The sequence below is a fragment of the Mangrovibacterium lignilyticum genome, assembly GCF_010882175.1.
GTDB classification, from domain to species: Bacteria; Bacteroidota; Bacteroidia; order Bacteroidales; family Prolixibacteraceae; genus Mangrovibacterium; species Mangrovibacterium lignilyticum.
Genome location: NZ_WKLH01000006.1, coordinates 861 through 116,203 on the forward strand (window position 1 = coordinate 861; position 115,343 = coordinate 116,203).

The following is a 115,343-nucleotide window of genomic DNA, read 5'->3' on the forward strand; positions in this document are numbered from 1 at the left end:
GGCTGTACAGTTGTCTGTTGCTGTTGCCATACCGGATTCGCCGTCGAACTCACAGTCTACGATCATATCCTCTGGACAGCTGATTACTGGTGCTTCGTCATCTTTAACTGTAATCATCTGCTCACAGCTGGATGAGTTGCCGGCACAGTCGGTAGCGGTCCACGTACGGGTAATCATGCCCAGTCCGCAGTCATCCAAATCGGATGAATCTACATAACCAATCACGATGTCGCCTTCGGCTGTACAGTTGTCTGTTGCTGTTGCCATACCGGATTCGCCGTCGAACTCACAGTCTACGATCATATCCTCTGGACAGCTGATTACTGGTGCTTCGTCATCTTTAACTGTAATCATCTGCTCGCAGCTGGATGAATTACCGGCGCAGTCGGTTGCGGTCCATGTGCGGGTGATCATACCCAGGCCACAGTCATCCAATGCAGGTGAATCGACATAACCGATCACGATGTCGCCTTCGGCGGTACAGTTATCTGTTGCTGTTGCCATACCGGATTCGCCGTCGAACTCACAGTCTACGATCATATCGGCAGGACAGCTTATTACCGGTGCTTCGTCATCTTTTACTGTGATCATCTGCTCGCAGCTGGATGAATTGCCGGCACAGTCGGTAGCGGTCCATGTGCGGGTGATCATGCCCAGGCCGCAGTCATCCAATGCAGGTGAATCGACATAACCAATCACGATGTCGCCTTCTGCGGTACAGTTATCGGTGGCTGTTGCCATGCCTGATTCACCGTCGAACTCACAATCAACGATCATATCGGCAGGACAGCTTATTACCGGTGCTTCGTCATCTTTTACTGTGATCATCTGCTCGCAGCTGGATGAATTGCCGGCACAGTCGGTAGCGGTCCACGTACGGGTAATCATGCCCAGTCCGCAGTCATCCAGGTCGGATGAATCTACATAACCAATCACGATGTCGCCTTCTGCAGTACAGTTATCGGTGGCTGTAGCCATGCCTGATTCACCGTCGAACTCACAATCAACGATCATATCGGCAGGACAGCTGATAACAGGTGCTTCGTCATCTTTTACTGTGATCATCTGCTCGCAGCTGGATGAATTGCCGGCACAGTCGGTAGCGGTCCACGTACGGGTAATCATGCCCAGTCCGCAGTCATCCAAATCGGATGAATCTACATAACCAATCACGATGTCGCCTTCGGCGGTACAGTTGTCTGTTGCTGTTGCCATGCCGGATTCGCCGTCGAACTCACAGTCTACGATCATATCGGCTGGACAGCTGATTACCGGTGCTGTAGTATCTACAACACTAATTGTTTGAGATGCACTAACACTGTTACCACATGCATCAGTAGCAGTCCAAGTACGAACGATAGTGTATACGCTGGCACAATCCGTTCCAATGATCTCTTCTCCATCGTATGCAATATCAACCTCTGCATCACAATTATCGGTTGCACTTGCATTGCCTACTTCAGGTATTGCATCACATTCTACGGTTACATCTTCTGGAACTGTCAATTCAGGTGCAACCAAATCCGCCAAGATAGTAAATGTTGCTCCGCAAGAGTCCATCTTCCCACAATAATCTACTGCTTTAATCCAATGCGTTACTGTGAATCCGCAGGAAGCACCTTCGGGAAGATCTTCCGGCAAATCAGTATCACCGCTTGTTACAGTAACGGGCTCATAGTCGTTCCCTGTTCCTTCTTCATAGGCAAACTGAACTCTCCAGGCATCCCACATGGCCTCCAGATCAGTGTCACCACAGGAGTCGTATTCTTCATCGCCCGGACATTGAACAACCGGAGGATTACTCAACACATTAACTTGGGCAGGTGGTCCCGGAAAGTCTTTCAACTCTGCAGTTCCGGATTCACCGGATGTTCTGGTGCGGGTAAAAACTGTCGCAATACCAAAACAAGGGTTGATAACCTCATCGAAGAAGGCACTTAAATTTATAGCGCCCTCACACCACTGATTAACATCGTAATAGGGAAGAACTCCGGAATACCCTATTCCACCGTTGCTTCCGGGAAGCTCAACATACTCGGCGTTTCCAAATGCTGGAAAATGCACGTAGGTTTTCTCCGTATTTACTGTGGCTAAAATATCCCCATGTACAAAATCGTTATTTATAACATACTGATAGGTTCCGCCCACGTTCTCCCAGATCAGAACAATAACATTGGCTACCGGTCCACCGTTTGTGAATTCAACGGTAACCAAAATATCGCCTGGTGTACGACCACCAGTTGCCGGGTCAGCATCGGAAACAAATTTTCCATAATAATAGCCACCATTATCCTGCCCGACAGTATCCATATAAAATGGCATTTGCAGGAACTCAAAGTCGATATAGCTACTACCATTGGTTACTTGCCGGTCGGCAGCCCAGGAAACCCATAGGTCGTCGGGATTACCCCATTCGCCGTTAATTCCCTGTATACCAGGATTACCCCGAGTAAATATTACACCTGCATTTTGGATCTCATTTTTGTTCGGATTCGACCCAACACCCCATTCATAAGTATTAGGATTATCGTCGATCTTATTCGAACCAATAAAAATCGTCGGATCCTTATTCGTAATATCATCAATGTACCGAACAACCGTGTAATCATTCACACCGGGATAACTGTTTTCCGATACATCAAAATAGGGAGGAGCCGCGATCTGCAAAATATCAAATACACCGCCACCCTCGCCTGGGTACACTAGATCCCAGTAGAAGATATCTCCAGCCGTCCCGTAATTTTGCGGAAAGCCGGAGGTGTTATCAGTTTCACCGAATACGTGATTCGCGTACGCATTACCATCAATCGCCGTACCATTCGTCGGAGCCATTACAGGTGCTATACCCTGTATATTTCCCGTTGTTTGTGCGATCGACGTTTTCGGTATTACCATCGCTGCTAACATTATTAAAGGCATAAGAATGCCATAACGCCAACATCGGTAGTAACGCCTTGTTTTCGTAAAAAAGTAGATTTTCATCATACTAAGACTTTAGGTTTGAAGAGTTTTATGGTATTGATTAACCATACTGATTCTAATGGGAAAAACCCATATCCTTTTCGTTGAGAAAAGGAAGTTGCTTTTAAAATAATTTCCACTAAAATTTGGAACTTCGGTAGAGAGTAGCAGGCTTTCGAGCCTGGGAAAATCGAAAAAAAAGGTAGATGAAAACCAAACTGAATTCAATCCGGAATATTCCGTATATTTTAACATGACAACGGACAACTACAATACATAACAAAACAAGACAAAACGACACAACAAGCTAATCTACTGCACATTGAAAACACATCGGTAAACTTTTCACAATAACAAGAACAACAACAACAAATAGGGAACAAGCTGGGAATCAGCTTTTCAGGATAAAAAATATATTCTATTCAGGAAAGGAAGAAGATGTTTGTACAAACATGGAAATTGACAACGCAATTAAGAATGATTTTCTGATTTAACACCCTTTACTTCAAATTCGACACTGGAGATAATTTCGTCACCGACTTTAGCTTCGGCTGTCACCAAAATAACACCACGAGAAATCCGTTTGCTAATGCGCCCCACAAAGGCCACCGATTCTCCGTGAAACGCCAATCGATAAGCTCGAATTGAAGTTCGGGGACTGATCATCTTATCGTAGCCTGGGAAAAATTTTTTATACAGGGCAAATCCTAGTTCCCGAAATAAATCACCGATTACAGCAACGGGCAAAGCCGGATAATTTTTAAAATGCCCTTCACATTCCGAGCCAACAATTGTGCCGTAATCTGCACTGATCCGGTCTCCTTTAAACACCAGGTTGGTCAGGCGCCTCCGATTCCGGTACGGACTTTCAACAGCCGGGATTTCTTCATCTAGTTTGAAGTTTTCATAAAACTTTGTAAAAACCGCCGGGCTCATAATCATGTACTCAACTTCTGCAGTAAACAACACCGCATTGTGCTCATCCAAAATTTCACCGTAAATTTTACCCTTTCTTTTTTCAGCCAGAACCGGAATAGCATAGGCTATAAAATGATTCGACTCGGATATGTGTGAGGTTTTTCGTTCCAAAACAGCGTGAACAGCCAGGTAATAATGCCTTCTTTTGTGGTGAAAACCATATGCCAGTGCAATAGATCCCAAAATTGCCAAATGTCTGCCACACTCCGCTCCCCCCATCGGGCCTCCTTCATCGGGATCTAAATACTCATTGTAAACTTTGGCCTTTATTCCACCATACTCCATTAATTCCAAGTTCTGTAAAATATTGTATGGTTTTTCAACCATAATCAATTCATCCAATTTTATCTCGACATTACTCTTTTCCATATTCGATCTCAAAAAGGCATTAACAACGAGTGTATTTTACTGCTTGAAATAAGCTAAAAGCGATTCCCTGAATTTTTACATTTGAAAAATTACCACTACAGGATTGACAATTCGTTATCTCATGAAGCTTAATCACTTAAAGCTTAAACCAAGAAAAAAGGTAGATGATAAATTCAGTTTATTCAATCAGTAAAATTCCGGATATTCAAATCGTCCATCCGCATCTGATTCAGCGTTGTAGAAGGACTTAAATAATAAGTCGGTTGTGGAAGGCGTATTTTACCATTTCTGCGGTGGACTTCAACCTTAACTTGGTCAAAATATTCTTCTTATGCGTTTCTACTGTTCTCGGGCTGATAAACAATCTTTCACCGATTTCCTTATAAGTGAGCCCTTGACAAAACAGTTTCAAAATCGAGATCTCCCGATCTGTTAGCGTGTTTTTCTTCCGTAATACATTGGAGTTTTGTTTGCCGGATGGGGAAATTTCTTTCAACCATTTTTGCATCTCCTTTGGAAGATAGTTAGAACCTGCCAATACTTTCCGGATTGCTTCCTTTAAGTCCTCTGGTGTTTCATTTTCAAAAACGAAACCCTTAACCCCTAACTTCACATGATCAGTAAAACAATCAGAATATTGCATACTGGTTAGCAAAATGACCGGCAAATCGGGAACAGCCCGCATAATCTTGCGAAGCAATTGAATACCACCGTTATCACAATGTAGAATATCCACTAATAGGACATCAGGCGAACCGGTTTTTAACTCCGGCAATAGCTCCTTTAAGGCATTCGAAATGGCTGTGATTTCAAACTGATCTTTTTCCGACAACACGGATATTAATCCAGAACTAAACAAACTGTAACTTTCATAAATTGCAAGTCTTACAGGCCTTCTCATAAAATACACCCTCCTCTAGTTAGTAAGTCTCAGTAATATTTACTTGTTTGTTTAGTACACTGTACCCACACCAAGGTTGTTGATGTGTTTTCTATTTGAAGTGCCAGTTTTCACTTCATGATTGAATGGGACTGCAAGTTACAACAATCGCACCCCCAATTTCAATCCGTAAAATTCCGCATCCGTATCCGTGAAATCACGGATTATTTGAAACCAGAAATTATTGGAAAATAATTAAACGGAAAGTCGCTATTCAACCAGTCTGGCGCGCATAGCATATTTTACAAGGTCGACCTGGGTAGTCAGGTTCAATTTGTCAAGCATATTATTTTTGTGCGATTCAACGGTTCGGGGACTAATGGATAAGATATTCGCGATTTGTTTGTAAGAGTTTCCTTCGGCGATTAACTTTAACACTTGCTTTTCTCGGGGGCTGAGTCCCAGTAACTCAGTTTTTTGAATATTTACTTTGTGTAAATGTTCAAAAACTTTGCTAACCATTCGGGTGGTGGGCATCTCAAAATAAGTTTCACCACCAACGACGCAATTAATTGCTGTTATCAAATCGTCCCAGGAACTTTCTTTCCAGATTATCCCCCTAACCCCTAGCATAACAGCATCCAATACGGCTCCCTCACTTGATCCCACAGCCAGAGCAACCACCAACACACCCGGAAATTTATCTCTAAGATTTTTGAGTATTGATACGACATCATCCTGCGGCAGCATCAAATCCAGCAACACGATATTAGGAATTTCTTCCTTCAATACCGAGTATAGTTCACCAGAATTCGATGCTTCGCCAACCACCTCAAACCGCTTGTCTTCTTTAAACAACATTTCTAAGCCCCTTCGCAATATGTGGTAATCACCTACAATTACGATCCTCTTTTTCACAAACTTAATATACGGAAAATTCCGGATATAGTTAATCTGCCTGGAATATAAAATCTGCGCTTTATAGGTTGAAATGAATTTCACTTATTAAATTTGGGCACAATTAAAATTGCAAAAGGGTATGATGACAGAAAAGTTTCCTTCTCGATTATTGGAAAACGCGGTGAACGAATTTTCCAAATTACCGGGAATCGGACGAAAAACCGCTTTGCGCCTTGTCTTACATTTACTGAAACAAGAAACGACGGATGTCGAAATCTTTGGAAATAGCATTATTCAGGCGCGAACCGAAATTAAGCATTGCAAAATTTGCCACAATATTTCGGATCACGAGGTGTGCAACATCTGCAGCCAGCCTGACCGGACCGGGGAAATTATCTGCGTCGTTGAAACTATTCGCGATGTTATGGCGATTGAGAATACCCGTCAGTTCATTGGATTGTACCACGTTTTAGGAGGAATTATTTCTCCCATGGACGGAGTTGGGCCGGCTGATTTGGAAATCAATTCATTGATTGAACGAGTTCGCGACGGCAATGTCAGTGAAATAATCCTGGCCCTCAGTACTACGATGGAGGGTGATACAACCAACTTTTACATTTATAAAAAGCTGAAGGACTTCAAAGTCAAAATTTCAACCCTCGCACGCGGGGTCTCCATTGGCGATGAGCTTGAATATGCCGATGAACTCACACTCGGCCGCTCTATTAAAAACAGGATGGATTTCGAAAGTTCCTTGTCTCAATAAAAGCGGAGTATGAAACTATCTGTCATCATCGTCAACTTTAATGTCAAACATTTCCTGGAGCAATGTCTAATTTCAGTCGATAAAGCGTTGAAGGGAATCGATGGTGAAATTATTGTAGTCGACAACAACTCGGTAGATGGTTCTTGCCGGATGATTCTTGAAAAGTTTCCGGCAGTCAAACTAATTAAAAATGACACCAACACCGGATTCTCAAAGGCAAACAACCAAGGCATTCAGCAGGCCAAGGGTGAATATATTTTACTCCTGAACCCGGATACCCTGGTCGAACAAGATTGCTTCACCAAGTGTCTGGCCTTTATGGATAAAAATCCGAAAGCCGGTGCTCTTGGGGTAAAAATGATAGATGGCAAAGGCGATTTTCTCCCCGAATCGAAACGCGGACTTCCAACTCCATGGGTGGCCTTCTGTAAAATTTTCGGACTAACCAAAATCTTTCCCCACTCCAAAAAATTTGCACGTTATTACTTGGGCCATCTACCTGAAGAGTCCGTAAATGAAGTTGAAATTTTAGCCGGTGCATTCATGTTTCTTCGCCAGTCAACACTTGAAAAAACGGGACTCCTGGACGAGACTTTTTTCATGTATGGTGAAGACATTGATCTTTCCTATCGAATTACGCTCCAAGGATTTAAAAACTACTATTTCCCGAAAACAACCATTGTTCATTACAAAGGAGAAAGCACAAAAAAAGGCAGCTTGAACTATGTAAAAATGTTCTACAAAGCCATGCTCATTTTCTCGAAAAAACATTTTTCAAACCGGCAAACAGGGCTATTTAATTTTACAATCAATCTGGCAATCTACATTCGGGCGCTACTATCAGCCACCAACCGTGTTTTCACAGCCGTTTTTCTCCCACTATTAGACGCATTATTTATATTTCTGGGATTTTACATATTGATCCCGCTTTGGGAAACATTTCAGTTTGAAGCCGGTCATTTTCCACCTGAATTTCTACAGCTAATGGTTCCAATTTACGCAGCAATCTGGCTGATATGTAACACCCTGCTGGGAGCCTATTCAAAACCAATATCCCTGAAAAAATTGGTACAGGGGATTCTTGCCGGTAGCTTAGGAATCATGCTGACTTATTCATTTCTGGATGAAAGTTGGCGTTTTTCACGCGCCCTTATTTTGTTGGGGTCAACGTGGGCTTTCATAAGTCTACCATTGGTACGTTTTCTGCTAAATAAATCCGCGAATCCGGCGTTCAAGCTGAAAGGCTATAAGCCTAAAAAGATTTTATTGATGGCAACTCCCGATGAAGCAACACGAATTGAAACGCTGCTTCAAGGCAGCAACACCCGATTTGAATTAACAGGCTTCATTTCGCCGAATGAGGAATTACCGGGATCAGAATACCTGGGAAAATATTCCCAAATCCGGGAAATCGTTCAAGTTCACAAACCCGATGAACTTATTTTCAGCGGGAAAGATGTTTCGTCCGGTGAGATTATCGACTACATGCTCGACCTGAACAAAGAAGCCGTACACTTTAAAATTGCTCCGCCTGAAAGTCTGGCAATCATTGGCAGCCATTCGCCAAAGTTCTCAGGCGAACTACTTCAAATTGAAGCCAATCCACTTTCCGGGAAATTCAATCAATTGCTAAAACGGTGGCTCGATCTGAAAGTGGCTATTCTATTATTGCTTTTATATCCGGTTTTGTTCTGGACATTCACAAACCCAAAGGGACTGCGAGATAATTGTCGGGCAGTTCTTTCCGGACAAAAAACATGGATTGGATTTGCCAATCCCCCCGAAAGCGACTTTCATTTACCCAAAATAAAACCGGGCATTTTAACGCCTTCCAGCCCGCAGGAGAAAAGCTTGAGTGCGGCAAAAAAACTGGAGAAAGATCGGCTGTATGCCAAAAATTACCGACTTTTGACTGATCTGGAATTTATATTTCGAAACTGGAAAAACCTGGGACAATGACTCAATCTACCCTCGAATACGGAAAAATAAGCCTTCGCCCACTGGAAACGGAAGACTTGGAATTGCTTTACCAATGGGAGAACGATTCGTCCGTTTGGCAAGTTAGCAACACGCTGACTCCTTTCTCGCGGTTCATCCTGAGACAATACATCGAAGAATCTCATCGCGATATTTACGAGGCAAAACAGCTCCGCCTCATCATTCAAAACAAAGAGCGAGAGCCCGTTGGAGCAATCGATTTGTTCGACTTTGAACCCTACCACCAACGAGCCGGAATCGGAATTTTAATTTACGCCACCGAAGATCGCCAAAAAGGCTATGCCTCCGATGCACTGCAGCTAATGTGCTGTTATGCCAAAGAAATTCTGGGCATCCATCAGCTTTATGCCAATATCGGAGCCAATAATCCAACAAGCGTTGGCTTGTTCGAAAAGTGTGGGTTTCAACTTTCAGGCACAAAAAAAGACTGGCTAAAATTACCCGACGGGTGGATTGATGAATATTTCTTCCAACGAATTTTATAAATTTCCCCCGGAACAAAGGTCACTAAATGATGGTACTTCCTGAAAAAAGCGGTAGTTTTTGGCGTCAAAATCGACCTGACAGCAATAGTGGGTCATGCCATTCGAAACAATTAAAAAAGGTACTTCGAAAGTGAGGTTATAACGCGCAATCTGGTCAAACGTTTTTTGCGTAATTTTTACCTCAGGCGCTTTAAACTCCACAATCAGCAGGGGTTTCCCTAACTTGCCGAAAACCAACAAATCGGCCCTGAATTGATTTTGATTGAGTTTCAGTCCGGTTTCAATAGCCATCAGCGAAGCCGGAAACTTCTTTTCTTCTACTAAATATCGAATAAAATTTTGGCGCACCCACTCCTCGGGCGTCAATACCAAATACTTTTTCCGAATTTCATCAAAGATTTGAGTTTTCGCATCAACTTGCTTGGTGCGGAATGAATATGTTGGTAAATTTAGCTGTATCGACATTTTAAACTATGCAAAGTTGTACTTTTGTGAATCTGAACCGAAAACGGATACATTCAGATCTTATCCAAAAATGCAAAAATATATTGATTGCGCATGAAGACAAAGAAAGAGATTGTAGACAATTGGCTCCCCCGATATACTGGCAGAAAACTCGAAGATTTTGGTAAATACATCCTACTGACAAACTTTCAGCTGTATGTTGAGATGTTTGCTGAGCAATTCGACGTTCCGGTTTTTGGAGAAGAAAAAAATATGCCCAGCGCAACTGCTCAAGATATGACCATCATCAATTTTGGGATGGGTAGTCCGAATGCAGCAACGGTCATGGACCTGTTGAGCGCCATTATGCCGCAAGCAGTCCTTTTTTTGGGGAAATGCGGCGGGCTGAAAAAGAAAAATAAATTGGGCGATATGATTCTTCCCATCGCAGCCATTCGCAGCGAAGGAACATCGAACGACTATTTACCCGCCGAGGTTCCTGCTCTTCCGGCCTTTAACCTCCAGCGAGCAGTTTCCACCGCGGTTCGTGAAAACCAAATGGATTACTGGACGGGGGTTGTCTTTACGACTAACCGCCGGGTTTGGGAATTTGATGAACGTTTCAAAAAATACCTAAAAAAAACCAGGGCCATGGCCATTGATATGGAAACGGCGACTATTTTCACAGTTGGCTTTGCAAACAAAATCCCAACCGGAGCCCTTTTATTGGTTTCCGACCAACCCATGATCTCAACCGGAATAAAAACGGACGTAAGTGATCAACGGGTGACAACCAATTTTGTGGAAAAACACATTAAAATAGGCATTGAGGCGCTAATCGAAATAAAAACCAATGGCCGTTCAGTAAAACACCTGAAATTTTAAATCCTCCAAAAACAGACTATGACCTTTGACGATATTCTGGATAATCTGAAGAAAAAGATTTATCACCCCATTTATTTTCTGATGGGGGAAGAAAGTTATTTTATTGATCAAATTTCGGACTACATCACCCGGCATGTTTTGACAGAGGCCGAAAAGGGATTCAATCAGCATGTTTTATATGGAAAAGACACAGATATTGACACGATCATTACTCATGCCCGCCGTTTCCCAATGATGGCTAATCACCAGGTAATTATTGTTCGTGAAGCACAGAATATCAAAAAGATTGAGGATTTGGAAGCCTATGCCAAACATCCTTTAAATTCGACTATCCTGGTTTTAAACTACAAGTACAAAACCATAGACAAGCGGAAAACCTTCAGCAAGCTGATTGCTAAAAATGGTGTTTTATTCGAATCCAAGAAGATCTACGACAACCAGTTACCCGATTGGATCAAGGGCTACCTCGCCAGAAGAAACTACACAATCGTGCCACAGGCTTCAATGTTATTGGCTGAGTACCTTGGAACCAACCTCAGCAAGGTGTCGAACGAACTGGACAAACTGATCATCAGCCTTCCGGAAAATACGAAAATCACACCGGATCATATTGAAAAGAATATCGGGATCAGCAAAGACTACAACATTTTCGAACTACAGAATGCACTGGGGGAACGCAATGTTTTAAAGAGCAATCAAATTATTAACTACTTTGCTTCGAATCAAAACGCAAACCCGTTCCCAAGAACAATTTCAAGCTTGTATCAGTTTTATATGAAAATTCTGACGTATCATTTTCTTGATGACAAATCGCAAAATGCCGCAGCTGCAAGTCTCGGGGTACATCCGTTCTTTGTGAAATCGTATATTGCAGCAGCGAAACAATTTCCGATCAAAAAGGTCGTTGAAATCATATCAACTCTACGCGAGTTCGATATGAAATCCAAAGGGCTTGGAAATGTTTCATCAAGCACTGGCGATCTGCAAAAAGAGATGATTTACAAAATCTTACATTAGAATCTATATGACAATAATTATAATCGCAATAACCTGCTTGGTGTCTATCATGGCATTCAGCAGACCTGAGCTGGTGGAAAAACTTCAGTTCAATGCCAGCAAAATAGTGCACCAGCGGGAATATTTCCGACTTATTTCGCATGGCTTTGTACATGCAAACTGGGAGCATCTGTTGGTCAACATGATCGTTCTGTATTCGTTTGGACAGGCTATTGAAATGTATTTTTCAGTCTTCGGAAGAATGGCCAATGCTTATTTTCTTATGCTCTATTTTGGCGGCATGCTAGCGTCCAACTTGTATGCATTGATTAAACATCGCAACAACTTCTACTACAATGCTGTCGGAGCTTCCGGAGCGGTTTCTGCTATTTTGTTTGCGGCCATCTTTTTCGATCCCTGGGATTCAATTTACTTTTTCGGGATCATACCAATTCCAGGAATTGCTTTCGCGTTGCTCTACCTCATCTACTCCTACTATATGAGCAGAAAACAAAAAGACAACATCGCCCACGACGCTCACTTTCTGGGTGCCCTTTTCGGATTTATTTTTCCTATTCTTATAAACTACAATTACTTTCAGATATTTCTCGATAAACTATTTCGGGTTATTTAACGACCGGAGCAACGCAGTATATTAGCATGGCCTACATCCTTTACGATGGAAATTTTTATTCACCGGAAGAACACATTTTCTCCCCGACACAACTTGACAACTTGTTGTTTCGGGATGAGCTGAAAGTGATCAAAAGCAACATCCTATTTTGGGAAGATCATCTGAAATTACTGAGCCTTTGTTTTCAGCTTTTTAAAATCGACAAGCCAACGCTGCTAGCCAATAATGGAAAGGAATTAAAGCGCCAGATTGAACGGAGTTTGGTGAAGAACAAATATTACAGAAGTGCAAAAATCCGAATCTCCTTTTTCAAACAACAGGACTCTGTTAGCTATTTAATTCAACTCTCGGCATCGCCTGAAACAGACTATGTTTTACATCCTGAGGGATTTGAAATTTGCTTGTTCAAACAAATCACGAAATCTGACTCTCCACTTTCATCACTTGTCATTGGCTCACAAAACTTATGGGAAATAGCTTTTGCTCTGCAAGAAGATGAAAAAATCATCCCCGTGATCCTAAATAATGAACATTGTTTGCTTGAAACTCCCGGAGCGAATCTCTTCATCCTGAATGGACAAACGATAATAACACCACATCCAACAACCGGTGCTTACATCAATCCGGCAAAACGCATTATTCAACAAATAGCTGGAAAAATCCGCCTGAACTTCAAGGAAGTGGAATCGATTTACGAAGAAGATTTAATCAATGCATCGGAAGTTTTTCTGGCGGACGATATTCGGGGAGTGCAATTTGTGAGAGCTTTTGGAATGACGCGTTATTACAAAAAACAGTCGATGGCTATTTCTGAAGAATTCAACCGACTACTAATTCATTGACGGATTTTCCGGGAAGTGTTCCCACATCAGGTATTTCCCTCCGATATTACGGACAATTTCTAACCACATTTTCTTTTTCCGCTCAATATCCATCACTTTTTGCTCTTCAATTTCGGAAACCAACCAGCTGTTTTCCTCCAACTCTTCTTCTAACTGGCCGCTATCCCACCCTGAATAGCCCATAAAAAAGCGAACATCACCGGGTTTCACCATCCCCAGCCTGATTTTGTTTTTCAACTCTTCAAAGTCACCACCCCAATATAAATTATCCTTGATATGAATACTTCCTGAGATTTCATCTCCTAAAGAGTGGATAAAGTAGATTGAATCGGTACTAACCGGGCCGCCAATATAGATCTCAGCGTCGAAATCAGGAAAATCTGGAATGATCTCATTGATCGGATAATCAACCTTTTTATTTAAAATGAATCCCACGGCTCCTTTTTCGCTGTGAGCTACCAACAATATGACCGAACGGTTGAAGTAGCTTCCCGGCAAAAATGGTTCCGCAACCAAAATCCGCCCCTTCTTTGGTTCGACATGATTGGTTTCAATTTTAAATATGTTGATATTCAGCTTCATAATTTGAATCAATTTAAAGAAAAAACTTTGATATATCAAAAATTAAAAAGCTAGTTTCGACATAAACCGTTTAAGATTTACAATTTTATAACCGTTTGGTTACAAAATCCACATATTAATACAGGCGGGAAAGCTTGAAAGTTACTCAACCACTACAAAAACATCTTCATTTTCTTTGCGCATCAAAAATTGTTCGCGTGCAAATTTCTCTAAATTCTTTTGGTTGGTCTGTAGTTCCTGAATCTTCGTTTGGTCGGCTTCAATCTTCTCTTCGAGGAACTCCTTCTGCTTAATTAGTTGTTGCAGTTTGGCTTTATTCTGAAAATGCTGCACCAAATTATGCTCGTTAATGAGGAGAATATAAATAAAAAAAAGCACGGAAGTAATCCCCCACTTTGTCAATAATTTTCCCCGAACCCATTTTGGCATCTTAATCATAGCAGCACAATTGTTATCTCGCAAAAATAGTGAGTCTGAGAACAAAAAAAAAGGAGATGCATAAAATCATCTCCTTCATATTGTAATAAATTTTGGGTCTTATTCTTTTTCCGCCAAAAAGCTCGGATACATATAATCTTTTGGAGAAACAAAAGTTTCCTTAACCGTACGAATAGAGGTCCAACGAATCATGTTGAATACTGAACCTGCTTTATCGTTTGTACCTGATCCGCGCGAACCGCCAAAAGGCTGTTGTCCAACGACTGCACCGGTTGGTTTATCGTTAATATAGAAGTTACCCGATGAGTTTTCAAGGAACTTGGTAATCTTTTCAATATTGTAACGATCCTGAGAAAATACAGCACCGGTCAGTGCGTAAATTGAAGTTTGATCCAATACCTTCAATGTTTCATCCATCTTCTCGTCTTCGTAAACATAGACAGTCAAAACAGGCCCGAATAATTCTTCAACCATGGTTTCATAATCCGGCTTTTTAGCCAAAATTACAGTTGGCTCGACATAATAACCGACCGATTTATCGCAGTTACCACCAAAAATAACTTCTGCGTCAGCGCTCTTCCTCGCACCGTCAATAAAAGAAGCCAATTTATCGAATGATTTTTCATCGATAACAGCATTCATAAAGTTGGTAAAATCTTCAACCGGCCCCATTTTAACGGTAGCCAACATTTTACCAAAACGTTCGCGAACATCTTCCCAAATACTTTCAGGAACATATACACGCGATGCGGCAGAACATTTTTGGCCCTGGTATTCAAATGCACCACGCAACATCCCCACAGCAAGAGCCTGTGGATCTGCCGTTGGATCGGCAAAAATGAAATCCTTACCTCCGGTTTCACCAACGATACGCGGATATGATTTATACTTATAAATATTTTCACCTATTGTTTTCCAAATACTTTGGAAGACAGCTGTTGATCCGGTGAAGTGAATTCCTGCAAATTCAGGATGACTGAAAATAATGTCTCCGGCAACCGGACCTGAAACGTAAACCAGGTTAATGACGCCAGCGGGCAAACCGGCTTCCTGTAAAATCTCCATAATTACTGCAGCAGAATAGATTGCGGTGTTTGAAGGCTTCCAAACAGCTACGTTCCCCATCATTGCTGGAGCACTCGGTAAGTTTCCGGCAATCGACGTAAAGTTGAAAGGAGTCAGGGCAAAAACAAAACCTTCCAATGGACGATATTCATTGTAATTCCAAATTCCGGCAGCTGATTCCGGTTGCATTTCATAAATATCAATCATACATTTTACACCGAAGCGGAAAAAGTCAGCCATTTCACAAGCCGCATCGATCTCTGCCTGGAAAGCATTTTTCGACTGCCCGAGCATTGTCGCAGCATTCATTTTGTCGCGATATGGTCCAACAAGCAAATCAGCGGCTTTCAGGAAAATTGCAGCACGATGCTGCCAAGCCATGTTCGCCCATTCTTTTTTTGCTTCCAATGCAGCATCAATAGCCATCTGCACGTGCGACGCATCACCTTCATAATAATACCCTAAGGTATGTTTATGATCGTGCGGTGGCGCAATCCGCTTGCGACGATCTGTTGTCACTTCTCTTCCTCCGATAATCATCGGAAGCTCCATCTCCTCTGACCTCAATTCGGCTAATTTAGCCTGTAAACTTTTTCTTTCGGGTGATCCCGGAGCATAACTCCTTACCGGCTCGTTTTTCGCTACCGGCACATTAAAGATTCCTTTTGGCATAGCTTTTTTTTATTATAATTATTATTGTATTTTTAAGTTGTTAAGCTTTGAATCACAAAACTAAACATTCAGTAAAACCTAATCCATAATAAAAATCAGCTTTCAAAAAATCTATGGATTATCTGCTACTGAAAATTATTAGGAATTAAAAATTATTATATTTAGGCGCATCTTTTAAGAGTATTCATGCTGAAACCGAAAATTCACTTAATCTCAAAGCTAATTTCTTTTAATTCGAGCGAAGAAAAACGAAGAATAATCGGCTTATACCTGGTTTATGTTTCGGGATTCTTTTTCGGTCTGTACAGTTTAATTACGGGGCTTTTAGGAAACCTTAATTACTCTTGCATTCCTGGAGATGTCTCGCTAATTGCTATGGCTATCATCGGTGTTTATTGCCTTCGCGGAAGCCGGATTAACGCTGCAATCAACAGTATTTTCCTGGTAATTTTTCCGATCTATTTTTATTTCATTTCGGCCGTCTACGCGATCATGCCCATTCACCTGACCATTCAGTTTACACTATGGTCAACCATATTAAGCTTACTGGTTTTGTTGTTTTTCAGCAATAACCGAATAAAGATCTCGATTTTCTTTCTCTTAAGTGTTATTGCTCTTTCGTTACACGTGCTTGAAGCAAATCGGTTCGACCAAATCTTATCATTCTACTGGAATTCAAACGAATTCGTCCTTAACCCTCTAATTGTTCTCGCAATCGCTTATTTTATTTGTTTCATCACTGCATGGAGCTTCGAATTAAACATGAGGGAACTTAGGGAGAAAACGGACAAAACAGAAAATCGCATAGAACAAACACTCAGAAAGTTGCAACAAGGTTTTTTACTTTTAAAAATCAACCGGGACGAGCGAGGATCTGCAGTTAATCTGGAAGTAAAAAGAGTAAACCTGGCTTTCGAAAACCTTTTTAAGATCAACTCGCGGGAGGTTCGAAATGTCGATGCAGATGTCATCTTTCCCAAGATTTTCAGAAACTCTTTCGACTGGAATAACTTCTTTTTATTCTCGAAAAAAAATAAAACGGAGTTCTTCATTGAGCACTTAAATAAATGGGTGGAATTAACAACTCTGTCGCCACAGAAAGACTATATCGCCTGTTTATTTCACGACATCAGCGCCAAGCAAAATACAATTGTCAGCTTAAAAGAGAGCAGGAAAAGATACAAGGTACTACTCGAAGCGATACCCGATCTTTTTTTCATTATCGATAAGGACGGTATTTATGTTGATTTTGTGATCAAAGACTCTGAGCTCATTCAAATTAATGCTGATGACATTATCGGCAACTCGATTTTCGAGGTTGGCTTTTCAGAAAAAATGTCCCGCAAGATTTTCCAATATATTCAGGATGCTATTCGATTTGACTCGATTGAAACAATTGAATACGCCCTCGAGGTTGAGAAAGGAACAGCCATGTTTGAAATGCGGATTGCCAAATTGGATGACAATTCGGTTATTTCGATCGCCCGGGATATCACAAAACGGAAAATGGCTGAAATCAGGCTGGAAGAAGCCAAGCAAAAAGCGGAAGAAGCCGACCAACTAAAATCAGCCTTCCTGGCCAATATCTCGCACGAAATACGAACGCCAATGAATGCGATTATTGGCTTTTCGCGAATGATTGGTTCGCCGGATTTTGACTTGGAGGAAAAGAACCGGTTTATTGACATCATCATTAGCAATGGTCGCCTGCTTATGGAAATGATTAACGATATGATCAGCATTTCCAAAATTGAAAGCAAGCAGGTGGTTGTTCACAAAGGTTTTTGCAAAATAAACGATCTGTTGGTCGACCTTTACCGGGAATACAGCATTGAAGTCAGCAACAAACCTGTTCGGCTGAAATTGAGCAATGAAAATGCCAATCCCAAATTTGGTGTTTCGACTGACCGCTACTTGCTGGGAGAGATTCTGAAAAAACTGATTGACAATGCTATTAAATTCACCCACGAAGGTGAGATTGAATTTGGCTATCAAATGCTTGGGAAAGAACGTCTGAAATTTTTTATTCGCGATACCGGCATTGGAATTGACAAACAAAACCTGGAACGAATCTTCGACCGCTTCCATCAAATTGACAATACAAAATCGAGAAAGTACGAGGGTACCGGATTAGGACTTGCCATTGCCCAACATTATGCCATTGTTTTGGGTGGAAAAATTGAAGTGCAGTCGGAAGTCGACAAAGGTTCAACCTTTGCATTCAGCATCCCGTTTGAAAACGGCGATGGGATGTTGAAAGTCGTCCGCTAGTTCAAGCTCGTTAATTCCTGAAAACCAACCAACTGATCATATCGACCGGATTGCCTTTTGTAATAGACAAAAATCTGGTAATCATTTTCCGTTTCATAAAAGCTTCCTTCTAAAACAGATTCTTCGGCTTTCCGCTCACCTTCAGGAACATAAACATATTGATAATTGTAATATCCTTGCTTCAGCAAAAGCGCCAGTTCATATTCCTTTGTTTCTGCATTCCAGGTCATTTCATTACTCGCATTGGTCGCCCTGTCAGTCAGTGCGCCAAAAACATGTACTGAGCCGCCAACCAATGGCACAGGAACCGCCAGCGTAAAATGGACGAAGCCATAATCGCACTCCGTATCCGGATCCTGAATGCGATCCTGACTTTCAACCGTATAATTGCCATTCATTTCACGGTAAAAGAAATACTTTTTGTTCGACCGAATTTGATCTGTCAGCAGAGTCACGTGGTAGTATGGCTGGTACTGCTCGACAGCCGCAACGTTTTCGCCATTGTACTCCCACGAACGAATGTCGAAATAGCGATACTCATTTCCACCGGCGAACACATTTTCCTTGTCATAATCATAGACCAATTCGTTCTTCCGTACAAACAGTGGTTTTAAGCCCCGAATTGCATTGTCCGACCGGCGGTTTTTCATCACAACAATTTTAACTTCCTGAAAAGGATCGTCCAGTTTAAGTTGCCCGGGAAATATGCTGAAATCAACTTCCTGATTATCCCCCTTATAGGGATCAAAAGTCGCCCGCTTTACCGTTCCCGAAACTTCTACTTTAGTTTCCAAAACGTAGAACCGACGTGTTAAAATAACTTTGTCGCGATCGTTTCCTTCATACACAATCAAAACATAATTACCCGAATACCTGAGTTCCACCCGATCATTCGGAATCAGCAACTGGTAATTGGTGTACTTCATGGTTGTATTGAAGCTCAGCGCATAATCTTCAAGTGGATTTTCAAAAAACCCGCCCAAATATTCACTCTGAATAAGGAACGATTCGTGCCAGTCGGCATCACATTGCAAAATAGTGTAGCTATAGCTTTTCGTGTCACCCGATAGATCATCAAATTTCAACAGTAGCTGGTCATCGTTTCCCAGCTTCAAAATCGGCATCGAAAGCTGATCTCCTTTCTGGAACAATTGAACTGACTTAATTTCGGAATTAAAAACAGCATCCTCAAAAGTGGGCTCTTGCCCCGATTGTGCCCAAGAATTTAATGATAAAATAATGCTTCCAAAAAGAAGTGTCAAAGCGCGAAAAAGTTGCTTTATCGATCTAAAACCAGCCATATTCGAAGTCTTTTTGATGAGTTTAACCTACTGAAGTAAAAAACAGTTCAGCAAGATTGTATATCGTGTTAATCAATTGATTGATCCATTTGAAGTTTATAAACAAAGATTGTGAAAAGTTTTTAATAATAATTACTTTTGCTACCCTTAAAAATCTAAAACAACAAGGGATTACAATGTCAAAGCATTTTAAACTAAAACGCGGATTGGATATCCGGTTGAAAGGTGCTGCCGAGGCCGTTCTCGAGAACGCTCCTGCTCCGACGACCGTGGCCCTTAAGCCAATCGATTTTCCAGGCTTAACTCCAAAATTAAGTGTGAAGGCTGAGGCCCAGGTAAAAGCTGGTGATGCCCTGTTTTTCGACAAATACAATCCTGAAATTTTCTTCACTTCCCCTGTTAGTGGAACAGTAAAAGCTGTTAACCGCGGGGAGCGTCGTAAAATTCTGGAGGTTGTTGTTGAAGCAGACGGTAAAAATGAATTCGCTTCATTTACCAAAGCTGACCCCCTGAAACTTAATCGGGACCAAATTACCGGGCAACTGCTAACCAGTGGCCTTTGGCCATTCTTCAAACAACGTCCTTACGGAACGTTAGCTAAACCAAGTGATCAACCAAAAAATATCTTCATTTCGGGGTTCGACTCAAGTCCTTTGGCTCCTGATTTTGAATTTATTTTTAAAAACGACATTGCTGCCATTCAAACCGGGATCAATGCATTGAGCAAATTAACTGACGGCAAAGTTTATCTGGGTTTGTCAGACAAAACTGCCAATAGCATTTTCAGTGGTTTGAAAAATGTGGAAGTAAATACCTTCAGCGGGCCTCACCCGGCTGGCAACGTTGGTATTCAAATCCACAAAGTAGGTCCGATCAATAAAGGCGAACTTGTTTGGACGATCTCCATTCAGGCGGTTGCATACATCGGCCGTTTATTTGAAACCGGAAAACTCGATTTAAGCAAAACAATTGCTTTAGCCGGTTCTGAGGTTAAAGCGCCAAAATATCTCAAAACTATCCATGGTGCCGAAATCGGTTCATTGGTAAAGGGTAAAACCAAACAGGAAGGTACAGAACGCATCATCAGCGGTAATGTATTAACCGGACGTAAAGTCGAAGCAGATGATTACCTGGGCTATTTTGCACAGCAAATCACTGTTATTCCTGAAGGTGACCATTACGAATTTATGGGATGGGCCGAACCCGGTTTTGGGAAATACTCTGCATCAAAAGCATTCTTCTCCAGTTTATTCCCGAAAAAAGAATATGTGCTGGATGCCAATATGAACGGTGGCGAACGCGCCTTTGTATTGTCCGGACAATACGAGAAATTCCTGCCGATGGACATTTTGCCTGTATATCTGATTAAAGCAATCATGGCAAACGACATCGACAAGATGGAACAACTTGGTATTTATGAAGTGGTAGAAGAAGATCTAGCGCTGTGTGAATATGCCTGTACTTCGAAAATCAAAGTTCAGGAAATTTTACGCGAAGGTCTGGATACCATGGTTAAAGAAGTGGGATAAACGATTGCTTTAAAAAAGAAATTCAATGAAAGCGATAAGAAATTTTTTCGAAAAAACGAAGCCTCATGTTCAGAAAGGCGCCAAATATCATTGGCTGCATTCGACACATGATGCGGTTTTCACGCTATTTTTCGTACAGAAGAATACGTCTAAATCGGGAACTCATATTCACGATTTTATCGATCTGAAAAGAACCATGGGAATTGTTGTTCTCGCGTTGGTTCCTGCACTGCTTTTCGGCATGTACAATGTAGGTTACCAACATTTTGGTGCCCTTGGTGAGTTGGGAACAGCTGGCCTTATGGACATGTTCCTTTTTGGTCTGCTAAAAGTATTACCGATCATCATTGTTTCTTATGGTGTTGGTTTGGGTATCGAATTTATTTTCGCCCAATTCCGCGGCCACGAGGTGAATGAAGGATTCCTGGTATCGGGTCTGTTGATCCCGATGGTAATGCCCGTAAATACGCCTTTATGGATGATTGCAATTGCGGTTGCCTTTGCAGTAATCTTTGGTAAAGAGGTCTTCGGTGGTACCGGAATGAACATCTGGAATCCGGCACTTATAGCACGTGCGTTCCTGTTCTTTGCATATCCGGGACAAATGTCCGGTGATTCAGTTTGGATCTCAGCATCAGGAGTCGACAAAATGGTTGACGGGTTTACCGGTGCTACACCAATGGCATTGGCTGCAGCCGGCCATACCGATGCACTTAACACCTGGCATGCATTTGTTGGTTTAATTCCCGGATCAATCGGTGAGACCTCAACAATTGCCATTCTGATTGGTGCTTTGGTACTGATTGTAACTGGAATCGGAAGCTGGAGAATTATGCTATCGACTGTCTTAGGTGGGTTATTCATGGGTATCCTTTTGAATATCTTCGCTGGTGACAATACATACATGGCGCTGCCTTTCTACGATCACCTGATCATTGGTGGTTTTGCATTTGGTGCTGTATTTATGGCTACCGATCCTGTATCGGGTTCACAAACTGTAAAAGGAAAATGGATTTACGGATTCCTGATTGGTGTGCTCGCTATCCTGATTCGTGTCGTAAACCCGGCTTACCCGGAAGGCGTGATGTTAGCCATTCTATTGATGAACACCTTTGCACCTCTGATTGACCACTATGTTGTGGAAAGCAACATCAAACGGCGGTTGAAACGGGCAAAAGCAACTATTTAACCTACAAAGACTACGACAAATGGACAGGAATAGTAATGTTTATACATTTATATATGCCTCAGCAATGGTTATTTTGGTAGCTGCAGTTCTTTCAATTGCTGCTTTCAACCTAAAACCATTTCAAGCTAAGAATATTGAAATTGAGAAAAAGCAAAACATTCTCGCTTCTGTTAACATTGCGGCAAATGCCACAAATGCAGAACAGATCTACAACGAGAAAATTGTAAACTCTTATGTTGTCAACGCGAAAGGCGAACAAGTTGATGGAAACGCCTTTACTGTTGATATGAAAAAAGAACGTGCCAAGAAAGTTGAAGATCGTGCTTTACCGGTTTTCGAATGCGAAATCGACGGAAACATTAAATATATTTTACCACTGTACGGTGCCGGACTGTGGGGGCCAATTTGGGGATATATTTCATTGGATAGCGACATGAATACCATTTACGGTGCAACTTTCGACCACCAGGGGGAAACTCCCGGATTAGGTGCTGAAATTGCAACGAAAGCTTTTCAAGAGCAATTCAAAGGCAAAACGATCTTTGATAACGACGGTAAATTATACTCAATCATTGTTGCGAAATCAAACGAAACAGCTCCTGCAGAACACAAAGTAGATGCTATTTCGGGTGGTACAATTACCTCTAAAGGTTTGCAGTCGATGGTTGAAGAAGATCTGAACGCGTACAAAGCATTTTTCAACCAGAAAAAATAGAAGAAGATGAGCGAGAAAGAAGCATTATTTTCAAAGAAAAACCTGGGACTTTTAAGTAACCCGCTAAACAGCGACAACCCGATTACCGTTCAGGTTTTGGGTATTTGTTCGGCCTTGGCGGTAACTGCCCAGTTAAAACCGGCGATTGTTATGGCGATAGCTGTAACTGCAGTAGTCGCTTTTGCCAACGTGATTATTTCACTTTTGCGCAACACCATCCCTAACCGGATTCGGATCATCGTTCAGCTGGTTGTCATTGCAGCTTTGGTAATCCTGGTAGACCAGGTACTGAAAGCCTTTGTGTACGACGTGAGCAAGCAATTATCAGTATTTGTGGGTTTGATTATTACCAACTGTATCCTAATGGGACGTTTGGAGGCTTTCGCTTTGGGTAACAAGCCATGGCCTTCTCTACTCGATGGTATTGGTAACGGTGCCGGATATGGAGCAATCCTTGTTATTATTGGTTTCTTCCGCGAATTACTAGGGTCAGGAAGTTTGTTTGGATACAAATTAATTCCTGAAAGCTGGTACATCGCCAATGGTGGTTTCTACTCTAACAATGGGATGATGATTTTGCCTCCAATGGCCCTGATTACCGTAGGTGTAATCATCTGGGTACAGCGCAGCAAAAACCGGAAATTAATTGAAGACTAATCTGGAAATCAAACATTCATTACGATATGGAAAATCTGATTAATTTATTTGTCAAATCGATCTTCATTGAAAACATGGTATTCGCATACTTCCTGGGTATGTGTTCTTACTTGGCTGTTTCAAAATCAGTGAAGACCGCTACCGGTTTGGGTGCTGCCGTAATCTTCGTGTTAGCAATCACACTTCCGGTTAACTACTTGCTTGAAAACTACATCCTGAAAGAAGGCGCCATGGCTTGGTTAGGACCTCAATTTGCTGATGTTGACCTAAGCTTTTTATCTTTTATCATGTTCATCGCTGTTATCGCGTCAATGGTACAGTTGGTTGAGATGATTGTTGAGAAATTTGCGCCGGTTCTATACACTCAGTTAGGTATCTTCCTCCCGTTGATTGCCGTCAACTGCGCCATCCTCGGGGGATCACTCTTTATGCAGCAAAAAGCCTTTAACAACATCGCCGAAGCAACAACATACGGGTTAGGATCCGGTATTGGTTGGTTCTTAGCGATCGTAGGTATTGCTGCAATCCGCGAAAAAATTAAATATTCTCAGGTTCCTGCACCCCTGCGTGGATTAGGTATCACGTTTATCGTGACCGGATTGATGGGGTTGGCGTTCATGGGATTCATGGGAATTAAACTATAAACGACTAAAATTGAGTACTATGATATTGTTAGCATCTCAATCAACAGTTGTCCTGACCAGCGTAATCATCTTCTTGTTGGTGATTATTCTGTTAGTTGGAATCCTGTTGTTTGTTAAAAAGAAATTAACCCCATCCGGATCCGTTAAGATTAATATCAACGACGGTTACATGGAAATGGAGACTGAGCCGGGCAGCACATTGCTGTCAACGCTTAGCAACAATAAAGTAATCCTGCCATCGGCTTGTGGTGGTGGTGGTACTTGTGGGATGTGCCGTTGCCAGGTTACTGGAGGAGGTGGATCTATTCTGCCTACTGAAACCGGATTCTTTACCAGAAAAGAACAAGCCGACAATTGGCGCTTGGGCTGCCAGGTAAAGGTGAAAGAAAACATGGACGTTCACATTCACCAGGAAGTTCTTGGAGTGAAAAAATGGGAATGCGAAGTGGTTTCAAACAGCAACGTGGCTACCTATATTAAAGAGTTCGTGGTGAAATTGCCGGAAGGCGAAACACTGGACTTCAAATCGGGTGGTTACATTCAGATTGATGTTCCTAAAATCGATGTTGACTTCAAAGACATGGAGGTCGATGACGAATTTCGCCCTGAGTGGGAACAATATGGTTTGTTTGACCTGAAAATGAAAAACCCGGAGCCAACATTCCGTGCTTATTCAATGGCCAACCACCCTGCTGAAGGAAACATCGTGATGCTGAACATTCGTATTGCAACTCCTCCTTTCGACCGTGTTAACGGTGGTTTCACGAAAGTAAATCCAGGAGTTTGTTCTTCATTTATTTTCTCTCGCAAACCAGGTGATAAAGTAACCATCTCAGGTCCTTTCGGTGAATTCTTCCTGAAAGATAACGACAGCGAAATGATGTTTATTGGTGGTGGAGCCGGTATGGCGCCTATGCGCTCTCACTTGTTCCATTTATTTCACACCGTGAAAGAAACCAAGAAAAACGTGACTTTCTGGTATGGAGCACGTTCATGGAGAGAAGTATTCTACTACGAACAGTTCAAAGAGATTGAGGAAAAATTCCCTAATTTCAAATTCTACCTGGCTCTTGACCGTCAAGACCCGGAAGCTGATAAATTGGACATTAAATACAAAACAGGCTTTGTACACAACGTCATTTACGACAACTACCTGAGACAACATGAAGAGCCGGAAGAAATCGACTTCTACATGTGTGGTCCTCCGATGATGAACGCAGCAGTACAAAAAATGCTTTACGACCTGGGCGTTCCTGACGAAAACGTTCTGTTCGACGACTTCGGAAGCTAATCCCTTATCCGATATATATGAAGAGCTGTTCCATTGGAGCAGCTCTTTTTTTGTCTACTCTCGTCTACTAATTTAGATTAAATAACAATAAAATCCTTTTAGTAGGGTTGATCACTTTCTTGCAGGATATATAGGTAAACGAAATACCGCAAGATGATCAAAAAGTCGATTCTTAAATCCCTCATGCTGCTCTTCCTTTTGATGTTGGTTCAACAATCAAAGGCTTGTGAGGTGGAGATCAAAATACTCGGAGAGCAACAGGTCGAATTATACAAGCCTGGTGAAATTATTATTGTAGAAGTAACAATCGTCAATACACATCGCGATTGCAGTGAACCCATCGACCATACTAAAATACTAACCGAAGGATGTAAAGTAACTGCTGCCACCCCATGGAAAGAAATAAAAGCCTGCACCTATGTCCGAAAATTGAAAATACAGATATCTGCTGATGGTGGTACCCAGCTACAGTTAGTTTGCAAAAGGAGCTGCGATAAAGACGGCGGCTTCGGCAAGTTAATCTTAGCAAAAAAATCCTGATTATGGCTTCCTTCTACCAACTATGCCATATTCCGGTTGTTCTCATCGGATCACTAACCAATGAATTTCTAAATTCAGGATCATCGCTCTGTGGTGCTTGTAGCGAATGCGCTCCAACCGGCAATACAGAACCATTTTTGCCTTTTGCTGAATTCCCCTTCTTCTTAATAGTCGTCGCTACCGCTTCCCTACTTCTTTTCAAGAAAAAAATCCTTGCGCGATTTTTATGGGCTATGGGCGTAACAATCTTTATCGGTCTGTCAATCTGTTTAACCAATAATCAGCAAACCGCACAGGAGCCCTTTCCTGTGTTAGCATTGGCCGCCCAAAACAATGAAGCTTTAGCAGAAACCGAATCAATAACTGAAGTTGAAAATGGTGATTTTACTGATGACGAGTTTGCCGCAGTAAATGAATTCGACGAATTTGTGAGCGTCGACAATTCGGAATTTGGATCAATTGAGGAATTTGAATCGAATCAACAGCAACTGAATTCAACAGCGGATACAAAAGCTTTGATTCGTGTGGCAATAGCCCTGCTGCTTACAATAATCTCTGGCATTGCAGTCCGCTTTCAACAAGGTCTAAAATATCGATGGTTTATTTTACTTGGTTCACTCGTATATCTGGGGTTCTACAGCTCAGGGTGTCCCTGTATGATTTCAAGCTTTCAGAACCTGATTTTATTACTGCTTGGAGTACCGATCGTATGGACGACAACTATTTGGATTCTGGGGCTGATTGTGCTGACTTATTTCTTCGGAAAAGTTTGGTGTGGCTGGGTCTGCCACCTGGGCGCATTTCAGGAATTTCTGTACAAACCGACTAAACTTACGTTCTTAAAATCGTCCAAAAGCCAAAAATTTCTACGAATACTCCAGTACGTCTGTCTTTGTATCTTAATAATACAACTTCTCGTCACCAAGACAAACCTTTTTATAAAAATTGATCCGTTTAAAGTAGCGTTTAACCTGCTTTCTGTAAATACAACCGGCTATGTGCTACTGGCAATACTACTGATCAGCTCTCTACTCTCCTATCGTCCGTTTTGCAGGGGATTCTGTCCGATCGGATTAATTCTGGGCTGGGTGACAAGGATCCCCGGAGCATCAAAACTTCAAATTAGCTCAAGTTGTAAAAGCTGTGCAAAATGTGAGAAGCAATGCGACTCTCAAGCCATTAATCAATCGGCAAATGGTTTTTCTATTCAACAAGAGAGCTGTATTCTCTGCGGCGAATGTATGGACGAGTGTCGCTTCCAATCCATCGGGTTTACCCACAAACAAACCAATTAAACAATGAGAACGGTAAAAACAAAATATCTGAAAAGATTGACCATCGCAGGGCTAACGCTGCTATGCATTGGCAACAAAGAGGCAAATGCCCAGTGGGAGTGTTGCAGCCATCTTTCAGCCAACATCAAGCCGCTTTACGAAGGATCAGCACTATGCTGGGGAGCCGAAGTGGCGGGCAGTGGCGGTTACCTTACCGACAGCTACATCGCCAATAGCATGGGTTTTCTGGGGCTTGAACTTTCATCTAATCATTTTCAATTCTACGCTGAAGGCGGTATAAAGTATTGGTACAAAAATGACAGGGAACTTGGGAACACGTTTAGCTCGAACAGATTCGGATTGCGCGATCTGTCAGCAAATTATTTTAGCAATAATTTTTCCATCCACTTGGGTTTACAACAAATAAAAACCGACGACTTTTTCCTGGTGAACGAGCGCGGGACAGGGCTGACCCTCCAATACAACCAAAATAACAGCAATGTTCAACTGGCAGCTGGAACGGTAACAAAAGACTTTTCGAGAAACGGAATCTTTTGCACCACAGCATACATTTACGATCTGATACCAGTTAGAACTATGCCCGCCGGAAATAGCTGGGGTGACACCAACTTTGCAAGCTTCTCCTTTCTTAGAACGATCAACCATAAAAAGCAATCGACAGCTGACCCGGCATTCGACGAATTTCAGGAGTTTAGCCCAATTGAGGAAAATTCCACAAATACCTCCTTCGGAGTGGAGTCCTACGGGGTTACTTTGTATTCGGAATTTGGAAGTTATTACGACCACCAGAGTTGGTATGCCGCGATACACACAACCATAAACCTCGGACATATCGCCAACTTGAGAGCAGAATCCGCTTACCAAGGCGTTACTGATAACCAATCGCTATTACTGTATTTGCAACTTGAGAAAGACCTAGCATGGTCAATCAATCAAAGTTCAACGATCCAGTTGCTATATCTCGGCCAGTTCGAAATTGATGAGAACGCTCAAGTTCTACCTCGCTTTTCAAACCTATTTTTAGGCGAAGTATTCAGAATGGATTTGGTGGATCTACCGCTATTTAACGCTTCACTAAAACATCAATTTTCAGCAAGTCAACTTAGCCTGAAATTACAATATACCCGGCAAATGAAAGGCTCGAACATGCGAGAGCTCGATTTTTCCATCGGCAAGTTTTTCCTAAAAAAACATCTTCGACTAACTGCACTGAGCGGCATTATGAACTCCGATGAGCTAACAGAGCAAGCGACATTAGGCCGACTCGAAATGCGTATTTTCTTTTAAACCACTACCCATGAAAACAAATACAAGAAGAAAATTTATCCAGCAATCCCTGCTGCTCGTTGGAACAGCTGCTTTAGGGGCCCGATTTCTAAGTTCGTGCGATGGAAGTTTCTACAAAGGCCTGCGTGTTGTAACTTCTGATTGCACATCCTGCGGAGACTGTCTGGATGTATGTGCGTACAATGCCATCAGCCTGGAAGAGGCTTCCTACTCTATCGATACGTTCCTTTGCACCGAATGTAAAGCCTGTGTTCCCGTCTGCTCAGTCGAGGCGATCAGCATTCCCGGAGTTACATACTCGATCAGCTCCGGCAATTGCACAGCCTGCGAGAAATGTGAAGATGCCTGCCCCGAAAATGCCATCACGATCGATGTTTCAACGTCTGAAAGCAGCTATTCAATTTCCAGCAGCGGATGTGTCGGTTGCGGCGATTGCGTTACGGCCTGTATCAATGAAGGTAATGCCATCAGCTATGTTCGATCTGTTTATTCAGTAGGGAATAACTGCCACGGTTGCGTCCAGCGCTGTTCCTCCGCATGCAGCTACGGAGCAATTTCTAAAGTCAACGGAAAATCCTCAATCAACACATCCAAGTGTACCAAATGTGGAAAGTGTCTTTCTGCCTGCCCCCACAATGCTATTTCCAAAGCTTACGTCACAATTAACTCATCGACTTGTACAAACTGTGGCAGCTGTTATTCGGCTTGTACCCACAACGCTGTAAATAAAAGTACCACTGGCAGTACAAGCCGGATTACAACAATCGACCAAACGCATTGCACCCAGTGTGGAGATTGTTACGCTGTTTGCCAGGAAGATGCCATTATCGTTAGTTCAAGCGATGTCAGCGAACCAACAATCGACGAGGAGTTGTGCACCAGTTGCGGTGACTGTATAACGGCGTGCAGCTCTGCAAATGCAATTATTGTTGATGGCTCGCCCGCCAGCATTGATCAGGAGAACTGTATGCTCTGCGAAAAATGTATCACTACCTGTACATATGATGCCATCGTTTATATACCCGAATAAATGCCGACAAAAAGCAAACATATTGCCACCGTGCTGGCGCTGCTAATATTTATGGCCGGAGCTGTTTTAGGAGGCTCATTGACCGCCAACCCTATCGTCTACAAGTTTCAAATCATAAAAGGTGGAAAAGCTTGTTATACGAACGGTGATAGTCTGCTTATCGCTGTTACCGCAAAACAGAAAGGAAACAGCTGCCTGGACGGAGTTGAAAAAACCCGCCTTTTCTATAAAGGTTTCAAATTGGTCCATCAACAGAGCTGGGCAGACAACAACTGTGGTGTTTGGACAAAAATAGTACAACTCATCGTCACAGGTGCCGAAAATAAGAAGGCCTGCATAACTGCTTTCAGACAAACAGATTCAGGGACGATAGCAGAAACATTCACACTAAATACCGATTCAAAATGAGCTTTTTAAATACAAATGGATTGACGGTTCAAAAGCCGGGAAAAATCAACTTCTACAAAGTAACAGTTTGGTTGGTTCTACTCCTTCTTCTGACAGACACCGTCTATTCGAGCTGGTACGGGATTCATTACCATACCCGCGAAAAATGTATCATATATCGCTTTCTTCCGTCCTGGCTGTTCATGATCAATGAATATCTGGTAGAATTGTTTTTGATTGTGGTAGCAGGGAGCTTCGCTGGAACAATTGTAGAAAAGTATTTTTCAAAATACAGGAGATTTCTACCACAAAATCAGCTTTCTGCATTCCTGTACGCCTCTGTCATTCCGGTTTGCTCATGCAGTGCCATCCCCCTGATCGAAACGATGAAATCGCGTCTTCCATTGCGTACCATCATAACTTTTGTAATGGCTGCGCCATTGCTAAACCCCTACATTCTGTTTCTCTCCTGGTCGATATTGGGTGTTTGGTATACCGCCCTTAGAATTGCTGGTTCTTTCCTCATCGCGATAATTACCGGATGGGCCGTTGAAATTGCATACCATAAAATGAGAAAGCCGGAAATTGGCATTTATAAAAGCTGCAAGCCATCAACGTGCTCGGTCACTGCGGGGAAAGATGTTTATCAAAAAACCTGGCAATTAGTGGGCAAAATAGCACCCTTCATTTTAATTGCCGGCATACTGGGATTGACCTTTGAACTACTCGAACCACTAAAACTGATTGACAATTTATCATTACACAATAATTTTCTTAGCCTCATCGTTATCACCGCCATCGGTACTGCTATCTATTTATGCAACGGTGCTGATATTCTGTTTTTGGCCCCATTGCTTCAATACACCGATTTGGGAGCTGGCGGAGCAATCGCTTTTTCACTCAGTTCAACAGCCGTCTGCGCAAGTTCCATTATTATGTTATCACGGTTCATCGGAAAGCGACTCACATCAATCCTAGTCCTGACCACCATCCTAATTATCTTGATCTTTAGCTTCACAATCAACCTGTTTTCCTAACAGACCTGCAATAAAACTCCTGATTTTTGCGATATTAAGAAATATTAATAAGCTAAACTTAAGCGAATTAGAAATGATTTATTAAGTTTGTTGCAGTTGAAATAGTATGACAAGAGTATCGATTTTTTTCGCATTAGCCCTATTAGTTTTTATAAGTCCTTTTATTTTGAGCCCTGAGAATAATGGCTCGAATGATAGCGCTATGCCTACCAACTCCGTTGACACACTCTATACCCGTTACAACAGCTTAAACCTGAGCGGAAAACTACCCTACCCAATCTTTGCCAGAGCGATGGGCGGATTTCATGCTTTTCATTTCAAAAACAACCAGATTCTAACAATCATTGACTTTACCAAGGTATCCACAGAAAGACGATGTTATGTGATTGATTTAAAAGCCAACAAACTACTCTTCGAAAGCTTGGTTGCTCACGGTAAAAACTCAGGTGTGGATTATGCTCAAACTTTTTCAAACAAAGAACACTCACTAATGAGCAGTCCTGGATTCTACTCAACTGCAGAGACCTATTTGGGAAAACACGGCTATTCGTTGCGATTGGACGGATTGGAAAAAGGAATTAACGATCACGCCCGAACGCGAGCCATCGTGATTCATGGCGCTGATTATGTGAGTGAAAAGTTCATTCGAAAAATTGGCCGTTTGGGAAGAAGTTGGGGATGTCCGGCTCTGCCTTCAAACTTGAACAAGGAAATCATCGACTACATCAAAAACGGAACCTGCCTGTACATTCACACGAATAACCAATCATACCTGGCACAATCCCCAATTTAATTTGTTGATGTATTTTCGGCTTTCAAACTTGTTGGTTCTGTTGTATTCAGTTCCTCCAATACTTTCGCATCACGACTATAAATATCCCTGAAAAACCCGATTCCATTGCCTTCGTAGTAACCAGCCGTGAGATAAAGCAGTAGAACGTCAATGTCTTTCTCCGGAAATACCCGTATTGTTTTATGACTTTTAACGGTCGAGTCAATTTTCTCCCTTGTCCACTCCGTCCCTTCCAGTAAAACGACTGCTAAATCCAATGGATTTTGTGTTCGAATGCAACCATGACTAAACGCCCGTTCCTGCCTGTCAAATAAACTCTTTGAAGGAGTGTCGTGTAAAAAAACCGAATACTTGTTCGGGAAAATGAACTTGACAACACCTAATGAATTTCCCGCGCCAGGTTTTTGCCGAACCATGAAAGGAAAATTAGAAGGGCTGATCTCCGCCCTATTCAAGGATGAATTGGCAACGATGTTACCGGAACGATCGATTAGCTCAAAATTGTTTCGATCGAGATACAATGAGTCTGACTTGATGTGCGGAATAATACTATTTTTAACGATTGAATAGGGCACAGTCCATGTCGGATTAAATTCAATGTAATGAAGCCTAGATTTAAAAACAGGCGTCTTGGTATAGGTCCTCCCAACTTGCACATTGGCAACAAACCGGGTAATATTATCTTCGATGTAATAAGCCTTAAATGCCGGGATATTTACTAGAATAAAACGGTTGCTTTTGTCAGACACCACCCAACGCAAGCGCTCCATGTTGACCCGTAGTTTGGCGATCCGCTCCTGCACCGTTTCGTTCAGGGCTTCAAATGTACCTTTGCCAATAATTCCGTCCGGTGTCAAAGCATTTTTATGTTGAAACTGCTTTACATCGCTTACTAAATATTCATCATAAAGCGGGCTTAACAGATTCGTATCGCTACGAAGCTCTCCGGTTTTCAACAAACGTTCGCGAATCATGGGGACACGATCATCCTTGTCTCCCGGACTGACCACTTTTCCCCTTGGTATTACTCCCCAGCCGCCGGCATCTGCTATCTGCCGATAGTCAACCAACAAGGTCATATAATCCCTGTAAAGGATCATATCCGGTCTCAGCTCATGCAAGGCGTTAGATATCTCGCCCCGTGCAATCGCTTGCTCCAATTTGTAGGGAGCGTCTTCCATTATTTCCCGAAAACTATAGTTCCAATTCGGATCCAACGATTCAGGATCGACCTTCCCTTTCAGTAAATGATAAGCATACAGAAGAATCACGTCAGTCACTAAAATATCGAATTCGCCAACCCAATCATAATCAATTTCTCCCTCCGAAAGTTTTCCACCAATCAAGCCAATGATATTTCGGAGTCTGTCAGCATGGTAGTCATTGGGAATTAGACCGTCTTGCCAAGACTGATGCAAGGCGTTAAGTGCATCTAACAATACAGTATAATTGTCCCAGGCCGGCTTGTAGTCTCTGTTTTTGTAAAACTCCGGTAGTACGTTAGCCGAGAATATATATTCCCCCTCGATTTCCAAAATCTGCCCATCCTCCATTTTTTTTATCGCGCCTTGAATATGGAAGGCGATCTTGTCCTGACTGGAATAGATCTTTTTGTGAGCCTTCCGATTTTCGTCAACTTCAGCCTGAGCCATAGAGAATTCACTCGCCAAGGCAGAAAGAATAATGATCAGAAAATAACGGTATAACATAGACATCGGATGACCATGAATAATTTAAACTAGATATCTCGAATCTTCACGCTACTAAAAATATGGAATCCACCATTCAAATACAATGAAAGTAGCATAACTTATTGTTAACAATCCGATTCCTGTTCGCTGTATCAATCGCGGGGATAAACTGTTTTGAACAGGCTAATTCGAAGCTTTTAGACCACTGAATCGTAAAATTTTCGAGCTCTACATGTAACTATTCCCTTCAAAATATTGTAATTTTTGAAATAGCAACCAGTCACTGGAGTCATATTTCCTCGAACTACTAAGACAAAAGATATGGAAGAAAGTAAATTTGAGGCAAAATTCTCGCAGAATAAAATCCTCGAAAACCTATCTAAAACAAACACTTATATTGCTATAAGCATCTATATCCTTGCTGCGACATTAGCATTTTACTTCGGGTATAAGCATCTTGACATTCCACTGTCCACAAAATTTGGATTACTTTTTTTCGGGCTTTTCATTTTCTCGTTAACCGAATACCTTGTGCATCGCTATGTTTACCACTTTCCGAAAATAGGTCCGTTCAGAAACCTGGCATATGACTTGCATGATTTCCATCATCATCACCCGAAAGACAAGAAGCGTCTTGCCATGCCAATACCGGTTGCGGTGGTAATCGCTGTGGTTTTGGCAGCGCTTTTTGGGCTTACCATGGGAATCAAAGGGTTATTATTCTTTGCGGGATTTATGTTGGGGTATGCAGGGTACCTGTTGACGCACTATCTCATTCACATTCTAGGCCCGGTAAACCCGGTCATGCGCTATCTCTGGATTCATCATTCTATCCATCATTTTAAAGATGACACGAAAGCATATGGCGTTTCGTCACCTCTGTGGGACTGGGTTTTCAGATCGATGCCGAGTAAAGAGCAAAGTCGTTTTATGACTGCAAGGGAAAACAAAAAAGCAAGCTAGCCTGTATTCTGCAGGAACCTTCTAGCCAGCTGCCTGACCTGTTTTTTCAAAATATTTCTGAACAACCATTAGGGAGATCAGGTTCTCCTGTTGTCTATTTTGAAATTGCTTTACGTAGTTGTTCGCATTTTGAACAATCTGTAATGCCTCGTCAGTATGCTCGATATAATATCTTAGCCGATCCTCCAAGTCACTGAAGTCGGGCTTAATCTCAACGTAGTGATAATTGGGAATCAAAGTTCCTTCCATGAACCATGTCTCGAACAAAGGTTTCGGCATAACTGCCAACGAATTAGACGACATAACCCATTTTAAATTTGTCGCTACATCGTACCCTTCAAGACACAATATAAATTTATAATCCAAATGCTCGCGTAGGCTCATTTTTTTCACCTGCCACTTATGACTGTTCTTATCGCTATTAATTTGCCCAATATTACAAAGTGGATGGTCAAAATACATCTCCAGAAACTTTCGCCGATGTTCTTGATGCGCATTCGACCGACCAACCAAATAATTTCTTTTTGAAGCGAAAGGCACCGGATCATTAATGAATAAAAAATGCCTCGCTTTATCTAAATTTAAAAGTACCGAGTTACTGTTATCTCCTTCAATAGGACGGCTTTTTGTAAAACTCGGCAGCTCAGGAACGTGCGTGATATCGCCAAACAAACAGTTGACATTTTTTGCAAAACTAAAGTATCGAAGATACTGGTAACTATCAAAAAAGTACACTCTCTGTCTATCCGGGAGCTTTAGGTTTTTCAACGGCTCTAGTTCTTCCTTGACAGACTTCTTTACCAGTTTATTGCAATAATCCACCCGGGAAATGATATAATCAGAACTGAACTTTTTGATTTGCTTCAACTTAAAAGGCAGCAAGATTTGCAAAATAAAACGCGGAGTCAAAAATCTGAAGAAAACCTTGCAATAGTAATAAACTTTCAGGTTTTTATGCTTCAAATCCCAAAACTTAAAGGAGCGTTCTCTTCGTTTATCGTTATCTGTTAGATGGCTAATATTCTCAAACATTACAAGCTCTTTTTACTAGTTTTACAAAAAAGCCACCTCCCAACGGAAAGTGGCTTCATACGATCTTTTGCAAGGCCTAGGCGATGTTCGTGAAAACATGTTGAACGTCGTCATCCTCTTCAATCTTATCTAATAGTTTTTCAATATCTTCCAACTGCTCGTCGGTAAACTCAACAGCAGTTGTTGGAATCCGCTTCAAAATAGATTTTGTCGCTTCAATTCCCTTATCTTCGAGCGCCTTCGATAGCGTTCCAAAACTGGTGTAGTCTCCGGTAGCATAAACAATATCCCCTTCAACTTCAATCTCTTCAAGACCCGCATCAATCAACTCAAATTCAAGCTCTTCGATATCGACTCCTTCTTTTGCTTCAAACTCAAACACTGCTTTCCTCGAAAACATAAACTCCAACGACCCGGTAGGCACCAAACCACCACCAGACTTATTGAAATATGATTTCACATTGGCTACAGTACGGGTCGTATTGTCGGTTGCACATTCGACAAATACCAATACACCATGCGGACCTTTACCTTCGTAGTTAACCTCTGTAAAATCGGAGGCATCTTTTCCGGCAGCCCGTTTAATAGCTGAATCAATATTATCCTTTGGCATGTTTTGCGCCTTCGCATTTTGAATTGCTGTGCGCAACTTAGCATTCATATCCGGATCTTGTCCGCCTTCTTTTGCTGCCATTGTAATGGCTCTGGATAATTTCGGAAAAATCCGAGACATGTGGCCCCAACGCTTTTCTTTGGCTGCCCGGCGATATTCAAATGCTCTTCCCACGGTATGATTTTATTTTAATGAATGACTTTATTTTAACGGCACAAAAATAAAAAATACTTCCTTGACATCCCCATTTTTTAGTGAAAATCACGTTGCTATCCCCTTTTATAAGGAATAGAAAAGTAAAATTCCGATCCTTCGAGGTACTTGGTTTTATACCAAATAGTGCCTCCCATCAATTCCACCAGTTTTTTAGACAAGTGCAAACCAATCCCAACGCCGCTTTCAATCGTATGATCTCTATTCTGAAACTTTACAAACAGATCAAAAATCTGCTCTTCAAATTCGGGCTTGATTCCCCTCCCGGTGTCCTTTACATAAAATATTAATTCAGATCCCTCCTGATAACAACCGAATAAAATCACTCCATGATCTGAGAACCGGTAAGAATTAGTTATCAAACAGCGCAAAACCTGAGAGACTCTAAGCTCGTCAGCGTAAATTTGTGAGTTTTCTAAATCAATCTTATAATCGAGCTTAACTTTGTGCTCACGGTCCACCGATGAATAAGCCTCAAAACCCGACTTAAAATCACTGAAAACTGACTTTAAGTCGAAAAATGTAGCATGCAATTCCAACTGATTAACCTCCAATTTTGATAAGTCGATGATATCTTCAATTAAAAACAGCAACTGCTTCCCGTTTAAGTCGATCACTTTGTGAATTTTCTTGAGGTCCTCATCGCTGTAATTCATTTCCGGAATCATCGAAGTAAAACCTGCAATTACATTAAGCGGAGTGCGGACTTCATGAGATAGATTGGCCAAAAAAGAGGTTTTGAGTTGATCTGATTTTTTGGCCCGCTCATACTGAACAATATAATTTCGTTTTACAGACACAGCCATGAAAAAAGTCAAGATTATGGCAAAACAAACACCTGAGTAAACATCTAAAATCCGGGTTTTTTCGTCAGAGTAATTACCTACAATTCCGGGGAAATTATATTCAATCAGAAACAAGACACAAACATTGACGAGACACAAAGAAACCAGAACAAAATAATTTTTTCGCTTCCAAATAAGGATGAAAAACACATAGATACCTATAATCAGGTTCAATGTAGGTCCTTGAGAACCAAAATTGAACAACCAGGATAGGTTGTAAAAGATGATTGCAATTAAAAAGATGACATGAATTAACCACTTGGGGAAAATTCCAAACCGGGCTGTCGAGAAACAAAAAGTTGAAACAATAAGCAACGCCAATGTAATAAGTCCAATATTATAAAGACCTAATACAAAATTCGATACCGTTGCAATAACTGACACGAAAACCACTGTCAAACAACCGACTATTGTCAGGCGCTGTTCAAATGTTCCTTCCTTATATTTTCCCAATACAACCTTCCCGGCTAAGTCGCGAAACCGTAGAAAATTGTTACTCATATGCACACAAGCAAAAAGGTTCTTAATAAAACCCATTTAGAAGGGGATGAAATTAGTTAAATTACCATAACTGCAAATAGTATTTGACAATAAAACTTATTTTCCAGCCTGTTTCCATTCGTCCTTCCAATTTTGCTCTATCTTTGTCGCTTTAAACGTTGAAGGATATGAAATCTCAAATTACATTTCTTATAGTTTTTGTGGCGTTTGTTTTCAATTCGTGCAGTCCCAAACAAGCTTACATCCAAAATGAAGGTCAAATTTTCGGAACAACTTATCATATTACCTACGAGAGTCCGGAAGGCGAAGACCTGCATGAGGGCATTAAAAGTGTGATGGACGAACTGAACAAGTCGTTATCAACATACGATCCGACTTCGGTCATCTCCAAAGTAAATACAAATCAACCAACTGAACTGGATAACTACTTTCTCACTGTTTTCAAAAAGGCTGAAGAAGTTTCAAAAATTACCGGGGGAGCATTCGACATTACGGTTGCACCAATGGTAAACGTATGGGGCTTTGGATTCAAAAACAAAGAAAATGTAACGACCGAATTAATCGACTCACTCAAACAATTGGTGGGTTATACCAAGGTCAAACGAGAGGACGGTAAAATTGTAAAAGAACACCCAAATACCATGCTCGATTGCAGCGCTATTGCCAAAGGCTATGGCGTTGATGTGGTAGCCGCATACATACGCGACAACGGTTGTAAAAACTACATGGTTGAAATTGGAGGCGAAGTTGATGCGTTCGGGCTGAATCCCAAAGGAAAAGCATGGAGCATTGGAATCAGTAAGCCCGATGAAGACAGTTTCTTCAAAGAACAACAATTACAGGCTATTGTGAATTTAAAAGACAAAGCACTGGCAACATCCGGAAACTACCGGAATTTTTATGTTGAAGGTGGCCAAAAATTTGCCCACACGATTAATCCGCATACCGGCTACCCGGTACAGCACAGTCTGCTAAGCACAACAGTACTGGCCGACAGCTGCATGACCGCCGATGCTTATGCAACCGCTTTTATGGTTTTGGGATTGGAAAAATCGATTGAAATAGCCAACGCAGTTCCTGAAATAGAAGTCTATTTTATATATGCTGACGAAAACGGCGATTATAAATCCTATTTCTCCGAAGGCTTCAAATCATTACTACAGGAAGAATTCAATTCCGATCAAAAAGAATAAAAAAGCTGACTAACAGCTTCCCGGCTCATCATTGATCAATGAAAGTTGCTTAAAGCTAAGTTCCTTGCGGGCTTTAGCCTGTTCCATTTTATCGAAAGTTTGAGCACAGGTAACCCCACGTTCTTTCATGTGTGGATTTGCCCCAATATGCAGGTTTGGGAATTCTCCCTTTTTCTCTGTCAGGATTTTAATCGCTAAGCCAGCAAAAGCAATAGCAACTAAAACAATAGCAACTAAAAATACGATTAAGAAATTCATCTTTTTACCTTTTTTGTGGCCACAAACTTAATCAAAAACGATCATTTTTGTGGCAGTCTGTTTCGTATAAAAACAAAGAAAAGAACGACTTGTTTCACTTTCCCCCAAAAGAAGGCGCAAAGCCCAACTATATTTCGGAACATTCTTAGTATTTTTAAGGTTGTAGCGCTTAGTTACACGATCAACACCCCATTGAAAAAAAGTGTATGGAAAAACATGTTAAAATTATTGCGATTCTTTATTTAGTCCTGAGTTTTCTGGGACTTATCCTCGCCTTTTTTCTTTATTACGTTCTTAATCTGGTTGGCCATATTACTGACGATCCTCAAGCCGGAATGGTTCTGTCTATCGTTACTCAGGTTTTAACAGTAATTTTGGTGGCCTCTGCTATTCCTGGAATTATCGGAGGTTTGGCTTTATTAAGATTTAAAGAATGGGGCCGCATCCTGATTATTATTATTTCAATCATCAACCTGCTGAATTTTCCCTTAGGAACAGCTTTAGGGATTTACTCGATCTGGGCTCTTGTTCACCGGGAAACATTGCCATTGTTCAATAAGGATCAAATTGAATCTGCCGAAACCAATCAACCGTGAGTGCTCGTAAATTGCACCATATGGTTATTGTTGGCCGCGTTCAAGGCGTCGGATTTCGATACTTTGTGCGGCTAAAAGCCAATGAGCTCAATTTGGGTGGTTGGGTTAGAAATAAAATGGACGGAAGCGTTGAACTGGAAGTTGAAGGACACGACGATACCGTTGGAATTTTCGTCGATTTGTTAAAAATCGGCAATGGATACAGCCGGGTTGACCGTATTTTTCGATCCGAATTACCTAAACTGCAGGAATACCAATCGTTTTTCGTGAAATACTAAAAAGCTGTGAGCTACTGGCATAGAGCACGGTGCCCAAATTTCAGTATTTCGCAGATAATTTCTGATTTTAAGAGATGGATGCCTCCTTTATCAACAAACGTTCAAATTTTAGATCCAACCCACCCAAAACAACATTGGCACTAAATCAGCGTTAAAGGTTTACTAAACGTACCAAATAACAACTCCAACAGTATCCCTATGAACTACCACATGAGCCCCGGACAATTTCGGGAAGAAGGAAAAAAACTGATCGATTGGATTGCAGATTACTACGAACAAGTTGAAAAATATCCTGTTTTGTCGCAAGTTGAGCCAGGCGAAATTAGTAAACAGCTTCCGGATCAAGCGCCGGAAAAAGGAGAAGAATTCTCAACGGTGATGAAAGACGTGGAGCAGATTATCATGCCTGGTATCACCCATTGGCAATCACCCAACTTCTTTGCTTATTTTCAGTCGAATAATTCGTTCCCGTCAATCTTGGGGGATCTGCTTTCTTCGGGGCTCGGTGTACAGGGCATGCTGTGGGCAACCAGTCCGGCCTGCACCGAACTGGAAACCAAGGTGATGGACTGGCTGGTGGATTTGATGGGACTGCCCAAACACTTTAAAAGCACGGAAAGTGGTGGCGGGGTCATCCAGGATACAGCTTCAAGTGCGGTGTTAGCTGCTTTGCTGGCTGCCCGCGAACGTAAAATGGATTTCGACTGCAACAAAACCGGCGATAACTCTGGCCTGGTTGCTTACATTTCAACCCAAACGCACTCGTCGGTTGAGAAGGGAGTGAAAGTGATGGGATTGGGTACCGACCGATTACGCCGCATCGATGTGGACGAAAAATTTGCTCTGCGCCCCGATCTGTTGGAGCACCAAATTATGGACGATTTGGCAGCTGGATTGAAACCATTTTTTGTATGCGCAACAATCGGAACGACCTCATCCAATGCTGTTGACCCGACCGAAGCCATTGGCAAAATATGCCGCAAATACAACATTTGGCTGCATGTTGACGCGGCTATGTCGGGAACAGCCGCCTTACTCCCCGACTACCGACAATATTTCGAAGGTTTGGAGCTGGCCGACAGTTATGCCTTCAACCCTCACAAGTGGATGTTCACCAATTTTGATTGTGATTGTTTTTGGGTGGCCGATAAGACCGTGCTGATTAAAACGCTCAGCATCCTACCGGAATATTTAAAAAATGAAGCCACAGAAAAAGGAGCCGTCATTGATTACCGCGACTGGCATGTGCAACTAGGACGCCGCTTTCGCTCGCTGAAGCTTTGGTTTGTCCTGCGCCACTATGGAGCGGAGGGATTGCGCTACCACATTAACCAGCACATCGAACTGGCTCAACAATTTACAAAATGGGTTAAGGAATCAGATCAGTTTGAATTATTGAATGAACCACCTTTCAACCTAGTTCTTTTTCGCCACAATAAGGGGAATGAGTTTAACAAACAGCTGATGGACAGCCTCAACAAAGACGGTAAAATTTACCTGACGCACACCGTATTGAACGAAACATTCTGGCTGCGGATGAGCATTGGGCAAACCCAAACCGAAGGGAGTCATGTACTGGAAGCATGGCGCCTACTCAACGAAAAAGCGGAAGAACTGAAGTAATCCCGGCAAGCAATTAATGTTCACCGGTAAAATTATAAACCTGGTCTTTAAAATCGTCAAACCATGACCATCAATCTCTGCCAAACCAATAAACGAAAAACAGCTGTCCTAATTGCCTCCTTCATTTTGGGGCTGTTTGCCACCGTCTCTATCCAGGCGCAAACAAGAGTTGTTGCAGCCCAAGCGAAACTGGTCAAACTGGCTGGTAATTTCAAATTCACTGAAGGCCCGGCGGTTGACAAAGCTGGTAACATCTATTTCACCGACCAGCCCAACGATCGGATCATGAAATGGAGTACCAAAGATCAACTGAGTACCTTCATGCAACCTTGCGGTCGCGCAAATGGTCTCTATTTCGACAAACAAGGAAACCTTTTGGCCTGTGCTGACGAAAAAAACGAACTTTGGTCTATCGACCCCACAGGCATAAAAACAGTACTCGTTGACAACTATGCCAATAAACTACTTAATGGCCCAAACGATCTTTGGGTGAACCCACTCGACAGCTCCACCTACTTTACCGATCCGCTTTATGAACGGGATTATTGGAACCGAGGACCGATGGAACAGGATGGCCAACACGTGTATTTGCTTTCTTCCAACCGGAAAAATCTGAAACCGGTGTTTACCGACCTTAAACAGCCCAATGGAATAGTTGGAACACCTGACGGAAAAACCTTGTATGTTGCTGATATTGGCTCCGGCCAAACCTTTGCATTCAACATTCAACCCGACGGATCGCTAACAGACAAGCGCCTTTTTTGCACCATGGGATCCGACGGAATGACCATCGACAATGAAGGGAATGTCTATCTCACAGGAAACGGAGTTACCGTTTTCAACAAAGAAGGAATGCAAATTGACACGATACCGGTTCCCGAAGCCTGGACTGCAAATGTTTGCATCGGGGGGAAAGACAAACACACGCTTTTTATTACAGCAAGCACCGGTCTTTATGCCATTCGTCTGCGTACAGGAGCTGCAGAATAGGACACAGCAACTGGTTATTTACTAAAAAAACAAGCCCCTCGATTTGAACGAGGGGCCTCCATTGTTTTCATGACTTTGCTAGTTTCATAATGCTTGAGCTACAGCATCGGCTAATGAGGTTGTTGGTCGGCCGATCAATATAGAAAGTTGATTGCCTTCGTCATACAAATCACCTTTTGATGCACCGGTATCCCAACTGGCAATTGCTCCTGCAAAAAATTCAGGCAACCCAAAACCTTTCAAAGCCTCAGCATAATCAGCTTCCGGTAAATTCATATAAGGAATATCTTTCCCTGTTTGACGGGAAATCTCAGCAGCCAAATCAGCCAAAGTATAAGCTTCGTCTCCTGACAATTCATACACTTTTCCTTCGTGTCCCTCACCAGCTAAAACAACTGCAGCAGCTTCTGCAAAATCAGCACGAACTGCCGACGAGATCTTGCCATCCCCCGCACTGCCCGCAAAGGCTCCACCTGCCAAAGCACCGGCAACAGAACCCGTATAGTTCTCAGTATACCAACCATTACGCAAAATAGTATAAGCAATTCCTGAAGATTTCAATGCTTCTTCAGTTGCTACATGTTCGCCTGCCAAATTCAACGAAGATGTATCGGCGTGCAGTAAACTGGTATATACAATCCATTTCACGCCCGCTGCTTTTGCCGCTTCAATCACGTTGGCATGCTGCTCAGCTCGCTTTCCAATTTCATTGCTTGATATCAACAACAGTTTGTCGATTCCCGCCAGTGATTCTGGCAATGCTTCCGGTTTCGAGTAATCGAATGTACGGGCGTCAACACCCAAACTTGCTGCTTTCTCGGGTGTGCGCACCAATGCAATAATGTCTTCAACGGCTACTTTCGTTTTTAACTTCTCAACAACTAACTGACCTAGCTGACCCGTTGCTCCTGTAATTCCGATTTTCATGTCTAATTCTTTTATAAGTGTTAATTACCAAACTCTATTTGCTTCCTATTAGTTCTTTAGTTACTTTTGGATAGTCAAAGATATTTAGTTAGTTACTACCAAACAAGAACGAACTAAAAAGTCACCCGGTTACCTGGAAGTTAGAAATGTTTATTTACAGCGATTTATGACGGAAATAAAAATGAAAAAATATAGTAACGTTGAAAGTTGCCCGGTTCGAAATGTTATCGACCGGATTGGAGACAAGTGGTCGATGTTGGTTTTACTGGTATTGGAAGAAGGTGATGTCATGCGTTTTTCAGAGATTCATAAAACCATAGAAACGATTTCGCAAAAAATGTTGACTGTTACCCTGAAAGCCCTCGAAGCCGACGGACTGATTAACCGGGAGGTTTATCCACAAATCCCGCCAAAGGTTGAATACAAATTAACCGAGCGTGGAAAAAGCCTGCTACCTCACCTCCACAGCCTGGTAAGTTGGGCTGCGGAAAACATGGGAGGCATCAAAGAATCGCGGAAGTTATTTGCTTCTTAAGCTGAACTACAAAAACAGCTTCGTTTTCCTGGCGCCAGGTCCAAACATCCGGACAAATAAAAGGCTCGTTATACGGGCTTCTACTTCAGCAGCTCTCCCAAAAACAAAAGCGTGTGGTTCCACGCGCGTGTCGCCATCAACTCATTGTATTCCCCGGATGCGGGATTGGTAAAGGTGTGTCCGCAGTTGGCGTAGGTAATAATTTGCCAATCGGCCCCGCCTTCGTTCATTTCCTTCACAAGATTATCGTAATCCTCACGAGTCACCGAGCGATCTTCGGCCGGGTTCTCGACCAGAACTTTGGTTTTGATCGGCCCATTTTCCCGATCCGAAGCTTTGCGCAATCCACCGTGGATCGAAACAACGCCTTTTACATCAAATCCACCGCGAGCCGTCTCCAAAGCGCCGGTTCCGCCAAAACAGTAGCCAATAACAGCGATCTTAGCCGGATCGGCTCCCGCTTTGATGAGCTGTTCCAACGCAAGTCCGATTCGCTTTTGGTATGCCTCATAATCTGTTTTGTAGTGGGTGGCAATTTTCGCAGCTTCACCATTGTCAGAAGGGATATTACCTTTTCCATAAATATCGGCAACAAAAGCAATGTAGCCTTCTTGCTCCAAATTAAGCGCTGCTGTCCGCGCCTCGTCGTCAATTCCCTTCCACGCCGGGAGAATCAATACTCCCGGAAGATCGTCGCCGGCATTAGAAGTAACCAGTCCGTTTAATTCCTGCTCACCGTCGGCGTATTGTACAGGTTGAAGCGATTGTGCTCCTACAGTTCCTACAAGTCCCATAAATAGAAGAATTATTGAAAATTTTCTCATCGTCTAAAATTTTAGTTTAACAAATTTCAGGGCTACACCTGGCTGAGTTGTTTTGACCTACCTACTATAACAGCCGTGAAGTCATCCTGTTTTACAGCCCGGAAAATTTCACGGCTATTAAATGACCAGTCAATAAACCCAAGTTTATTCCCCTCCCTTCATCTTAAAACCAAAGCGGTAATTGTACGAAAGCAACAATGATTTTCGGTTCCCGAAAACACCAGCTTCAACGCGAAATTGATGATGTTTGTCAAATTGGTATTGCCCCCCGATCAACATATTCCATTCCTGCTTCGGCTGTTTCCGAATCCGGTAGTTGATCATTCCGGAACCGTCAGCTTCACCAAGTTTGTTCATGATAGGCGTCAATATCTTATCGGCCAAAACCTTTTGAGGAAGGCTTGCTTCGTTGTCATACCAAGTCCAATACTGCTCAACAATTTCATCTCTTCGGTCCCAGGTTTCCGAGGGCAACAGATCGTACAAGCCGATGCTGCCTTCAGTTACCCCTCCCATTTTTATGCGCATTGCTCCGGCCCACAATGCGATGTTCGATTCGGGAGCTTTGGCTAGTTTAAATGCCTTTCCTATTCGAAACGAAAAATTCTTCGTCTTCACCGGATCTTTAAAGTTCGACATATTGGTCCAAACCCAGTTACCGTCCAGCACGAAGAAGAATTTCCCGAGACCGCCGGCTCCCGTTAGGCCAAATCCATAGCTTGTTCCGCTAAGTTCGGCTACTGTTTTCATCGTCACCGGGTAAGTTAATTCAACCGTTGTTTCGGCCCAGGTTTTCCCAAAGATTCCATACACATCAAGGAAGGGCAATACCCATAAATCGGGTCGAATATTAAGTGAAGTTACCCGGGCATTCAACTCACCAAACTCGATAAGATCGCCAAGATCCGTCAAGGGGATGTCCGGCAGTACGCCATCAGTCAACCCTACCCCAATTTCGGTGATTTCAATATCTTGCTTCGCCGCAAAAAAGTTCAGCATTCCTCCCCATGGATAGGGAATATCAAAGCCTTTCTCATACGCTTTTGCTCCCAGCAACGGAAACCGATAAGGATACCCGGCTTTTATGGTGTCGCCGGGCTGCAACTGCGAATACTGGCCAAATACACTGATTGCGGAAATTGATACAAGAATAAAAACAAGTAATTTTTTCATATGTCCTTCTTAAGGTTTATTAGGTCATCCCTGAAAAAAACTTCAAAATAAGTTAGCCACTTCTGCTGAAACAACAAAACTAGAAGACTTCGTTGATGCCAAAGTAGAAGCCTCCGGCCCCATACCGACCAAGGGCATAATCCAAATTCAGATTGGCTCGCGACTTCTTATTAATCATCACACGCAACCCAACGCCGTATGCATAATCGAGGTATTTGAACAAATTGATATCGGCCATTCGGTTGTTTGCGCTGATGGTGTTCACAAAGAGTACCCCTCCAAAAGTCTCCTGCTGTTTCTGAAGGGGAAAGCGGTATTCAAGTTCGCCATAAACAAGATCCTCTCCGCGAAACCGCCCTTGCGTGTAGGCTCGCCCTGAACGGCCAAACTGGTCCCATCCGACAGCCGGCAAGTCCATATACGGCACCTCTCCGGAGCTAACAAACCAACCGTAAGTCCAAAATCCGATCAGATGTCGCGGTCGATCCGGATCAAGATGCAGATAATCGCGGTATTCCAACCATAAAAGCGACGAGCTCTTGTCGCTGCCCAAAAATTTCGGATTCACCCGGAGATTGGCAAAAACGTATCGTCCGCTGTAAGGATTTACCGCATTGTCCCGACTATCATATAACGCGTTCAGCGAAATGCCGGAAAGCACGTACTTTTCAGGTGAAAACCCATTTTTTGTTTGATAGGCATAATGGCTGGTAATCACTGGCTCATCCGCTTCCAAATCAAGCAGGTTGTCTTCTATTTTTGAATGAATGTCGAGATGGTAGCCCAGCCCCAGAAAATAGCGGCTATCCTCAATGCGTTTCAAAACCGTTTCATGAATTCGGAGGTAATTGAAATCCATCAATTGGGCATCGGGTATAGGGGAGCTGAACAAGCCGTCCTGGTATTCAATCCCCAGTCCGACCGGTTTCCCCGACTGAGGTCCCGTTCCCAGGCCATAGGTTGGCGCCGACGAAATAAAATACCGCCAGTCGCCCATCAGGTTCCAACTGTCGCCGGCTAAAAATACATTTGTTTTGGCTGTAAAAAGGAATTGCTTTTTAGTTGTGTAGATCAATGTGCCTAAGCCCGACGAAATACTGGTATTCTCCCTGTTCCCCATAAACCAAGTGGCGCCCGGTGCTACACCAAACAACCATCCGTTGGTCGGGTTGTAAGCAATGGCCGGAAGCGGAATTATCGAAAGGTTCTTTTCTTTAGCCGTTATATCGTCCTTTTCCTCGGCTGATACGGCAATCGAAACAAGAAACAGTAAAATGAACGGGAAAAGCATTTTGGTTGAGATCGTTTCCATTCTGACCATTTTCAAGGGTGAATCAATTTTTGTTGACAACAACAGATAGTAATTTACGACATTCTCTACAAAGAAACCCCAAAAGCCGGATTAGCTCCTTGTCAACCAGGATGGACTAACGAACTGTCGTTAGGAGGTTCGCAGGCTTTGCCAGCAGGCAAAATGCTCACTGTAGCACAAAATTAACGGGCACCGTATAGGAGATCCCGGCCGGCAGCTTATGTCTTTTGCCGGGACACCACTGCGGCAGATCGACAACCATCAGAAGACCGTTCTTGTCTAAATCGAAGTCGACAGACTTTTCAATTTTTGCCCGCTCAACAACTAAAAAGTTACCCCGATTACAACGAATCCAGTTCCTGAACCAAATCCCGAATTATGGGCTTTGCTTTTTCAAGGTCTTTTTTTTGAATATAGAGGTCGGCTGCCGATGGAACTCCTCCGGAAAAGCCGGCCATGATTCCCGAGTTGAAATCATTCTGGATTAACGACGAAATACCTTGTTTATCCAACTCCGCTTTCAATAAGGCTGCGATCAATTCACCTCCTGTGAACACGATAATCATACTATTCTCTTGTGACATATTTTGTTGCTTTAGAATGAATACTCCTGTAACTTACTTAAGGACAAAATTAATGGGCACCGTATAAGAGATCCGGGCCGGCAGGTTATGTCTTGTTCCCGGAATCCATTGCGGCATAGCGACCACCACCCGAAGAGCTTCCTTGTCTAAATCGGAATCGACGGACTTTTCAATCCGTGCACGCTCAACAAATCCGTCGGTATCAATAAAGAATTTCACGTACACTTTGCCCTCCATACCTGCATACTGAGCCTGTTTTGGGTAACGTACATTTTGCGCGATGTAGCGTCGTAGTCCCAGCTCACCGCCTTTGAACTCGGCCATTTCCATTATCTGCCGTTCTTCTTCAACTTTGCTGCCGTCGGCATTCCAGAATGTAAATTCAACCGCAACGCCTTCCTTATACCATTCCTGCGAACTTAAACTTCCATCTTCACGGTACCACTTCCATTCGCCATCGAACTCATCCGTCTCATACCGGCCTTCGTAATAAACACGGCCATTTTCATAAAAATATTGAAAGTAGCCGTGCTTCTTTTTTAACTTCTTTGTTTTGTAGGAACCCGACATCTGAAGGGTTCCGTTCCTGTAGTAATCTTTGACTGTCCAGTTTCGATGTTCTCCTTGCGCCGCTTTGCGAAAGTAAACGGCATTTGCCTGGTCTGTTTCTTTCCAATGCCGGTCGAAATACGACACGATGGTGTCTTGCGATTGTACCGCCTGAACGGTAATAAGAAGTAAAAAGGTAAACAGTAACTGTTTCATCGTTTGGTTGAGTTTGTAGTTTAGTAGCTCTGCCAGTTTTTCCGGCTGAATTTTGCCTTCGCGACGCCCGGGCGAATTCAGTTGATCGAAACGATTACTCAAGATAATAACTTTTCATAATACCCGCATCAGCAATTCTGTTAAATTAATAACGAATAATGCACACTTTTCTGAACACTCTCCCTGCTTTTGTTTGCCAACTTTAGGTACAGGGGCTCTAACCCTGTTTTTTATCGTTCGAACCTTGGGGATGATGTCTCTCCCTCACTTTTTAAACCCACCAACCTGCTTTTTTAACCCGCCAACCCGGGGTACGGAGGCTCTAACCCTCTTTTTTATCATTCAAACCTTGGGGATGATGTCTCTCCCCCACTTTTTTAAGGCGCCAACCTGCTTTTTTGACCCGCCAACCCGGGGTACGGAGGCTCTAACCCTCTTTTTTATCGTTCTAACCCGGGGAATAGCGTCTCTAACCTGGTTTTTGAGGCACTACCCGGTCTGTAGCAGCAAAAAAGGCCCGCCTTTATGGCGAAGCCTTCTATTTTCATCAGGGGTCCTAGTTATTCCGGAACTGGCGCAACTTGTGCACCAACTCGTTGTCCTTTCCCAGTAAACCTTCAACCAGGTTTACCAACGACGAAGCATCGTCGTAGGCTACCTTCAAAGCTTCGTTAGAGACTTTTGTCGCTTTCAATGCTGCAGCTTGCGCTTTTTGCTGAGCAACTTCTGCATCAACCGATGTATCCGACTCAGTACCGAGTTGGCTAATTCGATCAACAGGGTCAAAACCGGCAGCGATAAGGGCCGCTGACTCATCCTCGATTGTCTTTTTCACATGAATAATAAAATCGCGTTTCTCTTTTTCATTTAAATTTGCCATAACAATTCAGAATTAACTATTAAAAACTGGCCCATGCGGGCTTTTAGCAATCGTTTCGAAAATAGTCTGCTGATTTTATCATTCTGGTAAGTGCGTCCTGCGTTATCATTGCTTTCGAATCCCGAACATAGCGGGAAAAAGCGGGGCTCCCCATGTCTACTACCATTTATTCGTCCTGTCAATCTTTCTTGTTTTCAGCAACTAAGAATCAACCTTAATTATGATATACAAATTACGACGCATTAATTAAAACAGCAGCAAATAGTAAGCATAATTTCACGAACGAGCTGTTTTGAATGGGTTACCCCCCTTGTTGGCTTAACGAAGGAACCCGAACACCCGATTTACAAGTCTAAAAGAAGCCGTTATTTGGAGCTTATTACCACATATCGATCGCTATTGACGTGGAAAACGGCAGACGTCAGTCCAAATTCCCGGCACTTGCTATGTCTGAAAGAGGGATAAGAAACACTGAGCCGGGTTCGTTGATACAGGAAACTGTCCCCCACAGCATTCAAACATGCCAAACAGAGGACTTACCGGCACGACTAAAAATCGCCCTGCCGATTCGGTGTTCTTAACAACCGGACCAGCAGGGCGACACTTCGATTCGTGGCTGGCGATTACAGCTGGCCAGTCACATAAATCTCCGAAAGCAGCTGAATATTTTGAATATCGCTGTAATCATACAGGCGGAATCCCTGATCGCCAATCGCAAACAGGTAGTTGCCCATGGGGATCACATCCAGCATCTGAATATCGTTAAAATGAGCCAGCATATGACTGCTAATTGTTAAGGGGTCGGCTGCATTGTAAACCTTCAGCCCGTCCTCACCATCGCAAATAAATAACAGCTCATCATCGATCCCGAGGCCCCGAGGGCTGTACATCGGGTAGCTGGCAATCTGCTGCAGGCTGCTGTAGTTGTTGCTCATGCGCACCACATCGAGCCGGTTGACCGAGCGGCCACACCAGCCTCCATCGTGCAGCGTTACGTAGGCCAGGTCGTTTTGTACCACCACGGGGTCGCAACTGGTAATGTGGGTATATTGGGTCAGGTACGACGGATTAGCCGGCACCTCCAGGCTGAAGATCGCCATCCCACTCATCGTTCCCAGGAAAAGATGGGCATCGTATATAAACATGGTTTCCACTCCCCATCCGGCACTTTGCTCGCTCATCTTCACTGGATGTTCCAGATCGTCAATTTTAAACGTGTACAAGGTATAGTCGTTCACCGTATACAGATAATCGTCGTACAAGCCAAAGCGGGCCATGGAGCCACCGACTCCAAACGCCGAACCATCGCCGCCTACTCCGCCACTAATACTTCCCGCATCGGTCGCCATTTCAGCATAACTGTCGTAATAATAAATCGGGTAGTCGCGCTGTTCAATCCGTTCGCGCACTTCTTTCACCTGCCAGCCAACCACCACACCTTTCTCCTGGTCAACTTCCCCAACACGGTAGTCCGTGTCATACTCTGGAATGGTGTAGGGGAAGATATCCTCAATCCGCCCCACTTCCTGAATATTGCTCAAGTCCGACACATCAATCGCCACCAAGTCGACATAACTGTCAGCATAAAGTACATTCTCCTTAATGGCAATATCCACATTCCCCGGAATGGTAATAAAGGTCACCTCAACCGGATCAGCCGGATTGGCAACATTATACACATGCACCCCTCCCAGCTGTTCGTTAATGAAGATGTAATTGTCCTTGAAGTAAATCTTTCCGGGCTTCACCAACGGATGACTGTCCTCGGTGCCTATGGCCGTGCGCAACTCGTCGTAAGTCATATACACCGGTGCATTTGCCATATAAGTTTCGTAAACCTTATCCTCGCAGCCCATCAGACTGACCAGGGCGAACAAAAAGAAAATATATCGAATAGGTGTTTTCATGTTTTTAAGGTTTTAGTTGAATAATAGGCCCAGGTGAAAGCTGAGGCGATTGTAATTGGCTTCCAGCTTGTAATGATTATCGCCATCGTAATTCGTCTGGCTGTAGCGGTAGCCCACCGATAATGACAAACCGAAATGTGGGCTCAGGTAGCTGATGAAACCCACCGAGGGATTCAGCATCAGTCCACCTTTGGCATCCAGCTCCTGGTTGTAGTAGGGATAATAATTGTAATAAGGCAGGTACACATCGTCCATCAGGCGCTCAATCTTCACATGCCGCTCCAAAGGAACCAGGTAACCGGCTTTCATACTCACAAAGGGGGTGAACTCCGATTTCCGAAGATGATATTCCAGGTTGACAAAGGCAGGCAAATACGACTCTTCGAGGAAGTCGACACCCACGCCCGGACCAACATACAGTCCGTCTATTAATTTGAAGTTGGCTGAAAAATCGAAGGAGAAGGGTGTATTCTTCTGGTTGTTGGCACTACCGACCAGCACCCCAAATGAAGCCCGGGCAAACCAGCTCTGCTCGGTATCTTCCGTGCCATACGCCGGAAGCGTTGTGGCAATACTATCGATCTCCGAGCGCTTAAACACCCAGGTGTTTCGGGCCGACTGAATGGCCATGTTTTGATCGTCGTACTCAATCACCCGCCCTTTGACAACAGAGCCGTTTTTGAGATACACCGTTTGTTTCCTGATTTTCTGTGCCGAAGAAATTCCGACCAAGAATAGCATACATAACAGCAAGCTTATCGTTTTCATAAATATACAGTTAGAGATTCTAGTAACAGTATGATGAATGAATCCGGTGAGGGTTGCGTCTTTTAGTTAATAATTTTAATTAAATATCATTACCAATCTTTTAGCCCCGACACACTACAATAAAAACACCGTGTTACGTTTACGATCATGCAAGCTAAAAGATTACAAATTCACACCGAGCAGGGATGTCCGGCTTACTTTTTCCTTTTCGCCAGGTTCTCTTTCATTTGCTTAACCACGCAGTTTTACATCTTTCCAATTCCACCATTTTAACAAGTCAGGATCCCGTTTCTCCGAATCAGTATTCGCAAAATACACCGCACATCTGAAAACGTATAAAACACACCGGTCCTGAACAGTCCCGGCAAACGTATTTGAAAGGGCATAAAGAACTTCAGGATCTTTACCGATTAGATCGTTTACCGAGTTTATTCCAATATTGACCAGATCAGTAGCCAGGGATTTCCCAACACCCGGTATCTGCATTAAATCTTTCAAGGCTGCTTTGTTTTCCATCCGTTCAGATTTAAGTTATCGCGTTCGTAAAATTCGCCAAAGCGATTAAAAGTATGTTGAGAGGTAATTTACTACATTCCTTGAAAAATAGCCAAAATCAGGAGACATTAACGAGCCATTTTTTGAAAAGGTCGGATCCCCTCTTTAACCCTTCAATTCAGAATAAGCCTCATTCAGGTCCTGAAAGGCATAAAAGCGCGGATGCGAGAAATTCAGAAATTTCAAAATTTTAAAGGCATTGAAATATTGAAAGAAGCGCTTTTTGAAGGCTGGTAAAGAGGCGCTGTTCCGCTGAATATCGGCCAAGGCTTCCGAAAAACGATCGTCCTGCAAAAACGATTGAACCGCTGCCGGGACTTGCACCCCTTCCCACCCGGACTGGAACAAGTCCGGAACCAGCTTGAAAAACTGCATTAAATCGACAAAAGCCATGAAAGCATAAGTTTCGCTGAGGCTTTCATCGCCATCAACCCATTTTTGCAAACTCGGCCCGGTACCAAAAGGCACCCTGTTCGACAGCCGTGCTGAAGGATACACACAGGTTGAATTAATTTCGGCAATGGGCCCCATTGCTGTAAGCTTGTGCAGAAAATAGAAATCTTCACCTGCCTTGCGTTTGCTCATTCCGCCCTGCTTCACATAGGCATCGGCACGAACAGCAAAGGCCGAACCAATAGTATAAATCGCATTTGGATAACCGGTAAACGCCAACGCCTGCTTGTAATAATGCAGGTAAGTTTCGTAAAGTTGCATCCCTTGGCGATGCCGTTCGTTTGTCAGTTCATCAAGCCGGTGTTGAAAACGAATCGTGGCGCCCACGGTTTTGTCTGAGGCTTGGAAAGCTTGTTGAATTTCAAGGAAGTAATTTTTGTTTACCAAGGTATCAGCATCCAGCGATACGACAATTCCGTCGGCTTTATCGCAGGTTGCAAAGCGGCGGATCGCTTCATCCATCCCGGTTTTTCGGGCTATCCCGGCCCCGGCATGTTTGCGGGGGAAAGGCTCCGGACGCAGCACATGCAAATCAAACAGACAGTCTGGATGATCTGTTCTCCACTGTTCAAGTTCCTTTACTGTTAACTCATTCTGAGCATGAATTTCGGTGCTTGCAGTTTCACTTTCATTCACCACCAGCAGCACTTCAACCGAGCCTTTAGGTGGTTTACAAGCCGCTAAACTATCGATAGTATTAATCAGTTCCGCTTCGTCACATACCGGAATGACTACGATCATCTCCAAATCAGGATGCGGTGGACGTTCAATGAAAGGCTCACAGGTAATATTTCGGTCGATATAGCGATTGGCAAAGCTCATATCGGAAAAATAAGGATAAAAAAAATCCGGGCAAAACCCGGATTCTCATTTATCAGTTGTGTGCTTCTTATTTGCTTTCTTTCGCATATTGAGCATTCATCGCAGTCAACACCTCTTTAGTAATATTGTGCGCTTCGTCGCCAATTAAAATACCGCTTGAATTGAAAATGTAAGCGTATTTCCGGTCAACGTTGTAACTTTTCAAATAGGCCATCAAGCTGTCAACCAGTTGTTGGTTGTTGGTATTTTGCATTTCAGCCAGCTTCGTTGATAATTCCTGATCCAGTTTCAAAATTTCCTGTTCTTCGTTCACCAAACGATCGCGTTCCTGCACAGCACGTTCTTCAGTTAAAAATCCACCACGTTGTATTTTCTCCTGAAAAGCGGCAGCTTGTTCTTCAAATTTTGAACGGCGGGCTGCATACTCTTTCGTATAAGCTTCCTGGTTTTTGGTAAACTCGTCGTGTAGCTGCTGAGCCAAATCATAGTTTACGATCAGCGAATCAACTTTCACATATGCGATTTTCAGGTCAGTTAATTGAGCAGAACCTTTAACCAAAACATCTCCAGGTGTCGAACTTTTGCCCGATGTAAAATGCAACACGTAGATAACAATAACTGCAACCACCAAAACGAGGTTTAAGATCAATGAAGAATTTTTCATGTGTATTTGTTTGTTTTTCACAGGAAATCAGGCAAGTAGTTGTTTGTACTTCTTCCTCCCACAATTTTCCCTCTTTTTTTATTATTCAATTAATCGGAGCCAAAAATAAAAATTTAAAATTAGGAATTCGTCCATTAGTTGAATATTTTTCCTGAAGACGTTAAATAACATCTTCAAGTTTGAAACCTGCAAAAAGTCATACGATTTGGCTGATAAAGGTCATTGACAATTGGTGCCTCCGCATACTACTTTTATCGTGGTAGAATAACGCTTTAACAACTAATAGACAAACAAAGAAGATGATCAACAAAGTCATTGCTCAAGTACTTCCTTATATGCCGGAAAAGTTAATCTGGCAATTTTCGAAGAGGTATATTGCCGGCGAAACAATGGAGGATGGTATTGCAGTTGCCCGCCAATTGAATGATGAAGGAGTACAAGTAACCATGGATTTGCTGGGTGAGTTTATCACCAATCTGCAACAAGCCGAAGACAACAAAAACCAATACCTGCAAATTATCGAACGATTTACGTCGGAAGACATTAAAGGAAATTTCTCGCTGAAACCTTCGATGTTTGGCTTGTTGCTTGACAAAGAAGTCTGCTACCAACACATTCGCGAAATCGTTCAAAAAGCGAAAGATTGTAACAGTTTTGTGCGGGTCGACATGGAAGACTCTCAATGCGTTGATATTGAAATAGACATCTTTTACAAACTGAAAGCTGAATTTTCGGGCTATGTCGGACTAGTTGTTCAAGCTTACCTACGCCGCACACTGAACGACCTGACTCATTTGGCCAACCTGCCATCGAATGGTCATCCGCTCAACTTCCGGCTGTGTAAAGGCATCTATATTGAACCGGCAGAGATTGCTTACAAAGAATACCAGTCGGTTCGCGATCATTACCTGGAAGACCTGGAATACATGTTTAAAAATAAAATGTTTGTGGGAATTGCCACACACGACAAATTTCTGGTTGACCGCGCGATTGAACTGATTGTAAAATACCAGGTTCCTCACAACATGTACGAATTTCAGATGCTATTCGGTGTTACGCCTGACTTGCGGAAAATGATTGTCGATCAGGGCCACCGAATGCGTGTTTATGTTCCTTTTGGAAAAGAATGGTTCGGATATTCAACCCGCCGGTTGAAAGAAAATCCGAAAATTGCCAGTCATATTATAAAAGCATTGTTTTTTAGGGGTTAATTTAGAAAAGGGGATATGGAGAGGAATTGGTTTCTCTCCTTCCTTTTTTATCGTCTCAGAATTAACTCCGACAGCGGTCGCTTCGGTACATGATGAATTCCTTCCTCGTCGCGCCAATATTTGAAATCGCCCTCTTGCATTTCCTCCAACACAACTTTTTCAACCGGCTTTCCCAAAGCCAGCACCATCAAAATTTGATACCGTTCCGAAATTGCGAAGCAGTCAGCCACAGCTTTCTTATTGACTGAAGCAATCATACAACCGCCATAACCAGCCTCAACGGCTCCCAACAAAATACTTTGTGCTGCGATACCGTCGTCACAAAAGTAGTTGGACGCAATGTCCATATCGTTTACCATGATAATATAAGCAGAAGGACGTTCGCCAGGCTCAGGGCCTTTCCAGTCCTTCAGATAACCGGCCCAGCCCAAGTGCGAAAATAGTTTGGAGCAGCCGTCCTTATCCGTTACAAAAATGTACTTCAGCGGTTGTTCATTGCGACCACTCGCTGAAAACCGGGCCAGCTCAATCCATTCGGTCAACTGTTTTTCGGTGATCCGCTCTTGCTCATTGAAGCGACGATAGCTGCGGTTTCGTTTGATTAAATCTTTGATCGACATGTTTTTTCTTTCAAATTTACAAAAAGCATTTGTTTGAAATAAGCGAATTCCATGAACTTTTGTATGTTTGCATAACAGAACAGAACACTTTATCGCATGAGCAAATTTAACTTCCAGATCGATCCGCTTTCAAACCAACTCAAATTTCAGCAACTAGTCGATGCTGTTATTGATGCCATTAGTCAAAATCTCCTTCAGGTGGGTGACGTTTTGCCATCGGTTAACCAACTGGTCAAAGAAAGTTCCTTGTCGCGCGACACGGTTTTTAAGGCCTACGCAGAGTTGAAGAACCGGGGGATTGTTGAGTCAGTGCCCAACAAAGGCTACTTTGTTGCCAAAGCGACGACTAAAGTGTTTTTGTTCCTCGATACGTTTAAAGCTTACAAAGAAGTACTGTACGGCTCATTTTTGGATAACCTCCCTGAGAATTTTTCCGTCGATTTGCACTTTCACCATTATAACATCGACATCTTTGAGAAAATCATCACCGAAAGCGTTGGCAAATACACGAAGTATGTTGTCATGAATTTCGATCATGAACGGATTCCTGAGATTATTAAACAAATTCCGCCAAGCAAATTATTGGTAATCGACTGGCAAGTGCATACCATTTCTGAAGCCTCTTCAATTTACCAGGATTTTGGACAAGGCCTTTACGATTCTTTGAAAGCCCAGTTGCCGGTCATCAAAAAATACCAGCGTTTCACTTACCTGTATCCTGAATTTACCTACCACCCTGTTGAGTCTGTTACTTATTTCGAGAAGTTTTGCGAGGAAAATGGCATCAACTACCAAGTCCTGAAAAACTCGAAAAAACTCGACGTACAAACCGGCGACCTCTACCTGTTGGTGAGCGACCGAACACTTTCACGCTTCCTCGATCAAAGTGCAGAACGCAACCTTGTCATCGGACAGGATGTGGGGGTCATCTCCTACAACGAAACACCAATGAAGAAATATGTGAAAGACGGCATTAGCGTGATTTCAACCGACTTTGAACTAATGGGAAAAAAAGCGGCCGAATTTGTAACTACGGGAACACCAATTCATTTAATGATTCCGACCGTATTAAAAGTACGGGCATCGATGTAGGAAAATCTGCTCTACAACACACAAAATTCGTTTTGAAATAATTGACAACCATCTAAATTTGCAGAACACATCAGAACAGAACGGACAAGAACACATAACCAATAAATCACGCTAAAAAATGTACCTACTTGGATTTGATATCGGCAGCTCTTCTGTAAAAGCTTCCATCATAAACGGCGACTCGGGCGAATGCCTGGCGTCTGCTTTCTACCCGAAACAGGAAATGAAAATTACGGCTGTCCAGTCAGGCTGGGCAGAGCAAGAACCCGAACAATGGTGGGCAAACCTAAAAATGGCTGTTGCCGAAGTGATGCAACAATCTGAGGTCAATCCTTCTGACATTGATTCAATCGGAATTTCTTACCAAATGCACGGCTTGGTTGTGGTCGATAAAAACCAAAATGTTTTACGTCCTTCCATCATTTGGTGCGATAGCCGCGCTACCGGTATTGGCGAAAAAGCATTAAAAGAAATCGGCGAAGAAAAATGTCTGGAAAACTTATTGAACTCACCGGGAAACTTCACCGCTTCGAAACTGAAATGGGTAAAAGACAATGAACCCGAATTATACGCAAAGATTGATAAAATCATGCTACCGGGTGACTATATTGCCATGAAACTTAGTGGCGAAATTAAGACAACAGCCGGTAACCTTTCCGAAGGTATTCTTTGGAACTTCAAGGAAAATACTGTTGCCAAAATGTTGATTGACTATTACGGGTTCGAAGAAAGTTTCATTCCGGAAATAGTACCGACCTTCTCGCTTCAAAGCGTCGTGAGTGAAGCAGCAGCTAAAGAAATGGGACTGGCTCCGGGCATTAAAATCAGCTATCGCGCCGGCGACCAACCCAATAACGCTTTATCATTAAACGTGCTGAACCCGGGCGAAATTGCCACCACTGCCGGAACATCGGGTGTGGTTTACGGGGTAAGCGACGAAGTAAAATACGATCCGAAATCACGGGTCAACACCTTCGCTCACGTCAACCATACTGCCGAAGCTAACCGCTTGGGAGTGCTGCTATGTATTAACGGAACAGGAATCCTGAACTCGTGGCTAAACAAGCAAGTTGGTGGCGGAGCAATTTCTTACGAAGGCATGAACGAGGCTGCGTCGAAAGTAGCTATTGGCTCAGACGGAATTAGCATTCTGCCATTCGGAAACGGAGCCGAACGTGTGCTGGAAAACAAAAACCTGGGCTCAATCATGTCAGGTATCAGCTTCAATATTCACACTAATGCGCATCTTTTCCGCGCTGCACAGGAAGGAATTGTCTTCTCGTTCAAATACGGAATGGATATCATGAAAACCATCGGTATTGATGCTAAAGTCATTCGGGCCGGTAAAGCAAACATGTTCTTAAGCCCTATTTTCCGTGAAACATTGGCTGGTATATCCGGAGCAACCATTGAGCTTTACAACACCGACGGATCGGTAGGTGCTGCCCGCGGTGCCGGAATCGGTTCGGGATATTATAAATCACCTGCCGAAGCCTTTTCAAACTTAACCAAACTGGAAACGATTGAACCCAACTTAAACAAAAAAGCGGAATACGAAGAAGCTTACGGCAACTGGAAAAGTATGCTGGAAAAATTCATTTAAAAAGTACAGCAACATCGTGATCCGTTTCAAAATAAACAATTTAATATCAAGATAAACATGAGCACAAAAGTTTATTTCCCATCCGTGGAAAAAATCAAATTTGAAGGTAAAGACAGTAGAAATCCATTGGCATTCCGCTACTACAATCCAGAGAAAGTAGTTTATGGAAAAACAATGGCTGAGTGGTTTAAATTCTCAATGGCCTGGTGGCATACCTTATGTGCCGATGGTGGAGATCCATTTGGCGGTAAAACGCAAGACCACCCATGGGTTGGTGCCGCAGATGCCGTAGAAGCAGCCAAAAACAAAATGGATGCCGGGTTCGAGTTTATGCAAAAAATGGGAATCGAATACTATTGCTTCCACGATATTGATCTAGTTAACGAAGGCAACAGTATTGAAGAATACGAGGCTAATCTGAAAGCAATTGTTGAATATGCAAAAGAAAAGCAAGCTGAAACAGGTATTAAATTAATGTGGGGAACTGCTAACGTATTTTCAGCAGCTCGTTACATGAATGGTGCCAGTACAAATCCTAATTTTGATACTGCTGCACGTGCCATACTTCAGATTAAAAACTCGATTGATGCAACAATTGCCTTAGGTGGTAAAGCCTACGTTTTCTGGGGAGGACGCGAAGGTTACATGTCGTTGTTAAACACCAATATGAAACGTGAAAAACAACACATGGGAACCATGTTAAAAATGGCTCGTGACTATGGTCGTTCGAAAGGTTTTACAGGAACATTCCTGATTGAACCAAAACCAATGGAACCGATGAAACACCAGTACGATGTAGATACTGAAACAGTAATTGGTTTCTTAAAAGAATTCGGTTTAGAGAACGATTTTAAAATTAATATCGAAGTAAACCACGCGACGTTAGCAGGTCACACATTCGAACACGAATTGCAATGTGCCGTTGATGCCGGTATGCTTGGAGCTATCGACGCCAACCGCGGTGATGTTCAAAATGGCTGGGATACTGACCAGTTCCCTGTTGATTTATTCGAAATGACTCAAGCCATGATGGTCGTGCTTAAAGGTGGTGGTATGCAAGGTGGTGGTACCAACTTTGATGCTAAAATCCGCCGTAACTCAACCGACTTAGACGATTTGTTCATCGCTCACATTGGTGCAATGGACGTAATGGCGCGTGCTTTGGAAACTGCAGCTGCAATTTTGGAAGATTCGCCATATGAAAAAATGATTGCCGATCGCTATGCTTCATACGATGCCGGAAAAGGTAAAGAGTTTGAAGACGGAAAGCTTTCATTCGAAGATGTTTATGATTACGCTAAAGCGAATGGCGAGCCAAAACAAATTAGCGGCAAGCAAGAATTGTATGAAGCAATTGTAAACATGTATATCTAAAGCATGTTGAAATTGCATTCAGAATTTTTGCGAGTTTTAATCTCATGAAACGAGCCATAAACGTCATACATCTATTATTAGACCATGAATAATTTGGCGAGTTTCATCCGTTGATATTCTAATTTGGAAAAGTGAGTCGAATACGAAGACTGCACTTAGTCAAGTTAAAAATCAAATAAATGAAATGATTTCATTTCTGAAATAAAATACTCAGAATAACCCGGTTCGTGACTTTTGAAACGAATCGGGTTTATCTGTTTTTCATTGCCACACAAACCATAATAAAGATGGACGTTGCATTTTGCCCACACAACATGCAATGTCAAAACAAACCAATCAACAATGAAACAAAATAAATTCTTTATCATCGCTATAACCATTGTAGCTACTCTTGGAGGTTTGCTATTTGGATACGATACAGCGGTAATTTCAGGTACAGTTGGTTCGCTCGACGCGTTTTTTATTCAGCCGCTGGGACTCAGCGAAACAGCAGCTAACTCGCAACTCGGTTTTATCGTATCAAGCGCCCTGATCGGCTGCATTATTGGCGGTATCTCCGGCGGATTAATCAGTTTAAAATTGGGCCGTAAAAACGGGTTGATCTTAGCGGCTATTTTATTCTTCATATCTGCCCTTGGATCTTCCTATCCCGAATTGTTCTTCCGCCCATTCGGCGAAGGCGATTACACTTTTTACTGGCATTTCATCATCTACCGAATTATCGGCGGAATCGGTGTGGGACTGGCATCAATGCTCTCTCCCATGTATATTGCCGAAATTTCTCCGGCCAACACCCGCGGTAAGCTTGTCTCATTCAACCAGTTTGCCATCATTTTCGGTATGTTGGTCGTGTATTTTGTAAATTATGCTATTGCCAGTCAAGGTGACGATAGCTGGTTGAACAATATCGGCTGGCGATACATGTTTGCATCGGAAATGATCCCGGCAGGCTTGTTCCTGTTCTTGCTGTTGTTCGTTCCGGAAACACCTCGCTACATGGCCTTAAAAGGCAATGATGAGAAAGCGCTACGTGTTTTGCAAAAAATAAATGGTCCGGAGCTAGGGTCTAAAGTTTTGGAGGAAATCAAACTTACATTGACAACAACGTCGGGAAAACTGTTCTCCTTTGGCTTTTTAATTGTCGTCATTGGCATCCTACTTTCAGCTTTCCAACAATTTGTTGGAATCAATGTGGTGCTGTATTATGCTCCAGAAATCTTCAAGAACATGGGTTCGGGTACCGATACGGCCCTGTTGCAGACAATCATCGTAGGAATCATCAACCTGTCGTTTACGGTAGTGGCGATAATGACTGTCGATAAATTCGGAAGAAAGCCTTTGATGATTATTGGTGCTGTCGGAATGGCCTTCTTCATGTTTGCACTCGGCTTCTCCTTCTTCTTCCAACAAATCGGAATTGGTGCTTTAATCTTCATGTTGGGTTATGTCGCTTGTTTTGCCGTAAGTTGGGGCCCCGTAGTTTGGGTTCTGTTGGCTGAAATCTTCCCGAATCGCATTCGCGGACGTGCCATGGCGGTGGCGGTGGCGGCTCAATGGATTTCAAATTACCTGGTTTCATGGACTTTCCCAATGATGAACAAAAGCAGTTTCCTGGTAAATAACTTCCACAACGGATTTGCTTATTGGATTTATGGCATCATGGGAATTCTGGCTGCCCTGTTCATGTGGAAATTCGTTCCTGAGACAAAAGGTAAAACACTGGAAGAAATGCAACACCTTTGGGAAAAAAAATAATCATTGAGTAACAACTGAAGTTAGTCGATATAATCAACTAACAATAACGATCCGCCAGTCGGATGAATAATAAAAGAGGGGCTTTAAAGCCCCTCTTTTATTATTTGGCAGGTTCCCAGGCGCATCGCACCGGAGAAACAATCTTTCCTTCTTTCTTGAGTTGATTCATTGCTTTATCAACTTCTTTCCGGTCTAAACCGGTTGCAGTTACAATTTCACCGGCTTTAACCGGTTTTCCGGCAGCAACCATGGCTGCCAAAACCTTTTCTGCACTCATTTCAGCCCATTGAAAATTAGAAACGGCTCTCAACAACTTTCCAGTCCAAAACCTTGAAGAAGTCTTCAATATATTTTGGGCGGGCATTTTGCTTGTCCAGGTAATAAGCGTGCTCCCAAACATCGCAGGTCATCAGCGGAGTCAAACCGTCGGTCATTGGGTTCGCTGCATTTCCGGTTTGTACAATGCTTAGTTTCCCTTCAGCATCTTTCACTAACCATGCCCAACCTGATCCGAACAAAGTAGCTGCAGCCTTGCTAAAAGCTTCTTTAAAAGCATCAAATGATCCAAAAGAAGCCTCGACAGCTGCCTTTAAGTCGCCGCTTGGTTCTGTTGCAGGAGTAGCTGAAAACTGGAAGAAATAGAAGGTGTGGTTCCAAACCTGAGCACCATTATTGAAAATTCCACCCGCCGATTTTTTAACAATCGTTTCCAGATCTGCGTTTTCAAACTCAGTTCCGGGAACAAGTCCATTCAGGTTATTCACATAAGCCTGGTGGTGTTTGCCATAATGAAAATCCAATGTTTTTTCACTAATGTATGGCTCCAATGCGTTTTTGGCGTAGGGTAACGCCGGTAATTCAAATGACATAATTCAACATTTAAAAGTTAAACGATTCTCTTGTTTTTTGAATCGTTAAACATGAAGTTCGTTTAAATGTTTGAGAAATTATGCTCGATTAAAGCAATTTAAAGTGATTCCAAATAAAAGGAAACAATTACTGGGAGGCAACTATCATAAGATCAATTCCGTAATTAACCGAATAAAAAATCAAATACCTACTAACAGAGTTTCACCACCACCCGTCCCCGACTTTTTTTAGTTAACATGAGTTGTATATAACCGTCCAAACCTTCAAGATCGGTTTCGTGAATTAATTGCTCGCTAAAATCAATCTTCCACTCACAGGCCAACAGATTCCAGATTTCCTGACGCAACGGCATCGGACAATTTTGTGAATCGACCCCCAACAGGCTAACACCTTTCAATATGAAGGGATACACTGTCATGCTCAAATCTCCCGAACCAATATTACCGCAGCTCGCAACATTCCCCATCGGGCTACAGCCTTTAAGCAGCGTCGTCAGTGTATTGCCGCCAACGACATCAATAGCGCCCCCCCACAATGTCTTTAACATCGGTCGTCCCGATTGGTCGTCCGTTGTTTCCTTATTCACTTGCGATGAGGCTCCAAGGCTATTCATTTCGTCTTCGGTCATTCCCTCCGAACTGGCTGCAATTACTTCGAAATTCAATTTTTTCAGAATCCGGCAAGCAATACTCCCCACTCCGCCTAATGCACCGGTAACAACGACCGGCCCCATTTCCGGCGTCTGACCGTTTTTTAATAACCGGTAAACCGACAAAGCAGCAGTAAACCCGGCTGTTCCGTGAATCATCGCTTCTATCGCCGTTAAACCACCCGGCAAAGGAACAACCCACGCCCCCGGAACTTGAATGTATTCGGCAAAGCCTCCCGGATGATTCATTCCCAACTGATAACTGGTAACAATAACAGGGTCGCCAACATGAAACAAGCTGCTCTTACTTTTAGCCACAACACCAGTCGCATCAATCCCAGGCACATGGGGGTAGTTTCGAGTCACCCCCTTGTTACCGATGGCCGACAAGGCATCTTTATAATTTAGCGAACTGTATTCTACTTTTACTAAAACGTCTTCATCCTTTAATTCGGCGAACTCTACTTCTTCCACGTTTCCAACAAACGAACCATCCACTTCCCGAACAAGAAATGCTTTGTATTTAAAATGAGTACTCATAGCTATTATTACTAAATTTGAGACAAACTTATTGAGAATAAATCACATGCAAAAGAACGTACATTTTGTTCAAGCACGAACAATTTGTTCAGAATTGCTCATTACCAGTACTTAAGAATTACGTGTTTATGAAAAAAAGTTACTGCCCGATCGATACATTTATTAATGTCGTCAAAGGAAAGCGAAAAGCGACCACTATCTTACACCTCTACCAAGGTAAGAAAAGGTACAGCGAATTGGTCAGGCTCCTTCCTGACATCAGCGAGCGCATGTTAAGCAAGCAACTTCGGGAGTTAGAGGAAGACAAGCTGATCTGCAAGACTGTTTTTCCGGAAGTATCTCCAAAAGTAGAATATTCTCTGACCGAACTTGGCAGAACCATTCGTCCGATCTTAAAACAGATGATAAAAGGAGGAAATATATTTGAAGAATTGATCGAGTCTGAAGAATCCCCTGAATCTTGATTTTGTCAACTTACCCGTACCGGTGAATCATCTGATTGTTTTATGCCCCAAAGCTTAGCTGACCATTCCTATAGGAAAGAAAAATTTCATTCCCCAATTGTTCAATAATTAACTGGAAATCGCAAGGCAGTGCCGGATGCAGAGTTGGAAACCACTTCTTTTGCGTTTGATCAACCAAAATAAACAAAGCATGTTCTGAACCAGCTGCACAAAAATACTCAAAACCACCAGAGTACACGGGAACCCGAAAGCCGGAATTCAGGCCTTCAAAAAATCCCCTGATGTTTTTTGTTGGAACTCCGATCTCACTAATTTCGAGCAACGAATATGCTGAGAAGGGACTATCTGATAAAATATTCAGATTTTGGCGAGCTATAAATTCAACAATATTCCCGTCGGCATCATAAAAATAAAGTGCATTGGCATTCCATCCTTCAAAACGAACGATATCTGAATCTCCGTCTTTCAAAACTGCTATTGCGGGATTTAGCCACTGCCTGGCTTCCATGATTAGGTTGGAGGGAATATTAATGGCGAAATGGCAAATAGTGCGCTCTTCACGCACTTTAAAAGTGATAAGCGATTGTCCAATAGCACATGTGAACGAATCTGACTGCTCATCGATTAAAGGTAATAGAAGCAAACCGGTATAAAATCGCTTTTGCTCATCCAAACGATTGGTAAATAATGTCAACAATTTAAACCGGAACCCTTCCATCTTACATAATATTTCAGATTAGTGTAAGAAAAACCCCGAAGCCACTGCTTCGGGGAAAAAAACCAAAAATCAACTAACCTTTAAATCGTTTAGCGACTTCATCCCAATTGATCACTTTGAAAAATGATGCAATGTAGTCAGGACGTCTGTTCTGATAATTCAAATAGTATGCATGTTCCCAGACATCGATGCCAAGGATTGGAGTCCCCTGAACATCTGCTACATCCATTAAAGGATTGTCCTGATTCGGTGTAGATGAAACCACCAAACTATCACCCTGTTTTACCAGCCAAGCCCAACCCGAACCGAAACGGGTAGCGGCAGCTTTGGTAAAAGCTTCTTTAAAATTATCGTATGATCCAAATGAATCGTTAATTGCGTCTAATAACTTACCTTCCGGGCCTTCAGCAGTACATGAACCCATCACACTCCAAAAAAGGCAGTGGTTGTAAAATCCACCTCCGTTGTTACGAACGGCAACAGGAAGTTTCGAAATTCCGGGCATCAATTCTTCGATTGATTTGCCTTCCATTTCTGTTCCCTGAACAGCTGCATTCAGGTTTGCTGTGTAAGCACCGTGGTGCTTAGTATAATGAATCTCCATTGTACGAGCATCAATGTAAGGCTCCAGAGAATCGTAATCGTATCCTAATCTAGGTAATTCGAATGACATATATTTATTCCTTTAAATGAGTTAATCTGATCTTTGGCTTTTCAAATACCGGATATTTAAATCCTTTTATGCAAATCTATAAACTATCTAGACTCATTCCAAATAAAAACCCACCTTTTTCTATTGATAAAATCTATCTCCAATTGTATATCCCAATTTAATCTTTGTATCCAGCGTTTTAGGCGGCGCTAATTTTTTACTTACTTTGCCCAAAAATTTCGTGAACAGGAAAATTCTCCATCTCGCTATTCCCAATATCATCAGTAATGTTACAATTCCTCTGCTCGGCTTAGTTGATATGGCCCTAATGGGACATCTGGACTCTGAGGTCTATATTGGCGCTGTTTCATTGGGTACAGTGATCTTCAATTTTATCTATTGGGGATTCAGCTTTTTGCGCATGAGTACCAGTGGCTTTACGGCTCAAAGCTATGGTGAGGGCAATCAGCAAGATACATTTAATTTTTTGGCTCGTTCACTGATGATCTCAACATTGATTAGCGCGCTAATTGTACTTTTTCAGGTCCCCATCGAGTCGATCAGTTTTAAGGCGATCAACGGCAGTGCTGAAGTTGAAAGTCTAGCGCGCGAATATTTCCGCATCAGAATCTGGGCGGCACCGGCAACACTTGGTCTATATGCACTAAACGGCTGGTTTTTGGGTATGCAGAACGCCCGCTACGTGATGATTACGTCTATCCTTGCCAATGTTTTCAACCTCTTGTTCAGCTTCTTTTTTGTCTACGTCCTGCACATGAATTCAGCCGGAGTCGCATTGGGGACCGTAATTGCACAGTACATGGGTATTTTCACAGGCTTGTTCCTACTTTGGAAGAAATACAAATACCTGCTTCAATTTCGCGATAAAAAAGCAATTTTTGATATTCCGGCGATGAAGAATTTCTTCCGTGTAAATTCCGATATTTTCGTCCGCACCTTTTGTGTGATTTTTGTATTTACCTTTTTCACTTCAAAATCGGCCAGCATGAATGACCACATTCTGGCTGTTAACTCGATATTGATTCAATTTTTACTCCTTTTTTCCTTCTTTATTGATGGTTTTGCCTTTGCCGGCGAAGCTTTGGCCGGAAAATACAAGGGAGAACAAAACAGAGATTTATTTAATAAACTGACCCGACGGCTTTTTATTTGGGGAGTTGGCCTGGCACTGATTTTCAGTTTCCTTTTTCTGGTAGGGAACAAATTCATCATTGGACTCCTGACGAACCAGGAAAGTCTGTACGAAACAGCCAGCCAATTCATGTTTTGGGTGATTTTGACGCCACTGGTTACATTCAGCTCGTTTGTTTGGGATGGCATCTACATTGGCGTCACAGCCTCCAAAGAAATGCGCAACAGCATGCTTGCTGCGACCTTGCTGGTCTTTGCACCCAGCTTCTTTTTCCTGCAAAATATTCTGGGGAACCACGCACTTTGGTTAGCCATGATGCTTTTTATGCTGGCACGAGGCGTATTTCAAACCATCCTTTTCCCAAAGGTATTGGCAAGGAGTTTTCGCTGAAATCGGGAAATAAAATACGGATCAAAACCCTGCTAATACTTGAAACTGCTGCCTCCCAAAAACTCCCGGATTACGGATGTTGGTGGAATCTCCAGGTCGTCGATGTGATGAAAGTAACTGAAGAACTTCAGCAACCGGTTGGCTTCACAATGCTCGTCACAAACCTCCGGCACGGCTTTCAACAGTGGCTCAACATATTTTTTGAGAACTGCCAGTTCGTATATCAATGCCGAATTAAACATGACATCCGCGTTCTCCTGGTAGGGAAAAATATTCTTTTCCTCTCCGGTTCGAACACTCGGCCAACGTTTGATCGTGTCAACTGCCGAGTAACCGCGATATTTGCTGTCGCGAATCATTCTCCGGATTAGCCGGTTGTCGGTTGTTGAAATATGGTTGTGGTCGTCCAGCGAAATTTGAGTTAAAGCAGAAAGAAAAATTCTGAAACTCCGTCCATTCTGCACGTGTGGCAGCAGCCCCGGATTCATGCCATGGATTCCCTCAACAATGAGAATATGCCCCTCGCCCAACTGTAACTTCTCACCCGATGGTTCGCGTCGTCCCAATACAAAGTTAAAACCAGGCAACTCGACTTCCTCTCCATTGAACAACTGTAGCAACTGCTGGTTGAAAAACTCAACATCAATCGCTTCCAGCGCTTCAAAATCATAGTTTCCATGAATATCCAGCGGTGTTTTCTCCCGGTCAACAAAATAATCGTCGAGTGAAATTAAATGCGGCGTAATACCATTTACAGCCATCTGCACGGCCAAACGTTTACTGAAGGTTGTTTTACCGGAAGCCGACGGACCGGCAACCAGTACCACTTTAACGTGGTCTTTACGCTCATCAATCATATTCGCGATTTCAGCAACCTTTTTCTCGTGCAATGCTTCCGAGACCTTGATGATATCGCCTCCCCGGCCCCATTCAATGTACTCATTCAACATTCCCAAATTAGGAACATTCATCAACTCAGCCCGCTTTTTATGCTCCTTGAAAATGTCAAACAATTTCTCCTGATGCTCCACCTCGTTTAACTCCCGAAAATTATCGGGTTTGGGAACCTGCAGTAGGATCCCGTCAAAATAAGGCACCAAATCGAAAGACGTCAGGTAGCCGGTGGATGGCACATGATGCCCGTAGAAATAATTACAATAGCCATTCAGAAAATAGAGAAAAGAAAACATCATGCCCTGCTGACCGAAAAGTTTAGCCTTCTCTTCCAGGCCTTGCCGAACCAATTCATCAACCGCATCAGGTGTCAAAAGGCCTTTCTTTTCAAACGGCAGATCCTTTTTCACCCAAGACTCCATTTCATTTTTCAATTCCCAGATATCCGAATCAGTAACGGCACGTTCCAGACCAACTAATTCGCAATAATATCCCTGGCTGATCCCATTCAAAACTCTCAATTTCACTTGCGGAAAAGCTTCCCGAACGGCAACATAGAGTAGAAAAACAAGGGAATGAACGTACAACCGGCGTCCGTCAATATGCGTGTAATCGATAAATTCAACCTTCTTCGACTTGACAACTGAAAATGACAGCTCTTTGACTTTATTATTCACCAAAGCTCCGCAAATAGGATTGTCCAATTTGATGCCAAGATCGTCGCTAATTTCTTCGAGGGTTATTCCCAGCGGATAAGCTTTTACTGTATTTGTATTCTCACAGTAAATATCGATTGTTCTCGCGCTCATGTTTCTGAATTCATTCCTTGCGATCCGGTTAATCGTTATATTTTTCCCGGTCCAAGGCTGTTAGATTACTATAAATCTAACTCTTTTTTCAGAAACTCAGCAGTGTATGACGAATGGTTTGCAACAATTTCTTCCGGTGTTCCGGTTCCCAAAATCAAGCCACCACCGCGACCACCTTCAGGTCCCAAATCGATGATATGATCAGCCACTTTAATCACATCGAGATTGTGCTCAATAACGATGACCGTATTCCCACGTTCCACCAATTTATAAAGCACACCCAACAGGACACGGATATCCTCAAAGTGCAAGCCGGTAGTCGGTTCATCCAGGATATACATGGTTTGTCCGGTATCTTTTTTAGCCAGTTCGGTGGCCAGTTTCACTCGTTGCGATTCGCCACCCGACAAGGTTGTCGACGACTGTCCAAGCGTGATGTACCCCAATCCGACTTCCTGCAAAGTTTTTAGTTTATGAGCGATAGACGGCAAGCTTTCGAAAAACTCAACACCCTGGTTCATCGTCATATTCAACACATCGCTAATTGATTTGCCTTTGTAACGAACTTCCAGCGTTTCGCGGTTGTAGCGCTTGCCATTACAGGCATCGCAATGCACATACACATCGGGCAGGAAGTTCATTTCAATCAACTTCAAACCACCCCCCTGACATTCTTCGCAACGGCCACCTTTTACATTGAACGAGAAACGCCCGGGCTTGTACCCGCGAATTTTAGCCTCGGGCAGCTGCGCAAACAAAGCCCGGATATCGGAGAATACACCGGTGTAGGTAACCGGATTGGAACGTGGTGTCCGTCCCAATGGCGACTGGTCAACCTGCACCACTTTATCGATGTTTTTCAGTCCTTCAATTTTATCGTAAGGAAGCGGATCTTTCAGCGAGTTGAAAAAATGCTGACTTAAAACAGGTTGCAACGTACCGTTGATCAAACTCGATTTTCCACTACCCGACACACCAGTCACACAGATCATTTTTCCCAGAGGAAATTCTGCATCGACATTTTTCAGGTTATTGCCGCGGCAGCCGAGCAATTTCAGGCTTTTGCCATTTCCTTTCCGGCGCTTTTCAGGAACAACAATCCGGTGCTCCCCTTTCAGGTATTTTGACGTCAGCGTATCTGCATCAATCACTTCCTGCGGAGTTCCGGCAGCCACCACTTCGCCTCCGTGACGCCCGGCAAACGGGCCCATGTCGACCAGGTAATCAGCCGACAGCATCATGTCTTTATCGTGCTCCACAACAATCACCGAGTTTCCGGTATCGCGCAGTTTTTCGAGCGAATTGATCAATCGCAGGTTGTCACGTTGGTGCAATCCGATACTCGGCTCATCCAAAATGTAAAGGACGTTAACCAGCTGAGAGCCGATTTGCGTTGCCAGCCGAATCCGCTGCGATTCGCCGCCCGACAAAGTTCCCGAAGAACGATCGAGCGACAGGTACTCCAAGCCAACATCGAGCAGGAAGCTCAGGCGGGTACGAATCTCTTTGATTACCTCCGTTCCAATCTTTTGCTGACGACTCGTAATGCGATCTTCCAAACCCAGAAACCAGGTGCTGAGCTCGGCAATATCCATTCTGGCCAGTTCCGAGATATTCTTGTTATCAATTTTGAAATACAGAGATTCCTTTTTCAAACGAAGACCATCGCATTCGGGACAGGCTTTTTCCCGCACAAACTGGTTTGCCCACTTCTGTGCCGTCTTCGACGGATTATCGTCCCGCTGGCTGTCGATATATTTTACAATTCCCTCGTAGGTCATCATGTAGTTGACTGATGTACCCAAGGGTGAATTTTTCAACTGAATCCGTTCATTGGTTCCGTAAAGGATGGTATTCATCGCCTCTTCCGAAATATCCTTCACCGGTGTTTGCAGTGTAAAGCCGTACTTTTCGCCTAAGGCTTCAATCTGCCAAAAAATCAATGTATTTTTCTTCGCCCCCAGCGGTGCAATTCCTCCCTTAGCAATGCTCAGTTCCGGATTAGGAATAATCTTTTCCTGATCGATCTCAGCGATGCGCCCCAATCCGTTACATTTGGGACAAGCACCCTGCGGCGAATTAAACGAAAAGTTATGCGGAGCAGGCTCATTATACGAAATGCCCGTTGTTGGACACATCAACTGGCGGCTGTAAAATTTCAGATCATCCGAATCATTGTCCATGATCAGGCTAACACCATGACCGTGCTTCATAGCCGTTTGTACCGATTGTTTCAACCGCTTGTTGCTGCTTTCGTCTACATTCAGGCGATCGATCACCACCTCGATAAAGTGATTTTTATAGCGGTCGACTCGCATGTTGGGTTGCATTTCAACCACTTCGCCGTCTACCCGGGCGTACAAAAAGCCCTTTTTGCGGGTCGACTCGAACAACTCGCGGTAGTGTCCCTTCCGACCACGCACCAGCGGAGCCATAATCAGGATTCGCTTACCGGCAAATTGCTCATGAATCAAGGTCAGAATTTGTTCATCGGTATATTTCACCATTCGCTCACCGGTCTCGTACGAGAAAGCCTCCCCGGCGCGGGCATAGAGCAAACGCAGGAAGTCGTAGATTTCGGTTACCGTCCCGACTGATGAGCGAGGGTTTTTGTTGGTTGTCTTCTGCTCGATGGAAATCACCGGACTCAGCCCCGTAATCTTATCCACATCGGGGCGTTCCATATTGCCCAGAAACGAGCGGGCATAAGCCGAAAACGTTTCGATGTAACGCCGCTGGCCTTCGGCATAAATGGTATCGAAGGCCAAAGATGACTTTCCGCTGCCGCTTAAGCCGGTAATGACCGTGAGCTTATTGCGCGGAATTTCAACATTTATATTTTGAAGGTTATGCACACGGGCACCGTGTACAATAATCTTTTCATCCTGATCAAGCAACTCTTCGTCCAGCTGCAGATTATCATTCTCCACCATCTTAGTCATTTGTATTGGTCCGGAAGTTTTTGCCGGGAACTTTGATCACATATGTTTTTCCTCGCGAGTTCGTCAGAAAAGTTTCACGCAACCAGGGATTCAACGTCTTCAATATTTTATAATTGGTGCCATGTTCAGCAGCAAAGTCTGCAAAATCTTTCACCGGTCCGTTAATGGTGATATTCTTCACATCCCACATCGGATATATTTCGTCTTTTTTAATATCGAAACCATACTGCTTCGGATTCTCCATAATCAGTTTCAACGCGAGGATGCGGAAAACATAGCGCGATGTTTCTTCGCCAACCAGCAAGTCGTAATAGCTGCTTACTTTTTGGCGTTCGAGCTGCCGGTCGATGAATGAGCGGCCGGCGTTGTACGAAGCCGCCACCAAGGTCCAGCTGCCGAATTTCCGATAGGATTCTTTCAGGTAGTCACAGGCAGCCTGCGTTGCTTTTTCAAGGTGATAGCGTTCATCAACTTCACCATTGACTTCCAGCCCGTAGTCACCCGCGGTGCCTTTCATAAACTGCCAAAACCCGACCGCCCCCGCAGGAGAAAGGGCGCGTTGATCGAAACCACTTTCGGCCAGCGCTAGGTAAGCAAAGTCGGTCGGAACGGTGTCGGCCTCCAGAATCGGAACAATGATGGACATGAAACGAGGCGCCAATTTCAAGAAACGCAGTGTTTGCGAGTGAAAATAACTATTCACCAGCAATTCCCGATCGAGACTTTCGCGCACATCGTTGTACTCCAGGGGAACCTCTTCATCCATAAACTTCAGCTTCGACGGCAACTCAACCGCATGATACATCACGCGTCCCGAAGGCTCTGCTTTCCCTTCCTGTTCGGGCAAAGCCGACGATTCCAACAGATGATATCCGGCCAATAAAACAACAATCAAACCCAAGCTAACAATCGAACGTCCTATAATCTTCTTCATATCCCAACAAGCAATTTTAAATGGCAAAAATAATGGTTTTTAGGGTGGCTATCAACGAAGTTGAACTTTTAATTTTTAAGACAAGCAAAGGGAGCAGAAGTTCATGAGAGCTGAAAAACGGGAAGCATCTGCCGACCGGATTTGGCGCGATTGACCGGATTGTGGAAGGACAGACAAATGCCAATATTAACAAATAAACCAAGGCCAGGCACAACGAAAAAAAAATCCAGCCCAATCGCATTTTGTTGCATCAATTCACGTTTACCGCCCCACGTCAGCTTTCCGATTCTTCCTGAACCAAACGCTCCATGACCGGCATAAATCGTCCTTCAATATCGGTTTTCAAATGGCCAACAGTGCGAAAACCATAACTCAGATAAAAGGCTTCTGAGTTTGGATCGGCATCCAGAACGACCCGTTCGAAACCGGCTTCCTGCACCTGCATCATAAAATCGCTGAGTAGGTAGTTGCCATAGCCGCGACCAATAAACTCAGGTTCGATAAACAGATTGTCGAGCTTGGCAGTAGCCGCATCAATTGGGCGGTAAGTGTAGTAACCGACCAGCTGATCGTCGACCAGCAGTTTATAAGCGGAGCTGTATTCCAGGTAATCAGAAGTAATTTTTAGCTCTTCGCGCCACGCCTCCATTTGTTCGGGGCTGTACTTCCAGTAAGCTTTCGACCGGAACGTGAGCTCAGTCAGTAACTGAGCATCGGCGGCATGTACTCTTTCAATTATTAGATTCATGCTTAAAGTTATCAATCATAATCGAAATTTCAAACGGGTAAAGAATTGAGAAAGATCAATTTATTGTCTTCAAATTTAGTTTCTTATGACGAGCACGCTCTGCTCTGTATTTTACGCTTTGAAAATTTGTCAGATTTGAAAACTGCCAACTAAGAAACGCCACTCTTCAAACAAATGACCAGCCAAACATATGATCATTTTTAGAGGTATTTCGACTAAAATGTGGTAATTTTATTAGGCTGTTACCATTGACCAATGTAAATGAGAAGTTCTCTCTGAATAATAGCTCATTGTTGAGCTACTATTTTTGCGCCTTTTGCTGAATTGAGAATTATTTTTTTACCCGAGTCCCGAAAATGAAAAACCTGAAATCAACTATTTGGGGGATCATTATTCTGTTACTGCTTACCCTTCAAATTTCCTCCTTAACTGCCCAAACAACCGGAACCGAAGTTGATCCAAAGATCCTAGAGTTAATTGCAGAAGTTCCTGCAAACGATGAATACATCAAAGCAGGTGCGATCATTCTATTAAATGAAGTATGTATATCTGTGGATGACAATGATTTTTACCAACATTCAACACATGTATGTGGCAAAATTTTGAGTGAAAAGGCAAGAACCGATTATAGTCACATCACGTTATCGTATAATTCTCACTTCGAAAATCTTTCACTCGACTTTGCACGAACGATAAAAGGAGACGGAACTATTGTTGAAGTTTCGAAAGAAGCAATTCAAGTAAAAACAGGACAGCTAACAGGTAGCGGGAAAGAAAGTACCGACCAACGCATTCTCTCCTTTATATTCTCTTCATTAAAAACGGGAGATGTATTTGAATATCAAGTCACCTATAACCAAAAATCCCCGAGAATACCAAGCAAATGGTATGGGCAATTCTGTTTTAATCATATACTTAGCACCCCTCTCTCATCATTAAAAACAATAAGGATAGACCCAGTCTACCTTTCCCGGATTCAACTACAATTGCCTCGGAAATCAAATTTCACACACAACTTGCATCATATTAAACTGAAGCCCAAAATCGTCAAAATTGCCGGCCATAAAGTTTATAGCTGGGAATCAAGAAATCTTCCGGCCATCCCGATTGAAGAATTTATGCCTCCGATTTTAGATGTATTACCATCCATCTATTTGACATCAGTCAGCGATTGGAGTGAAATAGACCAGTGGGCAAGCATGAATATTTTCCCTCAAACTGACCTTACAACAGAAATACAAACACTGGCTGACACGTTAACTAGAAATGCCATTGACGACGACGAGAAAATCGCGAAACTGTACCAATATGTCCAATTAGAAATTGATTACGTTGAAGTCGATTTCGGTCGTGGTGGTTATTTTCCACAGTATGCCAATCGAACACTACGGAACCAATACGGTGATTGTAAAGATAAGGCGACACTCCTCATCTCCATGTTGAGCGCCATCGGTATTCGATCATTTCCCGCACTGATCAATCCAGTCAGAGACATTGATATGCAGAATCCTTCGCCGAGTCAATTCAGCCACGTGATCGTTTTTATCCCTCGTGAAGACAAGTCGTTCTGGCTGGATCCGACATCCAATGTTACACCATTCCCAAAGCTATTTTTTCAAGACACTGATAAATGGGCTTTCGTCGTTGATGGACAGGGCGGTAAATTCGTAAAAACACCGAAACAAAGACCAGAGGACAACTTGGCCAAAATCGCAATAAGCCATCAGTTTTCAAACGACACAGCTCAATTAACCTTAATTATCATGATGCAAGATGCTTACAGTGAGATCTATAAATCATTTTTCAAGCCACTTTCAGACAAACAAAGAGAAGATTTAATTGCAAAAATAGTCACCTACTTTAACCCGGAGCAAAAACCTGACACTTTTGGCTACACGAACCCCAACGATCCAAACATCCCCTTGGGCTTTTACCTGAATTTCAAATCCACTAAAAAAGAAGAAACCAACGTACAGTCCTATTTGTATGAAAACAGTGCTATGACGCCTGCCACATTTTCAGTTCTTAACCTGAAAGATTTAGCATCGCCTGAAAAACGCAAATATGATTTGCTCTTCCCGGTGACTCATAAAGTAACATGCATTGAAATTTATCGCGGTCCTGATCCTGAATTTAAACCTGGTATTCTACCCAGGAATGACTCCATAAACACACCATTTATCTCTTTCTCCAAAAAATTCAAACAAGCTGAAAACATCGTTTCCGCAGAGTGGGAGTTTACCTTGAAGGAGAAATCTATCAGTCTGCAAGAATACGGCACTTTTTACAACAGTATTCATGAAGTATTGGAAAAGTTAAAGTGGACAATCCGGTTTGATCGGGAAAGAGGACGGGTTTCCACCTCGGAAAATAAAAGCAAAGATCTGCAGCTTAGTGTTATTGTGGTTAAAACAAAACAGGACGCTGACAAACTACTCCAAAAGCTCGAAAAAGGCGAGGAATTTGCCGTTTTAGCGCGGGAGGAATCCATCGGCCCTGCAACAGAAAACGGTGGCGATTTAGGCTACGTTGATCCGAACGAATTAATGCCTGAACTAACAAGCATTGCTGCAAATCTTCCGGTTGGCCAGCACAGCGGTTCAATAGAAACACCCAATGGCTATTTTATCATTCAAAAAAACGGAGAAAAAAATCCATCCGACTCAAAAATACAAAGCTCGTTTGAAACACTGCTAAAAAAAGGCCAAGATGCTCTTGAAAGCGAATTGTATTCCGATGCTATCCTTTACTTAAACGAAGCTGTAAAAGCAGATCCGGAAAATGTAGATGCTCACTATCTCCTTGGCCTTGCTTATGTCAAACAACAACCGCCCTTTGAAAGGGCCTATGAAATAAATTGCGGGGCAATTGAAAAATCAACCGCTCAATTTAAAAAGGTTATAGAAATTTGTCCGGAATATAAAGCCGAATCGGTAGATCCTTACACATCATTAGCCAGCGAATGGGTAACCATGGCTCTTGCCTATGCCTGCCGGGGCGAAACAGATTCGGTGCGCTGGGCATTTGAGCAAGGCCGGGCGGCTTGTGCCTTTTACCCCGCCATTTTGGAGGCCACCAAAAACGTAATGGCTTCATGCGATAAAAATGCCCTACTAATTACTGACGACCTTGCCCTCTTTATATGGTATCTTCAAATTGCTGAGGCCTACCGGCCGGACATCACCGCAATACAAAAAGACTTTTTGAACTTCCCATGGTATATTAAGCTATTAAAAACTAAAAATCAATTCGCCGAAAGTCCAATTCTACCGAATTTAAAAGATGAAGAGATCGACAACATGCTCCCCCTAACATGGAGGACCCGCGAATATAAGATCCCTGTTTCCGAAGACCCGATGAACATCAAGGGTGTAATCAAATGGACCTTGAAACCAACCTATATGGGCCAATACTTACTTGTAGGCGACCAAATTTTAATCCAAATCCTCGAAACAAACAAATGGAAGAAACCGGTATACACAACAGCTAAAGATAAACTGTTGAATCTCGACAACTACCTGACTTTAGAAGGCTTAATATACCGTTTGTATACGCATGAGGTTGAAGAAGAATCACCAGAGAAGACATTAGAAAATTTCCTTAGCCGATACAGTTTCGAGACGATCAACGATCCACAAACAAAATACATTCCTCTTTTAGCTGAAGTCATCCAACAATATCGTATATGCATCTATCTATTGGAAAAATATTACTATGAGCGGTTAGAATTCGAAAAACTTGTAACATTCATGGAGGCTATCGATGAAAAAATAGCACGGGAAGCTATTCCCCTCGTCAATAAAGAAATTGAATACTGGGAGCTATTGATGCTGGGAATTGCGTACTTAAAAACGAATCAAATTGACCAATCAATTGAGCTATTAAAGAAGAATGCAATTCTTAATCAGAACAAACCGGATAACCTGGAAAATTTGGGCTTTGCTTACGCTATAGCGAAAAACTATGAAGAAGCTGCTGCTACTTTTGAACGTTTAATTCAAATTGACTCCTCATCTCCTAAGGGATATAAACATTTGGGACATGCATTGTACGATCTACAACGGTACGAGGAAGCTATAGCCAACCTGGAAAAAGCCATCCAGATTAACCAGGTAGACGTGGAATCCTATTACTGCCTGGGAAGATCATACCTCAAAATGGGGAAACACGATCTGGCTATAAGCACTTCCGAAAAAGCCATCCAAATTGACCCCGACAATAGCCTTTCAGTCGGCAATCTAGGATGGATCTATTATTTGAAAGGCGATTATGAAAAAGCAATCCAATGCGACGAAAAATCTATTGAGATGGACTCAACAACTTTATATGCCAGATACAACATTGCCCATGCCTACTTTTGTCTCGGTCAATTTGAAAAAGCAAAAAGACAGTATGCAGAAGCCAGAAATTATGATCTATCACACGGGAAAGATGTTCCCCAAGCTTCAATTGACGAAATAAAAAGGTTGATCGATCAAGATTCCAGTCCTGAGCAAGCCCGACAAATACTGGCTGATGTGTTTGGCATAAAGGATGATTAGGATAATAGACCGAGTCCGGGGATCCTATTCTTTTTGTTAAACCAGATGAGGCAACGTTTCAGCAGCTCCATTTCTTCGTTCGATAGCTTGCCCCTTGACTTCATCGGTGTCTAATATTCTTAGTAAATGTTCCAATTCATTATGCTTGATGCCAGGACAAAAAGGTGAATTCCAATAGACTGACGAAGCTTACTCCCCAACCAATCCGTCAGCTGTAGCGTATTCCTTTATGACATCTCCCATGCGAGAAAAAATCGACAGCATGAGTACGCGAGCCGAAAATAAGGAACCGAAAACACGAAATAACGACCTGCAAAACAGCCAATCGAAAATTTTGTGGGGCATCATTATCGGCATTATATTGGGTACAATGCTGGGCGGATGGCTCCCCGAGTTTGCCGTCAAACTGAAAATCATCGGCGATGTTTTCTTAAATTCCTTAATCATGCTGGTCATCCCCTTGGTCATGTTGTCGTTGATTGTGGGAATTACCCAAATGGGACATTTGAAAGACCTCGGATCCATTGGCGGCAAAACAGTGATTTACTACCTGGTCACAACCTTTGTGGCCGCATTGATTGGCATTATCGCGGTGAATTTGCTAAAACCGGGAGTCGGCATTCAGCATGGTGAGGACCATCCGGATTATGTCTACACCCTCAGAGGAGAACAGAACCGGACCGTTTCCCTGCATGAAGCGGGTTGGAATAAAAGCAATTATTCCGATAAATATGTCGTGATCTTGACTGACCAACAGATCATGGGCATGATTGAATCGCAAACCGATTCTTCTCTGACGGTGAAAGTGTGGGAGGGTATTGAAGATGCTGAAAAGGTGTATATCCGAGCCGAAGATGGTACCCGCTTACCCTTTGTGCGGTTAAACGGCGAGCTGACCTCCCGGGAACCGAAAGTAGAACTGTCAGGGAGAGGAGTAGCTGTGAATTTTGGAGTCAGCGAACATTTACAAGGAAAAGAACGCGCCACGTTCGGCAATACCATTTATGAGCTGTTAGCCGGCAACAAGGAAACCGGCAAGCAGGGCATGGTCCCGTCCAACATCTTTATTGCGATGTTGCACATGGACATCTTGCCCTTGATTTTCTTCTCCTTGTTGCTGGGAGCAGCACTCTCGTCATTAGGCGATAAAGCAGCAAACGCTATCCGTTTTTTTTCCATTCTGAATGATGCGGTCATGAAGCTGGTCTATTGGATTATGATCGTTTCCCCTGTCGGGATATTCGGTCTCATTACCGCAAGAATAGGGGAAGCCGGAGGATTTTCCTTATTCATTCCCGAGTTAATTTCGCTGGGCAAATTCACACTGGTGGTTATAGTCGGCTTATCAATTCACGGCATGATTATTCTACCGGTAATATTAAAAGTAATTGGGAAACAGCATCTTCACACCTATGTGAAAGGATTAGGAACAACGTTGTTGAATGCTTTTTCCACAGCCTCGAGCACAGCCACCCTACCGTTGACCCTGGAAGGAGTCGTGAAGGAAAATAAAATTTCGAAGAAAACAGCCAGCTTTGTGCTTCCGCTGGGAGCCACCGTCAATATGGATGGAACAGCCTTGTACCAAGCAGTAGCTGCGATTTTTATTGCACAGGTTTACGGCATTCAACTGGAACCGGTCATGCAGATTATCATCTTCTTAACGGCGACGCTATCGGCCATTGGTGCTGCCGGCATTCCCGAAGCCGGACTGGTTACCATGCTGATTGTGCTGAAAGCAGTTGACTTGCCCGTAGAAGGGCTTGGGTTGCTATTGTCTATCGACTGGCTGCTCGACCGCTTCCGAACAGTCATTAACGTGTGGGGCGACTGCGTTGGTGCCGCTGTCGTGGATCACCTGGAAGCCAATCGGTAAATTACAAAACGGTGCAATTTATCATTGCTCCGCCTCAGAATACGGCTTGTCCATTTTTACCTTGCCCCACGGCTGTCGGACAATAAACCAATCAAATCCCTTTGTTCTCATCCCTGCCGGCAAAGGCCTAATCCATCGAGTGAATGCCGATCATATTGCCTTCGGTATCTGCAACCAGGCTGATGAAGCCATACTCGCCAATCGATATTTTCGAGCGAACAACCTTGCCTCCTGCCCCGGCAACGCGATCTTCCTCGACCCGACAATCGTGACTGGAAAAATAAACGATGGTGCTGTTTCGTCCGGCTTGAACACCCTCCATTTTCACCAGGGCCCCCGAAGCCCGTCCTTTTGTTTCCATGTTACCCGGAAAAGAAAGCATCTTTATCGCCGAATCATCAGCCGGGTTAACCAGTTCTGTCAATTCGGTATGGAACACGGTCTCGTAAAATACTTTGGCCCGCTGCAAGTCATCGACATAAATCTCGAACCATACCACTGGATTTTCAACTTTCATAGCTACCATATTTTTGAAAAATTAAACTTGTGTATTAAAGTTACGGCGCTTTTCAACGAGTTAAAAAAGATATTGTTCAGTGATTGGCCTTGCGCAAAAAAAAACCGACTTTCGAGAAAGCCGGCATTTTTATTAGGGAATGGGAAAAAGGACTGTCAAGTCCTCGAAACGAGGTTTTAACCCTGGTTTGTCTTCATGGCATTGAGACTTGGCAGTGTTTAATTGTTTCTGTTTTCGCTTAAACGAAAGCAAATATCATCCCACAGTTTCAATTCAAGACATGCTGTACAGCAGAGAATGAAATTGTTTTTATGTATGGCTTACTTCCACCCTCTGTTTTCACAAACGAAATGCCGTCAGAGTTCCACCTCGGGACAAAAACTCAGCTCCGCTACTCTATTTACGGCCGCAGTTAACATTCAGGTCACATCACCCCAAAGGCTCATCGCCGCTATCTTACTGATTAACTGAAATTATAAATCTGATCTATTCGACATAGAAATTATCTGTTTGACAGGTATTTCCAAGCTCACTATGTTTGCAGACGAAACAAAGTAACAAACAACTAAAATTTTTATATCATGTCACAAATTGGAAAACAAATAGTAGATTTTAAGGCTCAAGCTTTTGTAAATAACGGATTTCAGGAAGTATCGAAAGAAGATGTTGTAGGCCGTTGGTCCGTATTCTTCTTCTACCCTGCCGACTTCACGTTCGTATGTCCGACTGAGTTGGAAGACCTGGCTAACGTATACAACGAATTCAAAGCTGTAGATTGCGAAATCTTCTCTGTTTCTACCGACACTCATTTCGTTCACAAAGCATGGCACGATACTTCAGATACCATTAAAAAAATTAAATACCCGATGTTGGCTGACCCGACAGGTGTCTTGTCAAGAGGTTTTGATGTAATGATCGAAGAAGTAGGTTTGGCTGAACGCGGAACTTTCATCGTAAACCCTGCCGGCGAAATCGTAGCCTACGAAGTGGTAGCCGGAAACGTTGGTCGTAACGCCGAAGAATTGCTTCGTCGTTTGAAAGCACTTCAATTTGTAGCTGCTAACCCAGCTGAAGTTTGCCCTGCCAAATGGAAAGAAGGCGCTGCGACATTGCAACCCAGCATCGACTTGGTTGGAAAAATCTAATTGTTAAGAAATTCAATACCTACAGGGAGAATTAGCAATTGATTCTCCCTGTTTTTTTAATCAAAAAGCCATGTTAAATCAAGCATTAAAAGATCAGGTAAAAGGAGTATTTGCCGGTCTGAAAAACAATTATACATTTCAGGTTACTGTTGCCGATGCCCACGCAAACAGAGCAGACCTGTTGAGCTTACTCGAAGATGTTGCTTCGTGCTCCGACAAAATAGCTGTTCAGCAAACAGCAGGCGAAGGACTGGCCTTTTCAATCTTTAAAAATGGCGAAGAAAGTGCCTTTGTTTTTCGGGCAATCCCCAACGGGCACGAATTCACGACTCTCTTACTGGCCGTTTTAAATTTGGATGGAATTGGTAAAAACCTACCCGACGAGGCCATGACCAAACGCATCAAAGCGTTAAAAAATCCGGTTCAGCTGAAGAGCTATATTTCGCTCACCTGTACCAACTGCCCGGATGTTGTTCAGGCCTTGAATATCATTTCAATCTTCAACCCGAATATTCAACACGAGATTATTGACGGGGGAATCAACCAGGATGAGGTTGATAAGCTGAATATCCAAGCTGTCCCTACCGTTTACGCCAATGGCAAATCGTTGCACGTTGGACGCTCTACAATGGGCGAGCTCGTTGAAAAAATTGAAGTACTATCCGGGTCTAACTACGAGGTAGAAGCCGGCCCGGCAAAAACATACGATGTAATTGTTGCCGGTGGAGGCCCCGCCGGAGTGTCGGCAGCAATTTACTCAGCCCGCAAAGGTTTTTCGGTAGCGATTGTTGCTGAAAAAATCGGAGGGCAGGTTACCGAAACGCAAGGTATTGAAAACATGATCTCGGTATCGCAAACCACCGGCTCTCAATTATCGGCCAACCTGAAACAACACATCAGCGACTACGAAATTGATGTGTTGGAAAACCGCCGCGTGACCGAAGTTGAAGTGATTGACGGATTGAAAACCGTGAAAACGTCATTGGGAGAAACCCTTATTGCTCCGGCGTTGATTATTGCGACAGGTGCCGCCTGGCGCAAATTGAATGTGCCTGGAGAGAGCCAGTATATTGGTTCCGGAGTGGCTTTCTGTACTCACTGCGACGGACCTTTCTACAAAGGGAAAAAAGTTGCAGTTGTTGGCGGAGGAAACTCCGGGCTAGAAGCTGCCATTGACCTTTCATCAATCGCATCGGAAGTTACTGTTTTGGAATTTCTGGATACGCTGAAAGGAGATAAAGTATTGCAAGACAAACTGGCTACGCTGCCGAATGTGACAGTGATTACCAATGCCCAAACATTAGAAGTGGTTGGCGATGGCGCAAAAGTTACAGCATTGACTTTTAAACACCGCGCAAATGGCGAAGAGGAGCAGTTGCAGCTGGACGGTGTATTTGTTCAGATTGGCTTGACGGCCAACAGCGATGTTTTTGCCAATGTGGTTGACCGCAACCGGGCTGGCGAAATCATCATCGATGCACATTGTCGCACCAAACAAGCCGGCATTTATGCTGCAGGCGATGTTTCGGAAGTACCGTACAAGCAAATTGTAATTGCGATGGGCGAAGGCTCAAAAGCCGCGCTATCAGCATTCGACGATAATATTAAAGGCCTGCAGCTCGGGGTTGTTTCCGAAGCTGTCGCGGCCGGTTAGTCCTGAAAATAGCTATCAGTTTACAGAGAAAAGAAAACAGGGTGTTTGCGACGGCAAGCACCTTTTTTTGTTTCAGTTCGCATGGTTTGATTAACCGGAAGTCGATCGCAATCAACTTTCCAAAAACAGCTCCAATACGTTCGGAATCTTTAAAACGAATAACTAATTCCGGTATAAAATCCGAATGCGTGTGGTTTATAGCTCACTTCAGAGTTACCGCTAAGCGATTCCAGGTAATATCGCATTTGTGGCTCAAATCGCAATTGTAAATTAGGCGTAAGTTGATAGCCCATTCCAACACCAAAACTGGATGAAAGAGAAAGTGAATTCATGTCGGACGTTTTGCCGACTCTGGAACGGGAATCTCCACTGGTCATATAAGCCGAGTTGCCAACCAGAAAGCCGGTATTAACGCCAGCCATCAGTTGCACACCAAACTTACGGTCGACTAACTGATAGCGAACAAAAAAAGGAACTTCAATATAATCAAAGACCTGATCAAAATCGGACGTCGTCATCAAAACTTCCGGAGTTGCAGAAGCCAGGGTATTTTCAACATTACCTGCAACCAGAGCGTTATCCGGCAAGGCATCTAAAACAATTTTTCCGGCTGGCGACTTTACGACAACCGCTTCCCCGTCAGTTGTTGCCGTAGTGAAATAACGCGGGCCGGCATCGTTACTTGCATCCCCAAAGGAAAAGGCTACTTCCCTGCTGTTACTGGTCAAGTTGTTAGTCGAGCCTTGTTCCACCCGGCTGTAATTAATCCCCGACTGGAAACTCCATTTCCTCTGAGTCTTAACCGCGACTGTCAACCCACCGCCTAAATTCACATTCCGGTCATTACTCGAAGCATTCATGTTTTGCGCATACTGATCGCTATGGCTACTGGAATTTACAGCCAAAACAGGACTCACCATTGCACCAATACTCCAGTCTAATTCCGATGATTTGTTTTCTTTATCAAGCAAAGCCGACTGGTTCTGCTCAATGATCAGACGATCAAGTTCACTTAAAACATTGCTTTTCATATTGTCTAAACGCCCCGAGCCCGGGCCATTCACAGCAAGTTGAGCACGGTGGTTCTCCAACAGTGAATAGTCATCTGACAAGCCGGGTGAAGTCATATCGACTAAAAGCTTAGACTCAGATAAAGCCATCACATTATTGAGGGTTGAGACTTCGGTTGTATTCGCCCCCGACACTAAGGGTTCAATTGTCTTAGTTGCTGATTCAACCACTTGTTTATCCTTGTCAACGATGGGTTTTATTTGTTCATTCACTTCAGTTGCGAGCGTTTTCTCCGGAGAGCTCTCCGGATTGCCGTTTTGGGGAATTTCCTTTTGCTTTGCGATGGTCGTGTTTACCTTTAAGGAAGAATTATTATTCTGCAATTCCCGTCCTAATAGAAAGGCCAATAAAAGCGACGCCGCTACAGCGGTGAACCTGATCCAAAGCACTCTTTTTTTGCGCTTGGCTGCGGCTTGCTTTTCGACGATTCCGTCCCAAACATAAGCAGGGGGTTTTAATTCAAAACCCTCAAGGTTTGAGCGAAACAACTCATCTATTTGCTTATCTTCCTTTATCATGCCGTGTAATTTTCTACATCAAACAACTCACTCTTAATTCGATTTTTCAGAATCAACCGGGCACGAGCCAGATTTGATTTTGAAGTTCCTTCGGAAATATTCAGGTCTTTTGCAATTTCCTTGTGGTTCATCGACTCAAAAACATATAAGTTAAAAACCATACGATAACGTGGCGGCAACTCCTGAATGAGCTTCATCAAGTCGTTGGTCGACCATTCACTCTCTGTTATTTCCTCTTCTTCCGCACTGTCATACTTCTCAATATCATCAACCGGATACATGTGGTGCTGCTTTCTGAATTTCTCCAATGAGACATTCACCATAATCCTCCGAACCCATCCCTCGAAAGACCCCTGATGTTTAAAGGTGTCAATCTTCTGAAAAACCTTTATGAACCCTTCCTGCAGATTGTCTTCCGCCTCTGTCTGATCTTTGGAATAGCGCAGGCACACGCCGAACATTTTGGGCGCAAAAAGTCCATACAAGTGTGCTTGCGCACTTGCTTTGCCTGCAGCACAATCCTTTATCAATAAAGCCAGGTCGTTCAAATCCGATTCTTTAGATACCTTCTTAAATTAAACAATTCTGCCTAAATATTCCGGTTACAATTCATTATACCGTCCAGTAGATGCATAATAGCTCACTCGGGTTGCGTCGAATGACAAAAATGATTCCATTTTCCTCAAAAAAAACAGCCCGATTAGGGCTGTTTTTTTATACGCTATATTCATTCGGTTCTGCTACTTAAACAAATGGTAAGTCACTCCTATTGTAAAAGCAAGATTCACTTTATCGTAAGTTTCCTTAAAAGTGCCAATATTCTCGTATTCAATTTCTTTATAGGCACCTTGGTAAGCTGTGTAGAGCATACCCAAATCCAGATCGAATTTTTCATTCACTTTGAACATTGCTCCAAAACCAACCGAATTAGCATCCAAACTATAATTAATATCGGATTGAAAACCACGCCCCACACCTGTTTTTGTATGCATATATCCGGCACTAATGGTTGTGAAATCTGAAATTTGGAATTCCATCCCTAAAGCCAATTCATACAGGTTATTATCAACACTTTCTTCTTTTCCATCCCAGTTTGCATCTTTGTCAAAGTAGTTTGAATAGGAAGCTGACACTTTCAAGTTATCGAATAATTGATAATCCACACCTGCACCCAAAATTGCGGGAATGTCATTACGGAATTTTTCACCGTGGGGAAACATGCCGGTACCATCGACTTCTGTTTCGTTGGTCATCTCCAATTTGGTTCGGAACTCGTACCGAATACCAATGTTTAGGCCTTCAGAAGGATGAAGATCCAAACCTAAAATAGGAGTAATCCCTTTGCCCTTTTGTTTTACATCAACTTCTTGATCTGAAGTAGCAGCAGCATAGGCTGGTTGCCCAACTGCTGTAAAAAAATCGCTTGCCAACATAAAACCGCCGCTGGGGTTCACCAACGGGTGCTGCGGATTGATCATGACATTTGTGATGTGGCCATCATAGGTATTGACCGCACTAATGTAACGCAAACCACCAGCAACAGAAATGATGTCGCTTAACTCATAAGTCGCGTTGAACTGAAATCCCAAAAAGACCGAGCGTCCCTTGAAATACAGGTCGGCTGAATAACTTGAGGTTGGAACTCCCATGGCTGTCACCAAAGCAGGAATCTGAGCAATGGGGACTTCGAATGAGGGCAAGCCGGTTTTATATTCGGCTGATCCACCTCCTGAATTAATTCCGAACCCAAAAGACAACGCCAATTTATCCTTCTTGTAAACAGCAAAACCAGAAGGAAAAACGGGAATCGTCAAGCCACCCTCGAAGCTTGATTGGTTCAGCAAAGGAAAACTGTTTTCAATGGTCCGGGTTTGAAACAGGCTTTGATTATTCAAAGCGAAATGAAACCCATTCTCCATACTGGTTAAACCCGCTGGATTAAAATAAACCCCATCAATCTGGGTAGATGCATTCCGGGACAACATCCGGATATACTGCGCACTTTGATTGGCATTCGTTAAAATGCCACCGGCAAAAGCCGACCCAAAAGTGAGCAAAAAGATGAGACATAGTAAATTAACTCTTTTCATAAAAATATTGTTAGTAAGGGCGGCAAAAGTATCATTTTTTACTAATGATCAAAACAAATATGTTGCAGATCAGCTCCTTGAGAATATTCAAACAATGAAGTCATTTATTCTATAATTTACATGCGACCCAAAAAAGCCCGACTTTGCAGCCGGGCTTGAATTTATCGCTTAAACAATATTCTTACAAGTGGATCACCTCATCGTAAGCAGCAGCTGCCGCTTCCATGATGGCCTCGCTCATAGTCGGGTGCGGGTGAATTGACTTGATCAATTCGTGTCCGGTAATTTCCAGACGCTTTGCAACAACCAACTCTGCAATCATTTCAGTTACGTTTCCACCAATCATGTGAGCGCCTAACAGTTCGCCGTATTTCGCATCGAAAATCAATTTTACGAAACCATCTTTTTGACCGGCAGCACTTGCTTTACCGCTGGCAGAAAATGGGAATTTACCCACTTTCACATCATAACCGGCTTCTTTGGCCTTTTTCTCGGTCATACCAACAGACGAAACTTCAGGCAATGTGTAAGTACATCCAGGGATGTTACCATAATCAACGGGATGTGGATTTTGCCCGGCAATCTTCTCAACACAAGTGATTCCTTCTGCAGACGCAACGTGAGCTAAAGCTGGCCCGTGTACAATGTCACCGATTGCATAAACACCTTCAACATTGGTCCGGTAATAATCATCAACAATAATTTTTCCTTTATCTGTTTTAACACCGAGTTCTTCCAAACCAATGCCTTCGATATTCGTAGCTACGCCAACAGCTGATAAAACAATCTCAGCTTCCAATTCTTCAACACCTTTTTTGGTTTTAACTTTTACCTTGCAAAGGTCACCATTAGTATCAACCGATTCAACTGAAGAATCAACCATCACCTTCATTTTCGATTTCTTAAATGAACGCTCCAGTGTTTTTGAAACTTCTTCGTCTTCATTTGGAACCACATTGGGCAAAAACTCTACCAAAGTCACTTCAGTACCAATTGACTGGTAGAAATAAGCAAACTCGCTACCAATCGCTCCTGACCCAACAACAACCATTGATTTAGGCTGTTTTGGCAGGGTCATTGCCTGGCGGTATCCAATAATTTTCTTCCCGTCTTGTGGCAAGTTGGGCAATTCTTTCGAACGCGCGCCGGTAGCCAAAATAATATGTTTTGCTGAAACGGTCGTTTTCTTTCCGTCGGCGTCGGTTACTTCAACCGAACCTTTTCCGGCCAGTTTACCAAAGCCGTTGATAACATCAATTTTGTTCTTTTTAAACAGGAACTGAATTCCCTTACTCATGCCTTCGGCCACTCCGCGACTACGTTTTACCATAGCAGCAAAGTCAGGTTTTACGTCACCTGAAATAGATACGCCATAATCGGCAGCATGAATAGCGTACTCATAAGCCTGAGCACTTTTTAACAATGATTTTGTTGGGATACATCCCCAGTTTAAACAGATTCCTCCGAGGTTTTCTTTTTCGACCACGGCAACTTTAAAACCTAGCTGGGACGCCCGTATTGCGGCAACATATCCGCCAGGACCACTCCCTATAACTAATACATCGTAGCTCATAATAGTTGTTTCGTTATTTTTTAACTGTAATGAAAACATCTAAAGTCATAAAAAGTTTTGCAAAAATCGTTCTCGAAAGAATAATTTGAATCGAGTCGATTCGATGTTTTATTTCAAAAAAAAGCCGGCTTTTAAACCGGCTAATATTTTAATTTAAAAGTTCTCCTAACTTTTCATCCAATGCTTCACCTCTGAGGTTTTTAGCAATAATTTTACCGTCAGGATCCAATAATATCGAATGTGGAATAGAATTCACCCCATACAAACGGGCAACGGCATTTTGCCAGTATTTCAGGTCTGACACCTGGTGCCAGTTTAAATGATCATCGTCAATCGCTTTTAACCAAGCTTCTTTTTCACGATCCAATGAAACACCTAAAATATCGAAACCTTTTTCTTTATACTTATTATATGCGGCAACAACATTCGGGTTTTCACCACGACAAGGGCCACACCATGAAGCCCAAAAATCGACCAATACGTATTTTCCGCGGAGAGAAGACAGCGTAAACGGATTTCCTTCAGGATCATTCATTGTAAAATCCGGAGCCTCAACGCCGATAGCTGTTTTCGACTGTGTTTCCAGCATCTTATTCAACTGCACCACATATTCTGAAGCAGCCAACTCCGGTGCGAAACCATCAACAAGACTTTTAAGATCTTCGTACTCCAAACGACCGCCCAATTGTGAAAGGGCGATGAAAGGTCCAACAACAGAATTGCTATGTTCGCGAACAAAATTCTTAGCATATACTTCCATATTATCAGAAGCCGCTTCGATATCGATTTTAATTTTGTCCATTTCTTCCTGGTTGCCGGTAGCCGCAGCTTGGGAATATTTTGATTGGTTATCACGAATATCTTTATTCAGTTTGGTCACCTCATCAACATAGGTGTTAAAAATATCAGTTGTTGGCGAACCGGTAACTTTGGTTGCACGCAAACTATCGATATAACTTACAACATTAATTTTGGCATTTTCCAGAAAAAACTGTGCGAAATAATCACGCTGATTGATTCGCAAGTAGCTCAATTCCGGAAGTACTGCTGTTCCTTCAAAACTAAAAGAACCATCCACAATTTTTGCAGTGTCAAGCACAATAGGCTGTCCAGCCTGCGCTTTCACCAAGTATACTTCTCCCGAATCCAGTCCGGCAATGTTTCCACTTACCGTGTATTTGGTCGAATTACTCTGACAGGCCGCCAGCACCATAAAAATCAGGACGATTGGAAATAATTTTTTCATTCTTATACTTTTTGAGATTGATAATATGTATCTAATAAATCTTTTGCTGCCACAAATGAACTTAACTCTTCACCCAGTACTTTCCCTTCAAACGTGCCCAGCAGCTCTTTAATTTTCTGATTCTGGTAGAAATTTGATTTTAATTGATCATTGATAGTTTCATACATCCAAAATTTGGCTTGTTCGTTTCGTTTAAACTGGAAAAAACCAGTTTGGTTCACATGGCTAAGATAATCATTGATTGTTTGCCAAATCTGATCGATACCAATCTTTTTGTAAGCCGAGCAAGTTAATACTTTAGGTTTCCACCCGGAGTCGGTTGGGGGAAAAAGATGTAAGGCATTCATATACTGAACACGAGCCATATTAGCCCGATCAACGTTATCGCCATCGGCTTTATTAATTGTAATCGCATCGGCCATCTCCATGATTCCGCGCTTGATTCCCTGCAACTCGTCACCAGCTCCCGAAAGCATTAACAAAAGGAAAAAATCGACCATAGAATGGACAACCGTTTCACTCTGTCCCACCCCCACGGTTTCAATAAAAATAACATCGAACCCAGCAGCTTCACAAAGGATAATTGTTTCGCGGGTTTTGCGGGCAACACCTCCCAACGAGCCAGCAGAGGGCGAAGGACGGATATAAGCATTCGGATCAACGGACAATTCCTCCATCCGGGTTTTATCGCCCAAAATACTTCCTTTGGAACGCTCGCTACTGGGATCAATCGCCAGTACCGCCAACTTGTGTCCCAATGAAGTAATATACTTACCGGTTGATTCGATGAAGGTACTTTTCCCAACCCCCGGAACTCCGGTAATCCCAATCCGAATCGATTTCCCGCTGTAAGACAAACACTTCATGATAATCTGCTGCGCAATTTGCTGATGTTCAACTTTAGAACTTTCGACAAGTGTAACAGCCTTACTTAAAATGGTTCTGTTCCCTTCGCGTATCCCATTCACATAATCATCAACTGTCAGTTTGTGTTTTTTCTTATTTTTCAGAAAACGTTGAATCGAATTTTCATCGAAAATTTCAGGTTGTTCAATGCCACGATTCACATTCAACCCTTTATAGGCTTCATCATTCTCTATATGTTGGTGCTCTTTATCTGCCATCATTCTAAAATTTTTACGAAGTTAAAACTTCGGGAACGATAAAAAAAACAAGCCGCTCCTTAATTAGAAGCGGCTCAGCAATTGCTCAAATATTTCAGTTATCCGGCTGTTTGTACATTGGTTGAAATGCGCAAAATTGTTGTCGGATTCTTAGGATCATTTGTAATTACCGTAATCGCTTTATTCTGACGACCACGCTTTCCTTTTGAATTGAAAACCACCTTCAATGGTACAGACTCATCAGCCCCGATTATTTTTTTCTCAGGCGTTACAGCAGTACAACCACAAGAAGTTTTCACATTGCGAATAATCAAATCGCGTGTGCCTGTATTTTTAAGGTTGAAAACACATTCCACTTTATCACCTTCTTTAATATCACCAAAATCGTGTGTTTCGTCATTGAATGTAGCTACCGGAGCAGTCGCCAGTTCTTCAGGAGTTAAAGCTGAAAAATCTTCTTCAATTGTTGCCGAGACACCAATTGAGTTGCGATAATCCGCTTTCCCGTCCACATTCAAATAAATTCGGTGCATCACAAAACCATACGTGTTGACTTTGGAAGCATCGTAAGTAACAATAACACTCCCTTTTTCCTTTGGTTGCAAAGTAGCAGGAACAACTTTTACCGTTAAATTTTCAGGAGGTGTTTTAAAATCTAAACTCACCGGACTGTCCGAGTCATTAACGATTTCAAGACTGTCGGTAGCCACTTCATTCTCCTTAATTTTCACAAAAGCAATGTGGTTCGATTTTGCTCTTACCGGCCCAATCTCACGCGGATAAAGTTCTGCAATTGTTTTTTCACGTTGCTCGACTGTCCCTTTAATCCTTAAGATTGTTCTGGGTGTTTCACCATTACTGGTAACAGTGATCGATTTATTAAAAGCTCCCGGGCGATTTGCCGGATTGTAACTCACTTTAATAAACCCTTTTTCTCCCGGAGCAATTGGTTTTTTGGTCCACTCAGGAGTCGTACAACCGCACGAAGCCTGTACATTATTCAAAATTAACGGTGTAGCACCACTATTCTGAAATGCAAAATTATAAGCTTGCGGACCTGCTGCTTCTTTGAAACTACCAAAATCGTGCTCAGTTGTTTCAAATACAATTTTGGCTTGGGAAGATTGAGCTCTTAATTCCCCTACCAATACAGAAAGGGTAATAACCAGAAGTAAGAATCTCGCTTTCATAGGCATGTTTTTCGTAAATATAGTTTGGTATAACTTTCTTTCTTGCGTAAAACCAGTAACTTCTATTACAAAGCTAAGAAAGCTCAATAGCAAATGCTGTTAATTGCGCCAAACATTTGTTAATGAAATGTTAACAACGTTATTTACTATTGAAAATTAATCTAGCTTCGCATGTTCAAAGGTTAATTATTAGGCGTTTATGGGAAGAAATACTATTCGTGTCATCGTTATTCTAGCCACTTTTTCGGTCTTGGGAATTCTAATTATTCAGTTCTTTTTCCTGAAAAATACGGTTGACATGAACGAACGTAAATTCCATGAATCGACCACACAAGCACTAAAAAATGTCGCCCAAAGTCTGGTTGATTACGCGACAAAGACCCAGGGCTATCATAGTAATTACGACCCCTATAATTCAGTCGATCAAATTTCCAACAACTATTATGTTGTCAATGTCAATGACGTTATCAATCCAACCTTACTGGAACATCTGTTACTTGTTGAATTTAAACGACTAAACATTGATCTTGATTTTGAATATGCCATATACGATTGTGAAACCAATCAGATGATGTATGGAATTTCTTATTCAGCAGATAAAGACAGTATCGTTCGAAGTCCGTACATCCCTACCGACCCGGACCCGCTGGCGCTTACTGATGAAGAAATTTTTGAGAACCACTATGCCTTGAAACCAGCTAAGATATCAAGGCCGGCACTTCCAACCTGCGATAAGTACACTTATTATTTCGGTGTTTATTTCCCAAACCGGAGCCAGTATTATAGCAGTCATGTTCAAGCCTGGTACATGGTTAACGGCTTTCTGATCATCGTGATTTTATTTTTTGGATATACGCTTTATATTATTTTCCGACAGCGGCAATTAAGTGAGATTCAAAAGAATTTCATCAACAACCTCACCCATGAATTCAAGACCCCCATCGCTGCGATTCGACTATCAGCGCGAGTTCTGGAAGACCCCAAAATTATTAATCATCCCAAGCGGCTGACAGATTATGCCCGTATTGTTGGTGAGCAAACTGATCGTTTAACCTTACAGGTTGAAAAGGTATTGCAAATGGCCAGTGTCGAAAAAGATATTATCCAACTAGACAAACAGGAAATTTGGTTGAATGAATTCATAGAGAAGACAATTCGGGAGTTTAAGGGAAGCCAGGAGGGTGACACTGATTTCATTCATTTTAAACAACTGCAGAATGATATCCTGATCAAAGCCGACCCACTTCATTTCTCAAATATCGTTTTCAACATCCTCGACAATGCTGTTAAATATTGCCAGGACACTCCCAATATCATGGTTAGCTTGACCAAGGAAAAACATACGACCTATTTAAAATTTGCCGATAACGGCATCGGAATTCCAAAAGAGTACCGAAAAAAAATATTTGGGCGTTTTTTCAGAATTCCAACCGGCGACATTCACGATGTTAAAGGTTTTGGTTTGGGGCTGGACTATGTGAGAAAAATGGTTGAATTCCATCATTGGAAAATTGATGTGCAGGATAATTCACCAAAAGGTACTATTTTTACGATAATCATTCCTAAGTAATATGAATTTCACAGGAAAAAAAATTCTGCTGGCAGAAGACGACAAAACGTTAAACTTCATCATTCGTGATAACCTGGAAGAAGCCGGATACACAGTTACTGCTGCTGAGGATGGAGAAACCGCTTTAAAGAAATTCAACGACGAAGAATTCGACTTGTGTCTGTTGGATGTCATGATGCCGAAACTAGACGGCTTTTCGCTGGCAAAAAAAATCAGAGAAAACAACGAAATTATCCCCATCTTATTTTTGACTGCAAAAGCACTCAATGAAGATAAAATCAACGGATTCTCAATTGGTGGCGATGATTACATCACCAAGCCGTTTAGCATGGAAGAATTGTTGATGCGGATTAAAGTTTTTCTGAAAAGAAGCATCCCGGCAGGTGAGGAAAACGAAGAATTGACGATTTGTCGTGTTGGCCATTTTGATTTCTTTTTCGATAATCTCACGCTCCAAAAGGGAGAGGAAAAGAGAACACTGACCTACAAAGAAGCAGAATTACTGCGCTATTTTTGCGAAAATCCAAACACCGTACTCAGTCGCTCAGACATTCTAAAAAACGTCTGGGGATCTGATGATTATTACCTTGGACGAAGTCTGGATGTATTTATTTCGCGACTCCGTAAATATCTTGGTAGTGATGAAAACATTAAAATCATCAACCTGCATGGGATCGGGTTTCGATTCAATGCACCAATTGAGCGAAAGTAAAGTATTCCAAAAACGACTCTCATGACCATCATTCAAATACTTCTGCTGATTATGGTTGGCCTGGCAGCCGGCTTACTTGGCGGAACGCTTGGCGTCGGAGGAGGAATCGTTGTTATCCCGGCCTTGATCTTCCTATTCGGGTTGAGCCAACACACCGCCCAAGGAACAACCCTGGCTTTTATGCTTCCGCCGGTAACTTTTTTAGCCACCTGGACATACTGGAAAAATGGCAACGTCAACTGGCGCTACGCCCTCATCCTTTCGGTTACCTTTTTGGTTGGTGCTTATTTGGGATCCATATGGGCGGCGCACATTCCCGATAAAATCTTGAGAAAAGCTTTTGGCGTATTACTGCTATTTATCGCACTCAAAATAATTTTTTCAAAATAAAAAAACCCCGCCAAAAGCGAGGTTCTTCATTTTTGAATAATTATAGTTACAAGTATTCATCGCCAAATGAAACGCCCATTTTACGCGCTTTTTGAATCAATGTATGATTTTGATCAACCAATCGCAATTTATCGCTGATTTCAACTAACGGAACAGTTGTCAACTCGTTATTTCGAACAGCTACCATCGTTCCGAAATCACCTTTTGCAATACATTCAGCAGCATACGCTCCGTAACGTGTTGCCAGAATCCGGTCCATCGGTGTTGGACTTCCTCCACGCTGAATATAACCCAAAACTGTTTCACGGGTTTCTATTCCGGTGTAGGTTTGTATCGCCTCAGCTAAATGGCTCGCTGCCGACGTTTCCTTTGGATGGGCAATCCCTTCTGCGACCACGACGATTGAATAGGCCTTTTTACTTTCGTAGCGTTCTTCAATTTTTTTGCAGACAGAACGAATGTTATACTCCAACTCCGGCAATAAAATAATATCACCACCACCTGCCATACCGGCATAAAGAGCGATCCATCCGGCATGATGCCCCATCACCTCTATAATCATAACCCGCTGGTGGGAGTTCGCGGTTGTATGCAAACGGTCAATCGCTTCTGTTGCAATATTCAACGCTGAGTCGAATCCAAAAGTAACATCCGTTCCCCAAACATCATTATCAATTGTTTTGGGGATGCCGATAACATTCAAACCCTCTTCAGCCAACCGGTTGGCGGTTTTCATAGTTCCATTGCCACCGATACAAACAAGTGCATCCAATCCTAGTTCATGGTAATTTTGCTTAATTAATTCGGGTTTTTCATTATCACCATCTTTAACTCCTTTGAACGGTTTAACACGCGACGTACCAAGAATGGTCCCTCCAACGGTTAAAATACCCGACAAATTATTTTCTTTTAATTCGACAAATTCTTTTTCAATTAATCCGGAATAACCAGATGTGAAACCAATCACTTCCATGCCATATTCAACAATGGCTGTCTTTCCGACTCCGCGTATGGCAGCATTCAAGCCCGGACAATCACCTCCTGCTGTTAAAATTCCAATTCGCTTTGCTTTACTGGAGTTCATATTTTAAATTTTAGATTTTAGTTGATTTCAAATAACATCCGAATTTAATAAATCTAATTTGCTTTTTAATCGCAATCTCCCAATCAATTTCAACCGCTCGCGTTTTTTTTTAAGTAACCTTTCCTTTAAATCTATCCTTCAAAAAGAGCTAATTTAGCCCAACCTGTTGCAAGCCAGAAAGGTTTTTTCTAATTTACTTTAAATAAACTTTACGGTTACACAACACTGAGTTATTCAAGCTAAACATACCATAAACATGAGAACACTAGGGCTTATCGGAGGAACCGGATGGGTTTCAACAATTGAATATTACCGGTTAATCAATGAATTTACGAACGAGAGACTTGGTGGTTTAAATGCAGCCCAATTGATCATCTACTCGGTGAACTATGCCGATATCGAAAAAATGTATCAGCGGAATGATACGTTCTCCATAATGGCAACAATGAAGCATATTGCTTTAAAACTGCAAGCTGCAGAGGTTGACGGCATTTTACTCTGTGCCAACACACTGCATCGTTTTGCAGAAGATGTGCAGCAAGCTTTAAAAATTCCGTTGGTTCACATCGGCGAGGCCACCGCATCTGAGATAAAAAAAGCTGACCTGAACAAGGTCGGACTATTGGGAACTAAATATACAATGGAGTTAGACTTCTATCAGAATAAACTTGCTGAGTCCGGTATTGAAACGCTGACTCCCGACGCCGACGATCGTGCTTTCATCCACCAATGTATTAGCGAAGAGCTATTGAAAAATCAGTTTTTGCCGGATAGTAAAAAACGGTTTCTTGCCATAATCGATCAACTTGTTTCACAAGGGGCTCAAGGAATCGTATTGGGATGCACTGAAATTCCGTTATTGATTAAACCCGAAGATGTTTCGATACCGGTTTTCAACACAACAGAAATCCACGCCAAAGCCGCGGTAAACTTTGCCTTAGACTAATCAAAATGACAACATCAGCCATTTATATTCAGGCTGCCGAGATGCAGCAAACATTCTTTGATGTTTTGGTTCGTGAAAAGGTAGAACCGGATGTAGCGCTTAAGTGCGCTGAAATATTCACGAAAAATAGTCTGGAAGGAATCTACTCTCATGGTGTCAACCGGTTTTCCCGTTTTGTGAGACATATCCGTAAAGGCTATGTCAAACCACAGGAGAAACCAAGTCTCATTCATTCCTTTGGAAATATAGAGCAGTGGGACGGGAATCTCGGCCCCGGACCTCTTAATGCGCTGCATGCAGCAGCTCGAAGTATGGAACTGGCCCGAAAATCTGGGATGGGTTTGGTAAGTCTTGCCAACACCAACCATTGGATGCGCGGTGGAACGTATGGCCTTCAATGTGCCGAAAAAGGATTTGCGTTTATCGGCTGGACGAACACCATCGCCAACTTACCACCATGGGGGTCTGCCCAAAGCAAACTGGGCAACAACCCAATCGTTTTTGCAGTTCCATTTCGACAGGATGCAATTTTATTGGACATGGCCCTTTCGCAATACTCGTTCGGCAAACTCAAGGAAGTCAGCAATTTTGGTGGCGAATTACCCCAGCCCGGAGGCTATTCCGCTAGTGGTGAACTAACAAAAAGCCCCAACGATATCTTGGAGGGAGGACGTGCCCTGCCGATCGGATTTTGGAAAGGATCGGCCCTTTCGTTGTTGCTTGACATCCTGGCAAGTATTCTTTCCGGTGGTCTTGCCACACACAAGATCACAGCAAACGGACAAGAGGAATACGGAGTTTCACAAGCTTTTATTTGTATTGACCTGCAAAAGTTAGCCAATTTCCCGGCGATCGAATCGACCATCGAAGAAATTATTCAGGACTATCAATCAACAGAATCTCTGTCGGCCAACAAACCAGTTCGCTACCCCGGTCAGAACAGAAAAGAAATCAGAGAAAAAAACCTGAAGCACGGCATTCCGGTTAACCGTGCTGTTTGGGAACGGATTTCTTCCTTGTAAATACTATTCGCTATATTGTTGAATGATACCTCCTGTGAGGCGCAACAGATTCGTATGGATATCGACGAACTGATAAATGGCTTCCAGCTCACCTAACGCAACATTCAGATAAAGATTTTGCACATCGCGAAAGTTGAAGGAATTGATACTTCCACTTTCATATTTTTCCCGACTAATCTGTAAATTCAGCTTCGCAGTTTCCATATTTTCCCGCGCGACATCCAGCAACTCTTTCCGAACCTCGTAAAATTCGTAGACATTATTCAGTTGGTTATTCAGTTCATGTTTCATTTGCACCAAGCTCACATCACCGGACTGCTGTTCTATTTCGGCAATCTGCTTTGCACGCTTTTTGGCACCACCACCAAATAAATTAAAGCTAAGCGTAAAGTTACCATAGAAATTATTCATATTGCTCCAGTTCACACCTTGCGTTTCGTAATCAACTCCGGTACGCGAAGCTGTTGCCCCACCGGCAAAACTCAACCTTGGATAGAAATCACTTTTCGCCGAGGAAACTGCATTCTTCAATAAATTCTGGTTAATATACTGGTTCTTCAAACTTTTGTTATTGGCCAACATCGCTTCCTCCAATTCATCCAACTGGTATTCAATTGGAATCGCCTCAAAATCATCCGTCAATTCATAATCAACCAACGAATCAGTTGCCATAAGAAACTGCAAATCGCGTAAGGAACTTTTATAACTGACCTGTTGCAGCAAGTAAGACGATTTATCCTCGAGATAAGCATTCTGAGCCTGAAGAACATCGTAAGTTACCGCCGAACCTATTTCCTTTTGAAAAGCCGACTTATTATATAAATCTTCGGACAACTGCATGACTTCTTCGTAAACATCCAGTTTTTCTTTTTGAAGCAGGACGGAATAATAGGCCAGGATGACTGACTGAATCGTGCTTTCCACCATCAACCCGGTGTTTTGTCCCGATAAAGTTTCCAGCTCGTTAAGCCGCTGTTTATTCAATTTCACCGAAAACCCATCAAATAAAGTCCACCCAAGTGTTGCTGAGCCTACATATTGATTTTGCAGGAAATTATCGTTTTCATTAATGTTATAATTCGTGCGCGCTTCCGCCGACAAATCAATGTAAGGATAGCGCCCGGCAGCCCCCCAGGTATTTTGCACCTTAGCAATCAATTCATCATTTCGCTGAATTTCCAAATCATAATTATTTTCAAGTGAAATGCGAATCGCATCCGACAGGCTTAGCTGACCCTGCGCGTTAGATGCAACCGCAAGCAGAACAAAAAAGATTATAGCGTAATATTTCATAGTTGATCGTTTCTTGATTTTTGCATTGCCTTGATTTCTGCCGGAGTTTTTCCTTCGTTACGACGCAAGCTGTTTAAATAAGCAATTTCAACTTCTTCGCGCGAAAACTCCCTTCCGTGATAAAGCTTTCTGACTATGCGCCGAACATCATTCAGTACAATCACCAACGCGGGGAAAAACAAAAGAATAAAAATGGTCCCGAAGAAAACACCATAAACCAGTGAAATAGCCATCGGAATTAGAAATTGAGCCTGAAAACTCCTTTCAAGCACCAGCGGGAACAAGCCAGCCGAAGTTGTTAAAGTGGTCAGTATAATGGGACGCAAACGCGATTTACCCGCTTCCAGTATCGCTTCTTTCACTTTAAACCCTTCTTCAATTAACGAGTTGAACTTGGAAAGCATCACCACCGAGTCGTTGATCACAACTCCGGAAAGAGCGACAATCCCCCACAAACTTAAAATGGAAACTGGTTTCCCGTGAATTCCGTGTCCCCAGACTGCTCCAAGAATCGATATCGGTATCATAACCAAAATGATCAGGGGCTGTTCGAATGAACGGAAATTAATCATGAGAATAAAAATGATGGCCAAAAATGCCATTGGGAACAACACCATAATATCGTTCATATTCCGTTGACTTTCCCGCTGCTGCCCTTGATATTCCACATGAATCCCGGGATAAGTGAGATTCAGGTCCGGAATAATCTCTCGTTTCACTTGCTCTAAAATCTCAGTCACCGAGGCATCCGGATCCAGCAAATCGGCATTCACCCGAATTTCGCGCCGGCCATTAAACCGTTGAATGTTTACCGGTCCACGTTTCATCTCATAATCAACCAGCTCAATTAAAGGAAATTCACCGGCACTTGATTTTAGTTTCATATTTTCCAACTGCCCAATTCGCTCCCGATCCTCAGCCGGGTAACGCACCCAAACCCGCAGTTCGTCTCGTCCTACCTGCAATCGTTGCGCCTGCCCGCCATAAAAACCTTGACGAACCTGCTCCGACACAGTGCCTTCGTTGAAACCCAGCATGTACGCTTTCGGTTTCAATTTCAGTCGAATTTCCTGTTTCCCGAGTGCGTTGGTATTTACCACATCTTTCAATTGCGGCATTTTCTGCAAACGATCAATTAAAAAAGCCTGCGCTAACTCCAACTCTTCCGGATGCCGCGATTGCAATCCGATAGACACCGGATCACCAAATCGGCTTCGTGCACCAATCGAATATTTCACAGCCTCCGGGACCGGTCCGATTTTCTCGCGCACACGGTTGATAATTTCGTACGAACTAATACCTGTTTCTTCCGAATTCCTTGGCGAAACGAAAACGTTCCCTGTATGTGTGCCACTCTCAGAGCGATCGAAAGCAGAACCGAGATTAACGGTACAATATTCTATAATATCTAGCGAATCGTTATAATCTTTTTTCAGGTCATCATTCACTTGCCAAACAGCATCTTCAAAACGCTGCAGGTAAGCCATCGTCTGCGTTTCACCCGAGCCGGGAACAAACGCAATATTAACATTGAAGGAGTCAAACTCCATGCGCGGGAAGAAAGTGGTTTTGATGATCTGACCTCCCAACATTCCGAAAGTGATGACCAGCATGGCAACCGGAATAAAAATGACAATATATCGCCACTCAATGACTAATTTTAAAACCCGGTCGTAAGCATAATCGCGTAACCAACTAAAGAAACGCTCCGTGTATTTTTTTAGGCCTTTAGGCTGCCTGTTCAACTTAGCTGGATTTAACACATGTACATTACCGATGTGAGCAGGTAAAACGAAAAAGCTCTCGAACAGCGAAAAGAGCAAACTAACACAGACAATGAAAGCCATTTCAAACATCATTTCCATATTTCCGGAAATAAAAAACAAGGGCGAAAACGCAACAACAGTTGTCAAAACCGATGTAATTACAGCCGGGACCACTTCGACCGTTCCGTCAACCGCAGCTTGAATCGGACTTTTGCCCCGTTCAAAATGTTGAAAGATGTTCTCCCCGATGACAATTCCATCGTCCACCAAAATACCAATCACCAAAATCATCCCGAAGAGGGAAATCATATTAATGGTAATCCCTGCCAGATTCGCGACAATAAACATCGCCAAAAAGGAAGAAGGTATTCCCCAGGCAACCCAAAAAGAAAGCCTGAAACTAAGCATCAGCGCCAAAAAGACGATGACCAGAAAAAGTCCTTGTCCGCCATTGAACAGCAACAAATCCAGACGACTTTTCAGCAAATCAATAAATGATCGGGTCGTGATTAATTCAACGCCTTTGGTCTTTTCGTTAAATGTTTTAACGTAGTTCTGAATGTATTCATCAATATCCCCCAGGTCTTCGGAAATCAATTTCGATACCGAAATACTAATGACCGGGTTTCCTTGTTCCAACGACTTATTCGGAGAAAGATCAGAAAACTTCATTTTCACCGCGGCCACATCACGAATCCGAATAACACTCCCGTCGGTATTTGCCTTCAAAATGATGTCACCTATTTTATTCGGATCGGCACTTCGCGAACGCAAACGAATCAATAGTTCTTCATTTTGTGAGCGCAACTGACCACCGGAAACGTCTTTGTTATTTTGGCTTATTGCATTTTGCAACTGACTAAAGGTAATTCCGTACCGCAACAGAGTCTCTTCATGGGCTTCAACTGAAATTTCCAGATCGGGATAACCGGACAGCGAAACCTGGCTGATGTAACCTGATGATAAAAAATCTTCTTCAATTTGCTGGGCATAGTCTTTTAAAGTCAGCAAATCGACTTCACCGGTAACGATTAGCCGTGCGGCCGGAGATGTTGTTCGCTGCTTGTAAACGATTGGCCGCTCTGCCGCCGTCGGAAAAGACGAAATTCCGTCGACTGCATTTTTCACCTCAATCAGTGTTTCGTCAATATTAATATCGCCTGTAATTTCAATCTGCACACTGGCTGAGTTTTCTGCACTCGTGGAGGTAATTTCATAAATACCGGGAATACCACGCACTGCCTCTTCGATCCGGCTGGTTACACCTTCCTCCATTTCTACGGGTGAAGCACCGGGGTAAGAAACACGGACATAAATATTTTTAGAGGGACGTTCAGGAAAGAACGACAACTTCATCGTAGCCAAACTAATACCTCCAACGACGACTAAAAACACGACAATGAGGTTGGCATAAAACGGAAAGCGAACAAAAATTTCAACAATTTTTCTCATGCTATTCTTATTTACCAGCTTTTTGACTATTGGCACCAGCTAGAATTTCAACCGGTAAATTTTCTTTCACATTAATCAGAGGTTCTGTAACAACCATCTTTCCTTCCGGAAGTCCATTAAAGATCAAACTCGTTTCATTGACCTTCAAAATATTGATTTCGTCCTTTTTCAGTTCGCCATCGACAACGGTAAAGACAACGTTGGAATTAAAAACAGCGCTGCGAGGAATCTCCATTGCACGAGCAATCCTCTGTCCGGGAAACTCGACAACTTTATACTCTCCTGCCAACAAATCATCATCATGAAATTGTTGCACACGTACAAAAATACTTCGCGACTGGGTTGCCGCATCAACAAAATCAGCCTTCCTGACAACACGTCCATCCAACGTGTCACCATTGTTTCGGGAAAGCACCTTCACCTTATCACCGATTTTAATCCATTTACTGTTGTGATTCTCAACAGGCACTTCAATGTCCAACACCTCAGTACCAATCATCCGGGCAATCTGACTTCCGGCATTCACATAGGCACCAACTTCGTAATTCACCTGCGAAAATGTACCATCGAAAGGAGCAATAAGAGATCTCCGTGCCAGGTTCTTCTCGTCCTGTAGCAATCCAAAATACTCACTAATAAAGGTGCGACTAGCCAAAAACACCCTCAGTTTTTCACTTTTGGGTGCAGGCATCACTGGCAGCGGTTGATCAAACTTTATTTTATTGAAGTAGTCATAATAGGTTTGGAATTCATCCGGGTAATCAATCTTCAAATCCGGAAGGATATTAGATATCAGGTTCAAAAAATTGCTTTTACGAGCCTTCAACGCCAGTTCTGCTTCATCCTTATAAATGGTAGCCAGCAGCTGCCCTTTCTTAAACGATCGCCCTTTTTTAATCGGAACCTCCCCCATCTCAATTTTACCGGCAGCTTCAGCAACCAACAAAACATCGTGGCTGGCAACAACCCGTCCTTCTCTCCTCAAAGGAGATACAATATCGGTGTAGGCGACAGCTTCAGCTTTGACAAATCGTTTGGCACCATCTCCGGGCCGCCGCGGCGGATCAGGTTTCATATTAATAAAGACACGGGAAAGGGCTGCAGAGCCGCCTAGGAGGATAATCAAAGCAGCAACAATGAAGGTAATTTTTCTCCAACTCATTTTTCGATTTTTTTCATAGTCATAATTAGTTCGGACACAGACTTAGATGTCATACAGACACAGAAGTTTAATTCATTCGAATTAATTTTTGCTTTTTCATGCAAAATAGCGATAATTTGAAATCTCTGACCATCCGATTGCCTCAAATTCAAAAGTCTTTATCCGCACTATTTAATTACAGGTGATGCATAATAAAAACATTTTCAGCCTCTATTTTGACGAAAAAACAAGTACGAAACGCCCAATACCAGTCAAATTCCATGACAAGCGCTGATAAATCAGTTTCTAAATGAATGTATTTTTTAACTTTGCTTTTTGAATCTAAATTGAAGGCATAGCGTTTTCATGCAAAAAAAATCATTTGACATTATTGTCGTAGGAAGCGGACTAGCCGGCTTAACAGCAGCTTATCACGCCTCAAAAAAAGGATCAGTGGCGCTGATCACCAAATCGCAATTAGACACCAGCAATTCCTATTATGCTCAGGGCGGAATCGCCGGAGCGGTTTCAGAAGATGACACACCGGAATTACATGCACATGACACCTTGGTTGCAGGTCGGGGACTCTGTGAACGCGATGCCGTTGACATTCTGGTCCGGGAAGGGAAAGAGCGCATACTCGAGATGATTGACATGGGTATGCAGTTTGATAAAAAAGACGGAGAACTGGTTCTTGGGCTGGAAGGCGGTCACAACAAACGACGGATCCTGCATGCCGGTGGAGATGCAACAGGAAAAGAACTGACCTGTTTCATGCTGGAAAAAGTTAAGGAACAAAAATCCATTCAAACATTCGAATACACAGCAGTCACGCAGCTGATCGTCGTGAATGAGGTTTGTCTCGGTGTTCAGGCAATCGACTTTGTTAGCGGACAAAACCTGATTTTTGAAGCTCCGTCGTGCATATTGGCAACCGGTGGGCTCTCCCGAATTTTCAGTCGAACAACCAATCCACATACAGCTACCGGCGACGGAATATCATTGGCATTCGATGCCGGTGCAAAAGTTGAAGACATGGAATTCATTCAGTTTCACCCGTCAGCACTTTGTATTGAAAACCAAGATGCCTTTTTGATTAGTGAGGCTGTTCGGGGTGAAGGAGCCTGGCTTTTAAATAAAAATGGCGAACGCTTTATGAAAGACATTCATCCGCTGGCCGAACTTGCACCGCGGGATGTTGTGGCTTTTTCTATTTATCAGCAAATGAAAAAGGATAAAAGCCCGAATGTTTTCTTATCGCTGGCACACCTGGATCCGGACAAAATTCACAAACGCTTTTCAAACATATCCAGTAAATTGCAAAGCTTTGGTTACGATATGGCTACTGACATGTTACCCATTGCTCCTGCTGCACACTACATGGTTGGTGGCATTAAAACCGGACTCAACGGAGAAACCAACATCAAAGGTCTTTTTGCTTGCGGTGAAGTCGCATCAACCGGGGTCATGGGAGCAAACCGGCTGGCCAGCAACTCACTTTTGGAGTGCTTGGTTTTCGGGAAAAGGGCCAGCGAACAAGCCGCCATGCTCTCGAAATCGAACCTTGAAATTCCGACACTGGATGTTTACACTAATAAGGCTGAATTCGAAGATTTCTACCTGCAAATTAAAAATGAGGTGGCCGATTTGATGTCCGAAAATGTAGGCATTGTTCGGAATCAATACGATCTGGACAAAGCACTGACTCGTTTTGAGGAAATCAGATTAAAAATTGCATCCTGCGAACGTGACTACAACATTCTGAAAGCCCGTCAAATTGTTGAGATCTGTGAATTAATCACAAAATCAGCCTTGCTTCGCAAAGAAAGCAGAGGCGGCCACATCCGGGAAGAATTCAATCAGGAAAATCCGGATTTCAGAGTACACATTGTTTTTCAAAAAGAATCCAAAACCGAATATATTCCCATTAAAAAATGATGAATCAACAAGAATTGGAAATCGCAGAACATTTGGTCGACCTGGCATTGAAAGAAGATGTGTCCACCGGCGACCTGACAACCGACAACCTTATTCCGGCTGAAATAAAAAGAATTGCCTATTGGACGGCTAAAGCCGATGGAATTGTTGCCGGGCTGGAAATTGCAGAAATGACCTTCCGAAAACTTGATCCGTCATTAAAATGGGACGTTTTAGCCAGTGATGGCACCCGTGTAAAGAAAGGAGATTTGATTGTTCGTTTCGAAGCCAGCTACCGCGCTTTGCTAACCGGAGAACGAACCGCGTTGAACTTTGTGCAACGGCTGTCCGGAATTGCCAGCATGTCGGGCATCTATGCCAATGCAGTAAAAGATTTCAAAACTGAAATTCTCGACACCCGAAAAACACTTCCGGGATTCCGACTACTGGACAAGTATGCCGTCAAAACAGGTGGATCATCCAACCACCGGGTTGGCTTATACGACATGGTGATGATCAAAGACAATCACATCGACATTGCCGGGGGAATAACTCCTGCGGTTCAGCAAATCCGCGCCAAGGTTGCTTCAACCATTAAAATTGAGGTTGAAACAACCGACTTGAAACAGGTTCAGGAAGCGCTCGATGCCGGTGCTGATATTATTATGCTCGACAATATGGATAACGAAACCATGCGCCAAGCGGTTGAGCTGATTGACGGAAAAGCGAAAGTTGAAGCATCCGGGAATATGACCATTGAGCGAATTCGCGGAGTAGCCGAGACAGGGGTTGACTTCATTTCAATCGGGGCACTTACCCATTCTGTGCAGGCATTGGATATCAGTCAACGCATTGAAGCATGAACCTGGTTATCGACATAGGAAACACCCGATGTAAATGGGCGATTTTTGACAAACGAAATCTGATCGTTCAAGATACAGCCAAGACATTCGACCTGCACCTTCTCGGACAAATCATTGCAAGTCATGAAGGAATTGACCAAGCAATTTTATCGTCGGTCCGCGAATTCCCGAAGGAATGCCGTGACACGCTGGCCGAGCACACGGACTATTTTATCGAATTAACTCACCAGACGCCAACGCCAATTGTCAACCGATACAAAACACCGCAAACTCTGGGCTTGGATCGTTTAGCCGCTGCCGTTGGAGCAAGCATCTCATTCCCGGGAACTCCCTTGCTGGTGATCGACGCCGGGACTGCGATCACCATTGATTTCGTAAGCGCTTCCAACGAATTTATGGGCGGAAATATATCTCCGGGAATTGAAACCCGTTTTCGGGCATTAAATCATTTTACCGGTCAATTACCGCTTGTTGATCTCAAATCGGAATTTGTAGGCTTGGGTGTTGATACAATCTCCGCGATAAGAGCGGGTGTTCAGAAAGGCGTAATTTTCGAAATCGAATCCTACATCAAGGAGTATAAAGAAAAATACACTGAACTGACAACGGTACTTACAGGTGGCCACTGCCAATTTATTGCGCAACACCTACAAGCCCCAGTTCAACTTATTGACGACCTCACACTAAAAGGACTGTTGGAGATACTGCTCTTCAATGCCGGCTGAAAAAAGAAGACACCATTAGCTCATTCAACTGAGCATTCATTTGTCCCAGAACTTCTTCTCCCTGCATCTGCACCTTCAAAAAAAATGACAATTTCTTAACACAAAAACCCAGATCTATCAGCCTAACATAAGACGCCCAATTGCGGAATATGAGACACAAAATACCCTATCAATAACCGTTCTGAAAACAGGAGGCACAATATCGATAACGGAAAGATAGATTACTCATAAATAAATTTTTTCCTACTATAATTGCACAAATTCCCAAAACGAACATTCACAGCTTATAAAAAGCAATAAACCGTCCAAATCACAGCCATTGTGTTGAAAAAACACGAAGAAAACAACATAACAATGAGCTCAATACGAAGATCAAAATCAGTTGCATTTAGCATTTAAAAGTTGTAAAAAACACTTTTTGGCATGGCTTTTGAAAATTCAATCCATGAATCAAGGAAATACGTGGTGAATTTCCGACCGACCTCATATTTAGTAACTTTTCACACCAATCCTAAAAATTGGTCTGCGAAGAATAGCAAAATAAACTTATATTTGACCCTCTGTTGTCGCTGGGTCTGTAGCCCGCGAATTTTGAAAAATTAAAAAGTGTAATCTAAAATATTCTCAAAAAATGAAATCGTTACTAATTAAAACCAAAGTACTAACATTTATTTTGGCTGTCGTACTTAGCGTTTCAGCGTTTGCGCAGAAGGAAATTACCGGAACTGTTTACCGCGAAGGAAAACCAGCAGCCGGCATCACTGTTGAAGCACACAAAAGCAACGAAACGTTTATGACCAGCTTTGACGGTAAGTACAAAATCACGATCGACCCTGCAAAATGTAAATACCTGAAGTTCACGTTCATCGACGACGCAAAAAAACTGGATCTTACCGGTAACGAAGGAGACGTAATCGACTTCAGCTTCGACGGTTCTGAAATTCCGGGACAAGGCGGTGGCAGTGAAGGCGCAGAAGTAGGCGTTGATACCAGAACCAGTCAGGAATTGGTAAAAGCCGGGGATACTGAATTCATGAGCCAATTTACCTTGTATGATCAATTCTACAAGCAGAAAGATTACAAATCAGCAATGCCTCACTGGAGAAAGATCTACAAGAAATATCCAAAATCATCGATGAATATTTACCTCCACGGTATCAACATGTACCTGGATAAAATCGAAAGTGGAACTTCTGCAGAAGAAAAATCAGCTTATGTCGACACTCTGGTATCTATCTATGAGCGTCGTATTAAATACTTCGGAAACGAAGGTTTTGTATTGGGTCGTGAAGCTACAGATTTCATCAAATACAAACTGGCTAACCCCGACATCTCTGAAGCTGATCGCAAAGTTGCGTTGAAAACAGCTTACGAAAAACTTGAAAAATCAATTGATCTTCAAGGCGACGAAAGTGAAGCGGCTGTAATGGTAATTGACATGCAGGTAACAAAAAGTTTGTTCTTGTTGGGTGAATTGACAAAAGAAGATGTAATGAGAAACTATGCTGAGTTGACTAAAATCACCGATGCTCAGTTAGCTGCCGATCCAAACGACGAAAGAGCTCAGATTTCTAAAAACGAAATTGATAAAGCGTTCCAAACATCAGGTGCTGCAGACTGTGAAGCGTTGATTGCCTATTACGAGCCAAATTTCGACGAAATCGCTGCAGATGTTGATGCATTGAAAAAAATGCTTCGTGCACTGAACCGCCAGGATTGTACCGAAAGTGAATTATTTGCCAGAGCATCTGAAAAGCTTTACGATATGGATCCGTCTGCAGAGGCAGCATTCAACATGGCTCGTTTGTTTGTGAAAAGAGATGAATTTGACCGTGCAAAAGAGTACTACCAAAATGCGATCTCAGCTGAAACAGATAAAGAATTACTGGGTAAATATTATTACGAGCTGGCATACTTTACCTATGCGAAGGAACATAATTATGCCAAAGCCCGCGACTACGCCCGCAAATCGTTGGATAATGACCCAACGTCCGGAAAAACATTGCTCCTGTTAGGTGACATTTATGCACAAGGAGCTAGATCATACGGAGACACCGATTTTGATCACACAGCGGTTTACTGGTTAGCAGTTGACTATTACCAAAAAGCGAAACGCGTTGATCCGGATGTTACTGCAAAAGCAAACGAACAGATCGCTACATACCGTGTTTATTTCCCGAACAAAGAATCTTTATTCTTCGAAGGTCTTCAAGACGGACAAAGCTTCAAACTAGGTGGTTGGATTAATGAAACGACAACAATTCGTGCAAAATAGACAGTTCAATAAACTGAAGATAAAACAGCTAAGCATTGCAATTCTCTTTACGGGAATTGCAGTGCTTTTCTTTTCATGTGTCAATAAGATTGAAAAAATTAAGGAGTTTTCGGCAGCAGATAAACTCCCCGGCATGGAAGCGGATACCTTTGAAATGCTTTACTCCGATTCAGCAATCGTCCGCTTTAAACTGATCGCTCCGAAAATGATTCGTTACGATCAGGAAAAAGACCCATTCATTGAGTTTCCGGATGGTGTTGAGATTGAAAAATTTGACGGACAAATGCGCATCGTTTCCAGAATAACGGCCAACTATGCACGCTACCTGGACAAAGACGAAAAATGGCTCGCCAAGAATAATGTTGTAGCCGTTAACGAAGAAGGAGACTCTTTAAAAACCGAAGAACTAATCTGGGAAGAAAAGAAAGGTAAAATCTATTCCGACCAATTTGTCAAGATTATTCGCAAAGATCAAATCATAAATGGAATCGGCTTCGAGTCAGATCAGGATTTAATGAACTGGGAAATTAAAAAACCCACCGGAAGTTTGTACCTTGACGTCGCAGAATAGCATATGGAAATCCTGATTATAACCATTCTTATCACAATTATTTTCTCCGCGTTTTTTTCCGGGATGGAAATCGCGTTTGTCTCGGCCAATAAATTGCGCCTGGAACTCGACAAAAAACAGGAGTCAATCAACTCGAAAATTTTAACGATTTTCACCCGAAACCCGGGGCAATACATTGCCACCATGCTGGTCGGCAATAATATTGCATTGGTCGTTTACGGGGTGGCTTTTGCAAGCCTGCTGGAACCATTCTTCAACCGGTATATGTCTTCCGACGGCGCCATCCTGTTCCTGCAAACCGTTTCGTCAACCCTGATTATTTTAGTGACTGCCGAATTCCTGCCAAAGACCTTATTTCGGATTAACCCGAATGTGTTCCTACGCGTATTTGCAGTACCTCTTATCATCTTTTATTACCTGTTTTATCCGCTTACCCGCATCACCATGTCCATTTCGAAATTCCTTTTAAACGGGATTTTCAGAGCGGCAATCGACAAAGAGGAAGAAAAAATCGTTTTTAGCCGGATCGACTTAGACCATTTTGTAAATGAACAGGATTTACAAACCAATTTACCCCGCCATTCTTTAGATAATGAAATCAAGCTTTTCCGAAACGCGCTTGATTTTTCAAAAGTGAAACTTCGGGAAATCATGGTTCCGCGAACAGAAATTGAGGCGTTGGAAATTGACTCGCAAATGGACCAGCTCAGACAACGGTTCATTGATACCGGCTACTCCCGAATTCTGTTTTTCAAGGAAAATATCGACAACATTATCGGGTACATTCACCATTCCGTTATATTCACCAGCCCGGAATCCATTCGTCAGAATCTGAGAAAAGTACTGATCGTACCGGAAACAATGCCGGCAAGCAAACTACTTAGCAAATTTATCCAACAGCACCGAAGCATCGCGATTGTTGTTGACGAGTTTGGAGGTACTTCAGGCATGGTAACGATCGAAGATATATTGGAAGAAATTTTTGGCGAAATCGAAGATGAACACGACACCATCGACTTTGTCGACCGGAAAATCAGCGATAACGAGTACATCCTTTCAGCCCGCATAGAGCTGGATTACCTGAACGAAAAATACAACCTGAGTTTCCCTGTTGAAGAGAACTTCGAAACACTGGCCGGATTTATCCTTTTTTACCACGAGAATATACCCAAGATAAATACCGTAATTACCATTGACAACTTTCAGTTTAAAGTACTAAAAGCCAGCCACACCCGCATCGAACTGGTAAAACTGCACATATTAGACAACAGCTAAAATAAAAATCGATTCATACGGTTTAAAAGGTAAAATTATTATCTTCGTACCGCGAAAAAATTAAGTAAACAAATCAAATTATAATCATAAGTAAATGGCTACCTTACAGAGAATTCGAAACCGTGCAGGTGTCTTAGTAGCGATCATTATCGGTCTTGCCCTAGTGGCCTTCATCCTGGGAGACATTCTGAACGCAAGCAACTCATTATTAAGACCTAATCAACTTAAAATTGCAGAAATAAACGGGGAATCCGTTCAATATCCTGATTTCCAAAAGAGAGTGGAAGAAACAGCCGAGATTTACAAAATGAATAGCGGTCAAACTCAAATAAATGACAATGCCTGGACTCAAATCCGTGAGCAAGTATGGCAGGAATATGTCCGCCAGGCTGTTATGGGTAATGTTTATGAGGACTTAGGCTTGGCCGTTACAGGTGATGAATTGTTCGATATGGTTCAGGGATCAAATATCCACCCGGTTATCCAACAATTGTTTACCAACCCGAACACCGGACAAGTTGAACGTGCTGCTGTTCTTCAGTTCCTGAGAGCAATCAATTCAGGTACTGCGACAGCGCAACAAAAAGCTTATTGGTTATATATCGAAAACCAAATCAAACAAGAGCGTATTCAAACAAAATACAACAACCTTATAAGCAAAGGCTTGTATACAACTACTTCTGAAGCGAACGCCAGCTTGATCGAGAAAAACAAGAATGTCAATATTGAATTCGTTAGCCTGCCTTACGAATCAATTTCTGACAGCGCTGTTTCAGTCAATGAAAAAGACATGCAGGCTTATTACAACGAGCACAAAGAAAATTACAAACAAGACGCTTCTCGCTCGATTGAATACCTGATCTTCCAGGTAACAGCGACCGAAGAAGATGACGCGAACACCCTGAAATGGATTGAAGACGCAAAAGACGAGTTTGCAGGCATTCAGGACAACCAGCAATATGTAAACGTAAACTCTGATGTTCGTTTCCAGAACGTTTATGAGAAAAAAGACAATTTACCGGAGAATTTGGCTGAATTCGCATTCAGCGGAAAAGTAGGTGATGTTTTCGGACCAATCAAAGAAAACAATGCTTACAAACTGGTAAAAATAGATGATATCAAAGATCTTCCGGATTCAGTTGAAGCTCGTCATATCCTGATTAAGCCCGAAACAGTTGGAAGCTACGACGGTGCTTTGGCATTGGCTGACAGCTTGAAAAACCTGATCGAAAAAGGTGCAAGTTTTGCGACTTTAGCCGGTCAGTATTCAGAAGATCCGGGTTCTGCCGCTAAAGGTGGTGACTTAGGTTGGTTTAAAAGAAACCAAATGGTTAAGCCTTTCGAAGAAGCCGCTTTCAACGGTGACGTGAACAAGCTTTACGTAGCAACAAGCCAGTTTGGTGTTCACCTGATTCAACCAACCCACAAAGGGAAAGAAGTTAAACAAGTCCGTTTAGCCGAGTTGGTCCGCAATATTGAGCCAAGCACAAAAACATTCCAAACGGTTTATGCACAAGCCAGCAAATTTGCCAGCGAAAATACAACAGGTGCCGCTTTTGATGAAGAAATCACCAAAGAAGGTTTAAACAAACGTGTTGCCCGCATCGGTGAAAACGATCGTCAAATCGTTGGCCTGGACCAATCGCGTTCAATGATCCGCGCCGCTTACCAGGCTGATGTAAACGACATCCTGGTAAACAACGAAGGTTCTACCATCTTCGAATTCGCCGACAACTTTGTCATTGCGAAACTGGCCGGCATCCAGGACGAAGGTTACACCGCATTCAACGAAGTTCAGCCAATGATCAAACTAGCCGTTTTGAAAGAGAAAAAAGGTGAAGCTTTGGTTGCTAAAATGAAAGAAGCAGCTGCTGCCGGTGATATTGATGCTGTTGCATCGAAACTTGGTGTTGACGTTCAGGCGGCCAACAATATCCACTTCGACCTGTATTCAGTACCTGTCATTGGTGTTGAACCTGCCGTTGTCGGAACAGTTGTAAGCATGGAAAAAGATCAGCTGTCAGCGCCGATTAAAGGCAACAGAGGTGTTTACATCACCAAAGTAGTTGGTATTAACGAACTGAATAATACGAACGTTGAAGCTGAAAAAGCGCGTTTGGAACAAGCACTGGCTTACCGTGCTAACTACCAGGCTTACGAAGCACATCGTAAAGCTGCCGAAATTGAAGACAGAAGAGCGAAATTCTATTAGTAGAACCGCTTCCAAAATATTGAAAGAGCAGGCCCGAAAGCCTGCTCTTTTGTTTTTCGGTCCAAAACGGATTTCTGAAAAGTACAGTTGACTTTTTTTCTTATTTTTGGGAAAAACATGCAAAAATGAGAAAACTACTCTTCCTTTTATTACTCGCTACTTCTTTATTTCCGGCTTGTACCAAACAAGCAAAGCAGGTTTACCTGTTCTCCTATTTCAAGGACAACGGACAGGACGGCCTCCATCTGGCTTACAGTTACGACGGTTATCATTTCGATGCGTTAAAAAACGACTCGTCCATCCTGACACCCATGGTGGCCGACGATAAACTGATGCGCGATCCTTGCGTTATTCAGGGTCCTGACGGCAAATTCCACATGGTGTGGACCGTCAGCTGGAACGACCGCGGAATTGGCTACGCTTCATCGGACGATTTAATTCGTTGGTCGAAGCAGGATTTTGTGCCGGTGATGGCCGACGAACCAACAGCGCTGAACTGCTGGGCGCCCGAGTTGATTTACGATGCCGACAGCGCACAGTACATGATTTACTGGGCAACAACCATTCCCGACCGTTTCGAAGCCGGAATGGGCCAGGGCGACGGTAAATACAATCACCGCATGTATTATACCACCACCAAGGATTTTGTGACTTATAGCCCGACAAAACTGTTGTACGACGAAGACTTTTGTGTGATTGACGCGGTGATTAAAAAGATTAACGGCGAATACCTGATGTTTCTGAAGGACGAAACCCGCTACCCGCCGAAGAAACACATCCGCATAGCAAAGAGCAACTCCCTGTACGGCGGCTATAAGCTGGCATCGGAACCCATTTCGCCCGACTGGGTAGAAGGACCAACCGTGGAGAATGTTGACGGCGCCTGGGTGCTGTATTACGACGAATACACCCGTCACCACATGGGAGCGATTCGCTCGACCGACCTGGAGAACTGGGAAGTCATCAACGACTCTATCAGCTTCCCCGAAGGAACCCGACACGGTACCATCTTTAAAGCCGACGAGGCGGTGCTGACCAACTTGCAGGAACAGTTCAAATAGACCGGACTAAGCGAAAATATTCGTTGCCCGGGTGACTTCGAAGTCACCCGGGCAATTTGTTTTAACATGTTGGTAAGAGACAGCCAAATCTTTATCATTTCAAAGCTATTATTTGTCAGTTAAAGCTTTGTACAGAAAATGTAAATTGCGCAGGTAAACTTGAAAGATAATTCAACGATCATTAATCGATAAATCATTGCGCATTACCATGAGATATTTTTTGAATCCAATTTTTATAATTCTGTTCATTTTCGTTGCTGCTACATCACAGGGCCAGCA

General features: G+C 42.8%; 101 protein-coding genes (1 of these 101 only partly in view). 53 read left to right on the top strand and 48 right to left on the bottom strand.

Going from position 1 to position 115,343, the window contains the following annotated elements:
• The 4 genes from GJV22_RS20090 to GJV22_RS20105 form a co-directional block, all read right to left on the bottom strand.
• Positions 1–2,895: HYR-like domain-containing protein (locus tag GJV22_RS20090; RefSeq protein WP_205461980.1), on the bottom strand; the 2,895-nt coding region annotated here is incomplete at its 3' end.
• A 537-nt stretch (positions 2,896–3,432) separates the two neighbouring features.
• Positions 3,433–4,308, bottom strand: a complete 876-nt coding sequence (locus GJV22_RS20095) for a hypothetical protein (RefSeq protein WP_163718029.1) — start codon at positions 4,306–4,308, stop codon at positions 3,433–3,435.
• Between the two features lie 247 nt (positions 4,309–4,555).
• The gene (locus tag GJV22_RS20100; RefSeq protein WP_163718032.1) at positions 4,556–5,167 is read right to left on the bottom strand and encodes a response regulator transcription factor; all 612 of its coding nucleotides are present in this window, start codon (positions 5,165–5,167) and stop codon (positions 4,556–4,558) included.
• Between the two features lie 291 nt (positions 5,168–5,458).
• Positions 5,459–6,190 (bottom strand): LuxR C-terminal-related transcriptional regulator, encoded by a 732-nt coding sequence (locus GJV22_RS20105; protein ID WP_163718034.1) that lies wholly within the window; start codon positions 6,188–6,190, stop codon positions 5,459–5,461.
• 37 nt (positions 6,191–6,227) lie between these two features.
• Here GJV22_RS20105 and recR point away from each other — a divergent pair, with 37 nt between their 5' ends.
• From recR to GJV22_RS20120, 3 genes are read left to right on the top strand one after another with little or no spacing between them, the layout of a single operon-like run.
• On the top strand, positions 6,228–6,854 hold the full coding sequence (recR, locus tag GJV22_RS20110) for a recombination mediator RecR (RefSeq protein ID WP_262888231.1): 627 nt from the start codon (positions 6,228–6,230) through the stop codon (positions 6,852–6,854).
• 9 nt (positions 6,855–6,863) lie between these two features.
• Complete coding sequence (locus GJV22_RS20115; RefSeq protein ID WP_163718036.1) at positions 6,864–8,813, top strand: glycosyltransferase family 2 protein; 1,950 nt, start codon at positions 6,864–6,866, stop codon at positions 8,811–8,813.
• Positions 8,810–9,337: a GNAT family N-acetyltransferase gene (locus GJV22_RS20120; protein ID WP_163718038.1), complete on the top strand. Its 528-nt coding sequence runs from the start codon at positions 8,810–8,812 to the stop codon at positions 9,335–9,337. The genes GJV22_RS20115 and GJV22_RS20120 overlap by 4 nt, the downstream gene beginning before the upstream one ends.
• On the opposite strand, the gene GJV22_RS20125 is transcribed toward GJV22_RS20120, so the two are convergent.
• Complete coding sequence (locus tag GJV22_RS20125) at positions 9,332–9,802, bottom strand: type I restriction enzyme HsdR N-terminal domain-containing protein (RefSeq protein ID WP_163718041.1); 471 nt, start codon at positions 9,800–9,802, stop codon at positions 9,332–9,334. The two genes, GJV22_RS20120 and GJV22_RS20125, sit on opposite strands and share 6 nt — an antisense overlap.
• 93 nt (positions 9,803–9,895) lie before the next feature.
• On the opposite strand from GJV22_RS20125, the gene GJV22_RS20130 reads away from it, so the two are divergent.
• The 4 genes from GJV22_RS20130 to GJV22_RS20145 are packed head-to-tail and all read left to right on the top strand — an operon-like array spanning position 9,896 to position 13,138.
• Positions 9,896–10,666, top strand: coding sequence for an AMP nucleosidase (locus tag GJV22_RS20130; RefSeq protein WP_163718043.1), 771 nt, complete (start codon positions 9,896–9,898; stop codon positions 10,664–10,666).
• Between the two features lie 18 nt (positions 10,667–10,684).
• The gene (gene holA, locus GJV22_RS20135; protein ID WP_163718045.1) at positions 10,685–11,683 is read left to right on the top strand and encodes a DNA polymerase III subunit delta; all 999 of its coding nucleotides are present in this window, start codon (positions 10,685–10,687) and stop codon (positions 11,681–11,683) included.
• Positions 11,684–11,690: 7 nt separating this feature from the next.
• Complete coding sequence (locus GJV22_RS20140; protein WP_163718047.1) at positions 11,691–12,296, top strand: rhomboid family intramembrane serine protease; 606 nt, start codon at positions 11,691–11,693, stop codon at positions 12,294–12,296.
• A 26-nt stretch (positions 12,297–12,322) separates the two neighbouring features.
• Complete coding sequence (locus GJV22_RS20145; protein WP_163718049.1) at positions 12,323–13,138, top strand: aminotransferase class IV; 816 nt, start codon at positions 12,323–12,325, stop codon at positions 13,136–13,138.
• Here the strand turns inward: GJV22_RS20145 and GJV22_RS20150 are convergent.
• The 3 genes from GJV22_RS20150 to pruA all read right to left on the bottom strand — a co-directional run bounded on the left by GJV22_RS20150 (position 13,127) and on the right by pruA (position 15,895).
• Positions 13,127–13,720 carry a YqgE/AlgH family protein gene (locus tag GJV22_RS20150; RefSeq protein WP_163718051.1) on the bottom strand — a complete coding sequence of 198 codons (594 nt, stop codon included), beginning with the start codon at positions 13,718–13,720 and terminating at the stop codon, positions 13,127–13,129. The two genes, GJV22_RS20145 and GJV22_RS20150, sit on opposite strands and share 12 nt — an antisense overlap.
• Positions 13,721–13,861: 141 nt before the next feature.
• Complete coding sequence (locus GJV22_RS20155) at positions 13,862–14,158, bottom strand: FtsB family cell division protein (RefSeq protein ID WP_163718053.1); 297 nt, start codon at positions 14,156–14,158, stop codon at positions 13,862–13,864.
• Positions 14,159–14,257: 99 nt separating this feature from the next.
• Complete coding sequence (pruA, locus tag GJV22_RS20160; protein ID WP_163718055.1) at positions 14,258–15,895, bottom strand: L-glutamate gamma-semialdehyde dehydrogenase; 1,638 nt, start codon at positions 15,893–15,895, stop codon at positions 14,258–14,260.
• Positions 15,896–16,081: 186 nt separating this feature from the next.
• Here pruA and GJV22_RS20165 point away from each other — a divergent pair, with 186 nt between their 5' ends.
• Positions 16,082–18,166 (top strand): sensor histidine kinase, encoded by a 2,085-nt coding sequence (locus GJV22_RS20165; RefSeq protein ID WP_163718057.1) that lies wholly within the window; start codon positions 16,082–16,084, stop codon positions 18,164–18,166.
• Here GJV22_RS20165 and GJV22_RS20170 read toward each other — a convergent pair.
• Positions 18,163–19,467, bottom strand: coding sequence for a type IX secretion system plug protein (locus tag GJV22_RS20170; RefSeq protein WP_163718060.1), 1,305 nt, complete (start codon positions 19,465–19,467; stop codon positions 18,163–18,165). The two genes, GJV22_RS20165 and GJV22_RS20170, sit on opposite strands and share 4 nt — an antisense overlap.
• Before the next feature lie 176 nt (positions 19,468–19,643).
• Here GJV22_RS20170 and GJV22_RS20175 point away from each other — a divergent pair, with 176 nt between their 5' ends.
• From GJV22_RS20175 to GJV22_RS20235, 13 genes are all read left to right on the top strand, one after another.
• Positions 19,644–20,996, top strand: coding sequence for a Na(+)-translocating NADH-quinone reductase subunit A (locus tag GJV22_RS20175; protein WP_163718062.1), 1,353 nt, complete (start codon positions 19,644–19,646; stop codon positions 20,994–20,996).
• Positions 20,997–21,021: 25 nt separating this feature from the next.
• Positions 21,022–22,185: an NADH:ubiquinone reductase (Na(+)-transporting) subunit B gene (locus GJV22_RS20180; RefSeq protein ID WP_163718064.1), complete on the top strand. Its 1,164-nt coding sequence runs from the start codon at positions 21,022–21,024 to the stop codon at positions 22,183–22,185.
• 19 nt (positions 22,186–22,204) lie between these two features.
• Positions 22,205–22,900, top strand: coding sequence for an NADH:ubiquinone reductase (Na(+)-transporting) subunit C (nqrC, locus tag GJV22_RS20185; RefSeq protein WP_163718066.1), 696 nt, complete (start codon positions 22,205–22,207; stop codon positions 22,898–22,900).
• A 6-nt stretch (positions 22,901–22,906) separates the two neighbouring features.
• Positions 22,907–23,557 carry an NADH:ubiquinone reductase (Na(+)-transporting) subunit D gene (locus GJV22_RS20190; protein WP_163718067.1) on the top strand — a complete coding sequence of 217 codons (651 nt, stop codon included), beginning with the start codon at positions 22,907–22,909 and terminating at the stop codon, positions 23,555–23,557.
• A gap of 26 nt (positions 23,558–23,583) precedes the next feature.
• Positions 23,584–24,201: an NADH:ubiquinone reductase (Na(+)-transporting) subunit E gene (gene nqrE, locus GJV22_RS20195; protein ID WP_163718069.1), complete on the top strand. Its 618-nt coding sequence runs from the start codon at positions 23,584–23,586 to the stop codon at positions 24,199–24,201.
• Positions 24,202–24,220: 19 nt separating this feature from the next.
• On the top strand, positions 24,221–25,492 hold the full coding sequence (gene nqrF, locus GJV22_RS20200; RefSeq protein WP_163718071.1) for an NADH:ubiquinone reductase (Na(+)-transporting) subunit F: 1,272 nt from the start codon (positions 24,221–24,223) through the stop codon (positions 25,490–25,492).
• Between the two features lie 153 nt (positions 25,493–25,645).
• Positions 25,646–26,032, top strand: coding sequence for a hypothetical protein (locus tag GJV22_RS20205; RefSeq protein WP_163718073.1), 387 nt, complete (start codon positions 25,646–25,648; stop codon positions 26,030–26,032).
• 2 nt (positions 26,033–26,034) lie between these two features.
• The gene (locus tag GJV22_RS20210; protein WP_163718075.1) at positions 26,035–27,327 is read left to right on the top strand and encodes a 4Fe-4S binding protein; all 1,293 of its coding nucleotides are present in this window, start codon (positions 26,035–26,037) and stop codon (positions 27,325–27,327) included.
• A 3-nt stretch (positions 27,328–27,330) separates the two neighbouring features.
• Entirely contained in the window at positions 27,331–28,614 is a 1,284-nt protein-coding gene (locus GJV22_RS20215; protein WP_163718077.1) for a hypothetical protein, read from the top strand.
• A 10-nt stretch (positions 28,615–28,624) separates the two neighbouring features.
• A complete protein-coding gene (locus GJV22_RS20220) occupies positions 28,625–29,644 on the top strand; it encodes a 4Fe-4S binding protein (RefSeq protein WP_163718079.1) in 1,020 nt (339 codons plus the stop codon).
• Complete coding sequence (locus GJV22_RS20225) at positions 29,645–30,052, top strand: hypothetical protein (protein ID WP_163718081.1); 408 nt, start codon at positions 29,645–29,647, stop codon at positions 30,050–30,052.
• Positions 30,049–31,068 carry a permease gene (locus tag GJV22_RS20230; protein WP_163718083.1) on the top strand — a complete coding sequence of 340 codons (1,020 nt, stop codon included), beginning with the start codon at positions 30,049–30,051 and terminating at the stop codon, positions 31,066–31,068. Before GJV22_RS20225 ends, GJV22_RS20230 begins: the two co-directional genes overlap by 4 nt.
• A 202-nt stretch (positions 31,069–31,270) precedes the next feature.
• On the top strand, positions 31,271–31,861 hold the full coding sequence (locus GJV22_RS20235; RefSeq protein WP_163718085.1) for a murein L,D-transpeptidase catalytic domain family protein: 591 nt from the start codon (positions 31,271–31,273) through the stop codon (positions 31,859–31,861).
• Here the strand turns inward: GJV22_RS20235 and GJV22_RS20240 are convergent.
• Positions 31,858–33,570 (bottom strand): L,D-transpeptidase family protein, encoded by a 1,713-nt coding sequence (locus tag GJV22_RS20240; RefSeq protein WP_163718087.1) that lies wholly within the window; start codon positions 33,568–33,570, stop codon positions 31,858–31,860. The two genes, GJV22_RS20235 and GJV22_RS20240, sit on opposite strands and share 4 nt — an antisense overlap.
• Before the next feature lie 303 nt (positions 33,571–33,873).
• Here GJV22_RS20240 and GJV22_RS20245 point away from each other — a divergent pair, with 303 nt between their 5' ends.
• Positions 33,874–34,515 carry a sterol desaturase family protein gene (locus tag GJV22_RS20245; RefSeq protein ID WP_163718089.1) on the top strand — a complete coding sequence of 214 codons (642 nt, stop codon included), beginning with the start codon at positions 33,874–33,876 and terminating at the stop codon, positions 34,513–34,515.
• Between the two features lie 21 nt (positions 34,516–34,536).
• Here GJV22_RS20245 and GJV22_RS20250 read toward each other — a convergent pair whose 3' ends face one another.
• From GJV22_RS20250 to GJV22_RS20260, 3 genes are all read right to left on the bottom strand, one after another.
• Positions 34,537–35,547, bottom strand: coding sequence for a glycosyl transferase family 90 (locus GJV22_RS20250; protein ID WP_163718091.1), 1,011 nt, complete (start codon positions 35,545–35,547; stop codon positions 34,537–34,539).
• Between the two features lie 76 nt (positions 35,548–35,623).
• Positions 35,624–36,334, bottom strand: coding sequence for a YebC/PmpR family DNA-binding transcriptional regulator (locus tag GJV22_RS20255; RefSeq protein ID WP_163718093.1), 711 nt, complete (start codon positions 36,332–36,334; stop codon positions 35,624–35,626).
• Positions 36,335–36,429: 95 nt separating this feature from the next.
• Complete coding sequence (locus GJV22_RS20260) at positions 36,430–37,719, bottom strand: sensor histidine kinase (RefSeq protein ID WP_163718095.1); 1,290 nt, start codon at positions 37,717–37,719, stop codon at positions 36,430–36,432.
• A gap of 167 nt (positions 37,720–37,886) precedes the next feature.
• Here GJV22_RS20260 and GJV22_RS20265 point away from each other — a divergent pair, with 167 nt between their 5' ends.
• A complete protein-coding gene (locus GJV22_RS20265) occupies positions 37,887–38,912 on the top strand; it encodes an FAD:protein FMN transferase (protein ID WP_163718097.1) in 1,026 nt (341 codons plus the stop codon).
• A gap of 9 nt (positions 38,913–38,921) precedes the next feature.
• Here the strand turns inward: GJV22_RS20265 and GJV22_RS20270 are convergent, their stop codons facing one another.
• Positions 38,922–39,170, bottom strand: a complete 249-nt coding sequence (locus GJV22_RS20270; RefSeq protein WP_205461981.1) for a hypothetical protein — start codon at positions 39,168–39,170, stop codon at positions 38,922–38,924.
• A 206-nt stretch (positions 39,171–39,376) separates the two neighbouring features.
• Between GJV22_RS20270 and GJV22_RS20275 the strand changes: the two genes are divergently transcribed.
• The 4 genes from GJV22_RS20275 to GJV22_RS20290 all read left to right on the top strand — a co-directional run bounded on the left by GJV22_RS20275 (position 39,377) and on the right by GJV22_RS20290 (position 42,657).
• Complete coding sequence (locus GJV22_RS20275) at positions 39,377–39,766, top strand: hypothetical protein (RefSeq protein WP_163718100.1); 390 nt, start codon at positions 39,377–39,379, stop codon at positions 39,764–39,766.
• The gene (locus GJV22_RS20280; RefSeq protein ID WP_163718102.1) at positions 39,763–40,044 is read left to right on the top strand and encodes an acylphosphatase; all 282 of its coding nucleotides are present in this window, start codon (positions 39,763–39,765) and stop codon (positions 40,042–40,044) included. The genes GJV22_RS20275 and GJV22_RS20280 overlap by 4 nt, the downstream gene beginning before the upstream one ends.
• A gap of 198 nt (positions 40,045–40,242) precedes the next feature.
• Positions 40,243–41,667 (top strand): pyridoxal-dependent decarboxylase, encoded by a 1,425-nt coding sequence (locus tag GJV22_RS20285; RefSeq protein WP_205461982.1) that lies wholly within the window; start codon positions 40,243–40,245, stop codon positions 41,665–41,667.
• A 63-nt stretch (positions 41,668–41,730) separates the two neighbouring features.
• The gene (locus GJV22_RS20290) at positions 41,731–42,657 is read left to right on the top strand and encodes an SMP-30/gluconolactonase/LRE family protein (protein ID WP_163718104.1); all 927 of its coding nucleotides are present in this window, start codon (positions 41,731–41,733) and stop codon (positions 42,655–42,657) included.
• 84 nt (positions 42,658–42,741) lie between these two features.
• Here GJV22_RS20290 and GJV22_RS20295 read toward each other — a convergent pair whose 3' ends face one another.
• Positions 42,742–43,584, bottom strand: coding sequence for an SDR family oxidoreductase (locus tag GJV22_RS20295; RefSeq protein ID WP_163718106.1), 843 nt, complete (start codon positions 43,582–43,584; stop codon positions 42,742–42,744).
• Between the two features lie 181 nt (positions 43,585–43,765).
• Between GJV22_RS20295 and GJV22_RS20300 the strand changes: the two genes are divergently transcribed.
• A complete protein-coding gene (locus GJV22_RS20300) occupies positions 43,766–44,119 on the top strand; it encodes a winged helix-turn-helix transcriptional regulator (RefSeq protein ID WP_163718108.1) in 354 nt (117 codons plus the stop codon).
• Positions 44,120–44,199: 80 nt separating this feature from the next.
• Here GJV22_RS20300 and GJV22_RS20305 read toward each other — a convergent pair whose 3' ends face one another.
• From GJV22_RS20305 to GJV22_RS20355, 11 genes are all read right to left on the bottom strand, one after another.
• A complete protein-coding gene (locus GJV22_RS20305; protein WP_163718109.1) occupies positions 44,200–44,943 on the bottom strand; it encodes a dienelactone hydrolase family protein in 744 nt (247 codons plus the stop codon).
• A gap of 144 nt (positions 44,944–45,087) precedes the next feature.
• Positions 45,088–46,116: a hypothetical protein gene (locus GJV22_RS20310; protein WP_163718111.1), complete on the bottom strand. Its 1,029-nt coding sequence runs from the start codon at positions 46,114–46,116 to the stop codon at positions 45,088–45,090.
• 79 nt (positions 46,117–46,195) lie between these two features.
• On the bottom strand, positions 46,196–47,428 hold the full coding sequence (locus GJV22_RS20315; RefSeq protein ID WP_205461983.1) for a BamA/TamA family outer membrane protein: 1,233 nt from the start codon (positions 47,426–47,428) through the stop codon (positions 46,196–46,198).
• A gap of 341 nt (positions 47,429–47,769) precedes the next feature.
• Entirely contained in the window at positions 47,770–48,012 is a 243-nt protein-coding gene (locus tag GJV22_RS20320; protein ID WP_163718113.1) for a putative signal transducing protein, read from the bottom strand.
• 33 nt (positions 48,013–48,045) lie between these two features.
• Positions 48,046–48,879, bottom strand: a complete 834-nt coding sequence (locus GJV22_RS20325) for an energy transducer TonB (RefSeq protein WP_163718115.1) — start codon at positions 48,877–48,879, stop codon at positions 48,046–48,048.
• Between the two features lie 454 nt (positions 48,880–49,333).
• The gene (locus GJV22_RS20330; RefSeq protein WP_163718117.1) at positions 49,334–49,657 is read right to left on the bottom strand and encodes a hypothetical protein; all 324 of its coding nucleotides are present in this window, start codon (positions 49,655–49,657) and stop codon (positions 49,334–49,336) included.
• A 623-nt stretch (positions 49,658–50,280) separates the two neighbouring features.
• A complete protein-coding gene (locus GJV22_RS20335) occupies positions 50,281–51,564 on the bottom strand; it encodes an LVIVD repeat-containing protein (RefSeq protein WP_163718119.1) in 1,284 nt (427 codons plus the stop codon).
• A gap of 12 nt (positions 51,565–51,576) precedes the next feature.
• On the bottom strand, positions 51,577–52,332 hold the full coding sequence (locus tag GJV22_RS20340) for a hypothetical protein (RefSeq protein WP_163718121.1): 756 nt from the start codon (positions 52,330–52,332) through the stop codon (positions 51,577–51,579).
• A gap of 231 nt (positions 52,333–52,563) precedes the next feature.
• A complete protein-coding gene (locus tag GJV22_RS20345) occupies positions 52,564–52,848 on the bottom strand; it encodes a helix-hairpin-helix domain-containing protein (RefSeq protein WP_163718123.1) in 285 nt (94 codons plus the stop codon).
• Positions 52,849–52,992: 144 nt separating this feature from the next.
• Entirely contained in the window at positions 52,993–54,162 is a 1,170-nt protein-coding gene (locus GJV22_RS20350; protein WP_163718125.1) for a glycosyltransferase, read from the bottom strand.
• A 67-nt stretch (positions 54,163–54,229) separates the two neighbouring features.
• A complete protein-coding gene (locus GJV22_RS20355; RefSeq protein WP_163718127.1) occupies positions 54,230–54,826 on the bottom strand; it encodes an OmpH family outer membrane protein in 597 nt (198 codons plus the stop codon).
• A 299-nt stretch (positions 54,827–55,125) separates the two neighbouring features.
• Between GJV22_RS20355 and GJV22_RS20360 the strand changes: the two genes are divergently transcribed.
• Positions 55,126–56,037, top strand: a complete 912-nt coding sequence (locus GJV22_RS20360; RefSeq protein WP_163718129.1) for a proline dehydrogenase family protein — start codon at positions 55,126–55,128, stop codon at positions 56,035–56,037.
• A gap of 47 nt (positions 56,038–56,084) precedes the next feature.
• Here GJV22_RS20360 and GJV22_RS20365 read toward each other — a convergent pair whose 3' ends face one another.
• The gene (locus tag GJV22_RS20365) at positions 56,085–56,657 is read right to left on the bottom strand and encodes a nitroreductase family protein (protein WP_163718131.1); all 573 of its coding nucleotides are present in this window, start codon (positions 56,655–56,657) and stop codon (positions 56,085–56,087) included.
• Between the two features lie 96 nt (positions 56,658–56,753).
• Between GJV22_RS20365 and GJV22_RS20370 the strand changes: the two genes are divergently transcribed.
• The 4 genes from GJV22_RS20370 to xylE all read left to right on the top strand — a co-directional run bounded on the left by GJV22_RS20370 (position 56,754) and on the right by xylE (position 62,481).
• Entirely contained in the window at positions 56,754–57,749 is a 996-nt protein-coding gene (locus tag GJV22_RS20370; RefSeq protein WP_163718133.1) for a GntR family transcriptional regulator, read from the top strand.
• A gap of 118 nt (positions 57,750–57,867) precedes the next feature.
• Complete coding sequence (locus GJV22_RS20375) at positions 57,868–59,352, top strand: xylulokinase (RefSeq protein WP_163718135.1); 1,485 nt, start codon at positions 57,868–57,870, stop codon at positions 59,350–59,352.
• 57 nt (positions 59,353–59,409) lie between these two features.
• A complete protein-coding gene (gene xylA / locus GJV22_RS20380; RefSeq protein WP_163718137.1) occupies positions 59,410–60,726 on the top strand; it encodes a xylose isomerase in 1,317 nt (438 codons plus the stop codon).
• A gap of 342 nt (positions 60,727–61,068) precedes the next feature.
• A complete protein-coding gene (xylE, locus tag GJV22_RS20385; protein WP_163718139.1) occupies positions 61,069–62,481 on the top strand; it encodes a D-xylose transporter XylE in 1,413 nt (470 codons plus the stop codon).
• Between the two features lie 100 nt (positions 62,482–62,581).
• Here xylE and GJV22_RS20390 read toward each other — a convergent pair whose 3' ends face one another.
• The 3 genes from GJV22_RS20390 to GJV22_RS20400 form a co-directional block, all read right to left on the bottom strand.
• Positions 62,582–62,758 (bottom strand): SMC-Scp complex subunit ScpB, encoded by a 177-nt coding sequence (locus tag GJV22_RS20390; RefSeq protein WP_163718142.1) that lies wholly within the window; start codon positions 62,756–62,758, stop codon positions 62,582–62,584.
• Between the two features lie 16 nt (positions 62,759–62,774).
• Positions 62,775–63,350, bottom strand: a complete 576-nt coding sequence (locus tag GJV22_RS20395) for a superoxide dismutase (RefSeq protein ID WP_163718144.1) — start codon at positions 63,348–63,350, stop codon at positions 62,775–62,777.
• A 191-nt stretch (positions 63,351–63,541) separates the two neighbouring features.
• Entirely contained in the window at positions 63,542–64,540 is a 999-nt protein-coding gene (locus GJV22_RS20400; RefSeq protein WP_163718145.1) for a YhdH/YhfP family quinone oxidoreductase, read from the bottom strand.
• 128 nt (positions 64,541–64,668) lie between these two features.
• On the opposite strand from GJV22_RS20400, the gene GJV22_RS20405 reads away from it, so the two are divergent.
• A complete protein-coding gene (locus GJV22_RS20405) occupies positions 64,669–65,004 on the top strand; it encodes a winged helix-turn-helix transcriptional regulator (protein ID WP_163718147.1) in 336 nt (111 codons plus the stop codon).
• 40 nt (positions 65,005–65,044) lie between these two features.
• On the opposite strand, the gene GJV22_RS20410 is transcribed toward GJV22_RS20405, so the two are convergent.
• Positions 65,045–65,722 carry a VOC family protein gene (locus GJV22_RS20410; protein ID WP_163718149.1) on the bottom strand — a complete coding sequence of 226 codons (678 nt, stop codon included), beginning with the start codon at positions 65,720–65,722 and terminating at the stop codon, positions 65,045–65,047.
• A 73-nt stretch (positions 65,723–65,795) separates the two neighbouring features.
• Positions 65,796–66,395 carry a superoxide dismutase gene (locus tag GJV22_RS20415; RefSeq protein ID WP_163718151.1) on the bottom strand — a complete coding sequence of 200 codons (600 nt, stop codon included), beginning with the start codon at positions 66,393–66,395 and terminating at the stop codon, positions 65,796–65,798.
• A gap of 220 nt (positions 66,396–66,615) precedes the next feature.
• On the opposite strand from GJV22_RS20415, the gene GJV22_RS20420 reads away from it, so the two are divergent.
• Positions 66,616–67,917 (top strand): MATE family efflux transporter, encoded by a 1,302-nt coding sequence (locus GJV22_RS20420; protein WP_163718152.1) that lies wholly within the window; start codon positions 66,616–66,618, stop codon positions 67,915–67,917.
• A 32-nt stretch (positions 67,918–67,949) separates the two neighbouring features.
• Here GJV22_RS20420 and GJV22_RS20425 read toward each other — a convergent pair whose 3' ends face one another.
• From GJV22_RS20425 to GJV22_RS20440, 4 genes are all read right to left on the bottom strand, one after another.
• Entirely contained in the window at positions 67,950–69,620 is a 1,671-nt protein-coding gene (locus tag GJV22_RS20425; protein ID WP_163718154.1) for a nucleoside kinase, read from the bottom strand.
• Positions 69,621–69,688: 68 nt separating this feature from the next.
• A complete protein-coding gene (gene uvrA, locus GJV22_RS20430) occupies positions 69,689–72,562 on the bottom strand; it encodes an excinuclease ABC subunit UvrA (protein WP_238480366.1) in 2,874 nt (957 codons plus the stop codon).
• Positions 72,555–73,496, bottom strand: coding sequence for a lytic transglycosylase domain-containing protein (locus GJV22_RS20435; protein ID WP_163718156.1), 942 nt, complete (start codon positions 73,494–73,496; stop codon positions 72,555–72,557). Before GJV22_RS20435 ends, uvrA begins: the two co-directional genes overlap by 8 nt.
• A 274-nt stretch (positions 73,497–73,770) precedes the next feature.
• Complete coding sequence (locus GJV22_RS20440; RefSeq protein WP_163718158.1) at positions 73,771–74,244, bottom strand: GNAT family N-acetyltransferase; 474 nt, start codon at positions 74,242–74,244, stop codon at positions 73,771–73,773.
• Between the two features lie 356 nt (positions 74,245–74,600).
• Here GJV22_RS20440 and GJV22_RS20445 point away from each other — a divergent pair, with 356 nt between their 5' ends.
• A complete protein-coding gene (locus tag GJV22_RS20445) occupies positions 74,601–78,785 on the top strand; it encodes a tetratricopeptide repeat protein (RefSeq protein ID WP_163718160.1) in 4,185 nt (1,394 codons plus the stop codon).
• A gap of 262 nt (positions 78,786–79,047) precedes the next feature.
• On the top strand, positions 79,048–80,661 hold the full coding sequence (locus GJV22_RS20450) for a dicarboxylate/amino acid:cation symporter (RefSeq protein ID WP_163718162.1): 1,614 nt from the start codon (positions 79,048–79,050) through the stop codon (positions 80,659–80,661).
• A gap of 127 nt (positions 80,662–80,788) precedes the next feature.
• Here the strand turns inward: GJV22_RS20450 and GJV22_RS20455 are convergent, their stop codons facing one another.
• A complete protein-coding gene (locus GJV22_RS20455) occupies positions 80,789–81,178 on the bottom strand; it encodes a VOC family protein (protein ID WP_163718165.1) in 390 nt (129 codons plus the stop codon).
• Positions 81,179–81,759: 581 nt separating this feature from the next.
• Here GJV22_RS20455 and ahpC point away from each other — a divergent pair.
• Positions 81,760–82,323 (top strand): alkyl hydroperoxide reductase subunit C, encoded by a 564-nt coding sequence (gene ahpC / locus GJV22_RS20460; RefSeq protein WP_163718167.1) that lies wholly within the window; start codon positions 81,760–81,762, stop codon positions 82,321–82,323.
• 70 nt (positions 82,324–82,393) lie between these two features.
• Complete coding sequence (ahpF, locus tag GJV22_RS20465; protein WP_163718169.1) at positions 82,394–83,977, top strand: alkyl hydroperoxide reductase subunit F; 1,584 nt, start codon at positions 82,394–82,396, stop codon at positions 83,975–83,977.
• Between the two features lie 149 nt (positions 83,978–84,126).
• On the opposite strand, the gene GJV22_RS20470 is transcribed toward ahpF, so the two are convergent.
• The 7 genes from GJV22_RS20470 to GJV22_RS20500 form a co-directional block, all read right to left on the bottom strand.
• Positions 84,127–85,566, bottom strand: coding sequence for an outer membrane beta-barrel protein (locus GJV22_RS20470; RefSeq protein ID WP_163718171.1), 1,440 nt, complete (start codon positions 85,564–85,566; stop codon positions 84,127–84,129).
• A complete protein-coding gene (locus GJV22_RS20475) occupies positions 85,563–86,114 on the bottom strand; it encodes an RNA polymerase sigma factor (protein ID WP_163718173.1) in 552 nt (183 codons plus the stop codon). Before GJV22_RS20475 ends, GJV22_RS20470 begins: the two co-directional genes overlap by 4 nt.
• Before the next feature lie 192 nt (positions 86,115–86,306).
• On the bottom strand, positions 86,307–87,656 hold the full coding sequence (locus GJV22_RS20480; protein ID WP_163718175.1) for an OmpP1/FadL family transporter: 1,350 nt from the start codon (positions 87,654–87,656) through the stop codon (positions 86,307–86,309).
• A 181-nt stretch (positions 87,657–87,837) separates the two neighbouring features.
• Positions 87,838–89,229, bottom strand: coding sequence for a dihydrolipoyl dehydrogenase (gene lpdA, locus GJV22_RS20485; RefSeq protein ID WP_163718176.1), 1,392 nt, complete (start codon positions 89,227–89,229; stop codon positions 87,838–87,840).
• A gap of 148 nt (positions 89,230–89,377) precedes the next feature.
• Positions 89,378–90,475, bottom strand: coding sequence for a TlpA disulfide reductase family protein (locus GJV22_RS20490; RefSeq protein WP_163718178.1), 1,098 nt, complete (start codon positions 90,473–90,475; stop codon positions 89,378–89,380).
• Positions 90,476–90,477: 2 nt separating this feature from the next.
• Entirely contained in the window at positions 90,478–91,602 is a 1,125-nt protein-coding gene (gene meaB, locus GJV22_RS20495; protein ID WP_205461984.1) for a methylmalonyl Co-A mutase-associated GTPase MeaB, read from the bottom strand.
• 95 nt (positions 91,603–91,697) lie between these two features.
• Positions 91,698–92,789 (bottom strand): DUF1573 domain-containing protein, encoded by a 1,092-nt coding sequence (locus GJV22_RS20500; RefSeq protein WP_163718182.1) that lies wholly within the window; start codon positions 92,787–92,789, stop codon positions 91,698–91,700.
• A 199-nt stretch (positions 92,790–92,988) separates the two neighbouring features.
• On the opposite strand from GJV22_RS20500, the gene GJV22_RS20505 reads away from it, so the two are divergent.
• The 3 genes from GJV22_RS20505 to GJV22_RS20515 are packed head-to-tail and all read left to right on the top strand — an operon-like array spanning position 92,989 to position 95,461.
• Positions 92,989–94,359, top strand: coding sequence for a sensor histidine kinase (locus GJV22_RS20505; protein ID WP_163718184.1), 1,371 nt, complete (start codon positions 92,989–92,991; stop codon positions 94,357–94,359).
• 1 nt (position 94,360) lies between these two features.
• Positions 94,361–95,071, top strand: a complete 711-nt coding sequence (locus tag GJV22_RS20510; RefSeq protein ID WP_163718187.1) for a response regulator transcription factor — start codon at positions 94,361–94,363, stop codon at positions 95,069–95,071.
• 21 nt (positions 95,072–95,092) lie between these two features.
• On the top strand, positions 95,093–95,461 hold the full coding sequence (locus GJV22_RS20515; protein WP_163718189.1) for a sulfite exporter TauE/SafE family protein: 369 nt from the start codon (positions 95,093–95,095) through the stop codon (positions 95,459–95,461).
• A 46-nt stretch (positions 95,462–95,507) separates the two neighbouring features.
• Here the strand turns inward: GJV22_RS20515 and GJV22_RS20520 are convergent, their stop codons facing one another.
• Positions 95,508–96,545 (bottom strand): ATP-dependent 6-phosphofructokinase, encoded by a 1,038-nt coding sequence (locus GJV22_RS20520; RefSeq protein WP_163718191.1) that lies wholly within the window; start codon positions 96,543–96,545, stop codon positions 95,508–95,510.
• 256 nt (positions 96,546–96,801) lie between these two features.
• Here GJV22_RS20520 and GJV22_RS20525 point away from each other — a divergent pair, with 256 nt between their 5' ends.
• On the top strand, positions 96,802–97,491 hold the full coding sequence (locus tag GJV22_RS20525) for an aspartate/glutamate racemase family protein (protein ID WP_163718193.1): 690 nt from the start codon (positions 96,802–96,804) through the stop codon (positions 97,489–97,491).
• Positions 97,492–97,496: 5 nt separating this feature from the next.
• Entirely contained in the window at positions 97,497–98,513 is a 1,017-nt protein-coding gene (gene yiaK, locus GJV22_RS20530) for a 3-dehydro-L-gulonate 2-dehydrogenase (protein ID WP_163718195.1), read from the top strand.
• Positions 98,514–98,516: 3 nt separating this feature from the next.
• Here yiaK and GJV22_RS20535 read toward each other — a convergent pair whose 3' ends face one another.
• The 3 genes from GJV22_RS20535 to GJV22_RS20545 are packed head-to-tail and all read right to left on the bottom strand — an operon-like array spanning position 98,517 to position 104,186.
• The gene (locus GJV22_RS20535; protein WP_163718197.1) at positions 98,517–99,806 is read right to left on the bottom strand and encodes a TolC family protein; all 1,290 of its coding nucleotides are present in this window, start codon (positions 99,804–99,806) and stop codon (positions 98,517–98,519) included.
• Positions 99,803–103,024, bottom strand: coding sequence for an efflux RND transporter permease subunit (locus GJV22_RS20540; protein ID WP_163718199.1), 3,222 nt, complete (start codon positions 103,022–103,024; stop codon positions 99,803–99,805). The genes GJV22_RS20535 and GJV22_RS20540 overlap by 4 nt, the downstream gene beginning before the upstream one ends.
• A gap of 7 nt (positions 103,025–103,031) precedes the next feature.
• Complete coding sequence (locus tag GJV22_RS20545; RefSeq protein ID WP_163718201.1) at positions 103,032–104,186, bottom strand: efflux RND transporter periplasmic adaptor subunit; 1,155 nt, start codon at positions 104,184–104,186, stop codon at positions 103,032–103,034.
• A 345-nt stretch (positions 104,187–104,531) separates the two neighbouring features.
• Here GJV22_RS20545 and nadB point away from each other — a divergent pair, with 345 nt between their 5' ends.
• The 9 genes from nadB to GJV22_RS20590 all read left to right on the top strand — a co-directional run.
• On the top strand, positions 104,532–106,103 hold the full coding sequence (nadB, locus tag GJV22_RS20550; RefSeq protein WP_163718203.1) for an L-aspartate oxidase: 1,572 nt from the start codon (positions 104,532–104,534) through the stop codon (positions 106,101–106,103).
• Entirely contained in the window at positions 106,100–106,945 is an 846-nt protein-coding gene (nadC, locus tag GJV22_RS20555; protein WP_238480367.1) for a carboxylating nicotinate-nucleotide diphosphorylase, read from the top strand. Before nadB ends, nadC begins: the two co-directional genes overlap by 4 nt.
• On the top strand, positions 106,942–107,670 hold the full coding sequence (locus tag GJV22_RS20560) for a type III pantothenate kinase (protein WP_163718205.1): 729 nt from the start codon (positions 106,942–106,944) through the stop codon (positions 107,668–107,670). Before nadC ends, GJV22_RS20560 begins: the two co-directional genes overlap by 4 nt.
• Positions 107,671–108,301: 631 nt before the next feature.
• A complete protein-coding gene (locus GJV22_RS20565; RefSeq protein WP_163718207.1) occupies positions 108,302–109,945 on the top strand; it encodes a tetratricopeptide repeat protein in 1,644 nt (547 codons plus the stop codon).
• Entirely contained in the window at positions 109,917–110,516 is a 600-nt protein-coding gene (gene lptC / locus GJV22_RS20570; RefSeq protein WP_163718209.1) for an LPS export ABC transporter periplasmic protein LptC, read from the top strand. The genes GJV22_RS20565 and lptC overlap by 29 nt, the downstream gene beginning before the upstream one ends.
• A gap of 3 nt (positions 110,517–110,519) precedes the next feature.
• Positions 110,520–111,791 carry a hemolysin family protein gene (locus tag GJV22_RS20575; RefSeq protein WP_163718211.1) on the top strand — a complete coding sequence of 424 codons (1,272 nt, stop codon included), beginning with the start codon at positions 110,520–110,522 and terminating at the stop codon, positions 111,789–111,791.
• Positions 111,792–111,885: 94 nt separating this feature from the next.
• Positions 111,886–114,003 (top strand): peptidylprolyl isomerase, encoded by a 2,118-nt coding sequence (locus GJV22_RS20580; RefSeq protein ID WP_163718213.1) that lies wholly within the window; start codon positions 111,886–111,888, stop codon positions 114,001–114,003.
• Positions 114,004–114,128: 125 nt separating this feature from the next.
• Positions 114,129–115,064, top strand: coding sequence for a glycoside hydrolase family 43 protein (locus GJV22_RS20585; protein ID WP_163718215.1), 936 nt, complete (start codon positions 114,129–114,131; stop codon positions 115,062–115,064).
• A gap of 208 nt (positions 115,065–115,272) precedes the next feature.
• Positions 115,273–115,343, top strand: the beginning of a protein-coding gene (locus GJV22_RS20590) for a S1 family peptidase (RefSeq protein WP_163718217.1). The gene runs 832 nt beyond the window's last position; the window shows 71 of its 903 coding nt (coding positions 1–71); its start codon is at positions 115,273–115,275; its stop codon lies beyond the right edge, outside the window.

Excerpts from the sequence above, each read along its gene's own strand:
- GJV22_RS20095 (WP_163718029.1), bottom strand. The coding sequence starts at position 4,308 with ATGGAAAAGAGTAATGTCGAGATAAAATTGGATGAATTGATTATGGTT.
- recR (WP_262888231.1), top strand. The coding sequence starts at position 6,228 with ATGATGACAGAAAAGTTTCCTTCTCGATTATTGGAAAACGCGGTGAAC.
- GJV22_RS20115 (WP_163718036.1), top strand. The coding sequence starts at position 6,864 with ATGAAACTATCTGTCATCATCGTCAACTTTAATGTCAAACATTTCCTG.
- GJV22_RS20120 (WP_163718038.1), top strand. The coding sequence starts at position 8,810 with ATGACTCAATCTACCCTCGAATACGGAAAAATAAGCCTTCGCCCACTG.
- GJV22_RS20125 (WP_163718041.1), bottom strand. The coding sequence starts at position 9,802 with ATGTCGATACAGCTAAATTTACCAACATATTCATTCCGCACCAAGCAA.
- GJV22_RS20130 (WP_163718043.1), top strand. The coding sequence starts at position 9,896 with ATGAAGACAAAGAAAGAGATTGTAGACAATTGGCTCCCCCGATATACT.
- holA (WP_163718045.1), top strand. The coding sequence starts at position 10,685 with ATGACCTTTGACGATATTCTGGATAATCTGAAGAAAAAGATTTATCAC.
- GJV22_RS20140 (WP_163718047.1), top strand. The coding sequence starts at position 11,691 with ATGACAATAATTATAATCGCAATAACCTGCTTGGTGTCTATCATGGCA.
- GJV22_RS20145 (WP_163718049.1), top strand. The coding sequence starts at position 12,323 with ATGGCCTACATCCTTTACGATGGAAATTTTTATTCACCGGAAGAACAC.
- GJV22_RS20150 (WP_163718051.1), bottom strand. The coding sequence starts at position 13,720 with ATGAAGCTGAATATCAACATATTTAAAATTGAAACCAATCATGTCGAA.
- GJV22_RS20155 (WP_163718053.1), bottom strand. The coding sequence starts at position 14,158 with ATGATTAAGATGCCAAAATGGGTTCGGGGAAAATTATTGACAAAGTGG.
- pruA (WP_163718055.1), bottom strand. The coding sequence starts at position 15,895 with ATGCCAAAAGGAATCTTTAATGTGCCGGTAGCGAAAAACGAGCCGGTA.
- GJV22_RS20165 (WP_163718057.1), top strand. The coding sequence starts at position 16,082 with ATGCTGAAACCGAAAATTCACTTAATCTCAAAGCTAATTTCTTTTAAT.
- GJV22_RS20170 (WP_163718060.1), bottom strand. The coding sequence starts at position 19,467 with ATGGCTGGTTTTAGATCGATAAAGCAACTTTTTCGCGCTTTGACACTT.
- GJV22_RS20175 (WP_163718062.1), top strand. The coding sequence starts at position 19,644 with ATGTCAAAGCATTTTAAACTAAAACGCGGATTGGATATCCGGTTGAAA.
- GJV22_RS20180 (WP_163718064.1), top strand. The coding sequence starts at position 21,022 with ATGAAAGCGATAAGAAATTTTTTCGAAAAAACGAAGCCTCATGTTCAG.
- nqrC (WP_163718066.1), top strand. The coding sequence starts at position 22,205 with ATGGACAGGAATAGTAATGTTTATACATTTATATATGCCTCAGCAATG.
- GJV22_RS20190 (WP_163718067.1), top strand. The coding sequence starts at position 22,907 with ATGAGCGAGAAAGAAGCATTATTTTCAAAGAAAAACCTGGGACTTTTA.
- nqrE (WP_163718069.1), top strand. The coding sequence starts at position 23,584 with ATGGAAAATCTGATTAATTTATTTGTCAAATCGATCTTCATTGAAAAC.
- nqrF (WP_163718071.1), top strand. The coding sequence starts at position 24,221 with ATGATATTGTTAGCATCTCAATCAACAGTTGTCCTGACCAGCGTAATC.
- GJV22_RS20205 (WP_163718073.1), top strand. The coding sequence starts at position 25,646 with ATGATCAAAAAGTCGATTCTTAAATCCCTCATGCTGCTCTTCCTTTTG.
- GJV22_RS20210 (WP_163718075.1), top strand. The coding sequence starts at position 26,035 with ATGGCTTCCTTCTACCAACTATGCCATATTCCGGTTGTTCTCATCGGA.
- GJV22_RS20215 (WP_163718077.1), top strand. The coding sequence starts at position 27,331 with ATGAGAACGGTAAAAACAAAATATCTGAAAAGATTGACCATCGCAGGG.
- GJV22_RS20220 (WP_163718079.1), top strand. The coding sequence starts at position 28,625 with ATGAAAACAAATACAAGAAGAAAATTTATCCAGCAATCCCTGCTGCTC.
- GJV22_RS20225 (WP_163718081.1), top strand. The coding sequence starts at position 29,645 with ATGCCGACAAAAAGCAAACATATTGCCACCGTGCTGGCGCTGCTAATA.
- GJV22_RS20230 (WP_163718083.1), top strand. The coding sequence starts at position 30,049 with ATGAGCTTTTTAAATACAAATGGATTGACGGTTCAAAAGCCGGGAAAA.
- GJV22_RS20235 (WP_163718085.1), top strand. The coding sequence starts at position 31,271 with ATGCCTACCAACTCCGTTGACACACTCTATACCCGTTACAACAGCTTA.
- GJV22_RS20240 (WP_163718087.1), bottom strand. The coding sequence starts at position 33,570 with ATGTTATACCGTTATTTTCTGATCATTATTCTTTCTGCCTTGGCGAGT.
- GJV22_RS20245 (WP_163718089.1), top strand. The coding sequence starts at position 33,874 with ATGGAAGAAAGTAAATTTGAGGCAAAATTCTCGCAGAATAAAATCCTC.
- GJV22_RS20250 (WP_163718091.1), bottom strand. The coding sequence starts at position 35,547 with ATGTTTGAGAATATTAGCCATCTAACAGATAACGATAAACGAAGAGAA.
- GJV22_RS20260 (WP_163718095.1), bottom strand. The coding sequence starts at position 37,719 with ATGAGTAACAATTTTCTACGGTTTCGCGACTTAGCCGGGAAGGTTGTA.
- GJV22_RS20265 (WP_163718097.1), top strand. The coding sequence starts at position 37,887 with ATGAAATCTCAAATTACATTTCTTATAGTTTTTGTGGCGTTTGTTTTC.
- GJV22_RS20270 (WP_205461981.1), bottom strand. The coding sequence starts at position 39,170 with ATGAATTTCTTAATCGTATTTTTAGTTGCTATTGTTTTAGTTGCTATT.
- GJV22_RS20275 (WP_163718100.1), top strand. The coding sequence starts at position 39,377 with ATGGAAAAACATGTTAAAATTATTGCGATTCTTTATTTAGTCCTGAGT.
- GJV22_RS20285 (WP_205461982.1), top strand. The coding sequence starts at position 40,243 with ATGAACTACCACATGAGCCCCGGACAATTTCGGGAAGAAGGAAAAAAA.
- GJV22_RS20290 (WP_163718104.1), top strand. The coding sequence starts at position 41,731 with ATGACCATCAATCTCTGCCAAACCAATAAACGAAAAACAGCTGTCCTA.
- GJV22_RS20295 (WP_163718106.1), bottom strand. The coding sequence starts at position 43,584 with ATGAAAATCGGAATTACAGGAGCAACGGGTCAGCTAGGTCAGTTAGTT.
- GJV22_RS20300 (WP_163718108.1), top strand. The coding sequence starts at position 43,766 with ATGAAAAAATATAGTAACGTTGAAAGTTGCCCGGTTCGAAATGTTATC.
- GJV22_RS20305 (WP_163718109.1), bottom strand. The coding sequence starts at position 44,943 with ATGAGAAAATTTTCAATAATTCTTCTATTTATGGGACTTGTAGGAACT.
- GJV22_RS20310 (WP_163718111.1), bottom strand. The coding sequence starts at position 46,116 with ATGAAAAAATTACTTGTTTTTATTCTTGTATCAATTTCCGCAATCAGT.
- GJV22_RS20315 (WP_205461983.1), bottom strand. The coding sequence starts at position 47,428 with ATGGAAACGATCTCAACCAAAATGCTTTTCCCGTTCATTTTACTGTTT.
- GJV22_RS20320 (WP_163718113.1), bottom strand. The coding sequence starts at position 48,012 with ATGTCACAAGAGAATAGTATGATTATCGTGTTCACAGGAGGTGAATTG.
- GJV22_RS20330 (WP_163718117.1), bottom strand. The coding sequence starts at position 49,657 with ATGGCAAATTTAAATGAAAAAGAGAAACGCGATTTTATTATTCATGTG.
- GJV22_RS20335 (WP_163718119.1), bottom strand. The coding sequence starts at position 51,564 with ATGAAAACACCTATTCGATATATTTTCTTTTTGTTCGCCCTGGTCAGT.
- GJV22_RS20340 (WP_163718121.1), bottom strand. The coding sequence starts at position 52,332 with ATGAAAACGATAAGCTTGCTGTTATGTATGCTATTCTTGGTCGGAATT.
- GJV22_RS20345 (WP_163718123.1), bottom strand. The coding sequence starts at position 52,848 with ATGGAAAACAAAGCAGCCTTGAAAGATTTAATGCAGATACCGGGTGTT.
- GJV22_RS20350 (WP_163718125.1), bottom strand. The coding sequence starts at position 54,162 with ATGAGCTTTGCCAATCGCTATATCGACCGAAATATTACCTGTGAGCCT.
- GJV22_RS20355 (WP_163718127.1), bottom strand. The coding sequence starts at position 54,826 with ATGAAAAATTCTTCATTGATCTTAAACCTCGTTTTGGTGGTTGCAGTT.
- GJV22_RS20360 (WP_163718129.1), top strand. The coding sequence starts at position 55,126 with ATGATCAACAAAGTCATTGCTCAAGTACTTCCTTATATGCCGGAAAAG.
- GJV22_RS20365 (WP_163718131.1), bottom strand. The coding sequence starts at position 56,657 with ATGTCGATCAAAGATTTAATCAAACGAAACCGCAGCTATCGTCGCTTC.
- GJV22_RS20370 (WP_163718133.1), top strand. The coding sequence starts at position 56,754 with ATGAGCAAATTTAACTTCCAGATCGATCCGCTTTCAAACCAACTCAAA.
- GJV22_RS20375 (WP_163718135.1), top strand. The coding sequence starts at position 57,868 with ATGTACCTACTTGGATTTGATATCGGCAGCTCTTCTGTAAAAGCTTCC.
- xylA (WP_163718137.1), top strand. The coding sequence starts at position 59,410 with ATGAGCACAAAAGTTTATTTCCCATCCGTGGAAAAAATCAAATTTGAA.
- xylE (WP_163718139.1), top strand. The coding sequence starts at position 61,069 with ATGAAACAAAATAAATTCTTTATCATCGCTATAACCATTGTAGCTACT.
- GJV22_RS20390 (WP_163718142.1), bottom strand. The coding sequence starts at position 62,758 with ATGAGTGCAGAAAAGGTTTTGGCAGCCATGGTTGCTGCCGGAAAACCG.
- GJV22_RS20395 (WP_163718144.1), bottom strand. The coding sequence starts at position 63,350 with ATGTCATTTGAATTACCGGCGTTACCCTACGCCAAAAACGCATTGGAG.
- GJV22_RS20400 (WP_163718145.1), bottom strand. The coding sequence starts at position 64,540 with ATGAGTACTCATTTTAAATACAAAGCATTTCTTGTTCGGGAAGTGGAT.
- GJV22_RS20405 (WP_163718147.1), top strand. The coding sequence starts at position 64,669 with ATGAAAAAAAGTTACTGCCCGATCGATACATTTATTAATGTCGTCAAA.
- GJV22_RS20410 (WP_163718149.1), bottom strand. The coding sequence starts at position 65,722 with ATGGAAGGGTTCCGGTTTAAATTGTTGACATTATTTACCAATCGTTTG.
- GJV22_RS20415 (WP_163718151.1), bottom strand. The coding sequence starts at position 66,395 with ATGTCATTCGAATTACCTAGATTAGGATACGATTACGATTCTCTGGAG.
- GJV22_RS20425 (WP_163718154.1), bottom strand. The coding sequence starts at position 69,620 with ATGAGCGCGAGAACAATCGATATTTACTGTGAGAATACAAATACAGTA.
- uvrA (WP_238480366.1), bottom strand. The coding sequence starts at position 72,562 with ATGACTAAGATGGTGGAGAATGATAATCTGCAGCTGGACGAAGAGTTG.
- GJV22_RS20435 (WP_163718156.1), bottom strand. The coding sequence starts at position 73,496 with ATGAAGAAGATTATAGGACGTTCGATTGTTAGCTTGGGTTTGATTGTT.
- GJV22_RS20440 (WP_163718158.1), bottom strand. The coding sequence starts at position 74,244 with ATGAATCTAATAATTGAAAGAGTACATGCCGCCGATGCTCAGTTACTG.
- GJV22_RS20445 (WP_163718160.1), top strand. The coding sequence starts at position 74,601 with ATGAAAAACCTGAAATCAACTATTTGGGGGATCATTATTCTGTTACTG.
- GJV22_RS20450 (WP_163718162.1), top strand. The coding sequence starts at position 79,048 with ATGAGTACGCGAGCCGAAAATAAGGAACCGAAAACACGAAATAACGAC.
- GJV22_RS20455 (WP_163718165.1), bottom strand. The coding sequence starts at position 81,178 with ATGAAAGTTGAAAATCCAGTGGTATGGTTCGAGATTTATGTCGATGAC.
- ahpC (WP_163718167.1), top strand. The coding sequence starts at position 81,760 with ATGTCACAAATTGGAAAACAAATAGTAGATTTTAAGGCTCAAGCTTTT.
- ahpF (WP_163718169.1), top strand. The coding sequence starts at position 82,394 with ATGTTAAATCAAGCATTAAAAGATCAGGTAAAAGGAGTATTTGCCGGT.
- GJV22_RS20470 (WP_163718171.1), bottom strand. The coding sequence starts at position 85,566 with ATGATAAAGGAAGATAAGCAAATAGATGAGTTGTTTCGCTCAAACCTT.
- GJV22_RS20480 (WP_163718175.1), bottom strand. The coding sequence starts at position 87,656 with ATGAAAAGAGTTAATTTACTATGTCTCATCTTTTTGCTCACTTTTGGG.
- lpdA (WP_163718176.1), bottom strand. The coding sequence starts at position 89,229 with ATGAGCTACGATGTATTAGTTATAGGGAGTGGTCCTGGCGGATATGTT.
- GJV22_RS20490 (WP_163718178.1), bottom strand. The coding sequence starts at position 90,475 with ATGAAAAAATTATTTCCAATCGTCCTGATTTTTATGGTGCTGGCGGCC.
- meaB (WP_205461984.1), bottom strand. The coding sequence starts at position 91,602 with ATGATGGCAGATAAAGAGCACCAACATATAGAGAATGATGAAGCCTAT.
- GJV22_RS20500 (WP_163718182.1), bottom strand. The coding sequence starts at position 92,789 with ATGAAAGCGAGATTCTTACTTCTGGTTATTACCCTTTCTGTATTGGTA.
- GJV22_RS20505 (WP_163718184.1), top strand. The coding sequence starts at position 92,989 with ATGGGAAGAAATACTATTCGTGTCATCGTTATTCTAGCCACTTTTTCG.
- GJV22_RS20510 (WP_163718187.1), top strand. The coding sequence starts at position 94,361 with ATGAATTTCACAGGAAAAAAAATTCTGCTGGCAGAAGACGACAAAACG.
- GJV22_RS20515 (WP_163718189.1), top strand. The coding sequence starts at position 95,093 with ATGACCATCATTCAAATACTTCTGCTGATTATGGTTGGCCTGGCAGCC.
- GJV22_RS20520 (WP_163718191.1), bottom strand. The coding sequence starts at position 96,545 with ATGAACTCCAGTAAAGCAAAGCGAATTGGAATTTTAACAGCAGGAGGT.
- GJV22_RS20525 (WP_163718193.1), top strand. The coding sequence starts at position 96,802 with ATGAGAACACTAGGGCTTATCGGAGGAACCGGATGGGTTTCAACAATT.
- yiaK (WP_163718195.1), top strand. The coding sequence starts at position 97,497 with ATGACAACATCAGCCATTTATATTCAGGCTGCCGAGATGCAGCAAACA.
- GJV22_RS20535 (WP_163718197.1), bottom strand. The coding sequence starts at position 99,806 with ATGAAATATTACGCTATAATCTTTTTTGTTCTGCTTGCGGTTGCATCT.
- GJV22_RS20540 (WP_163718199.1), bottom strand. The coding sequence starts at position 103,024 with ATGAGAAAAATTGTTGAAATTTTTGTTCGCTTTCCGTTTTATGCCAAC.
- GJV22_RS20545 (WP_163718201.1), bottom strand. The coding sequence starts at position 104,186 with ATGAGTTGGAGAAAAATTACCTTCATTGTTGCTGCTTTGATTATCCTC.
- nadB (WP_163718203.1), top strand. The coding sequence starts at position 104,532 with ATGCAAAAAAAATCATTTGACATTATTGTCGTAGGAAGCGGACTAGCC.
- nadC (WP_238480367.1), top strand. The coding sequence starts at position 106,100 with ATGATGAATCAACAAGAATTGGAAATCGCAGAACATTTGGTCGACCTG.
- GJV22_RS20560 (WP_163718205.1), top strand. The coding sequence starts at position 106,942 with ATGAACCTGGTTATCGACATAGGAAACACCCGATGTAAATGGGCGATT.
- GJV22_RS20565 (WP_163718207.1), top strand. The coding sequence starts at position 108,302 with ATGAAATCGTTACTAATTAAAACCAAAGTACTAACATTTATTTTGGCT.
- lptC (WP_163718209.1), top strand. The coding sequence starts at position 109,917 with ATGAAACGACAACAATTCGTGCAAAATAGACAGTTCAATAAACTGAAG.
- GJV22_RS20575 (WP_163718211.1), top strand. The coding sequence starts at position 110,520 with ATGGAAATCCTGATTATAACCATTCTTATCACAATTATTTTCTCCGCG.
- GJV22_RS20580 (WP_163718213.1), top strand. The coding sequence starts at position 111,886 with ATGGCTACCTTACAGAGAATTCGAAACCGTGCAGGTGTCTTAGTAGCG.
- GJV22_RS20585 (WP_163718215.1), top strand. The coding sequence starts at position 114,129 with ATGAGAAAACTACTCTTCCTTTTATTACTCGCTACTTCTTTATTTCCG.